At 67.9% G+C, this 114,490-nt stretch carries 96 protein-coding genes and 4 pseudogenes (1 of these 100 cut by a window edge); 43 read left to right on the top strand and 57 right to left on the bottom strand.

The genetic code is table 11. The features are described from left to right. Positions 1–1,121, bottom strand: partial view of a winged helix-turn-helix domain-containing protein gene (locus HV701_RS05530; protein ID WP_175132069.1) — the 5' portion only. It extends 403 nt beyond the left edge of the window; the window shows 1,121 of its 1,524 coding nt (coding positions 1–1,121); the start codon lies at positions 1,119–1,121; its stop codon lies beyond the left edge, outside the window. 443 nt (positions 1,122–1,564) lie between these two features. Here HV701_RS05530 and HV701_RS05525 point away from each other — a divergent pair, with 443 nt between their 5' ends. Further along, positions 1,565–3,793, top strand: a complete 2,229-nt coding sequence (locus HV701_RS05525) for an NADP-dependent isocitrate dehydrogenase (protein WP_175132068.1) — start codon at positions 1,565–1,567, stop codon at positions 3,791–3,793. Between the two features lie 142 nt (positions 3,794–3,935). Here the strand turns inward: HV701_RS05525 and HV701_RS05520 are convergent, their stop codons facing one another. The 3 genes from HV701_RS05520 to HV701_RS05510 all read right to left on the bottom strand — a co-directional run bounded on the left by HV701_RS05520 (position 3,936) and on the right by HV701_RS05510 (position 6,098). After that, a complete protein-coding gene (locus HV701_RS05520; RefSeq protein ID WP_175132067.1) occupies positions 3,936–4,577 on the bottom strand; it encodes a VTT domain-containing protein in 642 nt (213 codons plus the stop codon). A gap of 115 nt (positions 4,578–4,692) precedes the next feature. After that, positions 4,693–5,493, bottom strand: coding sequence for an ABC transporter permease (locus tag HV701_RS05515; RefSeq protein WP_175132066.1), 801 nt, complete (start codon positions 5,491–5,493; stop codon positions 4,693–4,695). Further along, a complete protein-coding gene (locus tag HV701_RS05510; protein ID WP_236756629.1) occupies positions 5,484–6,098 on the bottom strand; it encodes an ABC transporter ATP-binding protein in 615 nt (204 codons plus the stop codon). The genes HV701_RS05515 and HV701_RS05510 overlap by 10 nt, the downstream gene beginning before the upstream one ends. Before the next feature lie 346 nt (positions 6,099–6,444). Between HV701_RS05510 and HV701_RS05505 the strand changes: the two are divergent. The 12 genes and pseudogenes from HV701_RS05505 (at position 6,445) to HV701_RS05450 (ending at position 21,116) form a co-directional block, all read left to right on the top strand. Next, positions 6,445–7,840, top strand: a pseudogene (locus HV701_RS05505) (lysine N(6)-hydroxylase/L-ornithine N(5)-oxygenase family protein). A gap of 16 nt (positions 7,841–7,856) precedes the next feature. Further along, the gene (locus HV701_RS05500; RefSeq protein WP_175132064.1) at positions 7,857–8,462 is read left to right on the top strand and encodes a GNAT family N-acetyltransferase; all 606 of its coding nucleotides are present in this window, start codon (positions 7,857–7,859) and stop codon (positions 8,460–8,462) included. Further along, positions 8,459–10,312, top strand: coding sequence for an IucA/IucC family protein (locus HV701_RS05495; RefSeq protein WP_420867808.1), 1,854 nt, complete (start codon positions 8,459–8,461; stop codon positions 10,310–10,312). Before HV701_RS05500 ends, HV701_RS05495 begins: the two co-directional genes overlap by 4 nt. Beyond that, a complete protein-coding gene (locus tag HV701_RS05490) occupies positions 10,309–11,058 on the top strand; it encodes a siderophore ferric iron reductase (protein WP_175132063.1) in 750 nt (249 codons plus the stop codon). Before HV701_RS05495 ends, HV701_RS05490 begins: the two co-directional genes overlap by 4 nt. A gap of 39 nt (positions 11,059–11,097) precedes the next feature. Then, positions 11,098–12,264 carry an aromatic ring-hydroxylating oxygenase subunit alpha gene (locus tag HV701_RS05485; protein WP_175132062.1) on the top strand — a complete coding sequence of 389 codons (1,167 nt, stop codon included), beginning with the start codon at positions 11,098–11,100 and terminating at the stop codon, positions 12,262–12,264. A gap of 207 nt (positions 12,265–12,471) precedes the next feature. Further along, positions 12,472–13,386, top strand: coding sequence for a helix-turn-helix transcriptional regulator (locus tag HV701_RS05480; RefSeq protein WP_236757063.1), 915 nt, complete (start codon positions 12,472–12,474; stop codon positions 13,384–13,386). A 131-nt stretch (positions 13,387–13,517) separates the two neighbouring features. Next, positions 13,518–14,747 carry a multidrug effflux MFS transporter gene (locus HV701_RS05475; protein ID WP_276512706.1) on the top strand — a complete coding sequence of 410 codons (1,230 nt, stop codon included), beginning with the start codon at positions 13,518–13,520 and terminating at the stop codon, positions 14,745–14,747. 114 nt (positions 14,748–14,861) lie between these two features. Beyond that, a complete protein-coding gene (fauA, locus tag HV701_RS05470; RefSeq protein WP_420867810.1) occupies positions 14,862–17,066 on the top strand; it encodes a TonB-dependent alcaligin siderophore receptor FauA in 2,205 nt (734 codons plus the stop codon). 39 nt (positions 17,067–17,105) lie between these two features. Next, complete coding sequence (locus HV701_RS05465; protein WP_175132058.1) at positions 17,106–18,221, top strand: ABC transporter substrate-binding protein; 1,116 nt, start codon at positions 17,106–17,108, stop codon at positions 18,219–18,221. Then, entirely contained in the window at positions 18,221–19,258 is a 1,038-nt protein-coding gene (locus HV701_RS05460; protein WP_236756584.1) for a FecCD family ABC transporter permease, read from the top strand. The genes HV701_RS05465 and HV701_RS05460 overlap by 1 nt, the downstream gene beginning before the upstream one ends. Further along, positions 19,255–20,313, top strand: coding sequence for a FecCD family ABC transporter permease (locus HV701_RS05455; protein ID WP_175132057.1), 1,059 nt, complete (start codon positions 19,255–19,257; stop codon positions 20,311–20,313). Before HV701_RS05460 ends, HV701_RS05455 begins: the two co-directional genes overlap by 4 nt. Next, positions 20,292–21,116 carry an ABC transporter ATP-binding protein gene (locus HV701_RS05450; RefSeq protein WP_175132056.1) on the top strand — a complete coding sequence of 275 codons (825 nt, stop codon included), beginning with the start codon at positions 20,292–20,294 and terminating at the stop codon, positions 21,114–21,116. The genes HV701_RS05455 and HV701_RS05450 overlap by 22 nt, the downstream gene beginning before the upstream one ends. 60 nt (positions 21,117–21,176) lie before the next feature. Here HV701_RS05450 and HV701_RS05445 read toward each other — a convergent pair whose 3' ends face one another. The 3 genes from HV701_RS05445 to HV701_RS05435 form a co-directional block, all read right to left on the bottom strand. Continuing rightward, complete coding sequence (locus HV701_RS05445) at positions 21,177–21,929, bottom strand: amino acid ABC transporter ATP-binding protein (RefSeq protein WP_175132186.1); 753 nt, start codon at positions 21,927–21,929, stop codon at positions 21,177–21,179. Between the two features lie 25 nt (positions 21,930–21,954). Further along, positions 21,955–22,608, bottom strand: a complete 654-nt coding sequence (locus HV701_RS05440; protein WP_175132055.1) for an amino acid ABC transporter permease — start codon at positions 22,606–22,608, stop codon at positions 21,955–21,957. 117 nt (positions 22,609–22,725) lie between these two features. Beyond that, entirely contained in the window at positions 22,726–23,517 is a 792-nt protein-coding gene (locus HV701_RS05435) for an amino acid ABC transporter substrate-binding protein (RefSeq protein ID WP_175132054.1), read from the bottom strand. Between the two features lie 342 nt (positions 23,518–23,859). Between HV701_RS05435 and HV701_RS05430 the strand changes: the two genes are divergently transcribed. Beyond that, positions 23,860–24,684 carry a TlpA family protein disulfide reductase gene (locus tag HV701_RS05430; RefSeq protein ID WP_175132053.1) on the top strand — a complete coding sequence of 275 codons (825 nt, stop codon included), beginning with the start codon at positions 23,860–23,862 and terminating at the stop codon, positions 24,682–24,684. Positions 24,685–24,735: 51 nt separating this feature from the next. Here HV701_RS05430 and HV701_RS05425 read toward each other — a convergent pair whose 3' ends face one another. Genes HV701_RS05425 through HV701_RS05410 form a run of 4 tightly spaced genes read right to left on the bottom strand, consistent with a single transcriptional unit; the run spans position 24,736 to position 29,141 of the window. Then, positions 24,736–25,077 carry a PhlB family protein gene (locus HV701_RS05425; RefSeq protein WP_175132052.1) on the bottom strand — a complete coding sequence of 114 codons (342 nt, stop codon included), beginning with the start codon at positions 25,075–25,077 and terminating at the stop codon, positions 24,736–24,738. Next, on the bottom strand, positions 25,074–26,216 hold the full coding sequence (locus HV701_RS05420; protein WP_175132051.1) for a thiolase family protein: 1,143 nt from the start codon (positions 26,214–26,216) through the stop codon (positions 25,074–25,076). Before HV701_RS05420 ends, HV701_RS05425 begins: the two co-directional genes overlap by 4 nt. Further along, positions 26,213–27,526 carry an MFS transporter gene (locus HV701_RS05415; RefSeq protein WP_175132050.1) on the bottom strand — a complete coding sequence of 438 codons (1,314 nt, stop codon included), beginning with the start codon at positions 27,524–27,526 and terminating at the stop codon, positions 26,213–26,215. The genes HV701_RS05420 and HV701_RS05415 overlap by 4 nt, the downstream gene beginning before the upstream one ends. A 31-nt stretch (positions 27,527–27,557) precedes the next feature. After that, entirely contained in the window at positions 27,558–29,141 is a 1,584-nt protein-coding gene (locus tag HV701_RS05410; RefSeq protein ID WP_175132049.1) for an ATP-dependent acyl-CoA ligase, read from the bottom strand. 139 nt (positions 29,142–29,280) lie between these two features. Between HV701_RS05410 and HV701_RS05405 the strand changes: the two genes are divergently transcribed. Both HV701_RS05405 and HV701_RS05400 read left to right on the top strand, forming a co-directional pair. Next, positions 29,281–30,213, top strand: coding sequence for a LysR family transcriptional regulator (locus HV701_RS05405; protein WP_175132048.1), 933 nt, complete (start codon positions 29,281–29,283; stop codon positions 30,211–30,213). 97 nt (positions 30,214–30,310) lie between these two features. Further along, positions 30,311–31,192, top strand: coding sequence for an MBL fold metallo-hydrolase (locus tag HV701_RS05400; RefSeq protein ID WP_175132047.1), 882 nt, complete (start codon positions 30,311–30,313; stop codon positions 31,190–31,192). A gap of 81 nt (positions 31,193–31,273) precedes the next feature. Here HV701_RS05400 and argC read toward each other — a convergent pair whose 3' ends face one another. Further along, on the bottom strand, positions 31,274–32,218 hold the full coding sequence (argC, locus tag HV701_RS05395; RefSeq protein WP_175132046.1) for an N-acetyl-gamma-glutamyl-phosphate reductase: 945 nt from the start codon (positions 32,216–32,218) through the stop codon (positions 31,274–31,276). A 134-nt stretch (positions 32,219–32,352) separates the two neighbouring features. Between argC and HV701_RS05390 the strand changes: the two genes are divergently transcribed. From HV701_RS05390 to HV701_RS05375, 4 genes are all read left to right on the top strand, one after another. Continuing rightward, on the top strand, positions 32,353–33,249 hold the full coding sequence (locus HV701_RS05390) for a LysR family transcriptional regulator (RefSeq protein ID WP_175132045.1): 897 nt from the start codon (positions 32,353–32,355) through the stop codon (positions 33,247–33,249). A gap of 90 nt (positions 33,250–33,339) precedes the next feature. After that, entirely contained in the window at positions 33,340–34,779 is a 1,440-nt protein-coding gene (locus HV701_RS05385) for a sensor histidine kinase (protein ID WP_175132044.1), read from the top strand. Beyond that, entirely contained in the window at positions 34,776–35,390 is a 615-nt protein-coding gene (locus tag HV701_RS05380; RefSeq protein ID WP_175132043.1) for a response regulator transcription factor, read from the top strand. Before HV701_RS05385 ends, HV701_RS05380 begins: the two co-directional genes overlap by 4 nt. Positions 35,391–35,511: 121 nt before the next feature. Next, complete coding sequence (locus tag HV701_RS05375) at positions 35,512–36,000, top strand: GlcG/HbpS family heme-binding protein (protein ID WP_175132042.1); 489 nt, start codon at positions 35,512–35,514, stop codon at positions 35,998–36,000. A 170-nt stretch (positions 36,001–36,170) separates the two neighbouring features. On the opposite strand, the gene HV701_RS05370 is transcribed toward HV701_RS05375, so the two are convergent. Both HV701_RS05370 and HV701_RS05365 read right to left on the bottom strand, forming a co-directional pair. Next, positions 36,171–36,809 (bottom strand): glutathione S-transferase family protein, encoded by a 639-nt coding sequence (locus tag HV701_RS05370; RefSeq protein WP_175132041.1) that lies wholly within the window; start codon positions 36,807–36,809, stop codon positions 36,171–36,173. A gap of 5 nt (positions 36,810–36,814) precedes the next feature. Beyond that, positions 36,815–37,990: a PQQ-dependent sugar dehydrogenase gene (locus HV701_RS05365; protein WP_175132040.1), complete on the bottom strand. Its 1,176-nt coding sequence runs from the start codon at positions 37,988–37,990 to the stop codon at positions 36,815–36,817. A 110-nt stretch (positions 37,991–38,100) separates the two neighbouring features. Between HV701_RS05365 and HV701_RS05360 the strand changes: the two genes are divergently transcribed. Beyond that, the gene (locus HV701_RS05360; RefSeq protein WP_175132039.1) at positions 38,101–38,715 is read left to right on the top strand and encodes a glutathione S-transferase family protein; all 615 of its coding nucleotides are present in this window, start codon (positions 38,101–38,103) and stop codon (positions 38,713–38,715) included. A gap of 73 nt (positions 38,716–38,788) precedes the next feature. Here HV701_RS05360 and HV701_RS05355 read toward each other — a convergent pair whose 3' ends face one another. Next, a complete protein-coding gene (locus HV701_RS05355) occupies positions 38,789–39,742 on the bottom strand; it encodes a LysR family transcriptional regulator (protein ID WP_175132038.1) in 954 nt (317 codons plus the stop codon). A 119-nt stretch (positions 39,743–39,861) separates the two neighbouring features. Here HV701_RS05355 and HV701_RS05350 point away from each other — a divergent pair, with 119 nt between their 5' ends. From HV701_RS05350 to cuyB, 3 genes are read left to right on the top strand one after another with little or no spacing between them, the layout of a single operon-like run. Then, positions 39,862–40,845, top strand: a complete 984-nt coding sequence (locus tag HV701_RS05350) for a Bug family tripartite tricarboxylate transporter substrate binding protein (RefSeq protein WP_175132037.1) — start codon at positions 39,862–39,864, stop codon at positions 40,843–40,845. Between the two features lie 8 nt (positions 40,846–40,853). After that, a complete protein-coding gene (locus HV701_RS05345; RefSeq protein ID WP_175132036.1) occupies positions 40,854–42,350 on the top strand; it encodes an N-acyl-D-amino-acid deacylase family protein in 1,497 nt (498 codons plus the stop codon). Next, the gene (cuyB, locus tag HV701_RS05340) at positions 42,343–43,086 is read left to right on the top strand and encodes a cysteate racemase (RefSeq protein ID WP_175132035.1); all 744 of its coding nucleotides are present in this window, start codon (positions 42,343–42,345) and stop codon (positions 43,084–43,086) included. Before HV701_RS05345 ends, cuyB begins: the two co-directional genes overlap by 8 nt. A 196-nt stretch (positions 43,087–43,282) precedes the next feature. Here the strand turns inward: cuyB and HV701_RS05335 are convergent, their stop codons facing one another. The 7 genes from HV701_RS05335 to proC form a co-directional block, all read right to left on the bottom strand. After that, positions 43,283–43,984 (bottom strand): ABC transporter ATP-binding protein, encoded by a 702-nt coding sequence (locus tag HV701_RS05335; RefSeq protein WP_175132034.1) that lies wholly within the window; start codon positions 43,982–43,984, stop codon positions 43,283–43,285. Continuing rightward, a complete protein-coding gene (gene livG, locus HV701_RS05330; protein ID WP_175132033.1) occupies positions 43,985–44,752 on the bottom strand; it encodes a high-affinity branched-chain amino acid ABC transporter ATP-binding protein LivG in 768 nt (255 codons plus the stop codon). It lies immediately after the preceding gene. Next, entirely contained in the window at positions 44,749–45,984 is a 1,236-nt protein-coding gene (locus tag HV701_RS05325; protein WP_175132032.1) for a high-affinity branched-chain amino acid ABC transporter permease LivM, read from the bottom strand. The genes livG and HV701_RS05325 overlap by 4 nt, the downstream gene beginning before the upstream one ends. Next, positions 45,984–46,910: a high-affinity branched-chain amino acid ABC transporter permease LivH gene (gene livH / locus HV701_RS05320; protein WP_175132031.1), complete on the bottom strand. Its 927-nt coding sequence runs from the start codon at positions 46,908–46,910 to the stop codon at positions 45,984–45,986. Before livH ends, HV701_RS05325 begins: the two co-directional genes overlap by 1 nt. A 191-nt stretch (positions 46,911–47,101) precedes the next feature. Beyond that, entirely contained in the window at positions 47,102–48,217 is a 1,116-nt protein-coding gene (locus HV701_RS05315) for a branched-chain amino acid ABC transporter substrate-binding protein (RefSeq protein WP_175132030.1), read from the bottom strand. Positions 48,218–48,615: 398 nt separating this feature from the next. Next, complete coding sequence (locus HV701_RS05310) at positions 48,616–49,140, bottom strand: queuosine precursor transporter (protein ID WP_175132185.1); 525 nt, start codon at positions 49,138–49,140, stop codon at positions 48,616–48,618. A gap of 26 nt (positions 49,141–49,166) precedes the next feature. Then, complete coding sequence (gene proC / locus HV701_RS05305) at positions 49,167–50,000, bottom strand: pyrroline-5-carboxylate reductase (protein ID WP_175132029.1); 834 nt, start codon at positions 49,998–50,000, stop codon at positions 49,167–49,169. A 194-nt stretch (positions 50,001–50,194) separates the two neighbouring features. On the opposite strand from proC, the gene ugpB reads away from it, so the two are divergent. The 4 genes from ugpB (at position 50,195) to HV701_RS05285 (ending at position 54,637) form a co-directional block, all read left to right on the top strand. After that, positions 50,195–51,508: a sn-glycerol-3-phosphate ABC transporter substrate-binding protein UgpB gene (ugpB, locus tag HV701_RS05300; RefSeq protein ID WP_175132028.1), complete on the top strand. Its 1,314-nt coding sequence runs from the start codon at positions 50,195–50,197 to the stop codon at positions 51,506–51,508. Between the two features lie 226 nt (positions 51,509–51,734). Next, positions 51,735–52,616 (top strand): sn-glycerol-3-phosphate ABC transporter permease UgpA, encoded by an 882-nt coding sequence (gene ugpA, locus HV701_RS05295; protein WP_175132027.1) that lies wholly within the window; start codon positions 51,735–51,737, stop codon positions 52,614–52,616. 18 nt (positions 52,617–52,634) lie between these two features. Beyond that, positions 52,635–53,486 (top strand): sn-glycerol-3-phosphate ABC transporter permease UgpE, encoded by an 852-nt coding sequence (ugpE, locus tag HV701_RS05290; protein ID WP_175132026.1) that lies wholly within the window; start codon positions 52,635–52,637, stop codon positions 53,484–53,486. Between the two features lie 62 nt (positions 53,487–53,548). Further along, on the top strand, positions 53,549–54,637 hold the full coding sequence (locus HV701_RS05285) for a sn-glycerol-3-phosphate import ATP-binding protein UgpC (RefSeq protein ID WP_175132025.1): 1,089 nt from the start codon (positions 53,549–53,551) through the stop codon (positions 54,635–54,637). A gap of 52 nt (positions 54,638–54,689) precedes the next feature. On the opposite strand, the gene HV701_RS05280 is transcribed toward HV701_RS05285, so the two are convergent. From HV701_RS05280 to HV701_RS05260, 5 genes are all read right to left on the bottom strand, one after another. Continuing rightward, positions 54,690–55,589 (bottom strand): MipA/OmpV family protein, encoded by a 900-nt coding sequence (locus HV701_RS05280; protein WP_175132024.1) that lies wholly within the window; start codon positions 55,587–55,589, stop codon positions 54,690–54,692. 64 nt (positions 55,590–55,653) lie between these two features. Next, the gene (locus HV701_RS05275) at positions 55,654–56,757 is read right to left on the bottom strand and encodes a serine hydrolase domain-containing protein (protein ID WP_175132023.1); all 1,104 of its coding nucleotides are present in this window, start codon (positions 56,755–56,757) and stop codon (positions 55,654–55,656) included. A gap of 193 nt (positions 56,758–56,950) precedes the next feature. Further along, positions 56,951–58,243 (bottom strand): ATP-binding protein, encoded by a 1,293-nt coding sequence (locus HV701_RS05270; protein WP_175132022.1) that lies wholly within the window; start codon positions 58,241–58,243, stop codon positions 56,951–56,953. Next, entirely contained in the window at positions 58,236–58,937 is a 702-nt protein-coding gene (locus HV701_RS05265) for a response regulator (protein ID WP_175132021.1), read from the bottom strand. The genes HV701_RS05270 and HV701_RS05265 overlap by 8 nt, the downstream gene beginning before the upstream one ends. Positions 58,938–59,138: 201 nt before the next feature. Further along, on the bottom strand, positions 59,139–60,266 hold the full coding sequence (locus HV701_RS05260) for a branched-chain amino acid ABC transporter substrate-binding protein (RefSeq protein ID WP_175132020.1): 1,128 nt from the start codon (positions 60,264–60,266) through the stop codon (positions 59,139–59,141). Between the two features lie 268 nt (positions 60,267–60,534). Between HV701_RS05260 and HV701_RS05255 the strand changes: the two genes are divergently transcribed. Then, positions 60,535–61,140, top strand: a complete 606-nt coding sequence (locus HV701_RS05255) for an RBBP9/YdeN family alpha/beta hydrolase (RefSeq protein WP_175132019.1) — start codon at positions 60,535–60,537, stop codon at positions 61,138–61,140. A gap of 26 nt (positions 61,141–61,166) precedes the next feature. Here the strand turns inward: HV701_RS05255 and HV701_RS05250 are convergent, their stop codons facing one another. The 17 genes and pseudogenes from HV701_RS05250 to HV701_RS05175 form a co-directional block, all read right to left on the bottom strand. Next, the gene (locus HV701_RS05250) at positions 61,167–62,366 is read right to left on the bottom strand and encodes a pectate lyase family protein (protein WP_175132184.1); all 1,200 of its coding nucleotides are present in this window, start codon (positions 62,364–62,366) and stop codon (positions 61,167–61,169) included. Between the two features lie 50 nt (positions 62,367–62,416). Next, positions 62,417–64,369 (bottom strand): tetratricopeptide repeat protein, encoded by a 1,953-nt coding sequence (locus HV701_RS05245; protein WP_175132018.1) that lies wholly within the window; start codon positions 64,367–64,369, stop codon positions 62,417–62,419. Then, entirely contained in the window at positions 64,362–65,393 is a 1,032-nt protein-coding gene (locus tag HV701_RS05240) for a KpsE/RkpR family capsule polysaccharide export protein (protein ID WP_175132183.1), read from the bottom strand. Before HV701_RS05240 ends, HV701_RS05245 begins: the two co-directional genes overlap by 8 nt. 121 nt (positions 65,394–65,514) lie before the next feature. Then, complete coding sequence (locus HV701_RS05235) at positions 65,515–66,228, bottom strand: P-loop NTPase family protein (RefSeq protein WP_175132017.1); 714 nt, start codon at positions 66,226–66,228, stop codon at positions 65,515–65,517. 9 nt (positions 66,229–66,237) lie between these two features. Then, positions 66,238–67,578, bottom strand: a complete 1,341-nt coding sequence (locus tag HV701_RS05230; protein ID WP_175132016.1) for an ABC transporter permease — start codon at positions 67,576–67,578, stop codon at positions 66,238–66,240. 7 nt (positions 67,579–67,585) lie between these two features. After that, entirely contained in the window at positions 67,586–68,740 is a 1,155-nt protein-coding gene (locus tag HV701_RS05225) for a polysaccharide biosynthesis/export family protein (RefSeq protein WP_175132015.1), read from the bottom strand. Between the two features lie 38 nt (positions 68,741–68,778). Further along, positions 68,779–70,848: pseudogene (locus tag HV701_RS05220) on the bottom strand (glycosyltransferase). Beyond that, positions 70,845–73,070 carry a hypothetical protein gene (locus HV701_RS05215; protein WP_254595115.1) on the bottom strand — a complete coding sequence of 742 codons (2,226 nt, stop codon included), beginning with the start codon at positions 73,068–73,070 and terminating at the stop codon, positions 70,845–70,847. The pseudogene HV701_RS05220 and the gene HV701_RS05215 overlap by 4 nt, the downstream one beginning before the upstream one ends. Next, positions 73,040–73,318 carry a hypothetical protein gene (locus HV701_RS26710; protein ID WP_254595114.1) on the bottom strand — a complete coding sequence of 93 codons (279 nt, stop codon included), beginning with the start codon at positions 73,316–73,318 and terminating at the stop codon, positions 73,040–73,042. The genes HV701_RS05215 and HV701_RS26710 overlap by 31 nt, the downstream gene beginning before the upstream one ends. Positions 73,319–73,357: 39 nt before the next feature. Beyond that, a complete protein-coding gene (locus tag HV701_RS05210) occupies positions 73,358–74,617 on the bottom strand; it encodes a nucleotide sugar dehydrogenase (RefSeq protein ID WP_175132014.1) in 1,260 nt (419 codons plus the stop codon). A gap of 642 nt (positions 74,618–75,259) precedes the next feature. Then, positions 75,260–75,478, bottom strand: a complete 219-nt coding sequence (locus tag HV701_RS05205) for an autotransporter outer membrane beta-barrel domain-containing protein (protein ID WP_272909523.1) — start codon at positions 75,476–75,478, stop codon at positions 75,260–75,262. Continuing rightward, positions 75,469–75,678, bottom strand: a pseudogene (locus HV701_RS27020) (autotransporter outer membrane beta-barrel domain-containing protein); the annotation flags it as partial. The pseudogene HV701_RS27020 and the gene HV701_RS05205, both read right to left, overlap by 10 nt. A 169-nt stretch (positions 75,679–75,847) precedes the next feature. Further along, positions 75,848–76,348: a Dps family protein gene (locus tag HV701_RS05195; RefSeq protein WP_175132012.1), complete on the bottom strand. Its 501-nt coding sequence runs from the start codon at positions 76,346–76,348 to the stop codon at positions 75,848–75,850. 122 nt (positions 76,349–76,470) lie between these two features. Beyond that, positions 76,471–77,421, bottom strand: a complete 951-nt coding sequence (locus HV701_RS05190) for a LysR substrate-binding domain-containing protein (protein WP_175132011.1) — start codon at positions 77,419–77,421, stop codon at positions 76,471–76,473. Positions 77,422–77,504: 83 nt separating this feature from the next. Further along, entirely contained in the window at positions 77,505–79,595 is a 2,091-nt protein-coding gene (gene recG / locus HV701_RS05185; RefSeq protein WP_175132010.1) for an ATP-dependent DNA helicase RecG, read from the bottom strand. 33 nt (positions 79,596–79,628) lie between these two features. Continuing rightward, on the bottom strand, positions 79,629–80,015 hold the full coding sequence (locus HV701_RS05180) for a Rid family detoxifying hydrolase (protein WP_175132009.1): 387 nt from the start codon (positions 80,013–80,015) through the stop codon (positions 79,629–79,631). Between the two features lie 135 nt (positions 80,016–80,150). Beyond that, positions 80,151–81,053 (bottom strand): LysR family transcriptional regulator, encoded by a 903-nt coding sequence (locus HV701_RS05175; RefSeq protein WP_175132008.1) that lies wholly within the window; start codon positions 81,051–81,053, stop codon positions 80,151–80,153. Between the two features lie 92 nt (positions 81,054–81,145). On the opposite strand from HV701_RS05175, the gene HV701_RS05170 reads away from it, so the two are divergent. Genes HV701_RS05170 through HV701_RS05160 form a run of 3 tightly spaced genes read left to right on the top strand, consistent with a single transcriptional unit; the run spans position 81,146 to position 83,907 of the window. After that, entirely contained in the window at positions 81,146–82,504 is a 1,359-nt protein-coding gene (locus tag HV701_RS05170; protein WP_175132007.1) for an acyclic terpene utilization AtuA family protein, read from the top strand. Next, entirely contained in the window at positions 82,501–82,884 is a 384-nt protein-coding gene (locus HV701_RS05165) for an AtuA-related protein (protein ID WP_175132006.1), read from the top strand. Before HV701_RS05170 ends, HV701_RS05165 begins: the two co-directional genes overlap by 4 nt. Positions 82,885–82,929: 45 nt before the next feature. Next, positions 82,930–83,907, top strand: coding sequence for a Bug family tripartite tricarboxylate transporter substrate binding protein (locus tag HV701_RS05160; RefSeq protein WP_175132005.1), 978 nt, complete (start codon positions 82,930–82,932; stop codon positions 83,905–83,907). A gap of 98 nt (positions 83,908–84,005) precedes the next feature. Here the strand turns inward: HV701_RS05160 and HV701_RS05155 are convergent, their stop codons facing one another. Continuing rightward, the gene (locus HV701_RS05155) at positions 84,006–84,782 is read right to left on the bottom strand and encodes a ferredoxin--NADP reductase (RefSeq protein ID WP_175132004.1); all 777 of its coding nucleotides are present in this window, start codon (positions 84,780–84,782) and stop codon (positions 84,006–84,008) included. A 277-nt stretch (positions 84,783–85,059) separates the two neighbouring features. Between HV701_RS05155 and HV701_RS05150 the strand changes: the two genes are divergently transcribed. From HV701_RS05150 to HV701_RS05140, 3 genes are all read left to right on the top strand, one after another. Continuing rightward, positions 85,060–86,103: a Fe(3+) ABC transporter substrate-binding protein gene (locus HV701_RS05150; RefSeq protein ID WP_175132003.1), complete on the top strand. Its 1,044-nt coding sequence runs from the start codon at positions 85,060–85,062 to the stop codon at positions 86,101–86,103. A gap of 152 nt (positions 86,104–86,255) precedes the next feature. Then, positions 86,256–87,926, top strand: a complete 1,671-nt coding sequence (locus HV701_RS05145; RefSeq protein WP_175132002.1) for an ABC transporter permease — start codon at positions 86,256–86,258, stop codon at positions 87,924–87,926. 5 nt (positions 87,927–87,931) lie between these two features. Next, positions 87,932–88,708, top strand: a complete 777-nt coding sequence (locus HV701_RS05140) for an ABC transporter ATP-binding protein (protein ID WP_175132181.1) — start codon at positions 87,932–87,934, stop codon at positions 88,706–88,708. A 79-nt stretch (positions 88,709–88,787) separates the two neighbouring features. Here HV701_RS05140 and HV701_RS05135 read toward each other — a convergent pair whose 3' ends face one another. The 3 genes from HV701_RS05135 to HV701_RS05125 form a co-directional block, all read right to left on the bottom strand. Continuing rightward, complete coding sequence (locus tag HV701_RS05135) at positions 88,788–89,765, bottom strand: Bug family tripartite tricarboxylate transporter substrate binding protein (protein WP_175132001.1); 978 nt, start codon at positions 89,763–89,765, stop codon at positions 88,788–88,790. Positions 89,766–89,886: 121 nt separating this feature from the next. Then, the gene (locus tag HV701_RS05130; protein ID WP_175132000.1) at positions 89,887–90,792 is read right to left on the bottom strand and encodes a pirin family protein; all 906 of its coding nucleotides are present in this window, start codon (positions 90,790–90,792) and stop codon (positions 89,887–89,889) included. Positions 90,793–90,935: 143 nt separating this feature from the next. Continuing rightward, positions 90,936–91,634 (bottom strand): pirin family protein, encoded by a 699-nt coding sequence (locus HV701_RS05125; protein ID WP_175131999.1) that lies wholly within the window; start codon positions 91,632–91,634, stop codon positions 90,936–90,938. 183 nt (positions 91,635–91,817) lie between these two features. Between HV701_RS05125 and HV701_RS05120 the strand changes: the two genes are divergently transcribed. After that, a complete protein-coding gene (locus HV701_RS05120) occupies positions 91,818–92,732 on the top strand; it encodes a LysR family transcriptional regulator (RefSeq protein ID WP_175131998.1) in 915 nt (304 codons plus the stop codon). Positions 92,733–92,781: 49 nt separating this feature from the next. On the opposite strand, the gene ntrC is transcribed toward HV701_RS05120, so the two are convergent. The 5 genes from ntrC to rdgB all read right to left on the bottom strand — a co-directional run bounded on the left by ntrC (position 92,782) and on the right by rdgB (position 99,027). Further along, positions 92,782–94,290, bottom strand: coding sequence for a nitrogen regulation protein NR(I) (gene ntrC / locus HV701_RS05115; protein WP_175131997.1), 1,509 nt, complete (start codon positions 94,288–94,290; stop codon positions 92,782–92,784). Then, positions 94,290–95,354 (bottom strand): nitrogen regulation protein NR(II), encoded by a 1,065-nt coding sequence (gene glnL, locus HV701_RS05110; protein ID WP_175131996.1) that lies wholly within the window; start codon positions 95,352–95,354, stop codon positions 94,290–94,292. Before glnL ends, ntrC begins: the two co-directional genes overlap by 1 nt. A gap of 189 nt (positions 95,355–95,543) precedes the next feature. Further along, positions 95,544–96,956 (bottom strand): type I glutamate--ammonia ligase, encoded by a 1,413-nt coding sequence (gene glnA, locus HV701_RS05105; protein ID WP_175131995.1) that lies wholly within the window; start codon positions 96,954–96,956, stop codon positions 95,544–95,546. A 184-nt stretch (positions 96,957–97,140) separates the two neighbouring features. Then, positions 97,141–98,364, bottom strand: a complete 1,224-nt coding sequence (gene hemW, locus HV701_RS05100) for a radical SAM family heme chaperone HemW (protein WP_175131994.1) — start codon at positions 98,362–98,364, stop codon at positions 97,141–97,143. A gap of 39 nt (positions 98,365–98,403) precedes the next feature. Further along, positions 98,404–99,027: an RdgB/HAM1 family non-canonical purine NTP pyrophosphatase gene (gene rdgB / locus HV701_RS05095; RefSeq protein ID WP_175131993.1), complete on the bottom strand. Its 624-nt coding sequence runs from the start codon at positions 99,025–99,027 to the stop codon at positions 98,404–98,406. Positions 99,028–99,153: 126 nt separating this feature from the next. Here rdgB and HV701_RS05090 point away from each other — a divergent pair, with 126 nt between their 5' ends. After that, a complete protein-coding gene (locus tag HV701_RS05090) occupies positions 99,154–101,010 on the top strand; it encodes an EAL domain-containing protein (RefSeq protein ID WP_244957764.1) in 1,857 nt (618 codons plus the stop codon). Between the two features lie 141 nt (positions 101,011–101,151). Here the strand turns inward: HV701_RS05090 and HV701_RS05085 are convergent. After that, a pseudogene (locus HV701_RS05085) lies at positions 101,152–102,585 on the bottom strand (methyl-accepting chemotaxis protein); the annotation flags it as partial. 233 nt (positions 102,586–102,818) lie between these two features. Between HV701_RS05085 and HV701_RS05080 the strand changes: the two are divergent. Beyond that, positions 102,819–103,979, top strand: a complete 1,161-nt coding sequence (locus tag HV701_RS05080) for an acyl-CoA dehydrogenase family protein (RefSeq protein ID WP_175131992.1) — start codon at positions 102,819–102,821, stop codon at positions 103,977–103,979. A 2-nt stretch (positions 103,980–103,981) separates the two neighbouring features. Continuing rightward, a complete protein-coding gene (locus tag HV701_RS05075; RefSeq protein ID WP_175131991.1) occupies positions 103,982–105,346 on the top strand; it encodes an MmgE/PrpD family protein in 1,365 nt (454 codons plus the stop codon). Positions 105,347–105,494: 148 nt separating this feature from the next. Here the strand turns inward: HV701_RS05075 and rph are convergent, their stop codons facing one another. After that, positions 105,495–106,229 carry a ribonuclease PH gene (gene rph / locus HV701_RS05070; protein ID WP_175131990.1) on the bottom strand — a complete coding sequence of 245 codons (735 nt, stop codon included), beginning with the start codon at positions 106,227–106,229 and terminating at the stop codon, positions 105,495–105,497. A gap of 177 nt (positions 106,230–106,406) precedes the next feature. Here rph and HV701_RS05065 point away from each other — a divergent pair, with 177 nt between their 5' ends. Beyond that, entirely contained in the window at positions 106,407–107,336 is a 930-nt protein-coding gene (locus HV701_RS05065) for a YicC/YloC family endoribonuclease (RefSeq protein WP_175131989.1), read from the top strand. A 78-nt stretch (positions 107,337–107,414) separates the two neighbouring features. On the opposite strand, the gene HV701_RS05060 is transcribed toward HV701_RS05065, so the two are convergent. Both HV701_RS05060 and HV701_RS05055 read right to left on the bottom strand, forming a co-directional pair. Further along, positions 107,415–108,998 (bottom strand): amino acid permease, encoded by a 1,584-nt coding sequence (locus HV701_RS05060; RefSeq protein WP_175131988.1) that lies wholly within the window; start codon positions 108,996–108,998, stop codon positions 107,415–107,417. A gap of 159 nt (positions 108,999–109,157) precedes the next feature. Beyond that, positions 109,158–110,657, bottom strand: a complete 1,500-nt coding sequence (locus HV701_RS05055) for an AMP nucleosidase (protein ID WP_419761614.1) — start codon at positions 110,655–110,657, stop codon at positions 109,158–109,160. A 261-nt stretch (positions 110,658–110,918) separates the two neighbouring features. Here HV701_RS05055 and HV701_RS05050 point away from each other — a divergent pair, with 261 nt between their 5' ends. The 3 genes from HV701_RS05050 (at position 110,919) to HV701_RS05040 (ending at position 114,154) form a co-directional block, all read left to right on the top strand. Next, positions 110,919–111,215 carry a hypothetical protein gene (locus HV701_RS05050; protein ID WP_236756551.1) on the top strand — a complete coding sequence of 99 codons (297 nt, stop codon included), beginning with the start codon at positions 110,919–110,921 and terminating at the stop codon, positions 111,213–111,215. 57 nt (positions 111,216–111,272) lie between these two features. After that, complete coding sequence (locus tag HV701_RS05045; RefSeq protein WP_175131986.1) at positions 111,273–113,354, top strand: TonB-dependent receptor; 2,082 nt, start codon at positions 111,273–111,275, stop codon at positions 113,352–113,354. Positions 113,355–113,560: 206 nt separating this feature from the next. After that, complete coding sequence (locus tag HV701_RS05040; RefSeq protein WP_175131985.1) at positions 113,561–114,154, top strand: C40 family peptidase; 594 nt, start codon at positions 113,561–113,563, stop codon at positions 114,152–114,154. The last annotated feature ends 336 nt before the right edge of the window (positions 114,155–114,490 follow it).

The following is a 114,490-nucleotide window of genomic DNA, read 5'->3' as shown; positions in this document are numbered from 1 at the left end:
TCGCGCAGGCGGCCCCGGTTCAGCCGCAACTGGCCCAGCACCGCGAAGGCCGAAGCAAACGCGGTGCCGCGGGCGAACGCCTCCTCGGCCAGCGCTTCGGCCAGTTCCAGATGACCACGGCCGACAAAGCACAGCAGCTTGGCCGCCGCCAGCGCCAGCATCGGATCGTCGCGCACATGCGGCAGCGCCTCGAACACCAGCGCCTCGATCTGCGGCTCCAGCGCGGCCGGGTCGCTGGACAGGTCCAACACCAGCCGGGCGTACAGGTGCGACGCCCACATCAAGGCGGTCTGGGGATCGTTCGGGTGCTCGGCCCGCAGCTTTTCCAGTTCGGCCTCGGAGTCCAGCCAGTTCTGCGGGCTGCGCGAGAGCAGCAACGCGGCGCGGTGCAGGCGCAGTTCGATGGGTTCGTCGGTGGGCCCGGCATCGCCACGGACGCGGGCCAGGCTGCGCCAGATCTCGCTCTTGATGGAGGCGGCGAAGGCGGTCGCGGCGCTGCGGCCGACCTGGGCCGCGTCGGCCGGCGCGATGGTCCAGCGTTCGGCCCGCAGTGCGCGGCCGCTGGCGGCCTCGCGCAAGACCACCGCGCAATGCACGCCGGTGTCGTCCTGGCGCAGGCCGACCTCGACGCGGAATGGCGCATTGGCCGCGCCGGCGGCGGCCAGGGACAGCAGGCTGACGCCGCGTTCGCTCGGCAGGCGGGCTCGCAGGGCGTCCGCCAGGTCCACCAGGAAAGCCTTGACCCGCGGCTCGCCGCGCAAGGCTTCGGGACCGGCAGCAGGCCCGACAGCGACGTAGACATCGCCATCGGGCTCCGGTTCGGGCGCGGCGATCCAGCTGTAGCCTTGGCCGTAGCTGGTGGCGATGAAGCGAGGCGCGCGGGCCGAATCGCCCAGCTTGCCGCGCAGGCGGTTGATCAGCAGGTCAACGCTGCGCTCGAGCGTGTCGGCCTGGCCGCGCTGGGTCACATCCAGCAGGCGCTGGCGTGGCAGGATCTGGCCCACGTGCCCGGTCAGCAAGGCCAGCGCCGCGCTCTCGACCGGCGTGAAGTGGATCGTCTGGCCATCGATACGGCTGGCGTAGCGGAATTTCGGGTCAAACAACAGATTGCCAAACCGCATTGTGTCTCCCCGCGACGGGGCTGTGCAACGTGCATCGTCATCCTGCGCCCCGTTCATTTTTCCTGCCCGCGATGCGGCGCGCGCAGATGGCGATTTAGCCACAACTTGCCACTCGAAGCCAGCAGGATATGGGCATTTGGCGCCATTCTTGAGGGCAAAATCCGATTTTTCGCGGCCGCTGAACACCCGCTGGACCATTGGCGCCCATTTCCGCGCACACCGGGCGGGGCGCAGTATTACAATGTTCGATTCGTGGCAGTCGTACCTTCCAGGCGGTCGGGCAATTGGACCAGCACATAAAGGACGGGCGTCGCCATGTTGAGCCGATCGGGGCCTGCCCGGGTCAGCCCAAACGAACCCACTCTCGACAACATCTACCGGCTGACGCCGCATAGCATGTTCGGGTTTGCGCCTAGCGCCACCGCCGAACAGATTCAAGGATCATGTCCCTTACTCCGAAGATTATCTACACCCTCACCGACGAAGCTCCGGCGCTTGCAACCCGTTCCCTGCTGCCGATCGTCCAGACCTTCGCGAAGTCCGCTGGCATTACGGTCGAAACCCGCGACATCTCCCTGGCGGGCCGCATCATCGCCCTGTTCCCCGATTACCTCGACGACAGCCAGAAGCTGGGCGATGCCCTGTCCGAGCTGGGCGCCCTGGCGGTCCAGCCTGAAGCCAACATCATCAAGCTGCCCAACATCAGCGCCTCGATGCCGCAGCTCAAGGCCGCCATCAAGGAACTGCAGGACCAGGGCTACAAACTGCCCGACTACCCGGACGCCCCGGCCAACGACACCGAACGCGACGTCAAGGCGCGCTACGACAAGGTCAAGGGCAGCGCCGTCAACCCCGTGCTGCGCGAAGGCAACTCCGACCGCCGCGCGCCCCTGTCGGTCAAGAACTATGCCCGCAAGCACCCGCACAAGATGGGCGCCTGGACGGCTGATTCCAAGTCCCACGTGGCGCACATGGACAGCGGCGACTTCTACGGCACCGAAAAATCGGCCCTGATCGCCGAAGCCGGCGACGTCAAGATCGAACTGACCGCCGCCGACGGCACCAAGACCGTCCTGAAGGAAAAGACCCCGGTCAAGGCCGGCGAGATCATCGACGCCGCCGTGCTGTCGACCGCCAAGCTCAAGACCTTCCTGCAGGCCCAGATCGACGACGCCCGCGCCCAGGGCGTGCTGTTCTCGGTGCACCTGAAGGCCACCATGATGAAGGTCTCCGACCCGGTCATCTTCGGCCACGTGGTGTCGGTGTTCTACCAGGACGTGCTGGCCAAGCACGCCGCCGCGCTCAAGCAGGCCGGCTTCGATCCCAACAACGGCATCGGCGACCTGTACGCCAAGATCCAATCACTGCCCGCCGACCAGCAGGCCGCGATCACCGCCGACATCGACGCCGCCTACAAGACGCTGCCGCAACTGGCCATGGTGAACTCCGACAAGGGCATCACCAACCTGCACGTGCCCAGCGACGTCATCGTCGACGCCTCCATGCCCGCCATGATCCGCGACTCGGGCAAGATGTGGAACGCCGAAGGCAAGCTGCAGGACGCCAAGGCCGTCATCCCCGACCGCTGCTACGCCGGCGTCTACCAGGCCGTCATCGACGACTGCAAGCAGCACGGCGCCTTCAATCCGGTCACGATGGGCAGCGTGCCCAACGTCGGCCTGATGGCCCAGGCCGCCGAGGAATACGGTTCGCACAACAAGACCTTCGTGGTTCCCGCCACCGGCACCGTGCGCGTCACCGACGCCGCCGGCAAGGTGCTGCTGGAACAGGCCGTCGAGGCCGGCGACCTCTGGCGCATGTGCCAGACCAAGGACGCCGCCATCCAGGATTGGGTCAAGCTGGCCGTCACCCGCGCCCGCGTCAGCCAGACGCCGGCCGTGTTCTGGCTGGACGAAAAGCGCGCCCACGACGCCCAGGTCATCGCCAAGGTCAAGCAGTATCTGAACGACCACGACACCAGCGGCCTGGATCTGCGCATCCTGGCCCCGGTCGAGGCCACCAAGTTCTCGCTCAAGCGCATCCGCGAAGGCCTGGACACCATTTCCGTCACCGGCAACGTGCTGCGCGACTACCTGACCGACCTGTTCCCCATCATGGAACTGGGCACCAGCGCCAAGATGCTGTCGATCGTGCCGCTGGTCGCCGGCGGCGGCCTGTTCGAGACCGGCGCCGGCGGTTCGGCGCCCAAGCACGTGCAGCAGTTCCTGGAAGAAGGCTTCCTGCGCTGGGATTCGCTGGGCGAATTCATGGCCCTGGCCGCTTCGCTGGATCACCTGGGCCGCGCCTACGACAACGCCCGCGCCCTGGTGCTGGGCAAGACGCTGGATCTGGCCACCGCCAAGTTCCTGGACGAGAACAAGTCGCCCGACCGCAAGGTCGGCGGCCTGGACAACCGTGGCAGCCATTTCTACCTGGCGATGTACTGGGCCCAGGCCCTGGCCGACCAGACCGACGACCGCGCCCTGGCTGAGCTGTTCGCGCCGGCCGCGGCCGCGTTCGCCCAAGGCGAAGCCAAGATCCTGGAAGAGCTCAAGGCCGCCCAGGGCAAGCCGGTCGACATCGGCGGCTACTACCAGCCGAACGAAGACAAGGCCAGCCGCGCCATGCGTCCCAGCGCCACGCTGAACCAGGTGCTGGCCAACATCGGCTAAGCGCCACCGCGCCCCGGGGCCAGCCCGGCCCGGCCGCGTCGAAGCCGGCGGTTCCTCACGGAGCCGCCGGCTTTTTCATGTTCTGCTTGGCGCACATGGCCGTGGCGGCGGGCATCGAACCGCTGCCGCGCCGCGGCTTGCCCTAGGCTTGCGGAGCCCGCCGCGCCCGCCGCATCTGCAAACCTTGCAGCGCCACCGGGATCAGCGACAGCCCGATGATGACAACGGACACCCAGTGCAGGTTGGCGCGCACCCAGGCGATGGAGCCGAGCCAGTAGCCCGCCAGCAGCATCGAGCCGCACCAGGCGACGGCGCCGACCATGTTGTAGACCAAGAAGGTGCGGCGCGGCATCTGCGACAGCCCCGCCACGAACGGCGCCAGCGTGCGCACGATGGGCACAAAGCGCGCCACGGTGATGGTCATGGCGCCATAGCGGGCGAAATAGGCACGCGCCCGTTCCAGATGCTCGGGCCTGACCCAGCGGCTATGCGCCAGCCGCTGGCCCCAGCGCGAGGCGGCGATGGCATAGTTGAGCGCGTCGCCCGCGATGGCGGCGGCCGTGATGGCCGCCAGCGACACCAGCGGATCGATGCCCGCCAGGCCCAGGAACGCGCCGGCGGCGAACAGCAGCGAATCGCCCGGCAGGAACGGCATCACCACCAGGCCGGTCTCGACAAACACGATGGCGGCGATGATGCAGGTGCCCAGCACCCAGTTCTGCGCCAGCAACGCCATCAGGCCCTGCTCGCTGGTCAGCCACGCAAACATCCCGGTAATGCTCATACTGTGCCCGCCCTTCGTTGACGGCCGGCGGCCCCGGCCTCGTTATGGATGAAGGGTCGCAGTATGCGCGGGGCCGCGTCGATATTTCATCAAATCCGGCCGCGGCGGGCGCCGCTCAACGGCCCGGCATCAGCCGATCCAGCCGCAGCCGCCCGCGCTCGTCAGTCAGCCGCCGCATGGCGCCGTAAGCCGCGCCCATGGCCGCCATGCCGCTGGCGCCGCACAACAGGAACATCAGCAGGATCTGGTATTTGGCCGCGTCGATCGGGTCCATGCCCGCAATAATCTGGCCGGTCATGATGCCGGGCAGCGTGATGATGCCGGCCGCCGACATCTGGTTGATGCTCGGCACGATGCCGCGCCGCACCGATTCGCGCAGCAGCGCCGCGAAAGCCTGGTGCGCGGTCGCGCCCAGCGACAGACGCGCCTCGATCGCCAGCCGGTCGCGGCGCACGCCGGACAGCACGCCGTCCAGCGCCAGGCTGGCGGCGTTCAGCACGCTACCCAGCACGATGCCGACCAGGGCGATGGTATAGCGCGGGTCATACCAGGGTTCGGGCCGCAGCGCCGTGCTGAGGATGAACAGCGCCGTCACCAAGGTGGTGGCCGCCACCGCCAGCGTACCGACGTGGCCGTTGCCATGGCGGACCAGGCGCGCCTTGGGCCGGGCCGCGACCTCGCGCGCCGCCAGCGCCATCATTACCGTCACCACCAGCGCGGTCAGCCATGGCGCCGCATGCGCGAACACGAGGCGCAGGATGTGGCCCACCAGCAGCAGCTGCACCACGGTGCGCAATGCCGCCCACAGCACCTGGCGCTGCAGGTTCAGCCGCAGCGCGAACGAGATGCCGGCCGACAGCAGCACCAGCAAGGAGGCGATGACCAGGTCCAGCGCCTGCAGCTTGATCACGTCCATTGCGGCTCCAGGCGGCCTTGCTCCATGCGCCAGCCGCGCCGCGCCATGCGCCGCGCCTGTTCAGGGTTGTGCGTGACCATCAGAATGGCCGTGCCGCCGTCGAGATAGCGGCGCAGCTCGGCCTCGACGCGAGCGGTGGCTTCGGGGTCGAGCGCCGCGGTCGGCTCGTCCAGCAGCAAGGCCCGCGGCGCCAGCGCCAGGGCCCGCGCCAGGGCGGCGCGCTGGCGTTCGCCGGTGGACAGCTCCTGCACCAGGGCATCCATTTTTTCCGGCGCCACGCCCAGGCGCTGCAACAGCGCGGCGGCCAGGGACCGGTCGGTGAAATGCGGCGCGACGTGATCGTCCCACCAGCCGGCCTCGGCCTGGCAATAGATCACCTGGCGACGCCATTGCCAACCGCGCATGCCGGCGCGCGGCGCACCATCCAGTTCGACTTCGCCATGACCTGGATCGAGGTCGGCGACCTGGCGCAACAGCAACGACTTGCCCGACCCGGAGGGGCCGGTGATGGCGGCGCACTCGCCCGCCGCGAGATCGAGGCTGACGGGCGCCAGGCGGTCGCTGTAGACGCCGCGCAGCCTGAGCACGGGAGGTTTCGGTGACATGGCGGCAAGCATAACCCGCGCGCCTGCCATGGACATGCGTGGCGGCCATGTCCCTATGCGCTTCGCCACCCTGCATATGAGCGCCGCCTGGGAGGACGCGGCGACGCTTCGCGCCCAAAAAGCATTTGCTAGAGTTCCATTATTGCAAATGAAAATCATACCCATACAGATGTTCGATTCATGCAATACCGGCGCTGGGAATCCTTTGTCATTGCGGTCGACCGGCAGGCAGGCGCGCCAGTCGCGTCCCGCTCCGCCTGATTAGGCGCCACGGCCCGACCTGTTCCGCGGTGCCCGTTCCCGGCGCCGCCTGTGCAACGCAGACTCAGCAAAAGGCGTCACCCTCATGAACCGTGAAATCCATGACTTCGTCGCGATCGGCCTCGGCCCTTTCAACCTCAGCCTGGCCTGCCTGACGGCGCCGCTGCCCGGCGTACGCGCCCTCTTCCTCGACAGGAAGCCCGGCTTCGACTGGCATCCCGGCATGCTGATCGAGGCGTCCACGCTGCAGAATCCGTTTCTGGCGGATCTGGTCAGCCTGGCCGACCCCCGCAGCGAATACAGCTATCTGAACTACTGCAAGCAGACCGGCCGCATCTATTCGTACTACATGCGCGAGAACCACTATCTCACGCGCGCCGAGTACAACCGCTATTGCAAATGGGTGGCCGCGCGCCTGCCCAACCTGCGCTTCAACAGCGACGTGCAGAGCGTGCTGCACGACCCCGAGACCGATACCTACCTGGTCACCGGCCAGCACAGCGTCAATGGCGAGCGCTTCATGGTCCGCTGCCGCAAGCTGGTGCTGGGCCTGGGCTCGCAGCCGGCGTTGCCAGCCTGCTGCGACCGGCACGAGGCGCCCTACATCCACAGCGCCGACTACCTGCGGCACAAGCAACAACTGCAACGGCAGGCGTCGATTACCCTCATCGGCAGCGGCCAGAGCGCGGCCGAGGTCTTCCATGACCTGCTGCGCGACAGCGACGAGCACGACTACAGCCTGGCCTGGATCACGCGCTCGCCGCGCTTTTTCCAGATGGAGAACACCAAGCTCACACTGGAACTGATCTCGCCGGACTACACCGACTATTTCTACGACCTGCCCGAAGCCCGCCGCCGCCAGATCCTGGCCGAGCAGAGCAGCCTGTACAAGGGCATCAATGCCTCGCTCATCAACCAGATCTACGACTTGCTGGACGAGAAGATCCACAACGGCGACCGCCGCTACACGCTGCTGACCAACGCCGAGCTGCGCGCCAGCCGCTACGACCGCCAGGCCGCCCGCTACCACCTGGAGTTCCGTCACGTCGACACCGGCCAGCCGTTCACGCACACGGCCGACGGGCTGGTGCTGGCCACCGGCTACGCCCGCAGCATTCCCGCGTGCGTCAACCCGATCCATGACCGCATCGCCTGGGCCGAGGACGGCGCCTACCGGATCGCCCGCAACTACAGCATCGACCGGCGGCAACGAGATCTTCGTGCAGAACAGCGGCCTGCTCAGCCACGGCGTCACCAACCCCGACCTGGGCTTTTGCTGCTACCGCAATTCGCAGATCCTGCGCGAGCTGACCGGCCACGAGCATTACGCCATCGAGCCGCGCACCGCGCTGCAGGACTTCCGTCCGCCGGCCAACGGCGTGCTGGCGCATCGCCCGGCGCAAGCCGCCACGGCATGCCGTGGCGGTGTCGCCTCGGAACTGCTGCCCCGGCTGGACGGCCATCGCGCCGCCACGGTCTGACCCCGGAGAGCCCGCCATGATCACCATGACCGCCACCTTCCTGGGCGAGATTGACCGCCAGGCGCGCAGCCATTACGACGAAGGCGCGGGCCTGGCGCTGCGCCCGCTCGATCCGGCCAGCGATGCCGCCCTGCTGCGCCAGTGGTTCGCGATGGACTACGCCCGCTTCTGGTCGATGCAGACCTTCACCGAAGCGCAAGTGCGCGACTTCTACGAGGCCCTGATCGACAGCGGCCACGCCGGCGCCTGGCTCGGCAGCCACGACGGCCGCCCGGCCTTCCTGGTGGAATGCTACGACCCGGCCCACGACCAGGTCGGCGAGCACTACCCGGTGCAGCCCGGCGACCTGGGCATGCATATCTTCATCGGCCCGCCGCGGGTCCGCATCCCGAATTTCAGCCGCCACGTGCTGGCCTTCGTCATGCGCTTCATGTTCGACCGCCTGCAGGCCCGGCGCGTGGTGGTGGAACCCGACAGCAACAACAGCAAGATCCATGCGCTCAACCTGGCCATGGGTTTTGTCTACGCCGGCCAGGCGCGTTTTCGCGAGAAGACCGCCAGCATCGCCTTTTGCACCCGGCAGCAATTCGAACAGGCCCAACCCCAGGAGTCATCCGTATGAGCACCCACCCCCATCCCGCCCGGATCGCCAGCCACCTCGCCCCCGAGGTCTGGGACAAAGTGAACCGCCTGCTGGTGAAGAAGGCCATCTCGGAATATGCCCACGAATGGTTGCTCGAACCCGAACGGCTCGGCCCCGCCGAGGCGTCCGGGTTTGACCGCTACCGCCTGGTGCTGGCCGACGGCCACGCCGAATACCAGTTCGATGCGCAGTTGATGGCCATGCGCCACTGGCGCATCCCGCCCGAATCCATCAGCAAGACCATGGCCGGCACGCCCGCGCCGCTGGACGCGCTGCAGTTCGTCATCGAGATCCGCGACAAGCTCGGCATGCCCGAGGACCGCCTGCCGATCTACCTGGACGAAATCACCAGCACGCTGCACGGCAGCGCCTACAAGCACACCCGCGCCGCGCCGACTGCCGCCGAGCTGGCGCTGGCCGACTACCAGGCCATCGAAACCGCGATGATCGAAGGCCATCCCAGCTTCGTCGCCAACAATGGCCGGCTGGGCTTTGACGCCGAGGACTACCACGTCTATGCGCCCGAATGCGCCAGCCCGATCCGCGTGATGTGGCTGGCGGTGCACAAGGACAACGCCCATTTTGCCTGCCTGTCCAGCATGGACTACGACAGCCTGCTGCGCGACGAACTGGGCGCCGACACCGTCGAGCGCCACGCCCGGACCCTGCGCGACCAGGGACTGGATCCGGCCGATTATTACTTCATGCCCTCGCATCCGTGGCAGTGGTTCAACAAGCTGTCGCTGGCGTTCGCGCCCTATGTGGCCACGCGCAAGATCGTGTGCCTGGGCTATGGCGATGACGAGTACCTGGCGCAGCAGTCGATCCGCACCTTCTACAACATCAGCCAGCCCGGCAAGCACTATGTGAAGACCTCGCTGTCGATCCTGAACATGGGCTTCATGCGCGGCCTGTCGCCGTACTACATGTCCGGCACGCCGGCCATCAACGAATACCTGCACGGGCTGATCTCGGCCGACCCGTGGCTGCGCCAGAACGGCTTCACCATCCTGCGCGAAGCGGCCTCGCTGGGATTCCGCAACTACTACTACGAAGCGGCGATCTCGGTCGACACCCCCTACAAGAAGATGTTCTCGGCGCTGTGGCGCGAAAACCCGACCGCGCTGATCGGCGCCAACCAGCGCCTGATGACCATGGCGGCGCTGCTGCACGTTGATCCGCAGGGCCGCGCGCTGCTGCCGGAACTGATCCGCGCCTCGGGGCTGGACGCGGCCGCGTGGCTCGAACGCTACGTCGACGCCTACCTCACGCCGCTGGTGCACTGCTTCTACGCCCACGACCTGGTGTTCATGCCGCACGGCGAGAACGTCATCCTGGTGGTCGAGGATCACGTGCCGGTGCGCGCCTTCATGAAGGACATCGCCGAAGAATCGTCGATCCTCAACCCCAACGCCGTGCTGCCCGAGAATGCCCGCCGCCTGGCCGCCGACGTGCCCGAGGAGTACAAGCTGCTGACCATCTTCGTCGATGTGTTCGAAGGCTACTTCCGCCACCTGGCGCAAGTGCTGGTCGATAACGACGTGATGCGGGAGGATGCCTTCTGGCAACTGGTGGCCGGCCGCATCGATGCCTACCTGCGCGCCCACCCCGAGCGCCTGGAAAAGTACCGCCAGTACGACCTGTTCGCGCCCGAGATGATCCATTCGTGCCTGAACCGCCTGCAATTGGCCAACAACCTGCAGATGGTCAACCTGGCCGATCCCATCGGCAGCTTCCAGATGGCGCCCAATCTGGTCAACCCCATCGCCCGCTACCGCCCGGAGTGGCTGGGCCAGGGCCAGGCCGACACTGCGCGGGCGCTTGCGTGAATCGGGACCTGGACGATCTGCTGGACCTGACCGGCCGCCTGGTGCCGGGGCTGTCGGGCCAGGTCGCGACGCCGGCCGGCCCGGGCGTCCGCCCGGGCGCCGACAACGCTCAGAGCATCGCGCGGCTGCGCGATCTCTGGGGCCAGCGCTATCCGGAAGCCGGGCCGCATTACCTGGCTTTGCGCTGCTGGGGCCTGCTGATCTGGCAGCCGGTCTACCTGAGCGTGATCGCCGTGCATCGCAGCCCGATCCTGCCCGACCTGTCGCGCATGCACCAGCCGGTGCCGGATGACGGCTTCATCATCGGCTACACGCTGGAGCGCCATGACCCCCTGCGCGCCTGCCTGGGCCGGCGCATGCAGGCCGCCGCCGCGCAACTGCGCAATGTCTGCGCCACCTTCTACCGCGAGCTGACCCAGGTGCTGCGGGTCAGCCCGCGCGCCGCCGAGAGCATGCAGGCCGACTGCGTGCTGTATGCCTTGCTGGCGGCGCGCCGCGATGACGGCGCCGCCGCCAACGACTGGGCTCAGCGGCAGGCCGTCGAATGGATGGCGCTGCTCGGCCTGCGCGGGCGCAGCGGCTACCTGACCTGGCAGCGCGCCGACCAGCCGGCCATCGCGGTGGACCGGCAGGTCTGCTGCCACTACTTCCGCAGGCGCGACGGCGATTACTGCAGCACCTGCCCCAAATTGGATCTTGCCGAACGCATGGCCCGGATCGACGCCGAGCACGCCGTGACCGCCTGAGGGCGGCCGGGCCTTGCGGGATGGCACAAGGAGTCGGAAATGACGGACATTGGCCGCCTTGAGCATGTGCGCGAGGCCTTGAGCCCGCTGCACGTTCGGGCCTATTTCGACCAAGCCCTGTTCGCCCGCGAACAGGAACGGATATTCAAACAATCGGCCCTGTACGTGGGCCACGAGAAAGGCGTGCCCGAGCCGGGCGACTGGCGCCGCCTGCCGCACGAGGACGGCGGCCGTGTGCTGGTGCGCAACGCCCATGGCGTCGAGTTGGTCTCGAACGTGTGCCGCCACCGGCAGGCGCTGATCCTGGGCGGCGAGACCGGCGCGGTCACCGGCCCCGGCAACCCCGCCGGCAATCTGTCCGCCAGCGGCGGCAACATCGTCTGCCCCTTGCACCGCTGGACCTACGACAACCGCGGCCAGATCCTGGGCGCGCCGCAGTTTCCCAGCACGCCGTGCCTGAACCTGCCACGCTTCCCGCTGCACAACTGCCATGGCCTGCTGTTCGAAGGCCCGCGCGACCCGCGCGCCGACCTGGGCCATTTGTTCGCGCGGCCGGAGTTCGACTTCTCCGACTACGTGCTCGACCACGTCGAGGTGCACCAGTGCAACTACAACTGGAAAACCTTCATCGAGGTCTACCTGGAGGACTATCACGTCGGCCCGTTCCATCCCGGACTGGGCCGCTTCGTCACCTGCGACGACCTGAGCTGGGAATTCGGCCGCCGGCACAGCCTGCAGCGCGTGGGCGTGCACGATTCACTGGAAAAGCCCGGCTCCGACGTCTACCGCGACTGGCACGACACGCTGATGCGCTATCGCGATGGCTCGGCGCCCGAATTCGGCGCGATCTGGGTAACCTACTTCCCCACTCATATGATCGAGCTCTACCCGCACGTGCTGGTGCTGTCCACGCTCTACCCCAAGAGCCCGCAGGAGACCATCAACATCGCCGAGTTCTACTACCCCGAGGAGATCGCCTTGTTCGAACGCGAGTTCGTCCAGGCGCAGCGCGCGGCCTACATGGAGACCGCGGTCGAAGACGACGAGATCGGCGAACGCATGGATGCCGGCCGGCTGGCGCTGCTGCGCCGCGGCACCTCCGAAAGCGGCCCGTACCAGTCGCCAATGGAAGACGGCATGCAGCATTTCCACGAGTGGTACCGCGACATCATGGGCGATGACCTGGGCGACTGCGCGGCGCCTTGAAATAACGGCGGCGCGGCGCGGGGACGGCGCCGCCAATAGGGTGCCGGAGTGATGAAAACAACCGCAACAATGCGAACATATGTTATTCTCATTCTCACATTGAGCGGCGCATGAACGGCCGCCGTAGGGGCTCATCCCGTAACGCGAGTGACGATCTTGAACCCAGTACCCTCCCCCGCCCAATTCACCGTCGCCGACTTCAACCGCATGGGCAGCCAGAGCGGTTTCCGCTACCGCCTGCCGCAGTTGAACGGCGCCCAGCGCAGCGACCCGGAAACCCTCTGCATCGCCGAAGGCCGGGTCGAGACCCACGCGATCCGACCTGGCCTGACACTGGTGCTGTCCGACGTGCGCGTGCACCAGCACTACGAAGCCACCTCCATGATGTCGCCGCGCTTTTCCGCCATCGTCATGTTGCAGGGCCATGCCCAGACCCGCATCGACCGCCACGACGACGTCAGGCTGGCCGCGCATAGCGGCGTCAGCGCGCTGTACGGCGACACCGTCGCCATGACCGGCATCCACGCGCCCGGCCAGCGCCTGCGCAGCGTCAACCTGTCGCTGTCCGATCCGGACGGCGCGGGCGACGACCAGACCAGCGAGATGATCTGGAAGGCGTTGCGTTCGCCGTCGCTGCGGTTGCGCCGCTGGCAGGCGCAGGGCCATTTGCTGCAGGCCATCGAACACCTGCTCGATTGCAGCTGGGACGGCCCGCTGCAGGCCATGTTGCGCGAGGGCGTGGGCCTGCAACTGCTGGCCCATGCGTTGGCGGCGCTGGCGCAGCGCACGCCGGCCGACACCACCGTTTCCGAACGCGACCGCCAGCTGTTGGAACGGGTGCGCGAACGCCTGTATCACGCGCCCGGCGAGGAACACACCCTGGACGAGCTGGCGCGGCTGGCCTGCATGAGCCCCAGCACGCTGCGCGCCAAGTTCCAGGCCGCCTACCAGCGCTCGGTCTTCAGCTGGCTGCGCGAGCGCCGCCTGGAGGTGGCGCGCGAGCAACTGGCCCAGGGCTGCAGCGTGCAGCAGGCGGCGCATTTCGTCGGCTACCGCCACGCCACCAACTTCGCCACGGCGTTCCGCGAACGCTACGGCATCGCGCCCAGCGAACTGAACTGAGCGCCCCGCCGTGCACGGCTTACGGCGGCGCCCATTGGTCTTGCGGCATTCTCCATTCCTGCAACCTGCCATCACAGGCGACCATGCGGCAGCGCCTCCCAGCCCGGGAGGCTCCCGCCATGGATGCCGTTGTGTCTCGCCGCGAACCCCTGCCTTCCTTTCCCGTCATGGTGCTGATGCTGGGCCTGCTGTCCTGTGTCGCTCCCGCCACCATCGACGCCTACCTGCCCGCATTCGGCGCGCTGGGCCGGGAATTCGCCGTGCCGCAAGAGACCGTGCAACTGACGTTGGGCGTCTACATGGCCTGCTATGCGTCGATGCTGCTGCTGCACGGCACGCTCTCGGACTCGCTGGGGCGCCGCCGCGTGGTGCTGACGGCGCTGGGGGTATACGTGTGCGGCACCCTGATGGCCGCCCTGGCGCCCAGCTTCGGCTGGCTGCTGGCCGGACGCGCGGTGCAGGGCCTGTCGGCCGGCGCCGGCATCGTGGTCGGCCAGGCCATCATCCGCGACTGCTACGACGGCGCCGTGGCGCGCCGCGCCATGTCCTACCTGATCCTGGTGTTCAACCTGTCGCCGGCGCTGGCGCCGATCGTGGGCGGCTACCTGGCCGCGCACCAAGGCTGGCGCGCGGTGTTCGTGCTGCTGACCGCGCTGGCCGGTGCCGCCTGGTTGCTGTGCGCGCGGCGCCTGCCCGACACGCTGCCGCCCGAACGGCGCCAGCCGCTGGCCTGGCGCACGCTGGGCGGCAACTATGCGCGCGTGCTGGGCACCCGCCGCTATGTCGCGCTGGGCGCGGCGTTCAGTCTGCTGTTCGCCGCCCAGGGATTCCTGATCGGGGCGGCGCCCGACTTCATCAGCAACGTGCTGGGCCTGCCGGAAACCGATTTCGCCTATCTGTTCGTGCCCCTGGTGGCTGGCGCCATGGCCGGCGCGCTGCTGGCGGCGCGCAAGGCCGGCCGCTGGTCGGACGGGCGCATCACGCTGCTGTCCTATCTGCTGATGGGCGGCAGCTGCCTGGCCTATGTGCTGTACATGGCCGCCGCCGACGCGCCGCGCCTGCCTTGGGCGGTACTGCTGCCGGGCCTGTTCACCTGCGGCCTGGCCATGGGTGTGCCCGCCATGACGCTGCGCATCCTGGGCCATGTGCCGGACCTGTCGGGCACCGCCGCGTCGGTGCTGGGCTTCATGCAGATGCTGACGTTCTCGGTGGCCAGCGGCTGGGGCGTGCCATGGGTCTACGGCCAACCATTGCGGCTGGCGGCGGCCATGCTGGCCTGCGTGGCGGCCAGCGCCATCGGCTGGGCGTGGCTGCATCGCCTTGCGGCGCCCGTGGCCAAGACCGAGGCGGGCCTGGGGTAGCCCGCCGGCATTCTCCATATGCATCGCATCGTCCGGCATACATCAGCACAACGGTAAAAATCAATAATTCTCTACCAAATCTTTCTGCTGGAGCTTGCCCTCATGCTGTCCGTCATGCCCTCGCCCGCCGCCCGTCCGCGCCGGGTGCGTCCCCTTGTCTACGCGATCCGGACGGCCCTGTTCTGCTCTGCCCTGACCCACCAGCACGCCAGCGCCCAGAGCGCCGCCGCCACCGATAACGGCGATGTGGCGCAGTTGCCCGCCGTCATTGTCAGCGGCGCGGGCATCCCCGGCACCACGGAGGGCACCCATTCCTATACCACCGACGCCATGAGCACGGCCACCGGCCTGACGCTGTCGCCGCGCGAGACGCCGCAATCGGTCAGCGTGGTGACGCGCCAGCAGATCGAGGACCAGGGCCTGCGCGATACCGGCGCGATCCTGGCCAGCGCGCCCGGCATTTCAGTCACGCGCAGCGACAGCAACCGCTTGTCGTTCTCGTCGCGTGGGTTCTCCATCGACAACTTCCAGTTCGACGGCCTGAACTCGCCCATCCTGGGTCAATGGAACTACGGCGCCACCGATATCGACGCGGCCATCTACGACCGGGTCGAGATCGTGCGCGGCGCCACCGGCCTGATGACCGGCTCGGGCAATCCGTCAGCGGCCGTGAACTTCATCCGCAAGAAGCCGCTGCGCGAATTCGCCTTGTCCGGCAGCGCCAGCGCCGGCAGTTGGGACCATGTCGGCGGCGACCTCGACCTGTCGGTGCCGGTCACCGAGAACGGACGCATCCGCTCGCGCTTCGTGGCGGCCTACAGCCAGGGCGACGACTACGTGACCTTCCTGGATTCGCGCAGACGCACCTTCTACGGCGTGGTCAGCGCCGACCTGACGCCGGACACCGTGCTGACCGCCAGCGTCGAGTATTCGCGCAACCAGAGCAACGGCTTCGGCAGCGGCTTCCCACTGTTCTACAGCGACGGTTCGCGTACCGACTTCAACCGTTCGGTGGCCAACAACACCCGCTGGGCCCGCATGGACACCGAGTCCACCACCACCTTCGTCGACCTGACGCACCGCTTCGCCAATGACTGGAAGGTGCGCGCCGCCTACAGCCACACCGATGGCGACTATCGCATGAAGCAGCTGTTTCGCGGCGGCTACCCCGACAAGGTCACCGGCACCGGCATGAGCAGCTCGTTCAACAACTATGATGGCGACCGCTCGCGCGACGACATCCACCTGACCGTGTCGGGTCCGTTCCAGCTGCTGGGCCGCAAGCACGAGCTGGCGCTGGGCTGGATGAGCGTGAACGACCACAGCAACATCGGCCAGTACGCGATGACGGGCGCCAAGCCGGCGATCGGCAGCTTCTTCGATTGGCGCCAGGACCACATCGCCGAACCCAACTGGTCGGGCAACAAGACGCCCGCCGACGACCTGCGTGTCAAACAGACCGGCGCCTACGCGGTCGGCCGTTTCTCGCTGGCCGACCCGTTGCATCTGATCATCGGCGGACGCTGGAGCAACTGGGAAACCAACCAGACTTACTTCGGCAGCAAGCGCGCCTACAAGATCAACGACCAGTTCACGCCCTACGCTGGCCTGTTGTACGACATCAACAGCACCTACACGGCCTACGCCAGCTACACGGAGATCTTCCAGCCGCAGAATGCGCGCTCGCCCAGCGGCTCGATCCTGCCGCCGATCGACGGCAAGAGCTATGAGATCGGCCTGAAGGCGGCCTACCTGGACGGCCTGCTGAACGCCTCGGCGGCGCTCTACCAGACCCGCCAGAACAACCTGGCCCAGGCCATTCCCGGCGAATCGGTTATCGGCATGCCCAGCACCCAGGCCTATCGCGCCGCCTCCGGCGCCAAGGTGGAAGGCTTCGAGCTGGAGACCAGCGGCCAACTCACGCCGGGCTGGAACATCGGCGCCAGCTACACCCACTTCACCGCCAAGGACGCCGACGGCAAGCCGATCAACACCAACCACCCGCGCAGCCTGTTCAAGGTCTACACCACCTACCGGCTGCCCGGCGACCTGCATCGCCTGACCGTGGGCGGCGGGGTCGACTGGCAGAGCCGCATGTACCAGTCCGCGTCCAGCCCGCGCGGCAACGTGGATGTCGAGCAAGGCAGCTACGCGCTGGTCAACCTGATGGCGCGCTTCGATTTCAGCAAGCAGGTGTCGGCCACCCTCAACCTGAACAACGTGTTCGATCGCAAGTACTACGACCAGATCGGCTTCTACAGCCAGGGCTGGTATGGCGCGCCCCGCAACGTCATGCTGACGCTGCGCGCGCAGTATTGAACCCACGGCACGTCTCGCAGAAAGGAGATTCCCGGCACGATGCACTTGATTCCGCTTTTCGCGCGGCCCTGGCGCCGCCGCGCCGCGTTCGGCGCAGCGGCGCTGGCCGTGGCCCTGACCCTGACGGCGTGCGACCGCCCCGCGCCGTCCGCTGCCGCGCCGGCGCCTGCCGCCGCCATCAGCACGAATCCGGCCGGCCCCGCGCCACGCCACGGCGCCCCGGCCAGCGGCTTTCCGGTAACGCTCGACAGCGCGCTCGGCAAGGCCGTGATCGCGGCCCCGCCCAAGCGCGTCGTCACCCTCGGCCTGGGCGCCGATGACCTGACGCTGGCGCTGGGCGTGGTGCCGGTGGGCGTGGGCCGCGCCGACTGGGGCGGCGACGCGGATCATTACTGGCCATGGGTGCGAGCCGCCATCGAGGCCGCCGGCCAGCCCTTGCCCGAACGCATCACGGTGTATCCCGAACTGGACATCGAAAAGATCATCGCGCTGCGTCCGGACGTCGTGCTGGCGCCGTTTTCCGGCGTCACGCCCGAGGCCTACGCGCAACTGTCGCGGCTGGTGCCGGTGGTGGCCTACCCGGATCAGCCCTTCCTGACGCCGGTGGACACGCAGATCGACCTGATCGCCACGGCGCTCGGCAAGCGCGAGGCGGCCGCGCCGCTCAAGGCCCGCATCCATGGCGCGCTGGCCCAGGCCGCGCGCCGCTACCCCGAACTGGCCGGCAAGACCTTCGCCTACGTGCGCGCCGACCTGGGGTCGGGCAACTTCGCCGCCTATGTGGCCGGCGATCCGCGCGTCGATACGCTCGCGGCCATGGGCCTGACCCTGGCGCCGTCGGTACGCGGCCTGCGGCCCAGCGCCGGGCACTTCGCCCACTACCTGGGCTTCGAGCACGCCGACGCGCTTGGCGATGCCGACATCCTGGTGTCGTGGTTCTACTCGCCCGAGGAGCGCGACCGTACCGCCGCCCTGCCCCTGTATGCCTCGATTGCCGCGGTACGGCGCGGCGCCTACGTGGCGTTGAGCGATCCGGCGCTGGTCATGGCGTCGTCCTCCGGCACGCCGCTGGCGGTGGCCTGGATGCTGGACCGACTCGCGCCGCAACTGGCGCGGGCGGCGCGCCACGCCCAGGCCGGCGGAGCCGCGCCCTGATGCCGTCGCGCCAGCCTCTCGCGCCAGGCGCCGAAGACCTGCGGCCCCACACGCCGCGCCTGCGCGCGCCGCTGCTGCTGGGCGCCTGTCTGCTGTTGGCCGCCGCCGCGCTGGCGAGCCTGTGGTTCGGCTCGCGCGGCCTGTCGGCGGCCACGGTCTGGCGCGTGCTGCTGCAGCCCGACGGCAGCCACGCCGCGCTGGTGGTCGCCTCACGCATCCCGCGCACCGTGCTCGCCGTGCTGACCGGCGCGGCCCTGGCGGTCGCCGGCGCACTGATCCAGGCGCTGACCCGCAACCCGCTGGCCGAGCCGGGACTGCTGGGTGTCAATGCCGGCGCGGCCGCCTCCATCGTCACCGCGGCGCTGGTCCTGGGCGGCCTGCCGGCGCATCCGTTCTGGGCCGCGCTGCCCGGCGCGTTGGCGGCCGCGGCGGCCGTGTACCTGATCGGGGCTGGCGGCCGCGGACTGCAACCGGTGCGGCTGATCCTGGCCGGCGCCGCCGTCAACGCGGTGCTGTTCGCCTATGTGCAGGCGGTGGCGCTGCTGCGCGACGACATCTTCGATGCCTATCGTTTCTGGGCGGTGGGCTCGCTGGCGGGCCAGTCTCTGGATGCCGCGGTACGTGCCGCACCCTATATCGGCGCCGCTCTGCTGGTGGCAGCGGCCCTGGCGCGGCCGCTCAATCTGTTGGCCCTGGGCCAGACACTGGCGCAGGCCCTGGGCCTGCGCGCCGGCCTGTATCGCGCGCTGGGCCTGCTGTGCGTGGCGGTTCTGGCCGCGGCCGCCACCGCCGCCGCGGGTCCGATCGCGTTCGTGGGCCTGGCCGTGCCCCACATTGCCCGCCGCTACGCCGGCCCCGATCTGCGCTGGCTGCTGGCCTATTGTGTGGTGCTCGGCCCGCTGCTGATGTTGATCGCCGACATCCTGGCGCGGCTGCTGCGGGCGCCGGCGGAACTCCTCACGGGCGTGGTGGTGGCCTTCATCGGCGCGCCCTTCCTGCTGGCTGCGTTACGCCGCCGGTCGCGGAGCCTGGCATGAATCGCGGCGCGCCTCTTTGCGCTCCAGGGCCCGCAGGCCTGCTGCGCGCCGGCAACTGGCTGGCCTGGCCCGTGGCGCCGCGCGCGCTGGCCTATGCAGCGCTGCTGCTGGCGCTGGCCTGCGCCCTGGTCGTCGCGGCCTTGCGGGTCGGCCACCCCGGCCTGTCCTGGGGCGCGCTGTGGCAGACCCTGCAGGGAACCGGCGGCGCGGTGGCGCAATGGCTGATATTTACGGTGCGCCTGCCGCGCGTGCTCGCAGCCTTGGGCGCCGGGGCCGCGCTGGGCCTGTCGGGCGCGCTGTTCCAGAGCCTTACCCGCAATCCCCTGGGCAGTCCCGACGTCATCGGCCTGACGGCTGGCGCGTCGGCGGGTGCGGTGGCGGTGGCCATGGTCTGGCCCGGACTGATGCCGGTGGCCTGGGGAGCGGCGGCGGGCGCACTGCTGGCCACGGCCGGCGTCTGGTTCGGCTCCGGCGCCGGCTTTGCCGCGCCCCAGCGCATGGTGATCGCGGGCATCGCGGTGGGCGCGATTGCCTTTGCCTTCGTGCAGTATGGCCTGTCCAACCTGCGGCGCGAACAGGCCTACCTGGCCGCCGCCTGGCTCAACGGCAGCCTGGCCGGCAAGACCTGGACCGACGTGGCCCTGATCGGCGCGGCCTGCGCGATCTTGCTGCCGCTCGGGCTGGCGCTGTGCGCGCGGTTGCGTCTGCTGGAAATGGGCGACGACCTGGCCCAGGCGCTTGGCGCCGCGCCCGCGCGCAGCCGGCTGGCCGCGACGTTGGTGGCGGTACTGGCGGCCGCGGCCGCCGTCACGGTGGCCGGCCCAATCGCCTTCATCGCCCTGTCGGCGCCGCAGATCGCCCGGCGCTGCGTGCGTGCCAGCGGTCCGCAGCCGCTACTGGCGGCCATGACCGGCGCCGTGCTGCTGGCGGCGGCCGACCTGCTGGCCCGCGCGGCCGGCCCCAACGGCCTGCCCGTGGGCGTCCTGAGCGCCGGCATCGGCGGCCTTTATCTCGCTTTCCTGTTGGTACTCGAATGGCGCAAGACTGCAACCTGAAGAACGCTACGGCCGACCGCGAGCCGGCCCTGCAACTGCGGCAGGTCTGCCTGTCCTATGGCGGCACGGCCGTGCTGCAGGATCTGTCGCTGGCGGTCGCCCCGGGCGCGTTCACGGCGGTGGTCGGTCCCAATGGCTGCGGCAAGTCCACGTTGCTGCGGGTGCTGGGCGGCGCGCTGGCGCCCACCCAGGGCCTGGCGCTGCTGCACGGCGCCAACCTGGCGAGCCTGCGGCGCAAAGCGGTGGCGCGGCATCTGGCCTATCTGCCGCAGAACCCGTTGGCGCCGGAAATGATCACGGTGCGCGACCTGGTAGCGCGCGGCCGCTATCCGCACCAGACCCTGCTGCGGCAATGGTCGCCGGCCGACGCCCAAGCGGTCGACGCGGCGCTGGCCGACACCGATCTGGCGGCGCTGGCGGACCATCCGGTTCACACACTGTCCGGCGGCCAGCGCCAGCGCGCCTGGCTGGCGCTGGTGCTGGCGCAGGACGCCGGCATCATGCTGCTGGACGAGCCCACCACCTTCCTGGACATCCGCCACCAGATCGACCTGCTGGAACTGTGCGCGCGCCTGCACCGCGCCGGGCGCACGCTGGTGGTGGTGCTGCACGACCTGAATCTGGCGTTCCGCTATGCCGGCCACGTCGTCATGATGCGCGCCGGCGCCATCGCGGCGCAGGGCGAAGTACACCAGGTGGTGACGGAGGCCGCGATGCGGCAGGTGTTCGACCTGGACTGCCGGGTGCTGCCCGATCCTGAGACCGGCAGCCCGATGATCGTGCCCCGGCGCGGCCAGGGCTGAGCCGGGGCTCGGCGGCCACGGGCGCGCGCCAACGGCGGGAACCGGCGCCGTTGCCGCTTGCTACAGCATGTGCGCCAGGAATTCGCGGCTGCGCGGATGCCGCGGCGCGCGGAAGAACTCGGCCGACGGCGCCTCTTCGACGATGCGGCCCTCGTCCATGAAGATGACGCGGTGCGCCACTTCACGGGCAAAGCCCATTTCGTGGGTCACCACCAGCATGGTCATGTGCTCGTCGGCCAGCTGGCGCATGGTGCGCAGCACCTCGCCCGTCAGCTCGGGATCGAGCGCCGAGGTCGGTTCGTCGAACAGCATGATGTCCGGCTCCATCGCCAGCGCGCGGGCGATGGCCACGCGCTGCTTCTGGCCACCCGACAGGCGGGTCGGATAGTTGTCGCGCTTGTTCAGCAGGCCGACCTTGCGCAGCAGTTCCTCGGCCTTGGGCACGATGGCCGCGCGCGGCATGCCCTTGACGATCATGGGCGCTTCGATGATGTTCTGCAGCACCGTCATGTGCGGGAACAGGTTGAACGACTGGAACACCATGCCCATCTTGCGGCAGATGCGACGCACCTCGGCATCGCTGGCGTAGCGGCTCTGGCCGCCCGGCACCGCCGTGGCCAGGGCTTCGCCCTCGATCTCGATGGTGCCGTCGTCGATGGTTTCCAGATGGTTCAGGCAGCGCAGGAAGGTGCTCTTGCCCGAGCCCGACGGCCCGATCACCGCCACCACCTCGCCCTTGCCCAGTTCCAGCGAGACCTGGTCCAGCACCCGGTTGGCGCCGAACGACTTGACGATGCCGCGCGCCGAGATCATGGTGCCGCGACCGCCGTTGGACGGATTACTGGTCGTATTTGGCATAGCGCTTTTCCATACGCTGGAAGAACCACGTCAATACCAGCGTCATGATGAGATAGAAGGCGGCCGCGACCAGGAACGGCGTGGTCGTGAAATCGCGCTGCACGATGCCGCGCGCGGTGCGCAGGATGTCGTTGAGCGCCAGCACGTAGATCAGGGAGGTGTCCTTGACCAGGGTGATGGTCTCGTTGCTCATGGGCGGCAGCACCCGCTGCACCATCTGCGGCAGCACGATGCGGCGCAGCGTCTGCAGGTAGGTCATGCCCAGCACCTTGCTGCCCTCGTACTGGCCGCGATCCACCGCCTGGATGCCGGCGCGGAAGATCTCGGCGAAATACGCCGCGTAGTTCAGCGCGAACGCCACCACCGCCGCCGGGAAATCGGGCAGGCGCACGCCCACCACCGGCACGAACGGCAGCGCGAAGTAGATAAACAGCATCTGCAGCATCAGCGGCGTGCCGCGCATCAGCCAGATATAGCCGTTGACCAGCTGGCTGACGAAACCCCATTTGGAGATCCGCAGCAGCGCCAGCACCAGGCCCAGCGGCACGGCCAGCGCCAGCGTGATGAAGAACAGCGTCAAGGTCACTTTCGCGCCTTGCGCCATGGGCCCCAGAAGGGAGAGTACGTAGTCCATGCGGAGGGATGAGCGCCTAGCCGGCGGGGTGGTTCAGGGGCGGAAATGCCGGCGCGGCCGGCCCGCCGGACTGAAAAATGCCCGGACCGCGCGGCGGTCCGGGCATTTCCCGGGATGTTACTTGATGATGTTGGCGCCGAACCACTGGGTGGCGATGCGGCCGGCGGTGCCGTCCTGCTTCATGGCATCCAGCGTCTTGTCGAGCTTGGCCAGCAGCTCGGTGTCGTCCTTGCGCACGCCCACGCCGTAGTCTTCGGTGCCGAAGTTCTCGTCCAGCACACGGTATTCGCCGGCGCGCTTGCTGATCAGGTAGCGGCCCACCACTTCGTCGACCACGATGGCGTCCAGGCGGCCGGCGGCCAGGTCCATCAGCGCGGTGACGTTGTCGCCGAACTTCTTGACTTCCTTGATGCTGCCGGCGACCGGGTCCTTGGCGATGGCGTCGGTGGCACTGCTGCCGTCCTGGGCGCCGACCACCTTGCCGGCCAGGTCGGCCTTGGTCTTCACCGGCGAAGCATTGCCGACGATGATGATCTGGTGATTGGCCATGTAGGGCGCGGTGAAGCTGATGTTCTTCTTGCGCTCTTCCGTGATGGTCAGGCCGTTCCACAGCACGTCGACGCGCTTGCCGTTCAGTTCGGCTTCCTTGGCGCTCCAGTCGATCGGCTTGAATTCGACCTCCAGGCCCAGGCGCTTGCTGGCTTCCTTGGCCATGTCGATGTCGAAGCCGACGATCTGGTTGCTGGCATCGCGGAACCCCATGGGCGGGAAGTTGTCGTCCAGGCCGACCACGACCTTGCGGGCAGCGGCGGGCGCCTGCGCGTTGGGGGCCGGCGCATTGTCGGACGGGCCGCAGGCGGTCAGCATCGTGGTGGCGGACACGAGAAGAACAGCAGTCAGTTTTTTCATGTTTTATCGAGGGCGCGGGGCGCCGGAATGAAGATGGCCGGAGGGCTCGACGAAAGCCGCGAGCCGGCCATTTTAACGCCCCTGGAAATATGTGTTTCAGCGTGCCCTGCATCGGACCGGCCGGGTGCGCAGGCGCGGCAGGCGGCAACCGGCCATCGGCGTCAGGCTCAGCCGGTCAGCGCGCAGGCAGCGGTTTCAATTCGGGCCTCTGGCGACACCGAAGGCCGTCCAGGCACCGCGCGGCGCCATGCTAGGCTTGGCCCTTCCCCCCGACGGGTCCCATGCCATGGAATTTCACAACACCGGCCGCCCTGGCGCGGCCACGCGCCGGGAGCGCGCCGTATGACCCCCGCCCTGCGTCTCGGCCCCCTGGTGTTTCCGATCGAACTCGCGCTGCTGGCGGCCGCCATCGCCATCGGCCTGATCGCCGGCCGGCTGCTGGCCGGCGCCCGCGCCGAAGCCGCCAGCCGCGAGCTGTGGCGCTGCCTGCTGCTGGGCCTGCTGGCAGCGCGCCTGGCATTCGTGTGGCAATACCGCGATCACTTCGCGCAGGATCCCATTAAGATCCTGGACCTGCGCGATGGCGGCTGGACCGGCGCCGCCGGTTTGGCCGCGGCGCTCGCCTACGGCCTCTACGCGCTGTTGCGTGACCGCGCGCCGCGCCGCGCCCTGGCGGCCGCGCTGGCGCTGGCAACGGCCGTCTGGCTGGGAGGCGGCCGGCTGCTGGCGGGGCCTCCTCCATCGCAACCCCACTTGGCCGGCTTGTCGCTGCAGCGGCTCGATGGCGCGCCCGCCACGCTCGGCGCCTTCCATGGCAAGCCCATGGTCGTGAACCTGTGGGCCAGTTGGTGCCCGCCGTGCCGCCGCGAGATGCCGGCCTTCGAGCAGGCGCAAGCGGCCCATCCCGACATCCATTTCGTCTTTCTCAACCAGGGCGAGGCGGCGGCCACCGTTCGCCAATACCTGGGCGCGCACGCGCCGTCGCTGGCCAACGCCTTGCTCGACCCGGCCGGCGAGGCCTCGCGCCAGGTGAGCAATCGCGGCCTGCCGGCGACGTTGTTCCTGGATGCGCAGGGCCGATTGCTGGACATACGCGTCGGCGAGTTGTCGAGCGCCACGCTGGCGCAACGGTTGCAATCGATCCGGACGGCCGGCGCCAGGCAGTAACTGGCGCCGCCGACATGCTCAGGACAGTCCCCGCGCAGTCACGCCGAATCGTCAGTGCTTGCCCGGGACGCCTTCCCCGTCGGACGGCGCTTGCGCCCAGGGCAGCGTCACCCCTTGCCAAGTGTGTGCGAGCAGGCGCAGGCGTTGCCCCGCTCCCTGCCGCGGCGCCTCAGGCAAGCGCACCACCAGCAGCGGCCCGCGCGGCAACGCATTGACGGTGGCAAAGACGCTACCGCTCTCGCCCGCCTTGCCGGGCACTTGCGTCCACGCCAGCAGCTCGGCCTCCTCCAGCGCCACCGCGTGTGCGCCATCGTGCCCGCAAGCCTGGCACCACAGCCGCGCCGGGTAGACCCGGTGCCCGCATTGCGCGCACTCCATCACGTTGAAACTCATGCGTCCTCCCTGGCCAGCACCGCCGCGTTGGCGCACATGCCATAGCGCAACTGCACCATGCCGTAGCCGGTCGCCACCCCGAAACGCGCGCCCGCCACCTGGCGCGCGCCGGCGCGGCCCAGCAATTGGCGCGCCACTTCCGCCAGTCCGTGCATGCCGCCGGCCGTTCCGGCCTGCCCGGCCGACAACTGCCCGCCTGCCGTGTTCACCGGCAGCGCGCGCGTGGCGATGCGGCGCGCAATGAAGCCCGGCAGATCATCCGCTGGCGCCAGGCCCAGGTCGCACAACTGCGCCAGGGCCATGGCCGGGTAATCGTCGTAGACCCCGGCCACGTCCATGTCGCGCGGCCCCAGTCCGGCCTCGGCCCACAGCGCGGGCGCGAACCCGGCGATGCCGGTCACCAGGCCGTCGCCTTCCTGCTGGTCGGCGTTGTAGCGCGCGCCGCTGGCCCGCAGCGTGACGTGCACGCCTTGCGGCCGCGCCCGCAGCACCAGCGCGCAGGCGCCGCTGACCACCGGCACGCAATCGAGCCGGCCCAGCGGCGCGGCCACCAGCGGCGCCTCCAGGTACTGCGCCAGCGTCAGCGGCTGGCGGTAGGCGGCGTTGGGGTTGGCGCCGGCCCAGGCGCGCTGCGCCACGCACAGCGCGCCGTAGTCCTCGCGCCGCAGGCCGGTCCGCGCCATCTGCCGCTGCGTCAGCATGGCGAACAGCGGGTTCGGTCCAGCGCAGCCCAGCGGGCTCAGGTAATCCTGCGCGCTGCGGTTGTAGCGTCCCACCAGGTCGGCGAAATCGGCGCCGCTGAAATGGTCGCCGGCCACCAGCACGATGGTGCGCGCCTGCCCGGCCTGGAGCGCCAGCCAGGCATGACGCAGCAGGTTGATGGCGCTGGCGCCGCCCATCTCGTCCTGCATGCACCAGTCCAGTGTCAGGCCCAGCCGCCACGCCATGTCGATGGCGCGGTCGGGACGCAATGTGAACGAGGCCAGCCCCAGACCGTCCACCTCCGCCGGCCGCAGCCCGGCATCGTCCAGCGCCAGGCGCACCGCTTGCGCGATCAGGGTGGCGGTGTTGCAGCCGGGCTCGGGATGGCGCAGCGCGGGGGTCTCGCCCACCCCGACGATACCGGGGCCGGCGTTCATGCCGATTCCTGCCGCGGCGGCTCGCGCGTCAACAGCAAGGTGATGACCGTGATCGCCGCCATCCCCACCAGGAACCAGGCCACCGGCGTGGCCGATTCATACTTGCGCAGCAGCGCCATGGCGATCAGCGGCGACAGGCCGCCGGCGAACACCGAGGCCAGTTCGTGCCCCAGGGCCAGGCCGGTGTAGCGCACTTCGGGCGGGAACAGCTCGGCGAAATAGGCCGGCTGCGTGCCGATCATGGCGGCGTGGCACACGGTATTGCCCAGGAAGAACGCCAGGAAGATCCACATCGGCTCCTTGGTCTGCACCAGCCAGAAGAACGGGAAGGCCGCCAGCATCAACCCGGCCGAGCCGATCAGGTAGACCGTGCGCCGGCCGATGCGGTCCGACAGGTGGCCGAACCCCACCAGCGTGCCCAGCTCGATGAACATGGACGCCAGCACCCCGCCCAGCATCACATCGTTGGAAATCCCCAGGAACTTGCCATAGGCCAGCGCGAACGCCAGGAAGATGTATGAGCCGCCGTTCTCCGCCACGCGCAACCCCATGGCCGTGAACACCTGGCGCGGGTAGCGGCGGAACACTTCCACCGCCGGCATGCCGCGCTTGGCGGTCTTCTTGGCCTGCACGAACGCATCGCTTTCCGGGATGTGCTTGCGGATGTACAGGCCAATGCCGAAGATCAGCACGCTCAACAGGAATGGCAGGCGCCAACCCCAGCTCATGAAAGCGTCCTGCGGCAATTGCTGCGCCAGCATGAAGACGCCCGACGACAGCACGAAGCCGCCGGCCACGCCCAACTGGCTGAACGACGAGAAATAGCCGCGGCGCTTGCCGCCCACCGCCTCGCTGATGAGCAGTACGCCGCCGCCCCACTCCCCGCCGGCCGCCGCGCCCTGCAGCACCCGCAGCGCCACCATCGACACCGGCGCCCAGATGCCGACCTGCTCATAGGTCGGCAACAGCCCGATCAGGAAGGTGGCCGCGCCCATGATGCCCAGCGTCCACTCCAGCGCCAGCTTGCGGCCGTAGCGGTCGCCGATGTGGCCGAAGATCACGCCGCCCAGCGGCCGCGCCAGGAAGCCCACGGCAAAGCCGGCGAAGGCCCCCATGGTGCCCAGCAACGGGTCGGTGCCGTGGGGAAAGAACAGCTCGCCGAACACCAGCGCCGCCGCCGTGCCATAGATGAAAAAGTCGTACCACTCCATCGCGTTGCCGGCGACGGACGCCATCACCACCCGCCGCGTGCGCTTGCGGCGGGCCTGCTCCTCGGCGCTCTGCGTCGCGCCCTGGTATGCCATCGTCATGCTCTTGCCCCTTGTTTTATATGGACGGGATTCAACGCGCCACGCGGTAGCCGGCGGCGTCGCGATCCCAGGTGTCGCCCGTCACGCCCTCATCGCGCAACCGGAACTTGCGGACCTTGCCGTTCTCGGTGCGCGGCAGGTCGTCCAGCACGCGCAGATAGCGCGGCACGGCGAAATACGGCATGCGCGGCTGGCAGAAGTCCAGCAGGGCCTCGGGCGTGAGCGCGCAACCCGGCTTGTAGACCAACGCCGCCATGACTTCGTCCTCGGCCAGCTCCGAGCGCACCGCGTAGACCGCCGCGACCGCCACCGACGGATGCGCCAGCAGCACCTGCTCGACCTCGTACGACGAGATGTTCTCGCCGCGCCGGCGGATCGCGTCCTTCGTGCGGTCCAGGAAGCGGAAGTAGCCGTCGGCATCGCGCACCACGCGGTCGCCGGTGTGGAACCACAGGTTGCGCCAGGCCTCGACTGTTTTGTCGGCCATGCCGAAGTAGCCGGTGGCAATGGCAAACGGCGGCCGCGCGCGCAGCAGCAGCTCGCCGGCCTGGCCGTCGGGCAGCGGCGCGTCGTGCTCGTCGGCGACGATGGCCTCGAACTCGGGCGCCACGCGGCCCATGGTGCCAGGGCGCTGCTCGGCCAGCGTGCCGCCCAGCGCAAAGTTGGTTTCGGTGGAACCGTAGCCTTCCAGCAGCGCGATGCCGCTGCGCTCGGTGAAGACGGCGTGGAAGCGCTCCGGCACGCCCGGCGCCAGCGCGATACGCGCGCGATGGCCACGCTCAGCGGCCGACGGCTCGCGCGCCAGCAGCATCGGCACCATGGCGCCGAGCAGATAGGTCACGGTGGCGCCGCTGGCCGCCAGCCGTTCGAAATAGCGGCTGACCGAGAAGCGCGCATCGCAGACGATCGACGCGCCGGTCACCAGCGCCTGGAAGCAGGCGTTCAGCGCATTCGTGTGGAACAGTGGCAGGCTGGTGTAGAGCACGTCGTCGGCGCCGATCCCGAGGTTGCGCGCAGCGATGACGCCCCACCAGTGGAACTGCGCATGCGGGCAGCACACCCCCTTGGACAGGCCCGAGGTGCCGGAGGTATAGAGGATCGCCAGGGTATCGCCCGGGCCAAGATCGGCCTCCGGCGCGAGCGTGTCCGGCAAGGCCGGCAGCGCGGCGGCGGGCGCCGGCAGGCCGGCCGTGGCGGCGCCCGTATCATTCGCGCCATCGTCCAGCAGCCAGATCTGGCGCAGGGCCAGCCCGGCGGCGTCGAGGCCGGCCAGCGCGGGACAGGAGGCATGATCCGCCACCAGCAGCACGCAACCGCTGTTGGCCACGATGTGCTGCAACTGCATGCCGCGAGACGCGGTGTTGATCGGCACCACCACCGCGCCGAGCCAGCCGCAGCCCAGCACCAGCGACATGAACTCGATGCGATTGCCCGCCATCAGGCCGACGCGATCGCCCCGGGCCACCCCGGCCCGCGCCAGCAGCGCCGCCCAGCGGGCCGCGTGTTCGGGCGCCTCGGCGTAACGCAGCGCGCCGCCCGGCGCCTGAAGCCACGGCCGCGTTCCCTGGCGTGCCGCCTGGTCGCGCAACAGCGACGGCAAAGTCAATGCATGCATGACGTGCTCTTCCCCTTGTTGTCGGCGGCCGCAAGGTCACTGCCGCGGCTCGTGAAAATTAGTCTAGGAATCAACTATTTATGTGTCAAATTTATGGGTATTATTCATTGCATAAACCAGACTGATAACAAGGGCGGGCATGGACTTCGACTTGAATCTCATGCGGGTTTTCCTGACCGTGCTGCATGAACGCAGCGTCACGCGCGCGGCCCAGCGGCTGCAGTTGACGCAACCCGCGGTCAGCTATGCCCTGGCCCGGCTGCGCGAGAAATTCGACGATCCGTTGTTCGTGCGCACCCCCTCGGGCATGCGTCCTACGCCGGTGGCCTTCGCGCTGGCCGGCCCGATCGAGCGCGGCATGAACAGCTTTGCCGAGGCGGTCAGCCTGCGGCAGCATTTCGATCCGGCCAGCAGCACGCGGCGGTTCCGGCTGTCGATGTCGGATATCGGCGAGATGGTGTTCCTGCCCAGCCTGATGGAGCGCGTCCATGCGCTGGCGCCGCGCCTGCAGGTGGAGGTGGTGGAAGTGCCGCTGGAGCAACTGCCGCAGGCGCTCAAGGACGGCGACATCGACCTGGCCATCGGCAACCTGGCCGGCCTGGGCCGCCATACGCGTCACGCCGACCTGTTCAGCGAGCGCTATGCCTGCATGGGCCGGCGCGGCCACCCGGTGTTGTCGGCGGGGTTGACGCGCGGCCAGTTCAAGCGCCTGGACCACATTTTGGTGGACTCGCGCGCCAGCGCCCACCGGCTGCTGGACGACGTGCTCGGCGAAGCCGGGCTGCACCGCCAGCCCTACCTGACGCTGCCGCATTTCTCGGCCGCCGCCGAGATCGTGCGCCGCACCGACCTGACCGTCACCCTGCCGCACCGCGCGGCGGTCTGGTTCAACCGCGACAGCGCCTTCGAGATCCGGCCGCTGCCGCTGACGCTGCCGCCCCTGAGCGTCACGGTGCACTGGCATGCGCGCTTCGAAAGCGATCCCGGCACGCGCTGGCTGCGCACGCTGGTGGTGGAGACCTTGGCGGATCCGGCCGATACGGGAAAACCGTCAGTGGCGGCCTCTATTTGAGCGATATACGCAACAGACTGGCGGCGCAATCGCGGTTTATCTGGTCGAATGGCGCAACTAGACTGCGGTCATTCCCTTTCTCTTCCAGGAAACCGCCATGCTCACCGTGTCCTCCCCGCGTCGCCTGCTGCCCGCCCTGGCGCTGGCCCTATCCATCCCCGGCCTGGCCGCCGCCACCGAACTGACAATCACGCCTTACAACCCGGGCAACGACGCCATCTTCCAGGTGTCGTCCGTTTTGGTCAGCGGCGCGCGCGAAGCCATCCTGATCGACGCCCAGTTCGGCAAATCGCAGGCCGAGCAGTTGGTGGCGCTGGTACGCGCCAGCGGCAAGACGCTGACCACCATCTACATCAGCCACGGCGACCCGGATTTCTATTTCGGGCTCGACACCGTCCTGGCGGCGTTCCCGCAGGCCAAGGTCGTGGCCACCGCCCCCACCGTGCGCCACATCCAGGAGACGGTCGACGCCAAGCTGGCGTTCTGGGGGCCCAAGCTCGGCGCCGACGCGCCGCGCAAGGCCGTCATCCCGCAGGTGCTGCAAGGCGACACTCTGACGCTCGAAGGCCAGGCCCTGAAAATCACTGGCCTGGACGGCCCGCAGCCCGACCGCAGCTTCGTCTGGATTCCGTCACGCAAAGCGGTGGTGGGCGGCGTGGTGGTGTTCGGCAACCTGCACGTGTGGACCGCCGACACGCAGACGCCGCAATCGCGCGCCGACTGGCTCGCCACGCTGGCCCGTATCGACAGCCTCAAGCCCACGACCGTGGTGCCGGGCCATTACGCCCCCGGCGCGCCGCTGACCCTGGAATCGGTGCATTACACCCAGGGCTACCTGCGCGCCTTCGAGGCCGAGGCGGCCCAGGCCAAGGACAGCGCCGCACTGATCCGGGCCATGCGCGCGCGCTACCCGCAGGCGGGCGCGGCCGCCTCGCTCGAAATCAGCGCCAAGGTGGCCAAGGGCGAAATGAAGTGGTGAACGGGTGAAGCGGCCAAAGCCGTGACGGCGCCCGGCCGCGGTGCCCCCGCGAGGCGCGCTGGCCGGCGCGCCTCGTCTGGTTCAGGCCGTCGCCAGCGCCAGTGCGTGCAGCATCAGGTCCAAATTCTGCACCGCCGCGCCCGAGGCGCCCTTGCCCAGGTTGTCGAACACGGCGCTCAGCAGCACCTGGCCGTGCGACGCATTGCCATGCACCGCCAGGCGCAGGTCATTGGTGCCATTGAGCGCCTGCGGATCCAGGTGGGTCTGCGCGGCGGCGTCCTGCGGCGCCATCACCTGCACATGGCGGCTGCCCTCGTAGTGGCGCGCCAGGCATTGGTGCAATTGCGCGATCGTGACGCCGGCCGGCAACAGGCGCAGCTGCAACGGCACCGTCAGCACGATGCCCTGGCGGAACGCCCCGTACGATGGCACGAACACCGGCCGTTGCGACAAGCCGGCATGGCGCTCGATTTCGGGCGTGTGCTTGTGCGCCAACCCCAATCCGTAGACCTGGAAGGCCAACCCGCCCGCGGCGCCAGGCGCCTCGTAGGCGTCGACGCTGGCGCGCCCGCCGCCCGAATAGCCGGACACGGCATGGATGGCCAGCGGATAGTCGGCTGGCACCAGGCCGGCCCGCACCAACGGCCGCAGCAAAGCGATGGCGCCGGTGGGATAGCAGCCCGGGTTGCTGACGCGCTTGGCCTCGGCGATGCGCCGCGCCTGCTCCGCTTCCATCTCCGGGAATCCATAGACCCAGCCGGGGGTCGTGCGATGCGCCGAACTGGCGTCGATCACCCGCACTTCGGGATTGACGATGGACGCCACCACCTGGCGCGCCGGTTCGTCGGGCAGGCACAGGATGGCGATGTCGCTGGCGTTGATGGCCTCGGCGCGGCGCCGCTCGTCCTTGCGCTCGGCCTCCGGCAAGGTCAGCAGGCGCAAGTCGGCCCGGCCGCGCAGGCGTTCGTGGATCTGCAGACCGGTGGTGCCCTGGTCGCCGTCGATGAATACGAGAGGATGCGTCATGTGCGTGGCCTTGCGGGTATGCCGGCGCGGTGCCGGCGGAACGGGGTTGATGGACGTCATCATTGCGCAACGCCAGGGATAGGAAAAGTCGAATATCATGACGATGAAATTCAGTATTCCTGAACGAGACCGCCATGCGTGAAATCAACCTCGACCGCCTGCGCACCCTGGTCGCCATCGCCGACCTGGGCTCGTTCGCCGAGGCCGCCCGCGCGCTGCACCTGGCGCCGCCCACCGTCAGCCTGCACGTCGCCGACCTGGAAGCCCGCATCGGCGCGCCGCTGCTGACGCGCACGCGGGGCCAGGTGCGGCCCACTCCCATCGGCGACACCCTGCTGGAACGCGCGCGGCGCCTGCTGGCCGACGCCGACCAGGCGCTCGACGACGTGCAGCGGCAGGTGCAGGGCCTGGGCGGCCGGGTGCGGCTGGGCGCATCCACCGGCGCCATCGCCCATCTGCTACCGCGCGCCCTGGAAACGCTGGGGCGCGAGCATCCCGGCATCGACGTGCAGGTCGCCGTGCTGACGTCCCAGGAAACCCTGCAGCAACTGCGCGACGGCGCCCTCGATGTCGGTTTGGTGGCGCTGCCGCAGCCGCCGGTGCCCGGCCTGGTGCTGAGGCCGTGGCGGCGCGATCCCATCATGGCTTTCCTGCCCGCCGCCTGGGACGCGCCGCCCCGCGTCACGCCCGCGTGGCTGGGCGAACGGCCGCTGATCCTGAACGACGCCAGCACCCGGCTCTCGCGCCAGACCGGCGAATGGTTCGCCGGCGCCGGCCTCAACCCGCGTCCGCGCATCCAGCTCAATTACAACGACGCCATCAAGAGCCTGGTGGCGGCCGGCTACGGCGCGACCCTGTTGCCGCATGAGGCCACCGCGCCGCAACCCGATCCGCGCATCGCGATGCGGCCATTGCGGCCCGCGTTGTGGCGTCCGCTGGGCATCGCGCATCGCGATGGCCAGATCGAACGCGCCACCCAATACGTGCTGGATGCGTTATGGCAGTTGCGCGCGCCCGCCGCGCGCGCCTGACCCTGCCTGCCCGCCACGGCGGCGGACGGCTCGCCGCCTCCGTAGCCCTACGGATTCCAGTGCGGACAGGCCGCAGGGCATAATCCCAGCGTGAATCCCCCCTTGCGCCGCCGCGCCCTCCTCTACTGGCTGGTCCTGTTCTGCCTCGGCACCCTTTGGATTGGCCGCCAGCACTACGTCGACCAGTACGACCGTTTTTTCCAGGACACCAGCATTGCGCAGCGCATGCTGAGCCAGAAGGCCGTGCAGCACGAGGCGGTGCTGGCGACGCTGGCCGCGCTGTCGCATCCCCCCACGCCGGAACGGCTGTTTCCCAGCCTGCGGCCGGCCATGCCGCAACTGCGGGCGCTCGGTTACCTGACGGACGGCGCCTGGGCAGGCAGCAGCGCCGAGCCGCCCGGCCTGCGCGCCGCAGTGCAACAGGCCCGCAGCCTGGGCCGTCCGGTCACGCTGCCGCTGGACGCCGCCCGCTACTGGCTGGTGTCGCCCTCCAGCTGGAGTCTGCTGGTGGACGCGCGCGACCTGCTCGCCGCCGCCGACTTTCCCGCCGGCCTGTCCAACCTGACCCTTGCCATCGGCCCACAGCCGCTGGCGCTGCTGCAACGCCAGCCCGATCCCGCACCATCCGGCTGGCCGCTGGCGCTGTCCAAGCCGCTGGGCGCGGCCAGCCAGCCCTTCATGCTGTACAGCGCCCGCACGCTCACGCCGGCCACCTGGCCCTGGCTGCCCTGGCTGCTGTGGGGCCTGACCAGCGCGCTGCTGGTGGCGGGCGTGGCGGCCACCCGGCGCTCCCGCGCCGAGACCCGGCGCCGGCAGGAGCAGGCGCGCCTGGCCGCGATGGCGCGGCTCAGCACGCTGGGCGAAATGGCGGCCGGCATCGCCCACGAATTGAACCAGCCGCTGACCGCGATCCTGGCGCAGACGCGCGCCGCGCAACGCCTGCTGGACGACGACGACGAGCGCCCCGCGGTGCGCCGCGCGCTGCTGGCCAGCGCCGAACAGGCCAAGCGTGCCGCCGACATCATCAGCCGCATGCGCGACCTGGTGCAACCCAGCGCGCCGGGTCGGCGCGAGGCGCTGGACCCGGACGCGCTGGTGGACTCGCTGCGTTTCCTGCGCGGCCCCGAGCTGGCGCGCCAGGGCATCCAGTTGGACTGGCGCAACGCCAGCCCGCTGGCCCGGCCGCTGGGCGACCGGGTCGCCCTGGAACAGATCCTGCACAACCTGGTGCAGAACGCCGCCGACGCGCTGGCCGCCACCGCCGGCCCGCGCCAGATCGCGCTCGAAGGGCGCGCCGAGGGCGCCACCTATGTCTTCAGCGTCAGCGACAACGGCCCGGGCATCGCCGCCGACGCCTTGCCCCGGCTGTTCACGCCCTTCTACACCACCCGCGCCCAGGGCATGGGGCTGGGCTTGGCGCTCTGCGAAACGCTGGCGGGCGCCATGGACGGCCGCCTGGCCGCGCGCAACCTGCAGCCCTCGGGCGCCTGCTTCACCCTGGTACTGCCGCTGGCCGGAGACGCCGCATGAACCTGTCCGCCCAATCGCCCCTGGTCTACCTGGTCGACGACGACGACGCCGTGCGCGACGCGCTCGCGCTGCTGTTGCGCACGGTGGGCCTGCGCAGCGAAAGCCATGCCGATCCGCAGCGGTTCCTGGCGCAACTGGGGCCTCAGGCCATCGGCTGCGTGGTGCTGGACATCCGCATGCCCGGCATCAGCGGACTCGACGTGCTGGCGCGGCTGGCCGACACCTCGGACCTGCCGGTGGTGATGCTCACGGGCCACGCCAATGTCGACCTGTGCCGACGCGCCTTCAAGGGCGGCGCCATGGAGTTTCTGCAGAAACCCGTGGACGACGACGTCTTCCTGGACGCGGTGCAGTCCGCCGTGCGCGGCCACATCGCCCGCCGCGAGCGCCTGGCCGTGACCCAGGCCGCCGCCGACCGCCTGGCGCGCCTGTCGGCGCGCGAGCACGAGGTGCTGAAACGCATCGTGCAGGGCATGAGCAACAAGGAAATCGCGCGCGAATTCGACCTGTCGCCACGCACTGTCGAAACCTATCGCGCCAACGTCTTCGCCAAGCTCGAAGCCGACTCGCTGGCGCAATTGATCCGCCAGTACGCCACGTTGCTGGATTGACGCCGGCCCGCTACCTCCGTAGCGCTACGGAGGCCCGTGGGTAATCGGGCGCATACCGCGCCGCCGGCATTTTGGCCACACTGACTGCTCCTGATCCCCACTTGAAGAAAGGACGCAGACCATGACCCGTTACCCGCTCGCCACCCTGGTTGCCACGCTTGCCGTCAGCGGCGCCGCCCACGCCGCCGTGCTCAGCGAAAGCAATATCTCCAGCGCCGACGCCCAGAAGCTGGCCAGCGCCACCGTCGCCGCCTGCCAGGCCAAGGGCTACCACGTCAGCGCCTCGGTGGTCGACCGCGCCGGCCTGCTCAAGGCCTTCGCGCGCGCCGACAACGCCGGCCCGCACACCATCGAAGCCAGCCGCGCCAAGGCCTTCACGTCGGCCTCGGCCAAGGCGCCGACGCTGGCCATCATGGAGAACGCGCAAAAGAACCCCGCCGCCGCCAACCTGACCGACATCCCCGGCTATCTGCTGCTGGGCGGCGGCGTGCCCATCAAGGCCGGCAATAGCGTCATCGGCGCCATCGGCGTGGCCGGCGCGCCGGGCGGCAACCTGGACGCGCAGTGCGCGGATGCGGTGTTGGAAGAGAACGCGGCGTTGTTCAAGTAAGGCGGGCGAACCTGATCCCGAATGCCGCCGGATGGTCGGCGGCGATGGCGGCCCCGTCGAGCCGGTCCCATCTGCGGGAAATGGCGGGTCGACCAGCTCCGCATAGAAGGGGCCATCGGACGCATCAGCGGATGCGCCGTGCGGACGCTGCCGCCTCGGTCTGTGCGCGGCTACTCCGTCGGCGGCGGGAAATTGCGCTTGAGGACCCGCGCCACTTTCGGCTCTTGCGCCGCCTGGCGCGCCACCGATGTCAGCGCCGGACAATTGGCCTCGAACCAGGCCTGCCCGGGACGCCAGTGCGTCATCACCGTCACGTACAGGTCCAGGGCCGAAAAGCGCTCGCCCAGCATGTGCGGCGCGCCGGCCTGGCGCTCCAACTCCAGCCACAGATCAGCGCGGCGGCCATGCACCCGTTCGCGCAATAGTTCCGCGGGCGCTCCCGCGGTGGTCCACTGCGGCGGGTCGTCACCGTAGGTGAAGGTGGGGTAGATGGCTGCCACCAGCCGCAGCAGCAGATTCAGAAAGCGCGGCCGCTCCGGCCGCGTCGCCGCCGGGGCCAGGCCGGCCTGGGGCGCGACGTCGTGCAGGTGCAGCACCATCGCCGCGCTCTCCGTCATCACTTCGCCATCGGGCGTGATCAGCGTCGGCACCTGGCCCAGCGGGTTCAGGCGCAGCAGCCGGTCGCGCTGCGGCCCGGGCTTGAGATACGGCACATCGGTCAGCACATGCGGCACGTCGGCCAGCGCCAGCGCCATCTCGACGATGGCCGAGCCGCAGCCCGGCGACCCGATCAGTTCGTAGGTCTTCATGATGCTCACCCTCCCGGCTGCGCCGGCGCCAGCCGCAGCAATTCGCCCGGCGAGGCATCCGTCAGCACATAGATATAGCCGTCCGGCCCCTGCCGCACGTCGCGGATGCGGGCCTTGCGCTCGCCCAGCAGCCGTTCCTCGGCCACCACCTTGTCGCCGTCCAGCGTCAGGCGGATCAGGTCCTGGTCGGCCAGCGCGCCGATGAACAGCGAACGGCGCCAGGCCGGGAAACGGTCGGCGTCATAGAACGCCATGCCGCTGATGGCCGGCGACTTGGCCCACCAGTACAGCGGCGGCGCCATGCCGGGCAGCGTCTCGCCCCTGGCTTCGGGTATTGGCTGGCCGGAATAGTTGATGCCATGGGTCGCCAGCGGCCAGCCATAGTTCTTGCCGGGCTGCACCAGGTTGATCTCGTCGCCGCCGCGCGGGCCGTGCTCGTTCTCCCACAGCGCGCCGGTCCAGGGGTTGAGCGCCATGCCCTGCGGGTTGCGATGTCCGTACGACCAGATCTCGGGACGCGCGCCGGCCTTGCCGGCGAAGGGATTGTCGGTCGGCACCGAGCCGTCGGCCTTCAGGCGCACCACCTTGCCCTGCAGCTTGTCCAGGTCCTGCGCGCTTGGGCGCTGGTTGTTCTCGCCCAGCGAGATGAACAGGTAGCCTTTGCCGTCGAACACCAGGCGCGAGCCGAAGTGCAGCCCCTGCGACAGCTTGGGCGCCTGGCGGAACAGCACCTGGAAATCCTCCAGCGCGCTGGCGTCGGCCGACAGGCGGCCGCGGCCGACCACGGTACCGCTGCGCGAACCGTCGGATTCGGCATACGAAAGATAGACGTAGCGGTCCTGCGCGAAGCCCGGCGACAGCGCCACGTCGAGCAGGCCGCCCTGCCCCTGCGCCGCCACCTTGGGCACGCCGGCCAGCGGCTCGGACAGGCCGCCGGGGGTGCGCAGCAGGCGCAGCTTGCCAGGCCGTTCGGTGATCAGAACGCCGCCGTCGGGCAGGAATGCCATCGACCAGGGATGGTCCAGCCCGCCCACCACGGCCGTCACCTGCACGCGCGCGGCGGGTGGCCGGTCCGGGCTTTGCTGTGGCGAGGCCCAGGCCGGCGCGCACAGGAACAAGGCGGCGCAGGCGATCAGGGACGAGACGCGACGGATCGCGGACGGACGTGACGGCATGGACATCTCCGGCGGCTAAGGGGGCGCGGCGGTACTCGGCGGCGCCGCGCGGGTGGCGTACCATAGGCGCAGCGACGGGTGGCCTCCCGTCCTATCCTCTCAGGAGACTCCCTTACATGAAACTGTACTACATGCCCGGCGCGTGCTCGCTCGCTTCCCACATCGTGCTGGAATGGATCGGCAAGCCGTACGAGACCCACAAGCTCAGCCGCGACGAACTCAAGGGCGCCGAGTTCCTCAAGGTCAACCCGCTCGGCGCCGTGCCCGCGCTGGACGACGACGGTTTCAAACTGACCCAGAACGTCGCGATTCTCGAATACCTGGCCGAACAGGCCCCCCAGGCCAAGCTGCTGGGCGACGGTTCGGCCCGCTCGCGCGCCGACGTGCGCCGCTGGCTGGGCTTCATCAACTCCGACATCCACAAGACCTTTTCGATGATCTTTGGCGCCGGCCGCTTTCTCAGCGAGGAAGCCCCGCAGCAGGAACTGGCCGCCTCCGCGTCCAAGCTGCTGACGCGCCTGTTCGCGCTGCTCGACGCCCAACTGATCGACCAACCATACCTGGGCGGCGACGCGCCTTCGATTGCCGACGCCTATCTGTACGTGGTGATGCGCTGGGCCCACGCCAAGCAGATCGACCTGTCCAACCAGGATCACCTGGCCGCGTTCTTCAAGCGCATGCAGGACAACCCTGGCGTCCAGGCCGCGCTCAAGGCCGAAGGCCTGGCGTAATGCCGCCAGGGCCGCCTTGACGGCCCGGCAAGTCGGATCGCCCCGCCGCCCGCGCGCCGGGGCGATGCCATTTTCAGCCGCCGGCCAGCGTCGGCGCGGCGACGTCCAGGGTCTTCTTGACCGCCGCCAGGAAGCGCCGCGCCAGCAGGGGCGGCGCGCTCAGGTTCGAATGCGTCGCCCAGATCTCGACACTGGCGGCGGGCGCGATCGGCCGCAGCACCACGCTTGCCGCCTGGTCCGGCGACACGCACCAGGCGTCCACCAGCGCCGGCCCCAACCCCTGCTGCACGAACGAACAGGCGGTCACCGGCGAATGCACCTCGACCGCCGCCGCGCAGGCCGGCGCGCCGCCGAAAAACGACTGCAGGGCCTGTCCCAGCGGCGTATCGCGCGGATAGCCGATCCAGGCCGCCGAAGCGAAATCCTCCGGATGCACGACCTCGTGCGCGGCCAGGGGATGGTCCCGCGGCAGCACGCAAACCACCGGCACCGTGGCCAGCTTGACCGAGGTCAGGTTGGGATGGTCCGGCGGCCGCATCGAGATGCCGATATCGGCCTGGCCCGACAGGAAATACGCCGCCAGCTCATCGAACGTGACGCTGCGGTAATCCACCCGCGCCGCCGCATTGCGGTCGCGAAACCGCCCCAGCGCCATCGGCACCAGCCGCTGGCCATAGCTGGCGCTGGCCACCACCCTGAGCATGCCGGCACCGGACTGCCCCAGGCTGGCGGCCAGGTCATTGACGCGCTGGATGCCGCCGTAGACCTGCTCGACTTCGGCATACAGGCGCCGCGCCTCCGCCGTGGGCGACAGCCGGCTGCGCACGCGCTCGAACAGGCGGTAGCCCAACCGGTCTTCGGTCAGCGCCAGCACCCGGCTCACCGCGGGCTGCGACACGTGCAGCATGCGGCCCGCGCCGCTGATCGAGCCGGCCATCATGATGGCGCGGAACACCTCGATCTGGCGCAGGTTCAGCGGCCGGCCGGCGCTTGGCGCGCGTTCGCCGGCATCGTCGTGCGCATCCATTTTTTCCCCCTTGATCAATAACGGCGGATTATAGGTTTTCGACATTTTTCGATGACGCAGTGCCGCAAACCCGGTGCTAATCTGGCCGCCTCCACACAACAAAACAAGGGGAATCCAGCATGCAACGCACCTTCCTGCGCCACGTCGCCGCCCTGGCCCTGGCCGCCACCACGCTCGCCAGCGGCGCGCAGGCCGCCGGGACCTATCCCGACAAGCCCATCACTTTCATCGTGCCTTCGGCCGCCGGCGGCTCGCCCGACGTATTGTCGCGCCTGATCACCACGCAACTGGCCAAGGACACCGGCGCCACCCTGGTGGTGGAAAACCGTCCCGGCGCGGCCGGCAACATCGGCATTACCCTGATCAAGCGCGCCGCGGCCGACGGCTACACCATCGGCTACGGCAACATCAACACGCTGGCCGTGAACCGCTCGCTGTTCAAGCGCCTGCCCTACGACGTCGACCAGGACCTGGCCCCCGTGGCGCACCTGTTCGACCTGTACAACGCCCTGATCGTGCCGGCCGGCTCGCCCATCAAGAGCGTGCAGGACCTGATCGAGCGCGCCCGCAAAGAACCCGGCCGCCTGTCCTATGGCGCCTCGGGCGTGGGCACCACCGGCCACATGGGCGGCGAGCTGTTCAAGAGCATGGCCAAGGTCGATGTCATGTTCATCCCGTACAACGGCGGTCCCGCCGCCATCCAGGACCTGCTGGGCGGACGCCTGGACTACATGTTCGTCAATACCTCCGAAGCCACGCCGCTGGTCAAGAGCGGCAAGGTGCGCGCCATCGGCGTCAGCAGCCTCAAGCGCCTGGCGCTGATGCCCGCTGTGCCGACCCTGGACGAGGCCGGCCTGAAGGGCTACGAAACCGTGGCCTGGGGCGGCGTGGTCGCGCCCAAGGGCACCCCGCCCGACGTGGTGGCCAAGCTCAATGGCGCCATCCAGAAGGCGCTGCAGGCCCCCGAAGTGCGCACCGGACTGGCAACGCTGGGCGCCGAGCCGGCCACCGGCAATCCCGATGACTTCAAGCAGTTGATCGATCGCGAAACCGCCAAATGGAAGCGCATCATCGATACCGCCGGCATCGAAAAACTGGATTGAGCCCCGCCATGACGGACAGCAGCACCCCGGCGGCCCACGCCTTGCAAGCAGACTTCATCGTCGCCGGCGCCACCCTCATCGACGGCAGTGGCGGCGCCGCCCGCCAGGGCGACCTGGCGGTGCGGGGCGGGCGCATCGCGGCGCTGGGAGATTTCGCCCACCCGCCCGGCGCGCGCGTGATCGACGCCCGCGGCCTGGCCCTGGCGCCCGGCTTCATCGACTCGCACACCCACGACGACGGCTACCTGCTGGCCCATCCCGGGATGCTGCCCAAGGTGTCGCAAGGCATCACCACAGTGGTCACGGGCAACTGCGGCATCAGCCTGGCGCCGCTATCGCGCCAGGCGATTCCGCAGCCGCTGGACCTGCTCGGCCCGCCCGCGCTGTTCCGTTTCGGCACCTTCCGCGAGTGGGTCCAGGCCCTGGCCGACACGCCCGCGGCCGTCAATGTGATCCCCCTCGTCGGCCACACCACCCTGCGCGTGGCGACGATGGACGATACCGGGCGCGCCGCCACCGCTGCCGAGCGCCAGGCCATGCGCGGCCTGCTCGACGAGGCGCTCGAGGCCGGCGCGTTCGGCGTGTCCACCGGCACCTTCTACCCCCCCGCCAGCGCCGCGCCCACCGACGAGATCATCGATGTCTGCCAGCCGCTGCGCGGCCGCGCCGGCGCGATCTACGCCACCCACCTGCGCGACGAAGCCGACCACATCGTGCCGGCCATGGAAGAAGCCCTGCTGATCGGCCGCGAGCTGGATTGCCGCGTGGTGTTCTCGCACCACAAGCTGGCCGGCGAACGCAATCACGGCCGCAGCCGCGAAACCCTGGACCTGATCAGCCGCGCCGCCGCCGCGCAACGCGTCTGCCTCGACTGCCATCCCTACCCGGCCACCTCGACCATGCTGCGGCTGGACCGGGCCCGCCTGGCCAGCCGCACCATGATCACCTGGTCCAAGGGCTACCCCGAGGCCACCGGCCGCGATTTCGGCGAGGTCATGGCTGAACTGGGCCTGGATGACGCGGCCGCCATCGCCCGCCTGGCGCCCGCCGGCGCCATCTACTTCCTGATGGACCCGGCCGACGTCAACCGCATCTTCAGCCATCCGCTGACCATGGTCGGCTCCGACGGCCTGCCCTTCGACCCGCATCCGCATCCGCGCCAATGGGGCACCTTCACCAACGTGCTGCGCGCCATGGTGCGCGAACAACAGTTGCTGTCGCTCGAAAGCGCCATCCACAAGATGACCGGCCTGGCGGCCGCCCAATACGGCCTGTCCGGACGCGGCCTGCTGCGGCAGGGGTATCATGCTGACCTGGTGCTGTTCGATCCCGCCAACGTCACGGACACGGCCACTTTTTCAGCTCCCATTCAGGTCAGCCAGGGCATCCACGCAGTATGGGTCAACGGCAGGCAAGTGTGGGATGGGGAACGAACCGGCACCGAGCGCCCGGGCCAGGTACTGGCACCCGGTGAAGCAATACCTTGGAGTCAACAAAGTGAATAGCTATTCCCAGGGCTGTTACCTGGGTGTTTTGGGCGGCATGGGCCCCTTGGCCGGCGCCGCTTTCGCCCTGCGCCTGGCGGCGCTCACGCCCGCCGACGCGGACCAGCAACACATCCCCACTCTGCTGCGCAACGACCCGCGCATCCCCGACCGTTCCAGCGCCCACATGGCCGGCGGCGAAAATCCCCTGCCCTACATGGTCGACGGCGTGCGCTTCCTCGAACGCGCCGGCGCCCAGCTCATCGCCATCCCCTGCAACACCGCGCACCTCTGGTACGACGAAATCGCCGCGGCCACGCGCCTGCCGGTCCTGCACATCATCCAGGCCGTCATCGACGACCTGCGCCGCCTCGGCCTGCACCAGGGCCGCATCGGCCTGATGGGCACCGCCGCCACGCTCAAGCTCGGTCTCTACCAGCGCCACCTCGAAGCCCAGGGCTACGAATGCATCGTCCCCGACGACGAGGAGGTCGAGCGCTACTGCATGGCCTCGATCCGCGCCGTCAAGGGCAACCAGCTCGACGCCGCCTTCGCTCCCGCCGCCGACGGCATTGCCCGCCTGAAGGCGCGCGGCGCCGATGCCGTCGTCCTGGGCTGCACCGAACTGCCGCTGGCCGTGCCCCACGCCCTGCGCCCCAGCCTCGGTATCACCCTGACCGACTCCATCGACGCCCTGGCCCGCGCCGCCATCGCGCACTACCTGGCCGACCAGCCCGAGCAACGCATCGCGGCATAGGGGCGCCGAAGGCGGACCAAGATGACGACGCAGCAGTCCGGAGCGAGCGCGCCGGACCGCAGTCGTTGGCGCGCCTCGCCAGGGCGCCGCCCGCCTCGGGCGACCTACAAAGCAGCATCCCCGGCAAGACAAAAAAAGGGCGCCCCTTGCAGTAGCGCCCAAATTTCCCTTCGCGGGGAATAAACCGTAATTCGAATCACCCGCCCAGATACGCCTTACGCACCTGATCATTGACCAGCAGATTCGCCCCCGTATCCTGCAGCACGACCCGCCCGTTCTCCAGCACGTAGCCGCGATCCGCCACCTGCAGCGCCTTGTTGGCGTTCTGCTCGACCAGGAACACCGTCACGCCCTGCTCGCGGATCTCGCGGATGATGTCGAAAATCTGCGCGATCACCAGCGGCGCCAGTCCCAGCGTCGGCTCATCCAGCAACAGCAATCGCGGCCGCGTCATCAGCGCCCGCCCGATCGCCAGCATCTGCTGCTCGCCGCCCGACATCAACCCGGCGCGCTGGCTGGCCCGTTCCTTCAGGCGCGGGAACAGGCCATAGACATGGTCGATGCCCTCCTGGATCTGCTCGCGCTTGGAGAAAAAGCCGCCCATCTTCAGGTTCTCGGCCACCGTCAGATCCTTGAACACGCGCCGCCCCTCCGGCGAAATGGCAATGCCACTGCGCATGATGTGGTGCGTATCCTTGTGGGTGATGTCCTCGCCCTCGAAGGTGATCGTGCCTTCCTTGGCTCGCGGGTTGCCGCAGACCGTCATCAGCAAGGTGGTCTTGCCGGCGCCGTTGGCGCCGATCAGGGTCACGATCTCGCCCTGGTTGACGTCCACCGACACGCCGTTCAGCGCCTGGATGGCGCCATAGTAGGTGTGGATGTTTTCCAGCTTCAGCATTTATTCCTCCCCCAGGTACGCCTTGATGACGCGCTCGTCGTTGCGCACCTGCTCGGGGGTGCCGGTAGTAATGGGCTTGCCGTGCTCCATCACCAGGATGCGGTCGGAAATACCCATGATCAGGCTCATGTCGTGCTCGATCAGCAGCACCGCCACGCCGAACTCGCGGCGCAGCTGGTCGATCAGCGATTGCAGGTCGCGCTTCTCCTGCGGATTCAGGCCCGCCGCCGGCTCGTCCAGCATCAGCAGGCGCGGCTTGGTGATCATGCAGCGCGCGATCTCCAGGCGGCGCTGGTGGCCGTAGGCCAGATTGCCCGCCTCGCGGTTGGCATACTCGCGCAGCCCCATGAAATCCAGCCACTGCGCCGCGCGCGACAAGGCCTCGGTTTCCGCCTGGCGATAGGCCTTGGTCTTGAGCAGGCCCGGCAACAGGCGCGATTCCACCTGCGTGTGCTGCGCCACCAGCAGGTTCTCCAGCACCGTCAGCTGCTTGAACAGCCGCACGTTCTGGAACGTGCGCACCAACCCGTGGCGCGCCACCTTGTGGCTCGGCAGGCCGGTGATCGGCTTGCCGTCCATCACGATATCGCCCGCGGTCGGCGAATAGAACCCGCCCACGCAATTGAACACCGTGGTCTTGCCGGCGCCATTGGGGCCGATGATGGCGAACACCTCGTCGGATTTGACTTCGAACGCCACGCTGTCAACGGCCAGCAGACCGCCGAAACGCATGGTCAGCCCGGATACTTTCAGCAATGCCTCGCTCATTTAGCCAGCTCCACGTGGGGACGCTTCATGGGCAACAACCCCTGCGGACGCCACATCATCATCAACACCATCACCAGCCCGAACATCAGCATCCGGTACTCGGCGAACTCGCGCGCCAGCTCGGGCAACACCGTCAGCAGGATCGCCGCCAGAATCACGCCCACCTGCGAGCCCATGCCGCCCAGCACCACGATGGCCAGGATCAGCGCCGACTCGATGAAGGTGAACGACTCGGGGTTGACCATGCCCTGGCGCGCCGCGAAGAACGCGCCGCCGAAACCGGCGAAGGTTGCGCCCAGCGTGAACGCCGACAGCTTGATGCGGGTGGGATTCAGGCCCAGCGAACGGCAGGCGATCTCGTCCTCGCGCAGGGCTTCCCAGGCGCGGCCGACCGGCATGCGGATCAGGCGCGTGGACACCAGCAGCGTGATCAGCGCCAGCAGCAGCGCCATCATGTACAGGTAGATCACCATGTGCTGGTTCTGGAACGTCAGGCCGAAGAAGTCATGGAACGTGGTGGCGCCCTCCTCGCTGGCGCGGCGGGTCATTTCCAGGCCGAACACCGACGGTTTGGGAATGCCCGAAATGCCATCCGGACCGCCCGTGAGCGTGTTCAGGTTGATCAGCAGCAGGCGGATCATTTCACCGAAGCCCAGTGTCACGATGGCCAGGTAGTCGCCGCGCAGCCGCAGCACCGGGAAGCCAAGGACGAAACCGAACAACGCCGCCATCGCGCCCGAGAACGGCAACGCTTCCCAGAAGCTCCAGCCGCCCCAGTGATACAGCAAGGCATAGGTATAGGCGCCGACGGCATAGAAGCCGACGAACCCCAGGTCCAGCAGGCCCGCGAAGCCGACCACGATGTTCAGACCCAGGCCGAGCATCACGTAGATCAGCACCAGCGTGGCGATGTCGACCGAGCTGCGGCCGGCAAAGAACGGCCAGGTCACCGCCACCGCCAACAGCAACAGCATCAGCAGCTTGTGGTTCTTGGCCGGCGCCGACGGCAGCGTCGGCAGGCTTGCCTTGAATTGGCGCAGCGGCCGGGTCAGCCATGGCCGCAACAGCTGGAACACGAACACGACCGCGGCGGCGATGGCCACCAGCGACCAATGCGATTGCATCGATGTCCGGGCCCCCTGGCGCACCAGTTCCAGGCCGAAGATGGGGGTGACGATGACGGCGGTCAGCACCGCCGCCATGGTGGCGTTTTTGAGATTGTTGTTCGACATCAGACTTTTTCCACCTCAGGTTTGCCCAACAGCCCGGTGGGACGGAACAGCAGGATCAGGACCAGCAGCGAGAACGCCACGATGTCCTTGTACTGCGACGAGATATAGGCGGCCGCGAACGTTTCGGCCAGCCCCAGCAGCACGCCGCCCAGCATGGCACCGGGGATGCTGCCGATGCCGCCCAGCACCGCCGCCGTGAAGGCCTTGATGCCGGCCAGGAAGCCGATGAAGGGGTTGAGCTTGCCGATGGTGATGGCGATAAGCACGCCGCCCACCGCCGCCAGGATCGCGCCCATCACGAACGTGAAGGAAATCACGCGGTTGGTGTCGATGCCCAGCAGGTTGGCCATGTGCATGTCCTGCGAGCAGGCGCGCGAGGCGCGGCCCATGCGGGAATACTTGATGAACAGCGTCAGCGCCACCATCAGCACCACGGTCACCACGATGATCATGATGCGCGAATACGGCACCGTCACGTCGAAATCGGTACCCATCTGGAACTGCACCGCGCCCGACACCAGCGATGGCACCGCCATGTCGCGCGCGCCCTGGCCCAGCGCGACCCAGTTCTGCAGGAAGATCGACATGCCGATGGCGGAGATCAGCGCCACCAGGCGGGGGCTGCCGCGGACCGGGCGATACGCCACGCGCTCGACGCTGAAGCCATAGACGCCGGTGACGACGATGGCCACCAGGAGCATGGCGGCGATGATGAACGGCACCGGCAAGCCGCTGTTGGTGCCGATGGCCGTCAGGGTGACCAGGCCGACATAGGCGCCGATCATGTAGATTTCGCCGTGGGCGAAGTTGATCATACCGATGATGCCGTAGACCATTGTGTAGCCGATGGCGATCAACGCGTAGATCGCGCCCAGAGACAATCCGTTGAAGAATTGCTGGGTAAGTTGGGGTATGAGGTCGGACATTATTTCTCTATGCTCCAAATAGTTCCGGCTCCGGTAGAGAGACCCGGAGCCGGAAACCTGGGCGTATTTTAAGGGCCTGTCTTCATCGCGCGCCGGCCGCACAGCGCTTTTGGCGCATCGCTACGCGGATTACGGCACATCGACGACGACAGGCCCTCGCGCCGGCACCACGCCGGCGGAATCGCGGGAGTTTACAGCTGGGTCTTCTTGCCGTTCTTGTCCCATTTGTAAACGGCGAATTCGAAGTTCTTCAGATCGCCCTTGGCGTCGTACTCGACCTTGCCGATACCGGTATTGAAAGTGGTCTTGTGCATGTAATCGGCGACCTTGGCGGGGTCTTCGCCCACCGCGTTGATGCTGTCGGCCAGGATCTGCACCGCCGCGTAGGCCGGCATCTGGAAGGCGCCGTCCGGATCGCGCTTGGCGTCCTTGAAGGCCTTGACGATGCTCTCGTTGCCCGGCAGCTTGGTGAAGTCGGCAGGCAGCGTCACCAGCAGGCCGTCGATGGCCGGGCCGGCGATCGCCACCAGATCCTGGTTGGCGGTGCCTTCCGGACCCATGAACTGGACATTCAGGCCCTGCTCACGCGACTGGCGCAACAGCAGGCCCAGCTCGGGGTGGTAGCCGCCGAAGTAGACCAGATCGACGCCGGCCGCCTTGAGCTTGGTGATGATGGCCGAGTAATCGCTGTCCCCGACGTTGATGCCTTCGAACATCGCGACGTTCACGCCTTCCTTGTCCAGGGTGTCCTTGACCTGGGTGGCCACGCCCGAGCCGTAGGTCTGCTTGTCGTGCAGCACGGCGACCTTCTTGGGCTTGAGGGTGTTGGCGATATAGCGAGCGGCGTACGGCCCCTGCTGGTCGTCGCGGCCGATGGTGCGGAAGAAGAAGTGCGGCTTGATGGTGTCGGTCACCAGCGGCGACGTGGCGCCCGGCGTGATGCCGACGATCCCTTCCTGTTCGTAGACGTTGACGGCCGCCACGGTCACGCCCGAGCACGCATGGGCCACGGCGAACTTGGCGCCGGAGTTGACCACGCGGTTGGCGGCCGGCACGGCCTGCTTCGGCTCGCAGCCGTCGTCGATGAGGATGGGTTCGAGCTTCTTGCCCTTGACGCCGCCCTTGGCGTTGATGGTCTCGATGGCAGTCAGCGCGCCAGCCTGGATCTGGTCGCCGTACTGGGTGTTGGGGCCCGTCATGGGCTGCGGGATGCCGATCTTGATGGTATCGGCGGCGTGCACGGAACCTGCCAGGGCGAGCGCCCCGAATGCCATAGCTACCGGGGTAAGGCGATGCAGAAACTTCATGCGGAGTTCTCCAGCGAGGTTTTGAGCGGCTCTGTTCGATCCGGAGTATCGGGTGGATTCCCCTAAACCCGCATCGCCCGTCGCCGGCTTCTTGGGCGAAAACACTGTGTGGCCGGTATTCTGGAAGCAAGCCGACATACTGTCACTGCGTGTAATCCCCAATATTTGAAGAACAACTTTTAATCGTGACGGATAGACGCGACAAGTATGTGAAAACGCAGGAGAAATCCGCGTGGCGCCTGGGATTGCGGCTGGCGCCGCGGACCATTGGATGGCAGGCGATTTATATGAATAATCATTAATACATTGTTTGACTTCGCATTTTCATACAGTACTTACGCGAGTCTTACGAATAATGATTATCCCGTTAATAATAATCGCCCGATTTTCGAAAAAAATCAGGCGTTGGCCGGTTTGGCGAGATTCCACATCAACGCCCGGAACGGCGCCAGCATGCTGATATTGACCGCCAGCTTGACCGCCAGGTCGCCCAGCATCCAGCTCAGCCAGGGCGCGCCGGTGGCGGCAAAGGCCACGCTGAAGAACACCGCGGTATCGAGCGCGGCGCCCAACACCCCGGACACCAGCGGCGCGCGCCACCAGCGCTGGTCGCGCAGGCGGTCGAACACCTGGATGTCCACCAATTGCGCGCAGATATAGGCCAGGCCCGAGGCCAGCGCGATGCGCGGCGAGGCCACCCACACCGAAACCACCAGCGCCGCGGCGAAACCGAACCAGGCCACGCGGCGCGCCGCCGCCGGACCGAAGCGGCGGTTGAGCACGTCGGTGACCAGAAACGCCACCGGATACGACAGGCCGCCCCAGGTCAGCCAGTCGTTCAGGGGCACTTGCACCAGGATGTTCGACCCCACCACCACCAGCACCATGCACAGCACCGCGATGCCGAACTGGGTCCGGCTCATAGGCGCGAAGCGCGTGGCGGCGTGGCTCACTTGCCGAACTCCTCGGCCAGTTCGCGCGAACGCTGCGCGGCGGCCGCCATGGCGTCCTCGACGATGCCGGTGAAGCCGGCGGCATTGAACGCCGCCAGCGCCGCCGCGGTGGTGCCGCCCTTGGAGGTGACGCGCTCACGCAGCACCGAGGGCGGATCGGACGATTCGGCCGCCAGCCTGGTGGCGCCGGCGAAGGTGCCCAGCGCCAGCTGGCGCGCCTGTTCGGCCGTCAGGCCGACCTTCTGGCCGCCCGCGATCAGGGCTTCGAGGAAAAGGAACACATAGGCTGGGCCGCTGCCCGACAATGCCGTCACGGCGTCCAGGGCGGCGTCGTCGGCCACCCAGACCACCTCGCCGACGCTGGCCAGCATGCGGGCGGCCAGGTCGCGGTCGGCCTGCCCCACGCCATCGAGCGCGGCCAGGCCGGTGATGCCGGCGCCGACCAGCGCCGGCGTGTTGGGCATGCAGCGCACCAGGCGGCGCCACGGCGCCGCGGGCGTGCCGAGCCAGCCAGCCAGGGTGTCGGCGCGGATGCCGGCCGCAACGCTTACCACCAAAGTGTCGTCGCGCAACCACTGACGCGTGGAAGCCACAACCTCTTTCATGTTCTGTGGCTTGACCGCGAACACCCAAACGCGGCACCGCGCCAGGGCCTCGTCCGGGGCGCTCGCGGTGGTCATGCCGCGGGCTTGCCAGGCAGCGTGCGAATCCTGGTTAATGTCAATGACATGAATGCTTCCGGCGGGGCATACTTTGCCCGCCAGGCCGGAAGCCAGCGCGGCGGCCATATTGCCGCCGCCAATGAACGCAATCGAAAGTTCGTTTTTCATGGGATGCGATTGTAAACCGGTCGGCCCCTGCGGGAAAAAAGGAAAAATGTTCGTTCGCGCCTAAAACGCGCAATTTGACAGGCGTTTTAAGTGATGTGAAAGTCACGGTTTTGTCACAAACAATTCATAAGGTGACGTGTTTTCCGCGCCCGGACAACCCCCGGCGCGACACGACCAACTGGAGGAAACCTCTCATGCGATCCCACCGAATTGCCCTTACTTTCGCCGCCGTCATGGCGGCCTTCGCCGGCGCTTCCGCGCACGCGGCCACCGAGATCACGTTCTGGCACTCGATGGAAGGCGCGCTGGGCGACCGCGTCAACGGCCTGGTCGATGAGTTCAACAAGAAGAACCCCGACTACCAGGTCAAGGCTGTCTACAAAGGCAACTACGGTGAATCGATGAACGCCGGCATCGCCGCGTTCCGCGCCGGCAACGCCCCGGACATCCTCCAGGTATTCGAAGTCGGCACCGCCACCATGATGTACGCCAAGGGCGCCATCAAGCCGGTGCAGCAGATGTCGGAAGAAGTCGGCAACCCGATCGATCCGAAGCAGTTCATCGGCGCCGTGGCCGGCTACTACTCGTCGGCCGACGGCAAGCTGGTGTCGATGCCCTTCAACAGCTCGACCGTGGTGTTCTACTACAACAAGGACGCCTTCAAGAAGGCTGGCCTGGACGCCGACAATCCGCCCAAGACCTGGGAAGAGCTGGCCGCCGCCGGCCAGAAGCTCAAGGCCGCCGGCCAGGAATGCGGCTACACCACCTCGTGGCCGTCGTGGGTCCAGCTGGAAACGTTCTCGGCCTGGCACAACGTGCCGTACGCCACCAAGGACAACGGTTTCGGCGGCCTGGACGCCCGCATCGCGATCAACACTCCGCTGCACGTGCGCCACCTGGAAAACCTGGCCAAGCTGGGCAAGGAAGGCATCTTCATGTACGGTGGCCGCGGCGACGAGCCGAACTCGCTGTTCATCAGCGGCAAGTGCGCCATGATCACCGGTTCCTCGGGCCTGCGCGCCAACATCGCCAAGAACGCCAAGTTCGAGTTCGGCACCTCGACCCTGCCCTACTACGCTGACGTCAAGGGCGCGCCGCAGAACACCATCATCGGCGGCGCTTCGCTGTGGGTCTTCGCCAACAAGAAGCCGGAAACCTACAAGGGCGTGACGGCGTTCTTCAAGTTCCTGGCCAGCCCCGAAATCGCCGCCCGCTGGCACCAGCAGACCGGGTACGTGCCGGTCACCAAGGCCGCCTACGAGCTGACCAAGAAGGAAGGCTTCTACGACAAGAACCCGGGCACCGAAGTCGGCGTCAAGCAGTTGAACGTCGAAACCACCGCGCAATCGCGCGGCCTGCGCCTGGGCTTCCTGCCGCAGATCCGTGAAATCGAGGACGCCGAAATCGAGCGCATCGTGGCGGGCAAGGTCTCGGCCAAGGACGGCGCCGAGAACATCGTCAAGCGCGGCAATGAACTGCTGGAAAAGTTCGAGAAAAGTGTAAAGTAACGCCCATTCCGAAGCTTGCCAGCCGGTCCCGCGCCGCGCAATTTCCGTTGCGCGGCAGGGACTTGCAAAGATGGCTTAAAGCCCTGGTCATTTAAGGGCTTTAAGCCTATCGTGTTTTTATGAGTACCGGCGCACCCCGCGCCGCAGGCGGCCGGCCCACCCCGGCGGCGGTTTCATCAGGCGGCGGTTAATCCAACCGCCGCTTTTCGTACCTTGGGTTCCCCCTATGGAAAAACGTGTCGTCTTCGGGCATAAGACTCTGCCCTATCTGCTGCTCCTGCCGCAGATCGTCATTACCGTGGTCTTCTTCTTCCTTCCCGCCGGCCAGGCCATGTGGCAGTCGATGCGGTTGGAGGATGCGTTCGGGCTGTCGTCCGAATTCGTCGGTTTCGACAACTTCATGGAACTGTTCTCGCAACAGGCCTACCTCGATTCCTTCCGCGTCACGGCGGTGTTCTCGATCCTGGTCGCGGTGGTCGGCCTGGGCGTGTCGCTGCTGCTGGCCGTCATGGCCGACCGCGTGATCCGCGGCGCCGGGCTCTACAAGACCCTGCTGATCTGGCCCTACGCCGTCGCGCCCGCCGTGGTCGGCGTGCTGTGGCTGTTCCTGTTCTCGCCCTCGGTCGGCATCCTGGCGGTGGCGCTGCGCCACGCCGGTGTCGACTGGAACCCGCGCCTGGACGGCAGCCAGGCGATGGTCCTGGTGCTGATCGCCGCGGTCTGGAAGCAGATTTCGTACAACTTCCTGTTCTTCCTGGCCGGCCTGCAATCGATTCCGCGCTCGCTCATCGAAGCCGCTGCGATCGACGGCGCCAGCCCGTCGCGCCGCTTCTGGAGCATCGTGTTCCCGCTGCTCTCGCCCACCACCTTCTTCCTGCTGGTGGTCAACATCATCTACGCCTTCTTCGACACCTTCGCGGTGGTGGACACCACCACGCAGGGCGGTCCCGGCACGTCGACTTCCATCCTGGTCTACAAGGTGTACAGCGACGGCTTCCGCGGCCTGGACCTCGGTTCGTCCGCAGCCCAGTCGGTGGTGCTGATGTTCATCGTGATTGCCTTGACGGTCGTGCAGTTCCGCTACGTCGACCGCAAAGTGCAGTATTGATTTTCGAGGCAGATAACAATGGTTGAACGCCGTCCCTGGCTGGATATTCTGGCCCACGTCATCCTGCTGTGCGGGGTGGCGATGGTGGCCTTTCCGCTCTATGTCACTTTCGTCGCGTCGACCCAGACCGCGCAGGAAGTGGCCTCCGCGCCGATGTCGCTGATTCCCGGTCCGCACTTCGTCGACAACTACATGCAGGCGCTGTTCGGCGGCTCCAGCGGCGGCTCGTCCGGCGCGCCGGTGGGCCGCATGATGTACGTCAGCCTGATCATGGCGCTGGCGATTTCCATCGGCAAGATCGCGATCTCGCTGCTGTCGGCTTTTGCGGTGGTGTACTTCCGCTTCCCCGGCCGCATGTTCTTTTTCTGGATGATTTTCGTCACCCTGATGCTGCCGGTAGAAGTGCGGATCGCGCCCACCTACAAGGTGGTGGCGGACCTCGGCCTGCTCAACAGCTACGCCGGCCTGACGCTGCCGCTGATCGCCTCGGCCACGGCCACCTTCCTGTTCCGCCAGTTCTTCCTGACGGTTCCGGACGAGCTGATCGAAGCCGCCCGCATCGACGGCGCCGGCCCCATCCGCTTCTTCCGCGACGTGCTGCTGCCGCTGTCCAAGACCAGCATCGCCGCGCTGTTCGTGATCCAGTTCATCTACGGCTGGAACCAATACCTGTGGCCGCTGCTGATAACCACGCAGGAAGACATGTACCCCGTCGTGATCGGCATCAAGCGCATGATCAGCGGCGGCGACAGCGTGACCGAATGGAACATCACCATGGCCACCGCCATGCTGGCGATGATCCCGCCGGCGCTGGTCGTCATCCTGATGCAGAAATGGTTCGTGAAGGGGCTGGTCGACACTGAAAAATGAGGCCCCCACGCCGCGCCCTCGGCTTGCTGCCCCCACGACAACGACTCCGATACGAATAACTCATGGCTACTCTCAGCTTTCGCAACGTCAAGAAAACCTATGCCGGCAACGTGCCGGTCATCCATGGCATCGACATGGATGTCAAGGACGGTGAATTCATCGTCATCGTCGGCCCCTCCGGCTGCGGCAAGTCCACGCTGATGCGCATGGTCGCCGGCCTGGAAACCGTGACCAGCGGCGAAATCGTGATCGACGACAAGGTCGTCAACAATCTCGAACCGGCCGAACGCGACATCGCGATGGTGTTCCAGAACTACGCGCTCTATCCGCACATGACCGTGTTCGAGAACATGGCCTATGGCCTGAAGATCCGCAAGTTCTCCAAGGACGAGATCAAAAAGCGCGTCGACGTCGCCGCCCAGATCCTGGAGTTGAGCCACCTGCTGGACCGCCGCCCGCGCGCCCTGTCGGGCGGCCAGCGCCAGCGCGTGGCCATGGGCCGTGCCATCGTGCGCGAGCCCAAGGTGTTCCTGTTCGACGAACCGCTGTCGAACCTGGACGCCAAGCTGCGCGTGGCGATGCGCCTGGAAATCATGAAGCTGCACCGCCGCCTGGGCACCACCAGCCTGTACGTCACCCACGACCAGGTCGAGGCCATGACGCTGGCGCACCGCATGATCGTCATGTACCAGGGCGTGCCCGAGCAGATCGGCACGCCGATGGAAGTATTCGAAAAGCCCGCCTCCACCTTCGTGGCCGGCTTCATCGGCTCGCCGCCGATGAACCTGATGGAAGTGAACGTGGCCGGCGACGGCACCGTACAGACCACCGACGGCCTGGCGCTGGAGATCTCGCCGCTGCAAGTGCCGTCGCAAGTGCGCGGCCGCAAGGTCATCATGGGCATGCGCCCCGAGCACATGCTGCTGAACACGCAAGGCGTGCCGGCTGAAGTCGAAATGGTCGAAACGCTGGGTTCCGAACAGCTGGTCCACTGCCGCTGCGGCAAATCGACCCTGGTGGTGCGCTGCACGACGCGCCAGCTGTCCGAAGCCTCCGCCAAGGTCGGCGACCGCGTCAACGTCGGCCCCGACGGCCGCCATCCGCTGCACTGGTTCGAGGCCGACAGCGGCCGCCGCGTCCAGGGACTGTAAGCGCCGCGCCCTGCCCGTCCCGCGCCGGGACGGGCCAGCGCGCCCGTCAAACTCAGTACGTGTACGTAATCATGGTGCCGATCGAGTACTGGTTGCGGTCCTTCACGATCGGGCTGTCGGCAGCATCGCCGTACAGGCGGCGCGCCTCGGCCGCCACCGACCATGACCATGCCTTGCTCAAGGGCAATACCCAGGTCGCGCCCAGCCCCACGCTTTCCAGGCCGCCCTTGGGCTTGTAGCGGCGATACCCCGAGCGCGACGACTGGCGCTCGCTGACGCCATACCAGGTGCGCATGTAGTTGCCGTCGCCGAAATCGCCGCTGAGCGACAGCGACAGCGCGCCCGCCGCACCTTCGTAGACCGTGGTGCTGGCGCCCAGGTTGAACAACGTGTAGGCACTGCCCACGTCGCGGTCATCGCCCTTCTTGAAGGCGTGCACCACCGTTGCCGACAGCGTCACCGGCCCCAACTGGGTCTCGGCGTCCATGCCGATCTCGGCGCGGCTCTTGATATCGCCCATGCCACGCAGCTGGTTCGAGCCTTCGGTACCTTTCTTGTGGTCTCGGCGCGAGGCGCTGGGAGCCACGTAGAACCGGAAAGTGCTGTTCAAGGCCTCGGTTTGCCAGCCCAGGCCGCGCTCCGTGTCCAGGAAAAAGCCGCCCGGACTACGGATACCCAGGCCGAAGATCGGCAACGCGGCGCTTTCATCGCTACCGCTGTAGCGCGGCGCGTAACCCACGCCGAGCGTGCCATAGAACTTCCACTCATCGGCCGGCTTGGGCGCGCCGGTCGACACCTCGATGCCGCGCGAACTGGCGCCGCGCGAGCCGTAGACCGAATTGTCGGCCACCTGCGGACCGCCGGCGGCACACGACAACGCGGGCAGGCACGCCAGCACGCTCGCCGCGCCGGCAAGGCGCCGCATTGAGGACTTGGAGGAATATCGCTTCATAAATGCATCCGGGAAACGAGGTTGGAGGGATACAGCCAGACGCCGCGACCCGCTCGCGGCGCCACTACTCTTGCGGGCTCCCCTTGGCCTGGCGCATCAGGTCCATCGCCAGGGTGGAGACCGAGGCCACCAGCGGCTCGGCGCTGTCGGCATTGCTCATGACCAGTACCGCCAGCTTTTCGTGCGGGTCCAGCAGCCAACGCGCATGAAATGCCTCGGTGGCGCCACGGTGATCGCGCAGCGTCAGGCCTGCGACGTCGTCCCCGTCACAGGGCGCCGCCAGCCAGGACAACGCCAGGCGGCACTCCAGCCCGATGCCGTGCGCCACGGTCTCCAGATCGAGCAGGATCCGCGCGGAATCTTCGTTCAGGACGCGGCGTCCCCGGTACAGGCCGCCGGCGAACAGCATGCTGGAAAACCGCGCCATCTCAGCCGAGCTGGCCCACAGGCCCTCGGCCGCCTCATTGGTCTGCGGTTGCTCGATCCACGGCACGCCGCGGCGATAGCCGGCCGCGCGCAACGCGCGCGCCTCGCCGCCAGCGGCCGCCAGCCGAAAGCCCGTGCGCGAGATGTTTAGCGGCTGCAGCAGCGTGCGCCGCACGTAGGCCTCGAAGGGTTCGTCGGCGGCATGCGCCACCATTTCGCCCAGCAGCGCGTAGCCCATATCGGCGCGGGCCCGGCCCATGGTGTCCACGGACGTGTCCGGGCGCAGAGCCAACAGCCGGCGGGCGGTGAAGGGATGGGCGCCCATCCAGTGCATGGCGGCGCGGCGCGGCTCGACCTGCCAGGGCGGCAGCGCCTGCCCCGCCGGCCGGTCCAGCGACAGGCGGCCGTCGTCGGCCGCGCGCAGCACGCTGGCGGCGGTCACGATCTTGGAAATCGCGCCGACCCGGTACAACGTATCGCTGGTGGCGTTGCGATGGCGCGCCGGATCGGCGTAGCCGAAGCCGCTGCTCCAGACCGTGCGCTGATCATCGACGATGGCGATCGACAGGCCGGGCACCCCTTGCGCGTCCAGGTCGTGAGCGATGCGCTGCTTCAGATAGGCCACCACCGCCGGGTAATCGCCCTGGGCGATGGCGGGCGGCGCGGCCGGGCCCATGCCCTGGCAGCCGCCAACGGCGATCAGGAGCGTGGCGACGGCGGCCAGGCGGGTGAGCGAAAACATGGCGGGGACGGCGGCCTCTTTGAAGAACTGCCGTCATGCTAGTCAGCGCCTGCGCGCCGATCTTTCCCGCTTTGTATCGAGTTTGTGAAAAACCGCCGGGCAGATTGTGAAGTTTGTTAAAGGCGTGCCGGATGACAGGGGCACGCCTGCCCCGCGGACGCGCCGCGCCCGCTACGCCGGGACGGCGCGCGTTTCAGGCGGCCTGCCAGCTGACGATGAAGCGGGCTCCGCCCAGCGGACTGTCGGCGGCCTCGGCGGTGCCTCCATGCCAGCGCGCCACACGGTTGACGATCGCCAATCCCAGACCGGTGCCGCCGGTGCCGCGATCGCGGCTTTCGTCCAGGCGGATGAACGGCTCGAAAATGCGCTCGCGGTCGGCCACCGGAATACCCGGACCATCGTCATCGACCATCAGCACGTAGGCGCGCGGCGCGGGCGACACCAGGCTGACCTGCACGCGGCTGCCGGCATAGCGGATGGCATTCTGCAGCAGATTCAGCAAGGCCCGCGTCATATAGCGCTGGTGCAGATGCACTTCGCGCACCTGGCACAGCGCCACTTCGCAGCGCACACCCGATTGTCCGGCCTGGAAGCTGGCGTGCTGCATCGCACCATCGAGCCAGCCGCGCGCATCCTGCGCCTGCAGCGCGACGCCGTCATCCTTGTGTTCCAGGCGCGCGTACATCAGCAATTCGGAAGCCATGCTGTCGAGTTCGGCGACATCGCTTTTCATGTCTTCGATCAGGCGCTTGCGCTCGGCCGGCGCCCCGGCGCGCTCGATCATGTCCAGCTCGAACGACAGACGCGCGATCGGCGTGCGCAGCTCGTGCGACACCGCGTTGGTCAGCTCGCGCTGGCTGCCGATCAGCGCACCGATGCGCTCGGACATCTGGTTGAAGGTGTCGCCCAGATTGCCGATGCTGGAATGGCGCGACAGCCGCGCACGGGCCCGCAGATCGCCCTGCCCCATGCGCAACGCCGCCGTCTTCAAGGCCTCCAGGTCGCGCCAGATCGGCAGCGCCCACACCAGCATGAAGGCGCACAGCAGCAGCCCCAAGGCCGAATAGATCGCCGCTACCACCCAGGGGCCGAACGAGGGGTCGGGCGGCAGCCTGACCTCCAGCCACTGGTCGCCGGGGCCGGGGATAGCGGCCACGAAGGTCTGCATTTTGTCGCGGATGAAAAAATCGCCGCTGGCGGCGATGCGGCGTTCCTGGTCGCTGGCGTTGTAGTCCGAGGCATTGAAGACCCGCAGGCCCAGGCCGTAGTACGGCGCCAGCTCCCGCTCGATGTAGGCGGCGCGCGCGCCGGGTTCGACCTGGGAAAGCTCGCGCACCAGGCTGTGCATCTGCCCGCGCACCGACTCGCGGGTATAGGCGTCGCTGACCGGCTCGAACAGGTAGTTGGCCGAGCGGTCCACGACTTCGTTGGAAATCACGAACCCCACCGCCAGCACCACGAAGAGCCGCAGGACGAATTTAATCATCACGGCCCTCGTGCGCCTTGGGCGAGAACAGATAGCCCTTGCCCCACACGGTCTTGATGCGCGCCGGGTCGCGCGGATCGTCATCCAGCTTGCGGCGCAGCTTGCTCACGCAGACGTCGACACTGCGGTCCAGGCCGTTGAATTCGATGCCGCGCACGGCGTTGAGCAGGTCGTCGCGGGTCAACACCTGACCGGCCTGGCTGGCCAGCGCCCACAACATTTCGAACTCCATGGTGGTCAGGTCGACCTCGGCGCCGGCGTGCACCACGGCGCGCGTGCGCCGGTCGATGACCAGCGGGCCGAATTCCAGGCGCTCCGGCGGTTCATCCAGCTGACTGTGGCGCCGAAGCAGCGCACGGATGCGGGCCAGCAGCACGCGCGGCTCGACCGGCTTGATGACGTAATCATCGGCGCCCGACTCCAGGCCCAGGATCTGGTCCAGGTCGTCCTCGCGGGCGGTCAGCATCAGGATGGGCGCCGCCGAGAAGGCGCGCAGGTCGCGGCAGACCTGCAGCCCATCCCGGCCCGGCAGCATCAGGTCGAGAATGGTGATGGCCGGATCGTGGCGGCGGAACGCTTCCACCGCGTGGTCGCCGCGATACGCTTGGGCGACCTGGAATCCATGTTGTTCCAGGAACTGCGCGATCAGGCGCGACAGCTTCGGATCGTCTTCGACTAGCAAGGCCTTGGTCATGGGGGGTCCGGACAGGAAAAGGGAATTCGATTTCGCCGCATTCTACGCAAAACGGCGCGAGCGGCGCTCGACCGCCAGGGCGGCGGCCCGGCTCCCGGTGCTTGCCGCCCAAGCAAAAGCCGGGCCGGAAGACGATGCTTCCGGCCCGGCCGGGGAGTCTGGCGCCAGGCGCGCGGCGCGCCCGCCGCACGCGCCGGACGCTTACTTGTAGACCGACTTGGAGCCGTCCTTGTGCCACACGAACACGTCGAACTGGAAGTTCGTCAGGTCGCCCTGCTTGTTCCAGCTGACTTTGCCGATCGGGGTGTCGAACGTGTTGGCGTGCAGGTACTTGGCGACCTTGGTCGGGTCTTCGCTGCCGGCGCCCTTGATGCCGTCGGCGATGACCTGGGTGGCGGCGTAGGCCGTCATCTGGAACGCGCCCGAAGCATTGCGCTTCTTGGCGGCGAAGGCCTTGACGATCTCGGCGTTGGCGGCGTTCTGGGTGAAGTCGGCCGGCAGCGTCAGCAACATACCTTCGACCGCGTCCCCGGCAATGGCGTTGATGTCCGGGTTGCCCGTGCCTTCCGGACCCATCCACTTGGCCTTCACGCCTTGTTCGGCGGCCTGGCGCAGCAGCAGGCCCATTTCGGGGTGGTAGCCGCCGTAGTAGACGAAGTCCACGCCTTCGCCCTTGAGCTTGGTGATGACGGCCGAGTAGTCGCTGTCACCGGCGTTGATGCCTTCGAAGATCGCGACGGGCACGCCGCCCTTCTCCAGATCGTTCTTGACGGCGGTCGCGATGCCCTGGCCGTACGACTGCTTGTCGTGCAGCACGGCGACCTTCTTGGGCTTGATCTTGTCCAGGATGAACTTGGCGGCGGCCGGGCCTTGCTGGTCGTCGCGGCCGATGGTGCGGAAGATGAACTCGTAGTTCTTGCCGTCGGTCAGGGCCGGCGACGTGGCCGAAGGCGTGATCATGACCACGCCTTCGTTGTTGTAGATGTCGGCGGCGGCGATGGTGGCGCCCGAGCACACGTGGCCCACGACGAAACCGATCTTGCTGTTGACCACCCGGTTGGCGGCGACCGGACCCTGCTTGGGTTCGCAGCCGTCGTCGATGACCACGGTTTCGAGCTTCTTGCCGTTGACGCCGCCAGCGGCGTTGATGCGTTCCACCGCGGTGTCGACACCCTCGCGCACCATGTCGCCGTACTGGGTGACGGGGCCGGTGGTGGGGCCGACCACGGCGATCTTGATGGTCTGCGCCTGCGCGCCAGCGCTGAACGCCAGTCCCGCGGCGACGCCCAGGGCCGCGATGACCGGGGTCAGACGAAATGCTTGCTTCATGAGTGCACTCCTTTAATGGCTTGTAATCGTTGGTTTATGAACCGGGCGGACAGCCGGAAATGTAATCGTCACGCCCCGTTACGTTGCATTAGCAGGGCAAGCATACACTGAAAAATAGCGGCTTTTGCAGGGGTTCCAGGACCCGCGCGGCGCCGTCGCCGATATTGCGGCGCCGCATCGCGGGCCATCGCCCTTATACCCGCCGCGGTATATGCAAAAGCGCATTTATTCGTTTGCGTTGGTAAGGCGGCGCGGCATCATGGCCGCCATGAGACTCCAACCGATCATCGTCCCCGGATGGAAAGACTCCGGACCGGAACACTGGCAATCGCGCTGGGCCGCCCTGCTGCCCCACGCCGTGCGGGTGCGCCAGCGCGATTGGGAGCATCCGGTCTGCGCCGAATGGATCGCCGCCCTCGCCGCGCAGGTCGACCAGGCCCGCAGCCCGGTGCTGTTGGTGGCCCACAGCCTGGGCTGCCTGATCAGCGTGGCGCTGCCGGTACCGCTGCGCGCCAAGGTTGCCGGCGCGCTGCTGGTGGCGCCAGCGGACGTCGAGCGCCCCGACGCGCCCGACTGCCTGCGCCGATTCGCGCCGGTGCCACGCCATTCGCTGCCGTTCCAGAGCGTGGTGGTGGCCAGCGACAACGACCCCTATTGCAGGCTGGAACGGGCGCGCGCCTTTGCCGAGCACTGGGGCAGCCGCCTGGTCGTGATTGCCGGCGGCGGCCACCTCAACGCCGACAGCGGCCTGGCGGATTGGCCGCAAGGCCTCAAGCTGTTCGCCGCGCTGCGCCGGCGCGCCTCGTGGCGCGTCTCGCCGCCGCCCGAGCGCATCGCGCCGATTCCCGAACGGCCCTGGCAACACCCGGCCTGACGGCCTTGCCGGCCCGCCGCCGCCGCTCAGCCGCCGCAGCCCGCCCCGATCCGCGCCGCCGGCAATGGCGTTGCGCCGTCCGTGTTGCCCGCGAACTTGCGAATCCTGTCCGCCAGTTCCGCCGAGGGCTTTTCGTATCCGTAGCAATATGGCGGCGTCGGCGCGGCCTCGGGCCGGTAGTCCTGCAACACCGGTTTCGCATCCCCCAGGTAAAGGTTGTCCCTCAGGCGCAGGAATGCCTTGTAGTCGCGGGTGTAGCCGTGCGTGGCCTTCAATGCCCGATAGGCACCCGCGTCGGACGCGCCGTTGTCCAGCGCGCTGCGCCGGGCGGCCGTGGGGATGTAACGGCAGTAATTCACGTTCACGCCTTCCACCGTGGGGAAGAAGGCCGGCTCCACGCATTGGCGCCGCGCGTCATTCTTGAAGATATTGCCTTCGACCAGCGCCTTGGCTTCGAGGCTGAAACTCATGCCGTAGAAATCCCAGTTCTCCAGCAGATTGTTGAACAGATGGAACGTGCCGAACTGCCCTCTGGGGTTGCGCTGCACCGTGTTGAAGAAATAATTGTGGTGCAGCGTCACGCGCGCGATCGAATCGCGATCGTAGTTCGCGAACAGGTTCTTCGAGGTAATGTTGTTGAGCAGCATGACCTTGTTCGAGTTATGGAACTTGGTCCAGGAAATGGTGACGTCGGTCGAGCCGTTCTTGACGTTCAGCAGCCGGTCGGACATGCGTGACAGGTCCATGTGGTCGACCCACACGTCGCGGCTGTCGTTGGCGATGTTCACGGCCTGCGTCAGCCGGTTCAGGCGGCCATCGATGGTCAGATGCGTCAGGATCACATTGGTGCTGCCATACACGCCCAGGCCGTCGTCGATCAGGACCACGCGCTTGCCCCGGCCGTCGATGGTCGTGTTGGACGGCACGCGCAGCTGCGAATCGAGCACGATGGTCATGTCCGAGGCGAAGCGGATCCAGACCGGCCCCTTCCTGGCCTGCGCCAGCGCGGCGCGCAGCGTGCCCGGTCCGGCGTCCTGATCCGAGGTGACCTCGATGAAGCGCCCGCCCAGGCCGCCCGTGGCCCGGGCGCCGTAGCCTTCGCGCTGTTGCAACAACGCCGAGACAAAGGCGCACTGCGCGTCCGGCACCGCGCAGGTTGCGCTGGCGCCGGCCGCGCCGCCGTACAGCACGCCCAGCACCGGCAGCCAGGCCAGCGCCCGCAACAGACCGCGCCGGGTCCGGGACGGCGCCACGTCCGGCGCCGCCTGTCTCGAAATCATTCCTGGTTGCATGCGAACTTCACTCCCTGACGCTGCGCGGACCGGTCCGCAGGCTGTACGTGGCGCCAGATGCCCCCGCTCAGGCGCAGGTTTTCCGGCGGGCCGGCCACATGCGCGCGCAGGTGCTTGAAATATGCCGCCTGCCAGCGCCGCGCGTAGGTATCGGCATCTTCGCCGGGGGCCACGGCGGGCAGCATTTCCAGCGTGTAGGCGACGCGGCCGTTTTCCCAGCGCGGCGTATAGAACACCGAAGGCACGCCCTGGCGATGCGCCAGGTGGGCCGCGAAGCTGGAATAGGTCACTGACTGCCCTTCGAAGGAAGTGCGCGGAGCGGCCGGGTTGGCCGCCCCATCCACGGCCAGGCACAGCACATTGCCCGCCGCCAACGCGCGCATGCAGGCCTTGGCGACCTGCGCCTCGGTCTGGTCGGCGGTGGAAATCAGGGCGGCGGCATAGCTGCTCTGGGCGATGCTGGGCGCGGTCGCCAGCCAGCGCGAGGGAATCCCCAGCAATTCCAGCGCCATCAGGCCGGCATACATGGGCCCCACGTGCGCCGTGGCGACCACCACGCCCCGGCCACTTGCCAGCAGCGGCGCGAAGAAACGCTCACCGGTATCCAGCTCGCCCAGCACCTGCATGGCCTGCTCGACATGGTCTTCACGGCATTCGAGCCAATCGAACAGCAGGTGGTCGACCAGATGGCCCCAACGCGCGCGCCGCTCCCATTGCGTGCGGTCGGCCGTGGCGTCGCCGCGCAGCGACCAGGCCCAGTCCAGGCGGGCCTGCGGTATGGGCGCGGTATCGAGCTTATGCTCCAACTGCTCCAGGGCGTGCTGGAATGTCGCCGGCAATGCCTGGCCGCGTTGCGCCACATAGCGCGCGAACAAGGCCTCCGCCTCCTGTTTGCGCCCTGCCTGCGACAGCGCGCCGATGGCGGCGCGCTGCCACAATGGCTTATCCGGCGATTTATCGAGCAGCCGCAACAGCTGGTCGGCCGCTTCGCCGTACTGCAGCGTGTAGCGCAGTGCCCGCGCGTACAGGGCGCGGGTCTGCTCCAGTTCTGGCGCCAGTTCCATGGCCTGCCGCAGCGGCGCCACGGCATCCTGGTAACGGCCGGCGCGCAGCAGCGTTTCGCCATGCAGCGTCAACAGCCGCACGTCGGCCGGCGCCGCCTTCAGGCCGGCCTCGAAATGCGTCAGGGCGTGCCGCTTGCGGTCGTCGTCGCTGGCGCGCCGCAGGTGCGCCAGCCCCAGCGACGCGCGCAGCGCCGGGGCGTCGTGATCCGCGTCCAGCGCCGCGTTGCCCAGCTGGATCGCCGCCTCGACCCTGTCGTCGTCGAGCAGCGCGCGCACCGCCACGGTGGCCACGCGCGCGTTCGGCAGATCATCCGCCCGCAGGGCCGTGGCGATGGCGGCGGCCTCGCCGGCATCGCCATGGCGCGAATAGGCCAACATCCACCAGTGCGCTTCGCCGGGGTCGGCCAGCGCCAGGGCGGCGGTCTGGCGCGCAACGTTGGCGGCCTCGGCGATACGGCCGGCCTGCACGCGCAGTTGGATCCGCGCCGCCTGCAACGGCGCGGCATCGGGGGCCAGCGCGGCGGCGGCATCCGCCTGGGCGATGGCGCGGTCCCACTGCTCGGTCCGCCCCAGCAGGCTGGCGAGCAGGCGGCGGTCGTCGGTGCGCGCCGGATAGGCCTCGACCAGCCGCTCAAGCACGGCGATCGCCCGCTCCAGGCGGCCGGCCCGCACGAGCGGCGACACCAGCAGGCGGCGCGCATCGCGCCAGCCCTGCTCCACCCGCGCCAGCGCCGGCCCGAGCGCGGCCAGGGCCGGCGCGGGATCTTCTGCTTCCAGGAGCCGCGCCATCACCTCGCGCAGCTGGCTGACGGCTTCGCTTGCGGCAGCCGGCGCCGCGGCGGCGCCGGGGCGTTCTATTGTCGTATCAACCATGGCGCAACCCCCTCAGCAAGGCCATCGCCGCGCGCAGCACGAACATGAGCACGAAGCCCAATGCCAGCGCCTGCAGCAGCAGCACCGCCGTGCGCGGACTGCTGGGCCGGTCCGTGGAGACCGGTTGGGCGATGATGGACAGATAACGTTGCAGGCGCAGGGCGTCCGTCACGGCCTGCTGGTAGGACTGCTGCGCCAGCGTCAGGTTCGAATCCGCGAAGGCCTGCATATTGCGCAACGCTTCGTACGATTTGAGCTGCTTCGCTTCCGTGTTGCCTTCGCCGCTCAGACGCTGGCGCACATTGGCGAGCCGCTTCTTCAGCGCCGCGACCTGCATTTCGGCGGGCTTGAGCATGAAGTGGTCCTTGTTGCCGATCGCGCGGATCTTGTCCAGGTTGATCTGGGCGCTGCTCAGTTCCGCCTCCAGCTGGCTGGACAGGTTCAGCAGCATCGCCACCGTGGCGGTCGGGTCGATGTTGCCATGCCGGGTCCGCCAGGCGGTCAAGGCTTCGCGCGCGCCGAGCGCCTTCTGTTCGGCCTGCCTGACCGATTCCTCGCTCACTTTCAGCTTGTCCGCCACACCTTTCTCGTTCATGGAGCTGACGAAATCCTCGGCCAGGCCGATCAAGGCCTTGGACAGGGTCTCGGCGTCTTCAGGCGAATAGGCGCGCACGCGCAGCACGTCGATCTGCTCCAGTGCGTTGAACGAAACCTGGACCGCGGCGCGATAGGCACGATAAAGATCGTCCTCGCTGGAGTCCTCGGCCAGATGGTTCGCCGGGTCCATGCCCTGGTTCAGCAAATAGCGGCGCAGGCCAACCTTCTTGTCCAGTTGCCGCATGCTGTCGCGCGACCTGAGAAAATCACTGACCGCCCAGCCGTCGACGAAACCGCCCAGCATGCCGCCCGAATTTCCCGTGGTCAGCAGGCTGGCCGCCATGCCGCCGCCGCCCTGCTGGCCCGATCCCGATTGCACGAAGAAGCGCGATTCCGCTTCATAGCGCGGCGTGGCGATGCCGAGCACATACACCAGGGCCAGGACCACCGGGGCGATGACGATGAGGACATTGATCCAGCGCTGGCGGCGGCGTTCGCGCAGCGCGGCCTGGCGCTCATGGCGCCGGCGCTCGATCTCGGAACCACGCTCAGAAGCCGAGCTGGCCGTCGTCGAAGCCGCCGAAAACGTCGTCGCCTGTTCCGGATTCGCTTCGTGATCGTCGCGCAGGGAACTGCTGGATGCACTGGTCGAGGTCGTCTTCGATGCGGAGTGCGCTTCGTTCATAAATCAGGCCCTTCAGGCAATAGTCCGCCAATTGATTCTGGCGGTAACTGGAAAGAATGAGCGTCCGGCCGACCAGCCGTTCTTCGAACAGCGCCAGCCACAGACGGGTGAAGCGGCAGGGTTCGAAGGGAATGGCCCCTTCGATCACGTAGACGTCGAACGCCGGCGCCAGCGCCAGCGCGAACGAAAACTCCTGCCGCGCATAGAGTGGCCAATGCTCCATCGGCCGGCTCAGGATCCTGGGATCGCTGAGCAGGTCGGCCACCAGTTCATAGGTGGCGTCGGCGTCAAGCTCGTACATCTGGCTTACCAGCTCGATCATGCTCAGGCCGCTGGCCTTGCCGCGGATGAAGCCCTGCCGGCCGATTGCCCAGGACACGTTGCCGTCATGCTGCACAAATCCCTGACGCGGCGGCCGCAGGCCGCACAGCAGGTCGATGATCTGCCGGTGCAGCTCCGGCGCGGGCGACAGCAAGGCGTAGCGCCCGACCGGAATGTCGAGGTGGGCCTGGGCCAGCAGCGCCTGCCGGTGACCGAAGGCCAGGGGATTGTCCGTTACGCCATTGAGATGGATCATGGTCATTGCTCACATGGGCTGGATGTTGGGGCGGGCCAGCCGCTCGGCCGCCAGGGCCACCACCATCAGGAAAACCATGCTGGTCAGGAAGTACCCCAGGCTCGCATCGTGCGAGGTATAGGCGTCGAAGTAGGCCGAGCGCAACAACTGCATGCCGTGCGCGAACGGCAGCCACAGCATCCAGGGCCGCAGATGCTCGGGCAGTTGTTCCGAAACGAAGAACACGCCCGAGAAAATCTGCAGGAAGCGCTCGATCACCGGCGCCAGCCGCAGGAAGAAGTGCCAGAACGTCGCGATCGCGCCGAACAGCAGGCCCATCGCGGCCGCGCAGCACGCCATCAGCACCACATACAGCATGAAGCCCGGCCAGCTACGGGGCAGCGTGATCAGGTCGAGCGCATGGCCGGCAGTGATCAGCACCACGAACACCACAAGGTACACCGACACATACAGCAGCGCCTGCACCAGCGCGCACATCAAGGGCGACACGCCCTGGAAGTTCAGCAGGCCGCGGGCCGATACATAGGCCGTGCTGCTGCGGAAAATGATCTGGCGGAACATGATCCAGGTGGTGGCGCCCAGCAGCGAGAAGGTCTGCACATCCATGCCCAGGATGTAGTGCGTGCCCATCAGGATGTACAGCGACGAGATCAGCGTCAGCAGCACCACCGGCCCGACCAGCGCCCACAGCAGCGCCACCCGGCTCTCGCCATGCATCACATGCAGTTGGTAGACGAACAACGCCAGCAGCGTGCGCCCGCCCGGCCAGCCGCGGCCGGCGATGCGCGGATGATGGCCGGCATGCAGTCCGCGCACCCGGTCCCGCAGGATCTCCAGATCGCCGGCCTCGCCCGCGGGCAGCGCCATTTGCAGCGCGATATCGTTGCGCGAGGCATGGCGCCGCGCATCGCGCGCCTCATCCTGCCGGCGCCGCTCCGCGCGCCGCGCATGCGCCTGGGCCAGGCGCTGGTCTTCCGCCACCAGCCGCGCCGGCATGTAACCGGGCGCGAAGACCTCGATCCCCGCGCGCACGTCCTGCTCCAGCAGCCGCACGATAAGGCGCAGGCGCCGCCGGGAGAAATCCGCCAGCGTCTCATCGACTCCGGCGCGCGCGATCTCCGCGTCCAACTCGGCCTGCACCGCCTCGTAGACCGCCCGCCGGGCGGCCACGGAATCGTGCGGTTCGCCTTGCAGGCGCGCCAGCAAAGGCTTGAACAGGACGGCCGGCTCGGCCTTGGCCTCGAACAGCGCGGCAGGGTCCAGACGCCAGGCGGCAACGCCTGCCCCCACCGCGTAGCGGCTGTCTTTCCTGCGCGCGCGCCACCCCTTGATCCGATCCTCGTTACTCATCGACACGTCACTGGCTGACGCCGCCGGATGAGCCGGAATCCGAGTCGATGGCCCGCGTGGCGCTGAAGCCGGCGCTCATGGTCACGCGGAACGCGGACAGCACCTTCTGCACCTGCGTGAACGGCGCATCCGAGATATAGATCGCCTGGCCTTCATGCACGCTGAATTCGCGCGCCAGCGCCACCTGCTCCGGACGGGTCAGGTCGAACTGGTACACCACCGGCAGCAGGTCCGGCTTGCCGTCCACGCCGGCCTGCGCGGGCGTGAACAGGAACACCGAGCGCGGGTCCGCCGTCTTGTCGTCCAGGCCCCTGGCGTCGGCCAGCGCGTCCAGCACACTGTAGTTGCGCTTGCTGATGGCCACGCGCCCCTGGTTGCCGGCAGCGCCCAGCACCGTCAGGAACTCGCGCGCTTCGTACGCGGTAATGACGTCGCCGGCGCGCAGCAGAATGTCGTTATTCTGGTTGCGGTAGATGTCCGACAGGCGCACCGAGGCCACCTGGTTGTCGCGCCGCAGGCTGATGACGAGCTGTTCGGGATTGGTCTGCACCGGCGCCGCCTGCGCCAGCGCGCTGCTCAGCCGCTGCGAGGTCTGAGTGATCGGATACATGCCAGGCTTGGTCAGGTTGCCCTGCACCGTCACCATCTGCCCACGCGCGTCGGCCACGCGCGTCACGCTGACGTCAGCGCCCACCACCAGCCGGCTCAGGCGCGCCACGATGGCGTCATGCAACTGCGTCAGCGTCATACCGCCGGCCTGGAATTTGCCGAGGATGGGAAAGACGACATTGCCGTTGCGGTCGAGTTGCTGGTTGCCCAGATCGCTCACGCCGGACGGATCCGCCGCGAACACGCCCAGCCCGCCTCGCTCCCAGACCTTGACATTGACGCCGTCGCCTGGAACCAGGCTGTCGAAGCCGGCCTGGGTCAGGTCGCGATAGCGCACGGGAAAATCGGCGACTTCGGGCACCCGGCTCGCGCGCGCAAGCTCGCGCGAGGCCGGCATCACGATCACATCCTTCTCGTCGTGGGCCCCTGTCATCTCGCTCAGCATGGGGCCGGAGCGCGGCAGCTGGCAGCCGCCGAGCATGAGCACGGTAATCAGCAGCAGGGCCGGCGCCGCAAGGCGGCGCGGACCCGCGGCCGGGACAGTCATTTGCATAATTTCCTTTATCTTCAGGACCAGGGTCGGACGCGGCCTCAGGCCTGCATCAGCCGCATCGGCGGCAACTCCATGCTCTCGTCGTTCTCCGACTGCGGCATGAGCGGCATAAGCGGCATGCACAGGCTCAGGAACTTGGCCAGCATGGCCTCCAGCGAGAACAGGGTCTGCGCCCGGTCGCGGCTTTGCGCCTTCAGGCTCGCGTCGGCCCGCACCCGGTCGACGATGGAGACCACCTTGTCGCAGGCCTCGTGCAAGTCCGGATGCTCGACATCGCCCAGCAGGTGTCCGGTCTGGCCTTCCTCGAAACACTCGCCCGCGCCGCCCGCGGGGGTCGACACGACGGGCACGCCGAGCAGCTGGGCTTCGATCAACACGTTGGGCAGGCCTTCGTAGCGCGACAACAGGACCTTGGCATCCATTTGCGAATACCAGTAGCCCACGTGGTTGGACAGGCCGACCAGCAGCAAACGGTCCATTACGCACAACTCCTGCGCCAGCGCCACGATGTTCTCGTGCAGGCGGCCGTCGCCGACGATCACGAAGCGCGCCTGCGGGCGTTGCTTCAGGTAGAGCGCGGCGAGCTTTATCCACAATTGCGGCCGCTTGTCCGGCTCCAGGCGGAACACGCCGCCGATGGTTTCCGTGGCGTCGGCCGTGCTTTCCTGGAAGGCGCGCCATTTTTCCTGATCGGTCTGCGCGGCGTCCGTGGCCAGGTCGGGCACGCCGTTGTACAGCACGTGGAACCGCACGATGGGAATGCCGAGCCAGTCGGCGTAGGCCTCGGCGGCCTTGCGGCTGTTGCTGACGAAGTGCACCCCGGGCACCTGCGCCAGCGCCTGGTACAGCTCGGGATACTCTTCGCGGAAGCGGTCCTTGCGGATGTTCGGCGGCAGGCCGCGGAACACCAGATGGATGGTCGGCGCCCCGGCCAGCAAAGCCGCCAGCGCACCGAACAGGCAGGTGCCATCCTGCCACAGGCTCACCACATCGAACGTGTTCGCGCGCAGCACAGGCGCCAGCCGCGTCACGCCATAGTGGACCGGCGGCGGCAGCTTTTCCAGCAGGCGCCCCAGGCTGCCGTCCGGCACGGTCTGGTGCGCCACCGAGATCGCCGGCAGCTTGTTGATCTCCGTGACCGGAATGCGCGCCTTGACCAGCACCGACAGGAAGAAGTCCAGGCCCTGCTTTTTGCTGGAACCGGCCGGCTCGCTGTGCTGCTTGACCAGCACTTCGACCTTCTCCGGCTTCATCGGCGCATCGGCCGGGCGCGGGTCGGGCGTGTCCGCCATGCGCGCCAGTTCCCCGGCCAGCCGCGTCAGTTGCCGCTCAGCCCCGCCGGGGCCAAGGCTGCCCGTCACCAGCGCAACCGAGACCGGCTTGTCGGGCGAATACTCCGGGATCTGCCGGTTGCGGAAATGCAGGATGGCATGCTTCATCGACACGATCCGGATGTCCTTGCCGGCCAGCGCGGTTTCAGGCTCCAGGCGCTGGTAGAAGGCATAGTCGCTGGCCAGGCCATCGGCCAATTCCGCCGCCTTGCTGCCCGGCGCAAGGTGCTTGGCCACCGGCGCGATCACCTCGAAGGCATCGGCCAGCAAGCCGCGCTTGCGCAGGCGCTTGGCAAACTCGACGCGGATGTTGCGGTCCGTGTGCTGCAGGATCAGCCGGCGGAACAGCTCGTCCGACTGCTCGTACGCCCGGATATCGCTCAACAGCTTGGCGCGGGCGAACAGCCGCTACGGGTTGTCGGTGGACTCGGGCAGGTGCCGCTCGACCAGCGCCAGGGCGTCCTCGACACGGCGCTCCTTGACCAGACGGGTCGCGCAGTAACGGACGATCTCCAGGTCATCGGGGCATTCGCGCAACAGCGTGGCCCACTGTTCGGACATCCCCTCGTTCAGGCCGGCCGCCTCTTTCAACCTGAGCAGCAGGAAGCGGACCTTGGAGTCGGCCATATGGCCGCGCGCCAGCGCCTGCGCCTCGGCCAGATTCTCCTGCGCGACCTGGACCCGCCCCGACGCCGCGACGATCTCCTCCAGCCTGGCCTGCACCTGCGCCAGGTCGGACGCGGCGGGCTTGCGTTCGGTAGTCAGCGGCGGGTTCATGCGGCCTTCCTGCGATTGGCCTTGTCGATCCACACTTGGCAGCGCTGGATGTAGTGGTCGTACTGGGCCGGATTGTCCGAACGTTCCTGCAGCGCCCCCCAGTACGGCAAGGCCTGCTCGAAGCGGTGCAGGCGCATGGCGCCGACGGCGGCCAGGCGCAGGCCGATGGGATCGTCGGGCACCAGCTGCAGGATCCGCTCGCCCAGCGCCAGCCGCTCGCTGGTGCTCGACGCATCCAGCGCGCGCGATTCCGCGTACAGCACGGCGAGGATGCGCCGCTTCTCGTGCTCCACTTCCGTCATCTGCGGCCAGGACTGCGCGACGCGTTCGAGCAGGTTCCAGGCCGCCTTGGGATCGCCGGCCGACAGGATTTCCCGGGCGCCGCGGATGGCGCGTGGGCCGAGCCTGCCGAGCTGGCGCTCGGCCTCGTCCTTGGCGCTCTGGTCGGCCGAGGCATGCGCCAGGACCATCTTGTAGGCATCGATGGCCTCGCCGAACCAGCCGCCGTTGAATGCAACCCGGGCGAAGTGCAGCTGGGTGCTGAACGGCGCGGATTCGTTGGCGGCCGCCTGTTCCAGGTGCCGCATGGCGGTCTGCTTGTCGCCCAGCGCATCGGCCGCGCGGCCACGCATGGCGTGCAGCTCGGGAAATTCGACCTGGGTATCGAGCGCGATGTCGGTCAGGTCGATCACTTCCTTGTGATTGCCCGCCACCAGCGCGGCCCGCACCCCCAGGCGCATCGCGCGCTCGAAGGCGCGCTGGGCGCGCACGCCGGCCAGGGCATCGGGGTTAAGCAGGCGATGCGCGCAGATGCGCTCGGCGGCATCGCGCAGGCGGCCCTCCTCCAGCGCCTGCGCGCCCTCCTCGGCCCACGCCGCGGACTGCCCGCGCAACCACGCGGCAATGTCTTCCTGCTCGCTGTCGGCCAATTTGCACGACACGGCCAGCGCGGCGGCGGCCATGATGCAGCCGCGCCAGGTGGCTTCCTTGACCAGCTCCAACGCCTCGACATCCTTGAGCGCGGGCGCTTCCGACGCCAGTGCGCGCAGCCCCGGCCGGTCACCGGCGATCAGGCGGTCGCGCCACAGCACCGCGAAGCAGCGGCCGTGCGACGGGATGGCGGCGCGCACTTCATGGACCCAGCGCAAGATGGCCTCCATGTCGCTGCCGGCCTGCAGCAGCGAGAGCACCGTATCGGCCGCTTCCGTGGCGGTGGCGTCCTGCGGCGGAGAAATGCGGAACAGTTGCTTCCAGTTGCCCAGGGCCTCGTCCACGAAGCCCAGGTGCCCGGCCGAAATCGCCGCGATGCGCACGATCTCCGGCGTCTCGATCTCGTCGCCCAGCAGGCCGGCGGCCAGCGAATGCGCCGCCTCGTATTGGCCAAGCCTGAACTGGTTGCGCATCAGGATCTGCTCGGCCTTGCTGCCCGTGGCCAGCGCGCCGTCGGCGCCGCCGAGCAGCGCCAGCGATCCTTCGTAGTCGCCCAGTTCTTCCTGGATGCGCGCGAACAGCAGCGTGTGGTCGGGCAGGCCCGGATGGCGGCGCAGCACGTCGCGCAGGCGGCGCGAGGCTTCGCGCAGCTCGCCAGCGTCCCAGAGCTTCTCGATGCGCTCGGCGCTTTCGTCGGCGCCCAGTTTGGGCACGGAGGACTGCGGCGCGGCATTGCTCATGCGTGGCCGCACGAAGGCCTTGTACCACTCCGTGTACAGCCGCTCGGCGAACAGCGCGGTGTAGTGGGTCAGGTCCAGGCCGCCGTCTTCCATGGCCTCGGCCTGGCCGATCTTGTTCATCAACGGCGTCGGGTCATAGCAGGGAACGCCCAGGCGTTGTGCGCTCGCGCTCACCGCCGCAATCAGTTGCGCCCGCTGCTCGATCGGCACATTGTCGGGCGTCACGGCATTGACGTGCGTGACGAACACGACCTTGTCCCGCCCCAGCAGATCGCCCAGCGCATGCATCTGCTGCTCGATCTCTTCGTCCGTCTGCTCGCGCTTGACGATGCGGGCCAGCAGATCGCGATTGTCCGCCGACAGGCTCTTGAAGACCGGGTCCTGGTCCAGCCAGGCGCGCCTTTCGGCCAGCCGCTCGTCGCTGGCCTGGGACCAGAACGCGCGGGTGCGCGCGCGGTCGGCGAAGAATTCGCTGAAATAGCGCACCAGGTAATTGGACTGGATCGGATAGCCGTCGACGGTCAGCAGCTTGCGCGAAGACAGCTCGACCATGTACACGGCTTGTGCACGCCACGGCGGGCCTGCTCGCCATTCGACGGGCGGAAAATCACGCGCTGCACGTCAACGGGAATCTCGGCCTGGCCGAACATGAAGCGGGCCTGCTGCAGCGCCTCGGCGCTGGTATGCACGAAACCGTAATTGCGGCCGAGCTGTTGCTTGATCGGATAGCGTCCCACGGCATCGCGCAGCGGCGTGTGGATGCGGCAGGTGCCAATCGGAGCGATGGTAAAGGCGGTCATTCCGGGCCTCTCCTGGGTTGATGGGTTGCGGGCCTGGACTCAGAGCGTCCAGTACAAGAGGTCGGACGGCAGGCGGCGGCTATCGAGCACGGACTTCAGGTCACACACCATGCCACCGGCCTTGACCAGCGCGGGCAAGTCTTCCCAGATGCTGTCCATGGTTTCGCGGTGCGGCACCGCCAGGATCAGCACGTCCATGTCGCGGAACTGGTCGCGGTCCACCAGACTGATGCCGTACTCGTGCCGCATCTGGTCGGCGTCGACCATCGGGTCGCAGGCCACTGGCGTGATGCCGTAATCGCCGAGCGCGTGATACAGGTCCACCACCTTCGAGTTGCGGATATCCGGCACGTTTTCCTTGAACGTCATGCCCAGGATGCCGACCCGGGTCGAGGCGTTCAGGCGGCCGTTGCGGGCCAGGGTCTGCACCACCCGCGAGGCGACGTGGCTGGCCATGCCGTCGTTGATGCGGCGGCCCGACAGGATCACTTCGGGGTGGTAGCCCAACTCCTGCGCCTTGGAGGTCAGGTAATACGGGTCCACGCCGATGCAGTGGCCGCCGACCAGGCCGGGCGTGAACTTGAGGAAGTTCCACTTGGTGCCCGCGGCCGCCAGCACTTCCGCGGTGCGGATGCCGACCAGGTCGCAGATCTTGGACATCTCGTTCATCAGCGCGATATTGATGTCGCGCTGCGTGTTTTCGAGCACCTTGGCCGCTTCTGCCACCTTGATCGACGAGGCGCGATGCACGCCCGCCTCGATGATCTGCTCGTACACGCCCGCGATGACCTCCAGCGATGCCGCGTCCTGGCCGGACACGATCTTGACGATCTTCTCCAGCGGATGCTCGCGATCGCCCGGGTTGATGCGCTCGGGGCTGTAGCCGAGCTTGAAGTCGATACCGCAACGCAGGCCCGACGCCTTTTCCAGCTCGGGGCCGCAGATCTCCTCGGTGGCGCCGGGGTGCACCGTGGATTCGAACACCACAATGCAGCCGGGGCGCAGCACCGGGCCGATCGAACGGCAGGCGCGCACCAGCAGGGAAAAATCGGGATTGTTCTTTTCATCGACCGGCGTCGGCACGGCGACCACAAAGAAATCGCAGCCGTCCAGCTCGCTCACCTGGTCGGTGAACAGCATGGGGGACGCCAGCAATGCATCACGCTCGATTTCGCCGGTCCAATCCTCTCCCTGTTTCAGGCTGGCGATCCGCCGCTTGTCCACATCGAATCCGACTACATCAAAACGCCTGGAAAATGCCACGGCCACGGGCAGGCCGACATATCCAAGACCGCACACTGCGATTCTCTTTACCAAGGGGGACCTCACTGTTTTCGTCGTGTCGAAGACACTAGAAACCGACACCCAGGAACCGGGAAGCCATGCCGCGATCAAATGGCTTATTCCCGCCTGAGGCAGACGCGTTACTCAAAATTGATTACAACTTGATACCCCGTCATACGTAGGGGTAGCGAGCCACCGAATCGTAGGCCGCGTACACAGCAAATTTTTTTCTAAAAGTTTTCGTTGCTGTGGAAATAAGTCGCCGCGTTCGTAATAAACGTGGGGAAATCCCTCAAATAATCTCTTTTCCCATACAACTTGAAATAACTGAGATTGTTTGTCTTGTTAGCAGATATATAAAGTCGTTTTCGTATCTTGGTTTAATCAAACTGCAAGGAATGAGTATTCGCCTGGAATATCTATGGACGTCCAGGGGAAATGTCTTTATTGCAATGTCAAGACACGGATGACGCGCTGAATACCCGGAAATATCATGTTAGGCGCGCCCCTGGAAAATCCCTGCGGTGCGCTGCGGCCCGCGGATGACACGAGCGGCCTGGCCTGGATGCGGCGCAGCCCCGGGGTGGTCCGCATGCGATTCATCATCGCACGCGGACCACCCCGGGGCTTGCGTCATGCCCTGCGTGGAAGCGGTGCTCAGAAGCGGAATTTCACGTTCAGCGAGCCCTGCGTGTCACGGAACCCCAGGCTGCCCTGCTGCCGTGTCACACTCGCCGATACGCTCAGGCGTTCACTCAGATTGCCTTCCACGCCTGCCTTCAGTTCCACCACGTTCTTGCTCCCCTGAATCAGGGCCTGGGTGTCATCCATGCTCACGCCATACGCTTTGGGCGTGTGCAGCCAATTCACTTCCAGGAAGGTGTCGGCGGCGCCCTGGCCCAGCGACGGCGCGCTACCGTATTGTTGAAGCGGTTATAGAGCGCCCAACCGTCCAGATACAAGCCGCTGCACGTTTTGGCGTCCTGGCGCCAGGAGCCATACAGGCCCGCGCGGTAACCCCGCACATCGCCGCCGGACTGATAGCCGGAGGGGAGGTCATGACTGCCTATACGAGCACCGGCCGCCGCAGTCCACGGCGGCCGACAAGTTCATCCGGAAATGTGAAAGCAGATGCGGTAGCCACAGGCAGGCGCATCAAGAATTCTAGGCAGGGGGATGGGGGAAAAACGGCCGCGGGCTCGCGCCTGCCAGGCCGCGCCGATGGCGGCGCGGCGCTCGCAATGCTTACTGCAGCAGGCTGCGCAGCATCCAGGCGTTCTTTTCGTGCACGTCCAGGCGCTGCGTCAGCAGGTCGGCGGTCGGCTGGTCGTTGGCGGCGTCGGCCTTCTCGAACGCGGCACGGGCGGTCTTGGCGACCGATTCGTTGGCGCTGACCAGCAGGCGCACCATCTCAAGCGCTTCCGGCACGCTGTCCGGCTCGGCGATGGACGACAGCTTGGCGTACTCGCGGTACGTGCCCGGGGCGTAGTGGCCCAGGGCGCGGATGCGTTCGGCGATGCTGTCCAGCGCGTTCCACGACTCGGTGTACTGGGTCATGAACATCAGGTGCAGCGTGTTGAACATGGGCCCCGTCACGTTCCAATGGAAGTTGTGGGTCATCAGGTACAAGGTGTACGAGTCGGCCAGCAACTTGGACAGCTCATCGGCCACGGCGGCGCGGTCCTTGTCCGAAATGCCGATGTTGATGCGCGGAACGCTGGGGGTCTTCTTGGAGGACTTTGCCATTGCTAGCTCCCTGTGGGTTGGTAGACAAAACTAGGATAACACCGCGGTTGCGGCAATCCGTTGCCGGCGCCGGTCAGCGCGCCACGGTTTGACCGCGCGCAAACCGGCCCGCAATATCGATCTCAGGCCTGCATCGCCGCGGCCTCATCCGACAGCATCCGCACACCCGGCAATTCGCATTCGTAGACAGCCTGCGCCAGCGCCTCGATCGCCGCCAGGCGCGGAAAGCTGCGGCGCCATGCCAGCACCACGCGGCGTTCCGGCACATGGCCTTCGAATGGCAGATAGCGCAGCAAGCTGTTGGCGGGCGGCTGCTCGGGCACGGCCGTGACCGGCAGCACCGTCACGCCGATGCCCGCCGCGACCATGTGGCGGATGGTTTCCAGCGACGAACCCTCGAAGGTGCGCTGGATGCCATCGCTGGCAGCCGAGAAGCGCGACAGCTCCGGACAAACCTCCAGCACCTGGTCGCGGAAACAGTGGCCGCTGCCCAGCAGCAGCATGGTCTGCTGCTTCAGGTCCTGCGCGTCGATCGACGTGCGTTGCGCCAGTTCATGATCCTGCGGCACCGCCACCACGAACGGCTCGTCGTACAGCGGCTGCATCACCAGCCCTGCTTCCGGCAGCGGCAGCGCCATGATGGCGCAATCGATCTCGCCCTGGCGCAGCAGTTCCACCAGCCGCACGGTGAAGTTCTCCTGCAGCAGCAGCGGCATCTGCGGCGTGCGGCCGATCTGCACCGGCACCAGGCGCGGCAGCAGGTACGGGCCGATGGTGTGGATCACGCCGACCCGCAGCGGGCCGGCCAGCGGGTCATGCCCCTGGCGCGCGATCTCCTTGATGCTGGCGCTTTCCTCCAGCACCTTCTGCGCCTGCGCCACGATGCGCTGGCCGATGGGCGTGACGCCCACCTCGGCCCCGCCCCGCTCGAACAGCGTCACGCCGAGTTCGTCCTCGAGCTTGCGGATCGCGACCGACAGCGTGGGCTGGCTGACGAAACAGGCCTCGGCCGCGCGGCCGAAATGGCGTTCGCGGGCCACGGCCACGATGTATTTGAGTTCGGTCAGAGTCATGGTGGACTAGGCCCCCGGGAGTTGCGCGCCGGCACGGCGGACGGCGCAGGAAAAAGGGAATTTCATCATGGCGTGTCCGTCCGCTACGTCCGCAGGAAGTCTTCGCGGCCGCGCATCCAGCGCGCCAGGTGCGCCTGGACGGCGGCGGGATGTTCGGCGCGCAGCCAGACCGCGGCATCGCGCGCCTGCTCGGCGATCTCGGCATCGGTTTCCAGGTCGGCAAAGCGCAGCAGCGCCATGCCCGACTGGCGCGTGCCCAGGAATTCACCGGGGCCGCGCTGTTCCAGGTCGCGGCGCGCGATCTCGAAGCCGTCGGAAGTCTCGAACATGGCGCGCAGGCGCTCGCGCGCCACTTGCGACAGCGGCGTCTGGTAGATCAGCACGCAGACCGATTCGGCGGTGCCGCGCCCTACCCGGCCGCGCAGTTGGTGCAGCTGCGCCAGGCCGAAACGCTCGGCGTGTTCGATCACCATCAGGGAGGCGTTGGGCACGTCCACGCCAACCTCGATCACGGTAGTGGCGACCAGCAGGTCGATCTCGCCTTCGCGAAAGGCCTGCATCACCGCGGCCTTCTCGGCCTGCGGCAGGCGGCCGTGCACCAGGCCGATGCGCAGATCCGGCAGGTCCACCCGCATGCCTTCGTAGGTATCGACCGCGGTCTGCAGCTCCAGGGCCTCGCTTTCCTCGACCAGCGGACAGACCCAATAAGCCTGCTGGCCGCCCCGCGCGGCCTGCGCGATGTGCGCGATGACTTCCTCGCGCCGCGCGTCCGACACCAGCTTGGTCAGCACTGGCGTGCGGCCCGGCGGCAGTTCGTCGATCACCGACACATCCAGGTCGGCGAAGAAGGTCATGGCCAGGGTGCGCGGGATCGGCGTGGCGCTCATGTTGAGCTGGTGCGGCACGATGCGGCCGCGCACGGTTTCGCCCTTGCGCGTCAGCGCCAGACGCTGGCCGACGCCGAAGCGGTGCTGCTCGTCGACGATGGAGAGCCCGAGGCGATGGAATTCGACGTGATCCTGGATCAGGGCCTGGGTGCCCACCACCAACTGCACGCTGCCGTCGGCCGCCGCCGCGGCCGCCTCGCGGCGCGCCTTGGCCGTCAGGCTGCCGCTCAACCAGGCGACATTCACGCCCAGCGGCTGCAGCCACGACACCAGCTTGCGGAAATGCTGCTCGGCCAGGATTTCGGTAGGCGCCATCAGCGCCACCTGCGCGCCGCCGGCGATGGCCTGGGCCGCGGCGATGGCCGCGACCACAGTTTTGCCGCTGCCGACGTCGCCCTGCAACAGGCGGTGCATGGGATACGGCCGTGCCAGATCCGCCGAGATTTCGGCCACCACGCGCTGTTGCGCGCCGGTCAGCTTGAACGGCAGCGCCTGGTACAGCCGCGCCACCAGCCCGCCCGGCTCGTCGCTCGCCGGCAGCGCTTCGGCCTCCTTGACGCGGCGCGCGGCCCGCGCCGCGGCCAGCGACAACTGCTGCGCCAGCAGTTCGTCGAACTTGATTCGGCGCCAGGCCGGATGCACCCGGTCCAGCAGCGCCGCCTCCGATTCCCCCTGCGCGGGGGTATGCAGCGCGCGGATCGCCGGCGCGAAAGGCGGCAGGTCGTAACGCTGCAATGCCTGCGGCGGCAGGGTGTCGGACAGGTCGGCGCGGTCGAGCGCCTGGGCGATGGCGCGCCGCAGCGTCAGCTGCGGCAGGCCTTCGGTAGTGGGATAGACGGGGGTCAGCGCGGTCGGCAGCGGCGCATCGGCATTGGTCAGCCGCGGATGCACCATCTCGCGTCCGAACAGGCCGCCGCGCACTTCGCCGCGCGCGCGCAGGCGCTTGCCGACACTGACCTGCTTCTGCTGGCTGGGGTAGAAATTCAGCCAGCGCAATTGCAATTCGCCGCTGTCGTCGGCCAGGGTGGCGGTGAGCTGGCGCCGCGGCCGGTACAGGACTTCGGATTTGGTGATCTCGCCCTCGACCTGGCCGGCAAAGCCGGGCCGCAACTGGCTGATCGGGATGACGCGGGTTTCGTCTTCATAGCGCAGCGGCAGGTGCAGCACGAAGTCCTCGGGCAGCACCAGACCCAGGTTACGCAGCTTGCGCTCCGTATCCGTCATGGCTTTGCCGGCGCCTTTGGCTTGGGCGCCGGATCGCTTGGTAGCCACGGCCGCGGCCGGCATATGGGATGCCCCTGGCTCGAACGCGCGCTGGCGTTACAGGACCAGGATCGCCTCGACTTCGAACTGCGCGCCCTTGGGCAGGCTGGCCACGCCCACGGTCGAACGGGCCGGGAACGGCTGCGGAATCAGCTCGGCCATGATGGCGTTGGCGGCGGTGAACTTGCCCAGATCGGTCAGGAACAGGGTCAGCTTGACCACGTTGTCGAGCGTGCCGCCGGCCGCCTCGACCACCGCCTTCATGTTGGCGAAGGCCTGGCGCACCTGCGCGTCGAAATTCTCGGACACTAGGTCGCCGGTACCGGGTTCGAGGCCGATCTGGCCGGACAGGTAGACGGTCTTGGTGCCATTGACGGCAACCGCTTGCGAGTAAGGGCCGACGGCGGCGGGCGCGGCGTCGGTATGGATGATTTGCTTGCTCATGGGCGGAATCCTTCTGGTGACGGATAGCTACAACTATCGGATTTTAATCGGCAATAGGGTTTTGCGAAAGGTTCAGGCGAGCCCAGCCGAGTCTTCCATGTTACCCACACTTCGGCGCCGCCTTCCCGCAATTGGTCATCGGAAAGCCGCGCCGATCTCGGCGCGGCTGGCCCACAGCAGGTCATACAGCGCCTGCGCCGCCAGCGGCAGGCTGCGACCCTGGCGCCACACCAGGTACAGCGGCCGCAGCAATGCCTTGCCCGCCAGCGGGACGATGCGCAGGTCCGGGCCGCCAAAATGGAACAGCGTCATCGCGGGCACCACCGCCACGCCCAACCCGGCCCGTACCAATCCGGTAACGGTGGCCAGGTGCTCGACCTCGAACACCGGCGGCGGCGCATCCGCGCCAAACGCCGCGTCCAGGTGCTTGCGCACGCTGCTGTTGCGCGCCAGCTGGATCACCGCGTGCCGCGCCACGTCACGCAGCCGCACCCGCGTCATCGCCGCCAGCGGATGGTCGGCCCGGCACACCAGAAAATAGCGGTCGGCATGCAGGAACTCGCTGTCCAGCTCGCTCATGTCCGGGCGCCGCGAGGCCACCGCAAAATCCACCTGGCCGTCGCGCACCATGTCCAGGCACGGATCGAGCAAGGCGTCGCGCAAGTCCACCGCGATGCCGGGATGCGCGGCGCGGAACCGCGCCAGCAGCGGCGGCAGCCAGCCGGCCGCCAGCGATGGCAGCGCGGCCAGCGCCACCCGGCCGCGGCGGCGGGCGGCGTGATCGCGCAGGTCTTCCATCACCAGGTCCATGTCGGCCAACAGGCGGCGCGCCGACGCGTCCAGCACGCGCCCCTCCGCGGTCAACTCCACATTGCGGGTGGTGCGGTCGAACAGCCGCAGTCCGGCGCTGTCTTCCAGCTGGCGGATCAGCGCGCTGAAGGCTGGCTGGGTCAGGTGGCAGCGCTGGGCGGCGCGGGTGAAGTGCCGCTCGTCGGCCAGGGCCACGAAAGCGCGCAATTGCCGGGCGGATAGATTCATGGGTTTTATGGATTAATTGATCCGATATTTCTATTTTACGGATGATCGGGCGCTGCCTATAGTGGGCCTCCGGCTTTCCCCTGGCGATGTTTATGTCCTCTCGTCCCCTGTTCATCGGCTGCGCTTCCGGTTTTTCCGGCGACCGCAGCGACGGTGCCGCCGCCGTGGTGCGATCCCTGATCGCCCGGGGCGGCGGCACGCTCATCTTCGAAACCCTGGCCGAACGCACCCTGGCGCTGGCGCAACTGGCGCGCAACGCCGATCCGCGCCAGGGCTACGAGCCACTGCTGGACGAACTGGTGGCGCCGGTGCTGGCCGACTGCCTGCGCCACGGCATCGCCATCGTCAGCAATTTCGGCGCCGCCAACCCGGTGGGCGCGGCGCGCCGCATCGCCGAACTGGCCGCGCAGCAGGGCCTGCCGGCCCCGCGCATCGCCGTGGTCCATGGCGATGCGCTCGACACCCCAGCCCAACGCGAACTGTTGCGCCGGCGCCTGGGCGCCGCGCTCGACGGCGTCGACGTGGTCAGCGCCACCGCCTACCTCGGCGCCGCCGAAATCGCCCAGGCCCTGGCCGCGGGCGCGCAGATCGTAGTGGCCGGCCGTGTGGCCGACCCTTCCCTGACGCTGGGGCCGGCTCTGGCCCATTTCGGCTGGCAGTTAGACGATTGGCCGCGCCTGGGCCGCGCCACCATGGCCGGCCACATGCTCGAATGCGGCCTGCAGGTCAGCGGCGGCTATTTCTGCGTGCCCGGACTGAAGGATGTGCCGGACGTTCACGCCGCGGGCTTTCCCATTGCCGAGATCCAGGCCGACGGCGAATTCGTCATCGGCAAAGCCGATGACACCGGCGGCATGGTGGATGCCCGCACGGTCAAGGAACAACTGCTGTACGAAGTCCACGATCCCGCGCGCTACCTGACGCCCGACGTGGTGGCCGACCTGAGCCAGGCGCACGTGGAGGAATTGGGCCGCGATCGCGTGGCGCTGCGCGGCATTACCGGCCACGCGCGGCCGGCCGAACTGAAGGTCAACGTCTGCTACCACGGCGGCTGGCTGGCCGAGGCCGAGATTTCCTACGCTGGCGTGCAGGCCGAAGCGCGCGCGCGCCTGGCCGCCGATATCGTGAATCGGCGCCTGGGCGCCGCGCTGCGCCTGCGCGCCGACCTGATCGGCGCGGTCAGCATTCTCGACAACGACGAAGGCGCCCTGCGCCAGGCTCGCACCGCCGGCCACGCGCGCGACGTGCGCCTGCGGGTGGCCGGCGAGCACGCCAACCGCGCGGTGGCCGAGCGCGTGCTGCGCGAAGTGACCGCGCTCTACACCTGCGGCCCGGCCGGCGGCGGCGGCGTCCGCACCGCGCTGCGCCCGCGCCTGAACATGGTGTCCTGCACCATTCCCCGCGACGCCGTGGCCAGCGGCTGGCGCTTCCTGGACGAGATCTCGCCATGACCGACCCGTTGACCGCCGTTCCCCTGTACCGCCTCGGCCACAGCCGTTCCGGCGACAAGGGCGACACCTCCAACCTCAGCCTCATCGCCTGGGACCCCGAATGCTACGCGGTGCTGGCGGCGCAAGTAACCGAGGCGCGCGTGGCCGACTGGTTCGCCTACCGTCGCCCGGTGCGCGTCACCCGCTATCTCCTGCCCACCCTGCACGCCATGAATTTCGTGCTCGAAGGCGTGCTCGATGGCGGCGTCAATGACGCCCTCAATCTGGACGCCCACGGCAAGAGCCTGTCTTTCCATCTGCTGGACATGACGGTAGCGGTCAGCCCGGCGCTGGCCGCGCGCCTGCCGGACATCGCCGGCGACCCGCCGGCTCCGGCCTGACCCGGTTTCCCCACCACGACAACAACACCCAACAGGAGACACACCATGCGCTTTACCCTCAAGGGCCGGCTGGCCCTGCTGCTGGCGGCCCTGCCGCTGACGGCCCTGGCCCAGGCCAATCCGGCCGCGGACTTCCCCAGCAAACCCATCACCTTCATCGTGCCATTTGCCGCCGGCAGCGCGACTGACCAGATCGGCCGCGCCATCGGCCAGGGCGTCACCGAGCAGACCGGCCAGGCCGTGGTGATCGAGAACAAGCCGGGTGCCAGCGCCATGATCGGCGCCTCGGCCGCCGCCCGCGCGGCCCCGGACGGCTACACCGTCCTCATCACCACCAACACCACCCACGCCGCCAATGAGCACCTGTACAAGACCCTGACCTATCATCCGGTCAAGGACTATGCGCCGATCTCGCTGCTCGGCAAGGGCGGCCAGATCATGGTGGTCAACCCCAGTTCCAGTGCCAAATCGGTGGGCGACTTTCTGGCGCTGGCGCGCCAGTCGCCCGGCAAGCTGAGTTTCGGCAGCGGCAGCTCCAGCAGCCGTATCGCCGGGGAACTGCTGCAGCAGATGGCCGGCGTGCAACTGCTGCATGTGCCCTACAAGAGCAACCCGCTGGCCGTCACCGACCTGCTCGGCGGGCAGATCGACATGATGATCACCGACACCGCTACCGGCCTGCCCCAGGTCAAGTCCGGCAAGCTGCGGGCGCTGGGCGTGACCGGCAAGGCCCGTTCGCCGCTCGCGCCGGATGTGCCCACCATCGCCGAATCGGGCGTGCCGGGCTACGAGATGGGGTACTGGTTCGCGGCCTATGCGCCGGCCGGCACCCCGCCGCAAGTGGTCAAGCGCCTGAATGAGCTGCTGGTCAAGGCCACCCAGACCGCGCCGGCCAAGCAGTTCTATGCCCAGACCGGCACCGACCCGGCCACTTCCACGCCCGACGGACTGGCGCAGTTCCAGCAAGCCGAGTCGAAGAAGTGGGGCGAGATCATCAAGAAGGCCGGCATCCAGCCGGAATGATGCGCCGCCCCGGGCGACCCGCTCGCCCGCGGCACCGGCAAAAAAAATCCCCGTCGCGCACGCGACGGGGATTTTTGCTGGCGCGGACCGGCCGTGCCTTATTTGTCGACGAAGGCGCGCTCGACCACGTAGTCGCCCGGCTGGCCCACACCCGGCGACACCACGAAACCGCGCTTGTCCAGCATGGCGCTGATGTCGGCCAGCATATGCGGGCTGCCGCAGATCATGGCGCGATCGGTTTCAGGGTTGATCTGGGGAATGCCGATGTCCTGGCACAGCTTGCCGTTTTCCATGAGCTCGGTGATACGGCCCTGGTTGCGGAACGGCTCGCGCGTGACGGTCGGGTAATAGACCAGTTTTTCGCGCACCACGTCGCCGAAGAACTCGTTGTTCGGCAATTCGTTTTCGATGAAGTCGGCGTAGGCCAGCTCGCTGACCCAGCGCACGCCGTGCACCAGGATGACCTTGTCGAAGCGCTCGTAGACGTCCGGGTCCTTGATGATGCTCATGAAGGGCGCCAGGCCGGTGCCGGTGCCGAACAGGAACAGGTGCTTGCCCGGCTTGAGGTCGTCCACCACCAACGTGCCGACCGGCTTGCGGCTGACCAGGATGGTGTCGCCTTCCTTCAGGTGCTGCAAGCGCGAGGTCAGCGGACCGTTCTGCACCTTGATGCTGAGGAATTCGAGGTTTTCCTCGTAGTTGGCGCTGGCGATGCTGTAGGCGCGCAGCAACGGCTTGCCTTCGACTTCCAGGCCGATCATGACGAAGTGGCCGTTGTGGAACCGCAGGGCCGCGTCACGCGTGGTGGTAAAGGAAAACAGGGTGTCGTTCCAGTGGTGCACGCTCAGCACGCGCTCGGTATTGAAAGCAGCCATGTCGTATCTAGTAAGGACGCGTCCGGTATTAGGGTTGTCCCTATTCTACAGGGACTCGATGATAATTGCTCTCATTATTCCGTAATACCCTTATGCCGTATTGATGGGGATCAACGGTATCGAATCAAGGTCTTAACTCCAGTCTTACATGTAGTTGAATACGATAAGACTTCCTGTTATCGTGCCGCTCTGACTTGATAATCATTTTCGTTAGCAGACCGTTTTGAGCCGCGGCGGCGTCTGCGCCCACCGCGTTTCCCTTGCCGGAGTTCCCTTCATGTCCATGCGTCCCCAAATGACCACCCTGCTGCGCGCCCTGGCCCTGGCCGGCGCCGCCGCCTTCGCCGTCCCGGCCCATGCGGCCGGCGAAGTCAGCCTCTATACCACCCGGGAACCCAAGCTGATCCAGCCGCTGCTGGACGCCTTCACCAAGGAAAGCGGCATCAAGGTCAACACCGTGTTCGTCAAGGACGGCCTGCTCGAGCGCGTCAAGGCCGAGGGCGCCAAGTCGCCGGCCGACGTGCTCATGACCGTCGATATCGGCAACCTGCTCGACCTGGTCGACGGCGGCGTGACGCAGTCGGTCAAGTCGCAGACACTGGAATCGGTCATCCCCGCCAACCTGCGCGGCGCCGACGGAAAATGGTACGCCCTGTCGCTGCGCGACCGCGTGCTGTACGTCGAAAAGGACCTGAAGCTGGACGCCTTCCGCTACGAAGACCTGGCCGATCCGAAATGGAAGGGCAAGGTTTGCATCCGCTCGGGCCAGCACCCCTACAACACCGCCATGGTCGCCTCCATGATCGCCCATGACGGCGCCGAGGCCACCGAGAAATGGCTGCGCGGCGTCAAGGCCAACCTGGCGCGCAAGGCTGCCGGCGGCGACCGCGATGTGGCCCGCGACATCCTGGGCGGCATCTGCGACATCGGCCTGGCCAACGCCTATTACGTCGGCCACATGAAGAACGCCGAACCCGGCACCGACGCCCGCAAGTGGGGCGACGCCATCAAGGTGGTCCGCCCGACCTTCGCCAACGAGAAGAGCGGCGGCACCCACGTCAATGTCAGCGGCGCGGCGGTCGCGGCCCATGCGCCCAACAAGGCCAATGCCATCAAGCTGCTGGACTTCCTGGTGTCCGAGCCGGCGCAGGCGCTGTACGCGCAGGCCAACTACGAATACCCGGTGCGCAAGGGCGTCAAGCTCGACCCGGTCATCGCCAGCTTCGGCGAACTGAAGGTCGATCCCCTGCCCCTGACCGAGATCGCCAAGTACCGCAAGCAAGCCAGTGAACTGGTGGACAAGGTCGGTTTCGACAACTGACACGCGGCAGGACGGCGCCAGACGGCGCCGTCTCGCGGCATTCAGGCCTGCCCCTGCCCGCCCGGAAAATCCCGGGCCGGGCGGCGGCAGGCCTTGACGCTACTATAGGCGCCGCCCACGTGGCGTCTTCCTCGCTGCAATTTTCCCGAAGCATGCATACAGATTCCCTGCCCCGGCCGTTACGTTTGCGCTGGGCTGAACGCGGTACCGGCTGGCTGGCCGGCGCCACCCTGATCGGCCTGGCGGTGCTGGCACCGGTATTGACCCTGGTCTGGTGGGCGCTGGGCGGCGACCTGTCGCATTGGCAGCACCTGGCCACCTACGTCCTGCCGCAGGCACTGGCCAACACCGCCGCGCTGCTGGCCGGCGTCGGCGTGCTGGTGACCCTGCTGGGCACCGGCGCGGCCTGGCTGGTGACGGCATACGAATTCCCGACGCGGCGCGCGCTGACGTGGGCGCTGCTGCTGCCGCTGGCGGTGCCCACCTACATCATCGCCTTCGCCTATCTCGACCTGCTGCACCCGATCGGCCCGGTCCAGGGCGCCGTCCGCGCGCTGCTCGGCTACGACAGCCCGCGCCAGTTCCGCCTGCCCGACCTGCGCTCGATCTACGGCGCCATCTTCGTGCTGGGCTTCGTGCTGTATCCCTACGTATACCTGAGCACCCGCGTCATGTTCATGACGCAGGCCGCCAGCCTGCTGGAAGCGGCGCGCACGCTGGGCGCCGGCCGCTACGCCGTGTTCTTCCGGGTGGCGCTGCCGCTGGCGCGTCCGGCCATCGTGGTCGGCGTCAGCCTGGCGCTGCTGGAAACCCTGAACGATATCGGCGCCTCGGAATTCCTGGGCGTGCAGACGCTGACCGTGTCGGTCTACACCACCTGGGTCACGCGCTCGGACCTGGCCGGGGCGGCGCAGATCGCGCTGACCATGCTGGCCATCGTCATCGGCCTGATCCTGCTGGAACGCCATGGCCGCAAGCGCCAGCGCTACGCCAACACCCAGCGCATGCGGCCGATGCAGCCGCGCCCGCTGCGCGGCCCGGCCGCGCTGCTGGCGCTGGTGCTGGGCTGGATTCCCGTGCTGGTGGGCTTCGTCGCGCCGGCCCTGTACCTGGTGGTCGAAACCTACAAGCGCCTGCACCTGGTGGGCGGCGTCTCCAACCAACTGCTCAACGGGCTCGGCAATACGTTGATCGTGGCCTTCAGCGCCACGCTCGTCACCCTGCTCTGCGGCCTGGTGGTGGCGTGGGCCGGCCGCACGCTGCGTGAAAGCGCCGGCTTCAATCCCGGACGCGCCTGCGCGCGCGTCGCCAGTCTGGGCTATGCCGTGCCCGGCACCGTGCTGGCCATCGGCCTGCTGACGCCCTTCGTCTGGATCGACACCGCCGTGGCCACCGTGTTCGGCGGCAATGGCCTGTTCCTGATGGGCTCGATGGCGGCGCTGGTCTGCGCCTATGTCATCCGCTTCCTGGCCATCTCCACCGGCGCGTTGGAAGCCGGGCTGGCGCGTATCCCGCCCTCCCTGGAACAGGCCTCGCGACTGCTGGGCGAGAGCTCGGCCGGCACCTTGCGCCGCGTCCACCTGCCGTTGCTGCGCCCGGCGCTGGCGGCCAGCGCCCTGCTGGTGTTCGTCGATGCCATGAAGGAATTGCCGGCCACGCTGCTGCTGCGGCCCATGAATTTCGACACCCTCGCCACCTGGCTCTATGCCGAGGCGGCGCGAGGGACCTATGAAGAAGGCGCCGTGGCCGCGCTGGCCATCGTGCTGGCCGGCCTGCTGCCCGTCATTCTGCTGGCCCGCACCAATCTGAAAATGGGACATTGAACATCGTGCCCGATCTGCTCGAACTCGATCATCTCTCGCTGGCCTACGACACCCCCAAGGGCCTGCGGCCCGTGGTGCAGGACCTGACGCTGGGCCTGCCCGCCGGCCATATCGGCTGCCTGCTGGGCGAATCCGGCTGCGGCAAGACCACGGTGCTGCGCGCCATCGCCGGCTTCGAACCGGTGCGCGCCGGCCGCATCCTGCTCGATGGCATGGTCATCTCCTCGCCCACTGAACAGGTCGCCCCGGAAAAGCGCCGGGTAGGCATGATGTTCCAGGATTACGCGCTGTTTCCGCACCTGTCGGTGGCGCAGAACGTGGCCTTCGGCCTGCGCCGCCTGGAACGCGCCGAACGCGCCCGCCGGGTCGAGGAAATGCTGGCGCTGGTCGGCCTGGCGCATGTCGCCCAGAGCTATCCGCACGAGATCTCCGGCGGCCAGCAGCAACGCGTGGCGCTGGCGCGCGCCCTGGCGCCCTCGCCCGACCTGCTGCTGCTGGACGAGCCATTCTCGAACCTGGACGTGGACACCCGCGAGCGCCTGGCATTCGAGGTGCGCGAGATCCTCAAGGCCACCGGCCACACCGCCATTCTTGTCACGCACAACCAGGCCGAGGCCTTCGCCATCGCCGATCGCATCGGCGTCATGACGGCCGGGCGCGTCGCGCAATGGGACACGCCCTACAACCTGCATCATCACCCGGCCGACGACTTCGTGCGCGACTTCATCCGCCGCGAAGCGCTGGTCGAGCAGCGCGAACAGGTGTTCGCGCGCGGCCGTTGAGCCACCGGCCCGGGATCGGCGCGCCCGCGGCGCGGCCGGGGCCCGCAGTGACCACGCCGCTGGCACTGGCGTGCGCCGCTCAATCGGCCGACAGCTTCACCTTCTGCGACAGCGCCTTGAACGACTCATGCTGGCTGCGCGTCAGGCGCTCCACCTCGGCGGGCGTCGAACCATACGGCATGAAACCGGCCTGCTCCAGCTTGTCCTTGACCTCGGGCATCGCCAGCGCGGCCTGGAACGCCTCGCTCAGCGCGGCCGTGACTTCCGGCGACATCCCGGCCGGGCCATAGACCGCGAACCACGGGTCCACCACCGCCCCGCCATAGCCCAGCTCGGCCAGCGTCGGCACGTCCGGCAAGGCCGGCGCGCGCTTGCTGCCGGTGACCGCCAAAGCGTGGACCTTGCCCGACTTGATGTGCGGCAGCGAAGCCGGCAGGTTGTCGAACATGACCGGCAGATGCCCGCCAAGCAGGTCGTTCAGCGCCTGCGCGCTGCCTTTGTAGGGAATGTGCTGCATGCCGGCGCCCGTCACCTGCTCGAACATCACGCCCGCCAGGTGCATCGAGGTGCCGGTGCCGGGCGTGCCGAAGGCCGTGCCCGGATGCTGCTTGGCGTACGCCACCAGTTCCTTGACACTGCCCACCTTGAGCGCCGGCCCGGTTTCCAGTACCACCGAGGACGCGCCCAGCATGCTGATACCGGTGAAATCCTTGGTTGGATCGAACGGCATCGACGGGTAGACGAAGGGATTGAGCGCGTTGGTGGAAATCGCGCCGAAGCCGATGGTGTAGCCGTCCGGCGCGGCCTTGGCCACGGCGTCCATGCCGATGTTGCCGCCGGCGCCCGGGCGGTTCTCGACGATGACGGGCTGGCCCAGCTTCTCGGCGACCTTGGCGCCGGCGGTGCGCGCCACCAGGTCGGTGGTGCCTCCGGCGGTGTACGGCACGATGAATACGATGGGCTTGGCCGGATAGCCGGCGGCCTGCGCCACGGCGGCGCCTTGGACCAGCGCCAGCGCGGCCAGGCCGCGCAGCGCGTTCAGGGAAAAGCGTTGCATGATGTCTCCATCCCGATTGTTATCACGTTAGGGATGCGCATCATACTGCCGCGCCGGCCAGGACGGCGCGGCGCGTTCCAGCCCATGGACACCGGGGCGCGGGCCTGGCCCCGGCGCCGTGTCAGGCGCGCGGCTCGGGCAGCGGTATGAACTCGGTCTCGTCGCCCGGCACGGTCTGGCCGAAGCGGTTGCGCTGCCATTCTTCCTTGGCCTGCTCGATGCGGTCCTTGCTGCTGGAGACGAAGTTCCACCAGATGAAGCGCGGGCCTTCCAGCGGCTCGCCGCCGAGCACGGCGAAGCGCGCGTCGGTACAGGCGCGGATCTGCACCGGACGGCCCGGCGCGAACACGACCAGGCGGCCGCTCTCGAACACCTGTCCATCGACCTCGACCGAACCGATCGCCACGTAGGCGGCGCGCTCTTCGTGTTCGGCGGGCAGCACGGTGACGGCGCCGGCGCGCAACTGCATGTCGCCGTAGAACAGCGGCGAATGGGTCTTGACGGCCGAGGTCTTGCCGAACAGCGAGCCGGCCACGACCTGCGCGCGCACGCCCTCGCCTTCGACCACCGGCTGGGCGTCCAGGCCGTAGTGGGTGAAGCCAGGATCGGTTTCCTCGTGCGCCTTGGGCAGGCCGACCCAGATCTGCAAGCCAGCCAGGCGCTGTGCGGCCTGGCGGCTTTCGGGCGAAGACCGCTCGGAGTGGACGATGCCGCGGCCGGCGGTCATCCAGTTCACCTCGCCGGGCAGAATGGTCTGGGTGTTGCCGGCGCCGTCGCGGTGCACCATCGACCCTTCGTACAGGTAGGTCACGGTGGACAGGCCAATGTGCGGATGCGGGCGCACGTCGATGCCCGACCCGGCCGCGAATTCGGCCGGACCCATGTGGTCCAGGAATACAAACGGGCCGACGGTGCGGCGCTGCGCCGAAGGCAGCGCGCGGCGGACTTCGAAGCCGCCCAGGTCGCTGGTGCGCGGCACCACCACGGTTTCGATCTGGCTGTCGCCGGGTTGGGACAAGGTAGACATGGAATTGCTCCTGTAGGTTGGCCGTCTCGGGGCCATGTTAGGGCTTTGTGGAATCGCCTGCCGCGCCGCCGCCCGATGGCGGGCCGGCCACGCGTATCGAAAACCAGGCCGGACGGACCGTTGGTCCGCCCGGGCGCGGGCCGTCAGGCCAGATCGAATACCAGCACCTCGGCGTTGTCGCCGCCGGACAGCGCCACCCGCGTTTCATCGCTGATGGCGACCGCGTCGCCGGCCGACAGCGCCACGCCATTGACCTTCAGGCTGCCGCGCGCCACATGCACCCAGGCGCGGCGGCCCGGGGCCAACTCCAGCGCGGCCGCCTCGTCGCCGTCGAACAGGCCGGCGTAGAGCCGCACGTCCTGGTGGATCGTCATCGAGCCATCGACGCCGTCACCCGACACCAGGGCCTGCAGGCGGCCGCGCTTTTGCGCGTCGCTGAACGCCTTTTCTTCGTACTCCGGCGCGATGCCGGTGACATTCGGCTCGATCCAGATCTGCAGCATGTGCGTTTCCTGGTCGGCGCGCGGGTTGAACTCGGAGTGCATCACGCCGCGGCCCGCGCTCATCCGTTGCACGTTGCCGGGCTGGATGGTGGAGCCGCTGCCCATGCTGTCCTTGTGCGCGATAGCGCCATCCAGCACGTAGGTGATGATCTCCATGTCGCGGTGGCCGTGGGTGCCGAAGCCGCGGCCGGCGGCGATGCGGTCGTCGTTGATCACGCGCAGCGCGCCGAAGCCCATGTGGGCGGGATCGTAGTAGTTGGCGAACGAGAAGGTGTGGAACGAATCGAGCCAGCCGTGGTTGGCGTGACCGCGTTCGGCGCTGCGGCGAAGGGTAAGCATGGTGGACTCCTGTTTCAAATAAATGAATGGTCTCGCGGCGTCTGGCTTTCTTTGCGTTCTTGCTGAAAGCCTCGCTGCTCAACCGGCATGAGTGACATTGTGCGCGGACTCCGAGACCGGTTTGACGCTATGATTTGAAGAAACCATTCAAATTATTTGAACGATATTTTCCGGAGCGCCTCCATGCAGCCCATCACCCCCGAATTGCTCGTCCTGGTGGATGCGATCGCGCGCCACGGCAGCTTCGCCAAAGCGGCGCGCGAGCTGGACAAGGTACCCTCCGCCGTGACCTATGCGATCCGCAAGCTGGAGGACGGGCTGGATGTGCTGCTGTTCGACCGCTCTGGCCATCGGGCGCTGCTGACGCCGGCCGGCGAGGCCCTGCTCAAGGATGGGCGCCATGTGCTGCAGTCGCTGGACGATCTGGCGTGCCGCGTCAAGCGCATCGCAACGGGCTGGGAGGTGGAACTGCGCATCGCGGTCAGCGCGGTGCTGCCCTGGCGGCCGCTGTACGACCTGGTCGAAGAATTCCAGGCGCTGGGCAGCGCCACCACGCTGCGCTTTTCGACCGAGGTGTTGAGCGGCAACTGGGATGCGTTGACCTCGAACCGCGCCGACCTGGTGATCGGCGCGGGCGCGGCGGGCGAGCCGACCGGACCCTACCGTTCGCAGACGATGGGGCAGGCGCAGTTCGGCTTCTGCGTGGCGGCGCATCATCCGCTGGCATCGCTGCCCCAACCCTTGAGCCGCGCCGACATCACGCGCTATTGCGCGGTGGTGGTGGCCGATACATCGCGCAATCTGCCGCCCCAGTCGCGTGGCATCCTGGCGGAACAGCCCACCCTGGTGATGCCGACCATGCAGGCCAAGATCGAAGCGCAGATCCGCGGCCTGGGATGCGGGTATCTGCCGCTGACCCTGGCGGCGCCTTATCTGGCGCAGGGGGTGCTGGTGATATGCGAGACGGACGAAGGCATGTCGCTGACCGAGCACGTGGCGTACGCCTGGCGCGCGGAGGCGCCAGGAGAGGCCTTGAAGTGGTGGCTGCAGAAGTTGAAGTCGCCGCGCCTGTGCGAGGGGCTACTCGGCATGGCCTGAGCGCGCGCGGGCGGCGCTGCGCCGCCCGCGTGTTCCAGGCAAGCGCGCCCTACTCGTCTTCGATGCCCAGTTCGCGCAGTTTGCGCGTGATGGTATTGCGGCCGATCCCCAGGCGCGAGGCCGCCTCGACGCGCCGGCCACGGCTGGCATCGAGCGCGCTTTGCAGCAGGATCTTCTCGAACTGGCGCGTCAGCGTGGCCATGACGGCGGGTTCGCCGCGTTCCAGGCGGTACTGGGCATCGCGCAGCAGCGAGTCCTGCCAATTGCGCGGGGCGCCGTCGTCGGCCGCCAGCGCGCCGACGGGTGCCTGCTGCACCACGGTGCCGATGGCGGGCACCGCGCTGCCGGCCTGCGCACGCGCGGCAAAGGCGCTGGCCGCCGGCGCGTGCTCCATGGCGCGGATCTCGGGCGGCAGGTCGGCGGGTTCGACGGTCTGCCCGGGCGCCATGACGGTCAACCAGTGGCAGAAGTTCTCCAGCTGGCGCACGTTGCCGGGAAAGTCGAACTTGGTCAGCACGGCCAGCGCTTCCGGCGTCAGGCGCTTGACCGGGACACCGAGCGCGCGGGCGCTGGCGGTGAGAAAATGGTTGGCGAGCGCCGGAATGTCCTCGACCCGTTCGCGCAGCGGCGGCAGGCGCAGCCGGATGACGTTCAGGCGATGGAACAGGTCTTCGCGGAACAGGCCCTGCTCCACCCGCTGCTCCAGCGGTTGGTGGGTGGCGGCGACGATGCGCACGTCGACCCGCACCGGTTGCGCGCCGCCAACCCGGTAAAAGCTGCCTTCGGCCAGCACCCGCAACAGACGCGTCTGCAATTCGATCGGCATGTCGCCGATTTCGTCCAGGAACAGCGTGCCGCCGTGCGCTTCCTCGAAGCGGCCGCGGCGCAGCGTGTTGGCGCCGGTGAAAGCGCCGCGCTCATGGCCGAACAGTTCGGCTTCGAGCAGGTCGCGCGGGATGGCGGCGGCGTTCAGGGCCACGAACGGGCCGCTGGCGCGCACGCCATGGCCGTGCAACGCCCGCGCCACCAGTTCCTTGCCAGTGCCGGACTCGCCGGTGATCAGCACGGTGACCTTGGACTGCGCCAGCCGGCCGATGGCGCGGAACACTTCCTGCATGGCGGTGGACGACGATTGCGTCATCATCCAGCGCTCGTTGTTCTGGGCCTCGCCCTGCCCTTCGGGGGTTTCGGGCTGGGCCGATTCCTGCATGGCGCGCTGGATCAGCGCCACCGCCTCGTTGACGTCGAAGGGCTTGGCCAGGTAGTCGAAGGCGCCGCCCTGGAAGGCGGACACGGTGCTGTCGAGATCGGCGAAGGCGGTCATGACGATGACCGGCAGGCCGGGATGGCGCTCTTTCAACTGGCGCAACAGCTCCAGGCCATTGCCACCGGGCATGCGGATATCGGAAACCAGGGCGACGGGCGTGTCGTGCGACAGCGCTTCAAGCACGTCGGCCGCCTGGGAGAAACTACGGGTGGGGACACCGGCTCGGGCCAGGGCCTTTTCGAGGACCCAGCGGATGGCCTGGTCGTCGTCGACGATCCATACGGGTTTCATCAGTTTGCGGGCTCCATCGGTAGGACCAGGCGGAACTCGGTGCGCCCGGGTCGGGATTCAAATTCGATGATGCCTCCGTGCTGCTGCACGAAATCCTGGGCCAGGCTCAGGCCCAGGCCGGTCCCGCCAGCACGCGCGGTGACCAGGGGATGGAAAATGCGGTCGCGGATGTGCTCGGGCACGCCCGGACCGTTGTCGATGATGGACAACTCCAGCGCCAGCCGATGCTGGCGGTGCGCCAGCATGACCTGCCGGGCGACGCGGGTGCGCAGCGTCACCACCCCGGGCGCCAGGCCGGGCACTTGCGGCCGCGCCACCAGTTCCTGGGCGGCGTTGCGGGCCACGTTGAGCACCGCCTGCATCAGGCGCGCGGCATCGCCTTTCAGGTCGGGCATGGAGGCGTCGTAGTCGCGCACCAGCGTGACGTCGTTGCGGAATTCGGCCTGGATCAGGGCGCAGACGCGCTCGCAGATCTCGTGGATGTTCACCGGCCGCGCGTTCAGCGGCACGCGCTGCGGGCCGCTCAGGCGGTCCACCAGCGCCTGCAGGCGATCGGCTTCGGAAATGATGACCTGGGTGTACTCCGCCAGCGCCGCGCTCGGCAGCTCGGCTTCCAGCAGTTGCGCGGCGCCGCGCAGGCCGCCCAGGGGATTCTTGACTTCGTGCGCGAGGTTGCGCAGCAACTCGCGGTGCGCCTCGATCTCATCGACCAGGCGGTGGTTGCGGTCGGCCAGCACGCGCTGTTCGATCTCGCGCGTCTCGATTAGGGCGGGCCAGCGTTGGCCGCTCAACCCCACCGTGGTCACCGCCACTTCCACCGATTCGGTGGCGCGGCGCAAAGACGCCAGTTGCCTGACGTCGGCATACCTGCCGGCCGCGGCGCGGTCGATGGACGATTGGATGTTTTCCGGATTATCGAACAGCGTGGCGGCGGAATGGCCGCACAGCTGCTTGCGGGAGCGGCCGAACAGATCCTCGGCGGCCGCGTTGGCGTATTCGATGTGCCCGCGTTCGTTGACCAGGAAAACGGACGTGGCAAGCAGATCGAGAGCTTCTACATTCATTTTCAACGTACCCGAATGACTACAAGGGGGAAATCGGCACACCGGCCCGGCGGCGCTCATCTGCGGCGCCCTGCCCGCCGGCACGGGGCCGGCGGGGCAAACTGTCGGTCGGCGACCTGGCGGTGCGCGCGGTGTCGGCCCTGGTTTCTGCCTACATCATCGCGCTCCCCCAGCCACGGCCTCTGACGATCAGAGGCTGTAGTACATGTCGAATTCGACCGGGTGCGTGGTCATGCGCAGACGGCTCACGTCGGCCATCTTCAGGTCGATGTAGGCGTTGAGCATGTCGTTGCTGAACACGCCGCCGCGGGTCAGGAACTCGCGGTCGTTGTCCAGCGATTCCAGCGCCTGCTCCAGCGAAGAGCACACGGTCGGGATCTTGGCGTCTTCTTCCGGCGGCAGGTCGTACAGATTCTTGTCGGCCGGATCGCCGGGGTGAATCTTGTTCTGCACGCCGTCCAGGCCGGCCATCATCAGGGCCGAGAACGCCAGGTACGGGTTGGCCAGCGGGTCCGGGAAGCGCGCTTCGACGCGGCGGCCCTTCGGGTTGCCCACGTACGGAATGCGGATCGAGGCCGAACGGTTGCGGGCCGAGTAGGCCAGCTTGACCGGGGCTTCGAAGTGCGGCACCAGACGCTTGTACGAGTTGGTACCCGGGTTGGTGATGGCGTTCAGGGCACGGGCGTGCTTGATGATGCCGCCGATGTAGTACAGCGCGAATTCCGACAGGCCGGCGTAGCCGTTGCCCGCGAACAGGTTCTGGCCGTCCTTCCAGATCGACTGGTGCACGTGCATGCCGGAGCCGTTGTCGCCGACGACGGGCTTGGGCATGAAGGTGGCCGTCTTGCCGTAGGCGTGGGCCACGTTGTGCACGATGTACTTGACGATCTGGGTCCAGTCGGCGCGTTGCACCAGGGTGCTGAACTTGGTGCCGATTTCCAGCTGGCCAGCGCCGGCCACTTCATGGTGGTGCACTTCGACCGGCACGCCCATCTGTTCCATCAGCAGGCACATTTCCGAACGCATGTCCTGGAACGAGTCGACCGGGGGAACCGGGAAGTAGCCGCCCTTGACCGCGGGACGATGGCCGGTGTTGCCGCCTTCGAATTCCAGGCCGGTGGACCAGGAGGCCTCTTCCGACTTGATCTTGACGAAGGTGCCGGACATGTCGGTGTTCCAGGTCACGCCGTCGAACACGAAAAATTCGGGTTCCGGACCGAAGTAGGCGGTGTCGCCCAGGCCGGAGGACTTCAGGTAGGCTTCGGCGCGCTTGGCCAGCGAGCGCGGGTCGCGGTCATAGCCCTTCAGGTCGGACGGTTCGACCACGTCGCACGACAGGATCAGGGTCGGCTCTTCGCGGAACGGGTCCAGGTTGGCGGTCGACAGGTCGGGGATGAGCAGCATGTCGGAGGCTTCGATGCCCTTCCAGCCCGGGATCGACGAACCGTCGAAGGCCTGTCCGCTTTCCAGCTTGTCTTCATCGATCGCGCTCGTGGGCACCGACACGTGGTGCTCGCGGCCAACCGTATCGGTAAAGCGGAAATCCACGAATTTGACTTCGTTGTCGGCGATCTGTTTCAGGACGTCTTTCGGGCTTGCCATGTCATCTCCATTAGATAAAAGGGTCGAGGGCTGTGCCGCTCGACTGGCATAAAAGAGGGAAGCAATAAGCGTGCCAGGTTTTACCCCCGGGATTGCCCGGGGGAGGCGACAAGGCGATGGGAAAATGTAGCACCATTCTGGTGCAAATAATGGGGCATGATTGCCCCATTGTGGTGCCTGATTGCTACAGGAACATTTCCTGCAGATCGTTCAGGAAGCGCCAGCCCAGCGGCGTGGCCCGCAGGCGGGTGGGATCGGCGTCCAGCAGGCCCTTGTCGGCGGCTGCCTCCAATTGGTGCGCGATCGCCGCGAGCGACAGGCCGGTGCGTTCATTGAACAGGGTGGCCGCCACGCCGTCCTTCAGGCGCAGCGCGTTCAACATGAACTCGAACGGCAGTTCGTCCGGGCCGACCTGGCGGCTTTCCGCCAGATGGCTGCCGTCGCGCGCGGCCGCCGCCCGCATCCAGGAGTCGGGACTGCGCAGCCGGGCCTCGCGCACGATCCGGTCATGGAACGACAGCTTGCCGTGGGCGCCCGGTCCCAGGCCCAGGTAGTCGCCGAATTCCCAGTAGTTCAGGTTGTGGCGGCAGCGCGCACCCGGCCTGGCGTAGGCCGAGACCTCGTAACGCGCCAGGCCGGCCGCCGCCAATTCGGCCTCGACCGCGTCCTGCATGGCGGCGCTGGTGTCGTCGTCCGGCAAGTCCTCGGGCGGAAACTTGGCGAACACGGTGTTGGGTTCCATCGTCAGGTGATAGAGCGACAGGTGTTCGGTGCCGAACCCGATGGCCTGGCGCAGGTCGCGCACGCAGGCTTGCAGGGTCTGCCCCGGCAACGCGAACATCATGTCCAGGTTGACGCGCGGCGCGGCGCGCTGGGCCATGTCGATGGCGGCGCGGGCCTGGGCCGCGTCGTGGATGCGGCCCAACTGCCGCAACTGCGCGTCGTCAAAGCTCTGGATGCCCAGCGAGAAGCGGGTCACGCCGCTGGCGGCGTAATCGCGGAACCGCCCGGCCTCGGCGGTGCCGGGGTTGGCTTCCATGGTGATTTCCGCGTCCGGCCACACGTTCAGACAGGCGCGCAGCATCGCCAACAGCTCATCCAGGCCCGCTGCCGACAGCAGGCTGGGGGTGCCGCCGCCGATGAAGACCGACACAACCTGGCGGCCCCAAATCGAGGGCAGTGCCTGTTCCAGGTCGCTGCGCAGCGCGTCCAGATAGGCGCGCTCGGGAATCCCGCCGTCGGGCGTAGCGTGCGAATTGAAGTCGCAGTAGGGACATTTGCGCACGCACCACGGCACGTGCACGTAGACCGACAGCGGCGGCAGGCTGGTCAGGCTGGCGCCGGCCGGCGTGACCAGGCGCGGACGCGCCGCGCCCATGTCGTTGCGGATGGGGATGGTGATGGACATTCGAGATATTCCGGCGGGCGGCGCGTATGCGCGCGGTGGTCAAGCCTGGTTCAGCTTGCTCAACAGTTCGCGCAGGGCGCGGGCGCGATGGCTGATGCGGTTCTTTTCCTCGGGTTCCAGCGCGGCCGCCGTCAGGCCCTGGTCAGGCAAGAAGAAGTGCGGGTCGTAGCCGAAGCCGTTGGCGCCTTCCGGCTGGTCGATGATCTCGCCCTGCCACAGGCCCTCGCCAATCAGCGGGCGCGGATCGTTTTCGGCGCGCACCAGCGCCAGCACCGCCACGTAACAGGCGCTGCGGTCGGTGGCCGCGGCCAGCTTCTCGACCAGCAGCGCGTTGTTGGCCGGGTCCGACTTCTCGCCGCCATGCATCTTGGCGTAGCGGGCCGAGTACACGCCCGGCGCGCCGTCCAGCGCGGCCACGCACAGGCCGGAATCATCGGCCAGCGCCGGCAGGCCGGTCAGGCGGCTGGCGTGGCGCGCCTTGGCCAGGGCGTTTTCGACAAAAGTGACGTGGGGTTCCTCGGCTTCGGGCACGCCAAGCTCACCCTGCGGCACCAACTCGATACCGAGCGGCGCGAACAAGGCGGAAAACTCGCGCAGCTTGCCGGGGTTGTTGGAGGCCAGCACGACGCGGCGCAGGGATTCGGGAATCTTGGGAGAGGTCATGGCCGAAATTGTATAGGGCGCGGCGCCGCGGCCAGGGAGCAACCCTGTCCGCGGCGCAACAACACCGACATATTTCATTGTCAATATGGCCGATCTTGTCACTGATCGTATCTGAATGTCCCGGCGATGAACCCACTTCACGCTCTGCCCCGGCCGGCCGCGGCCAGCGCGTCCCCTCTTTCCGCCAGCGCCGCCGCGCCCGTCCCGGTCAGCCTGGCCGGCATTCTGCGCGAACGGCTGCTAAGGCCCCGCTTTCAGCCGGTCATCGACCTGTCGCACAGCCGCATCTACGGCCATGAAAGCCTGATCCGCGGCCCGGTCGACACCCCCCTGCACTTTCCCGACGCCCTGTTCGCCGAGGCCCGCCGCCAGGGCGTGCATCCCCAATTGGAGCTGGCCAGCTTTCGCGCCGGCGCCCAGGGCTTCCACCAGCACGCCGCCGCCGGCAAGCTGTTCCTGAACCTGTCGGGCTCGGCGCTGATCCACTACTGGACCCTGTGGGGCGACGAAATGCCGCTGCGCCTGCTCAAGGATTGCACGCTGGCGCCCTCCAGCATCATTGTCGAGCTGACCGAACAGGACCCGCTGTCCGAACACATGGCGACGCTGGGCAGCGCCTTCGCCTGCCTGCGCGAATTCGGCATGCGCATCGCGCTGGACGACTACGGCGTGGGCAATTCGAACCTGCAGCTTTGGGCCGAGATGCAGCCCGACCTGGTCAAGATCGACCGCTATTTCTTCAACGGCATCGGCCACGACGACCGCAAGCAGAACATGGTGCGCGCCATTCTCAAGGTGGCGCAGTATCTGGGCACCGCCATCGTCGCCGAAGGCATCGAGACCGCCGAGGACCTGGCGGTGGTGCGCGACCTGGAGATCCGCTACGCCCAGGGCTGGCTGCTGGGCCGCCCCGACGAAGCCCTGCTGACCGAGCTGACCCCGCCGCTGCGCGATTCGCTGCGGGTGCGCACGCCCGCCCCGCTGTCGCAGCGCTCGGCGGGCGGCACCGCCGCCAGCCTGCGGGTCGAAGCGCCGGCCGCGCTGCTGAACCAGCACACCAACGACGACGTGCACCGCCTCTTCATCGAGCACAAGAATCTGCACGCGGTGGCGGTGGTCGACGGCGACAATCGGCCGGTGGGCATCATCAACCGCCGCGATTTCTCCGAACACTATGCGCAGCGCTACACCCGCGAGCTGTTCGGCCGCGATACCTGCTCCACGTTCATGAATGCCGAGCCGGTGCTGGTCGACCTGGACGTGTCGATCGACCAGTTGAGCCATGTGCTGATCTCGGAAGACCAGCGCTACCTGATGGACGGCCTGATCATCACCCGCGACGGCCGCTACGACGGTCTGGCCACCGGCGAGACGCTGGTGCGCTCGGTGACCGAAATGCGCATCGAAGCCGCGCGCTACGCCAATCCGCTGACCTCGCTGCCGGGCAACATCCCCATCAGCCGGCACATCGCCACGCTGCTGGAGGACGCCGCGGATTTCACCATCTGCTATGGCGACCTGAATAATTTCAAGCCGTTCAACGACGTCTATGGGTATTGGCGCGGCGACGACATGATCATGCTGACCGCCGAAGTCATCAAGCGCCATTGCGATCCGCTGCGCGATTTCGTCGGCCACGTCGGCGGCGACGACTTCGTGGTGCTGCTGCGCAGCGCCGATTGGCGCGAACGCATCCAGCGCATCATCGCCGAATTCAATGAGCGCGCCGTCGATCTGTACGACGATCAAGGCCGCCGCAACGGCGGCATCGAGGCCGAGGACCGCTACGGCGTGCCGCGCTTCTTCCCGTTCGTGACGCTGGGCGTCGGCGCGCTCACCGTCACGCCTTCGCTATGCGAGCGCATCCGCCCGGAGGACATCGCGTCGGCCGCCGCCCATGTCAAGCACAAGGTCAAGCATGGGAACCTGTCGCTGGTGGCCGAGCGCTACAGCGGCGCCGCCCTGCCGCAACTCGCTCCCTGACGCCAGCCCGGCGGCCGCCGGGACGATCTGGAACACCGATACCGCGCGCCGCAGGCCCTGGGCCTGCTGCTCCAGCGCGGCCGCGGCGGCGGCGGTCTGCTCGACCATGGCGGCGTTTTCCTGAGTGCTGCGCTCGATGTCGGCCACGGCGTCGTTGACCGACGCAATGCCCGCCGCCTGCTCGGCGGTGGCGCTGGAGATCTCCGCCACGATCTGGGTGACGCGATCGACCGAGGCCAGCATGTCGCGCATGGTGTCTCCGGCCAGACTCACCTGGCGCACGCCGGCCTCGACGCGCGCGGCCGAATCCTCGATCAGGCCCTTGATTTCCTTGGCCGCCTGGGCGCTGCGCTGCGCCAGCGAGCGCACTTCGCCCGCCACCACCGCGAAACCCTTGCCTTGCTCGCCCGCGCGCGCCGCCTCCACCGCCGCGTTCAGCGCCAGGATGTTGGTCTGGAACGCGATGCTGTCCACCACGCCGACAATCTCGCCGATGCGGCGCGCGCTGTCGGCGATGCCCTGCATGCTGGTCACCACTTCCTGCACCGCGACGCCGCCGCGCTGCGCCAGCTGGGTGGCGCTATGGGCCTGACGGCTGGCCAGGTCGGCGTTGCCAGCGGTGGTCTGCACCGTGTGCGCCAGTTGTGTCATGTTGGCCGCGGCCTCCTGCAGCGAGCCGGCCTGGCGCGCGGTGCGGTCCGACATGTCGGCGCCGCCGGCGGCGATCTCGCCCGAGCCGGCATGGATTTCCTCGACCCCGCGGCGCACCGACGCCACCGCCGCCGACAGGCCGGTCTGCATGCGGCGCATGGCCGAATACAGCACGCCGATCTCGTTATCGCCATGCGCCGCGATCTGTCCGGTCAGGTCGCCGTCGGCGATGCGGTCGAAGTGCGCGCCGGCCTCGTTCAATGGCCGCAGGATACGGCGGCGGAACGCCAGCCGGATCAACACCGCCAGCGCCAGCACGAATGCCAGCACCGCCGCCGCCACCATCGTCACCCGTTGCATGGTCTGGCTGGCGCCAGCTACCGCCGCCTGACCCTGCTGGCGCGCGTAGGCCTGATAAGCGTCGGCCTGCTTGACGTAGGCCGAGCCCGACACCGGCAGCACGTTGTCGACCAGCCGGTTGACCTCGATGCCGTTCCAGCCCTTGATGGCCTTGAACATGGGCGCCAGCGTCTGGTCGGCAAAGGCGGCGTAGGCTGCCAGCGCCTGATCGAACAGCGGCGCGCCCTGGGCGCTGGTATCGGGATTGGCGCGCAGCCGCGCCAGGCTGGCGGCAGCCTGCTTGAGCAGCGCATCGGCGTGTGCCAGCGACTGGTCACGGCCTTGCTCCAGCCCGCTTTCCATGGCGGTCTTGGCATCGGTCAGCGCGGCGCGCGCCTGGAACAGGCGACTGGTCATGTCCGACAGGTCGCTGGCGCGCTCGATGCTGCCCCGGCCCAGCGCCTCGATGTCGGCGCGGTTCTCCCGCAGCACGAAGACGCCGGCCGCCGCGGCCAGCGCGAACAGCACCACGAACAGCGCCAGAATGGCGGAAACCGCCGTCGTCACTCTGATATTTTTCCGCATATCCATCCATCTGTTGCATCGCCACCGGGGCGTATGCGGCCGATTATGGGGATGCAGTTTGGCAATTTCTTGACACAACCCCGGCCGGTCCATGACGAACGGCCGTCACATGAATGCGCTTTTGCGAACAGGAACCCCGTATTAATGAATTGTGAATTGGCAGGCGCGGCCCCTTGCGGCACATTCGATCCTGTCCCGAATTCCACTTTCCCATCGACACCGCAGCCCATCCCATGTCTCAAGCCTCCCACGCCTACCAGGACATCCGCGAAGCCGTCCGCGACCTGTGCGCCCAGTTCCCCGCCGAATACTTCCGCAAGGTCGATGAAGAACGCGGCTACCCCGACGCCTTCGTGCGCGCCCTGACCGAGGCCGGCTGGCTGGCGGCGCTGATCCCGCAGGAATACGGCGGCTCGGGCCTGGGCCTGACCGAAGCCTCGGTCATCATGGAGGAAATCAACCGCAGCGGGGGCAATTCCGGCGCCTGCCACGGCCAGATGTACAACATGGGCACCCTGCTGCGGCATGGTTCCGAGGCGCAGAAGCGCGACTACCTGCCACGTATCGCCGCCGGCGAGCTGCGCCTGCAGTCCATGGGCGTGACCGAGCCCACCACCGGCACCGACACCACCAAGATCAAGACCACCGCCGTGCGCCGCGGCGACCGCTACGTCATCAACGGCCAGAAAGTCTGGATCTCGCGGGTGCAGCATTCCGACCTGATGATCCTGCTGGCGCGCACCACGCCGCTGGACCAGGTCACGCGCAAGTCCGAGGGCATGTCGATCTTCCTGGTCGACCTGCACGAAGCGGTCAAGCACGGCATGTCGATCCGGCCGATCCCCAACATGGTCAACCACGAGACCAACGAGTTGTTCTTCGACAACCTCGAAATCCCCGCCGACAACCTGATCGGCGAGGAAGGCAAGGGCTTCAAGTACATCCTGGACGGCCTGAACGCCGAACGCACCCTGATCGCCGCCGAGTGCATCGGCGACGGCTACTGGTTCGTCGACAAGGTCACCGCCTACGCCAAGGAACGCATGGTGTTCGGCCGCCCCATCGGCCAGAATCAGGGCGTGCAGTTCCCCATCGCCCGCGCCCACATCAACGTCGAGGCCGCCAGCCTGATGCGCTACGAGGCCTGCCGCCTGTTCGACGCCCACGAACCGTGCGGCGCGCAGGCCAACATGGCCAAGCTGCTGGCCGCCGACGCCTCCTGGGAAGCAGCCAACGCCTGCCTGCAGTTCCACGGCGGCTTCGGCTTCGCCACCGAATACGACGTCGAGCGCAAGTTCCGCGAAACCCGCCTCTACCAGGTCGCGCCGATCTCCACCAACCTGATCCTGTCCTACGTCGCCGAACACATCCTGGGCCTGCCGCGCTCCTTCTGACCATGACCTCCGACATCTCCCCCCCGAGCGCCACCCTTGCCGCCTTCGCCGCCAACCTGCGCTTCGAGGACATCCCCGCGCCGGTGCTGCGCCGCGCCGAAGACCTGCTGCTGGACTGTCTGGCCTCGATCCTGGCGGGCGCCGCGTCGCGCCCGGTGCTGGCCATCGACCGCTATGCCGCCCTCATGGGGCCGGCCGACGGCCCCAGCGAAATCCTGATCAACCGGCGCCGCACCTCGCCCGTGTTCGCCGCCATGGTCAACGCCGCCGCCGCCCACGTGGTCGAGCAGGACGACGTGCACAACGGCTCGGTGTTCCACCCGGCCGCCGTGGTGTTCCCGCCGGTGCTGGCGGTGGCCCAGGCGCTGGGCCGCTGCGGCCGCGACGCGCTGGTGGCGGCCGTGGCCGGTTACGAGGTCGGCATCCGCGTCGGCGAATTTCTCGGCCGCTCGCACTACAAGATCTTCCACACCACCGGCACGGCCGGCACCCTGGCCGCCGCCGCCGCCACCGGCCGCCTGCTGGGCCTGTCGCCGGCCGCCATGCTGGACGCCTTCGGCTCGGCTGGCACCCAGGCCGCCGGCCTGTGGGAATTCCTGCGCGACGCCGCCGACTCCAAGCAACTGCACACCGCCCGCGCCGCCGCCAACGGCATCGCCGCGGCCTACCTGGCGCGGGAAGGCTTCACCGGCGCGCGCCACATCCTTGAAGGCCCGCAGGGCATGGCCGCCGGCATGTCGAGCGATGCCGATCCGGCGCGCCTGACCGATCGCCTGGGCACGCGCTGGGCCTTGGCCGAAACCTCGTTCAAGTTCCATGCCTCCTGCCGCCACACCCATCCGGCGGCCGATGCGCTGCAGCAGGTGCTGCGCGAACACGACCTGGCCGAAGGCGATATCGCGCGCGTGGTGGCGCATGTGCACCAGGGCGCCATCGACGTGCTGGGGCCAGTGGTCGATCCGCGCACGGTGCACCAGTCCAAGTTCTCGATGGGCACGGTGCTGGGCCTGATCGCGCGCCAGGGCCGCGCCGGCCTGCCGGAATTCGATGCCGCGCTGGACGATCCGGCGGTGGCCGATTTCCGCGGCCGGGTCACGATGGAACTGGATCCGGAGGTCGACGCCGCCTATCCGCAGCGCTGGATCGGCAAGGTCACGGTGCACACTCGCGACGGCCGCGTGCTGCACGGTCGCGTCGACGAACCCAAGGGCGATCCGGGCAATACGCTGTCGCGCGACGAGATCGAGGCCAAGACGCTGAGCCTGGGCCGCTATGCCGACGCCGCCACCGACGCCGAGCTGCGCGGCCTGATCGGCGCGATCTGGAACCTGGAGCGGGCCGACAAGCTGGGCGCCCTGCTGCCCTGAAACGCCGCCCTCGCGCCATCGGCGCGGGCCGACAAACCAAAACGGGATCACGCCGCCCACGGCCGTGATCCCGTTCTGTTTGGCGCGCAGAGCGCGCCATGTCCGCCTCGTGCCGCGATGTGCTATCGGGCCGAAGCGCGCCTGCCGCTTACGCCAGCGCCGCGCGCTGCGCCTGCACCAGGCCGGCGATGCCGCTTTCGGCCAGGCCCAGCATGGCATCCAGTTCTGCGCGCGTGAAGGTGGCGCCCTCGCCCGTGCCCTGCACTTCCACAAAAGCGCCGCCGCCCGTCATGATGACGTTGACGTCAGCATCGCAGGCCGAGTCTTCCTCGTAGTCCAGATCCAGCACCGGACGGCCCTGCACCAGCCCGACCGACACCGCCGCAACCGCGTCGCGGATCGGGTTGACCGCCAGGTCGCCACGCCGCATCAGCAGCGCGACCGCGTCGGAGGCCGCCACCCAGGCGCCGGTGATGCTGGCGCAGCGCGTGCCGCCATCGGCCTGCAGCACGTCGCAATCCAGGTGCAGCGTACGCTCGCCCAGCGCGCGCATGTCGAATACGGCGCGCAGGCTGCGGCCGATCAGGCGCTGGATTTCCTGGGTGCGGCCGCTCTGCTTGCCGCGCGCGGCCTCGCGGTCGCCGCGTGTATGGGTGGCGCGCGGCAGCATGCCGTATTCGGCCGTCACCCAGCCCTCGCCCTTGCCCTTGAGGAACGGCGGCACTTTTTCCAGCACGCTGGCGGTGCACAGCACATGGGTATTGCCGGCCTTCACCAGCACCGACCCTTCGGCGTAGCGCGTGAAACCGCGCTCCAGGCTGAACGGCCGCAGTTCGTCGACGGCGCGGCCCGAAGGTCGGGCGATGGCGTTGGCAGAGGTCATTGCAAGACTCCAATCAGATTCGGATGGCGGCATTGTACGGGCTGCGGTCGCGGCCCCGCCCGGGTTTGGAGTATCCTGCCGCGATAGACGGGCCGCATATACCCGCCCTCGCCCGCTTCGGCGGACCGGCGGAACCGGCGCGGCCCGATCCAAGACAAGCAACAGGATACCGACACCATGATTCGCAGCATGACCGCCTTCGGCAACGCCCGGGCTGACCTGGAGCAAGGCACGCTGGCGCTGGAACTGCGCAGCGTCAACAGCCGCTTCCTCGACCTCTATTTCCGCCTGCCCGACGAGCTGCGTCATGTGGAAACGCCGCTGCGCGAACTGCTGACGGCGCAATTGGCGCGCGGCAAGGTCGAGATCCGCGTGTCCTACACCCGCAACACCAGCACCGACCTGTCGAAACTGGAGCCGGCCTGGCTCGAAAGCCTGGCCGAACAGTTGCAGGCCGCGCGCCGCATCCTGCCCGACATCGCCGCGCCGCGCCTGGTCGAACTGTTCAACTGGCCCGGCCAGCGCGCCAATGACGCGCTCGACCCGCAAGTGTGGGGCGCGGCTTGCATGCAGGCCGCGCAGGAAGCGCTCAAGCAACTGCAGGATGGCCGCGCGCGCGAGGGCGAACGCCTGGCCGGCATGATGCGCGAATGCGCCGACGGCGTGGCGACCATCGTCGACCAGGTACAGCACCATCTGCCGCAACTGCTCGCCGACCACCGCGACAAGCTCGCCGCCAAGCTGCGCGAAAGCGTCGAAACCGCTTTTCCGGGCGGCTTCACGCATATTTCGGGCGCCGAGCTGTCCGAGCGCCTGTCGCAGGAAGCCAACTTGTTCGCGCTGCGCATCGATGTCGCCGAGGAACTGTCGCGCCTGCGCTCGCACCTGGAAGAACTGCGCCACCTGCTGACCGACGGCGGCGGCAAGCCCGCGGGCAAGAAGAACGCCGGCAGCGCCGGCAAGCGCCTGGACTTCCTGTTCCAGGAAATGAACCGCGAGGCCAATACGCTCGGTTCCAAGGCCGGCAGCATGGACGTCACCCGCGCCGCCATGGACCTGAAGCTGCTGATCGAGCAGATGCGCGAACAGGCGCAGAACATCGAGTGACCCGGAAACAACAAGGCCGCCGCGTTGCCGCGGCGGCCTGGGCCGGATGCAGGGGCCGCGGACATCCGCGGCCTTTTTTCATCGCCCGCCCGTGCCGGGCGCGGGGGCCGTCTGCGGCCCGACCGTGGCCGGTTCGCCGCGCAGGGCCGAATCCAGATAGGCGCTGCGCGCCCGGGCGTCGGGGAACGTCATGTCCTTGTAGCTGACGAAGCGCGAACCCTTGGTCAGGCGGTAACCCAGCCAGATCAGCAGGAACAGCGGGATGCCGATATAGGTGGCGGCCACGCCGCCCCAGTCGATGCGGTGTTCCAGGAAGGCCTGGTAGTTCTGGCCCAGCGTAATGACCAGGCACAGCACGAAGGCGAAGATCGGGCCGAACGGGAAGAACGGCGACACATACGGCAGGTCGGCCAGGTTGCGGCCCTGTTTGACGTAGCCGCGGCGGAAGCGGTAATGGCTGATCGCGATGCCCAGCCAGGCGATGAAGCCGGTCATGCCCGAGGTGTTCAGCAGCCAGATGTAGACCGCCTTGGGGCTGAAGATGAACGAAAAGAAACAGAGCGCCGCCACCACGGTGGTGGCCAGCAGCGCCCACAGCGGCACGCCGTTGCGCGCCACCCGGCCGAAGATGCGCGGCGCCTTGCCGTCGCGCGCCAGGCTGTAGAGCATGCGCGTGGCCGCGTACATGCCGGAATTGCCGGCCGACAGCACCGAGGTCAGCACCACCGCGTTCATGATCGACGCCGCCGCCAGCAGCCCGGCGCGCTCGAAGATCAGCGCGAACGGGCTGACGCTGACGTCGGTGACGTCGTTGCGCAGCAGGTGCGGGTCGGTGTAGGGAATCAACAGGCCGATCACCAGGATCGCCATCACGTAGAACAGCAGGATGCGCCAGAACACCTGGCGCACGGCGCGCGGCAGGTTGCGCGCGGGGTCTTTGGATTCGCCAGCGGCGATGCCGATGAGTTCGGTACCTTGGAAGGAAAATCCCACCACCATGGCCACGCCGATCAGCGCCGCGAAACCACCGGCAAACGGGGCATCGCCCACCGTCCAGTTGGCCACGCCGCCGCCCTCGCCGCCGCGGATGATCCCCAGCAGCATCATCACCCCCATGGCGACGAACGCCAGCACCGCGATCACCTTGATCAGGGCGAACCAGAATTCGGCTTCGCCAAAGCCGCGCGCCGACAGGGCGTTCAGGCCGAAGGTGATGGCCAGGAACAAGGCGCTCCAGTAGACCCCCGGCACATCCGGAAACCAGTACGCCATCACCAACTGCGCCGCCACCAGGTCCACCGCCACCGTGACGGCCCAGTTGTACCAGTAGTTCCAGCCCAGCGCGAAACCGAAGCCGTCTTCGACGTAGCGCGCGCCGTAGGTCGAGAACGACCCGGACACCGGCATGGCCGCGGCCAACTCGCCCAGGCTGGTCATCAGGAAATAGACCATCACGCCGATCAGCACGTAGCCCAGCAGCGCGCCGCCGGGGCCGGCCTGGGCGATGGTGGCGCCGGAGGCCACGAACAGGCCGGTCCCGATGGAGCCGCCCACCGCGATCATCGTCAGGTGGCGCGCCGACAGCGCGCGGCGCAATTCGGACGATTCTGACGCCCCTTGCTTGCCGCCGTCGCGGTGCTGGTCGTGTTCCGGTAATGCCAAAGTCGAGTTCCTTCAGAGCGAAAAGGCCCCCGCGGATTGTGTCCCCGGGCGCCGTGGGATTTCCACGCAACGCGCGAGCATAGCGCAACTGCCCCCGGCCGTGGAAACGGCCAGGGGCAGTCGGGGGTCCGTCCCCCTCGGGGGATATCGGCTACGGCGCTATTGAAACGCCGTTTCCATGAACGTGCGCAGCTTGCGCGAATGCAGCCGCTCGGGCGGCATGCCGCGCAGGCGCTCGAGCGCCCGGATGCCGATTTCCAGGTGCTGATTGACCTGGCGCCGGTAAAAGGCGCTGGCCATGCCAGGCAGCTTCAGCTCGCCGTGCAGCGGCTTGTCCGACACGCACAGCAGCGTGCCGTATGGCACGCGGAAGCGAAAGCCATTGGCGGCGATGGTGGCCGACTCCATGTCCAGGGCGATGGCGCGCGACTGCGCGAACCGCTCGACCAGTTCGACGTGATCGCGCAGCTCCCAATTGCGGTTGTCGATGGTGGCCACGGTGCCGGTGCGCATGATGCGTTTCAGATCCCAGCCGGACAGCCCCGCGACCTCTTCCACCGCCTGCTCAAGGGCCACCTGCACCTCGGCCAGGGCCGGCACCGGCACCCAGGTGGGCAGGTCGTCGTCGAGTACGTGGTCCTCGCGCACGTAGCCGTGGGCCAGCACATAGTCGCCCAGCCGCTGCGAATCGCGCAGTCCGGCACAGTGGCCCAGCATCAGCCAGGCGTGCGGGCGCAGCACCGCGATGTGATCGGTGATGGTCTTGGCGTTGGACGGCCCCACGCCGATATTGACCAGCGTGATGCCGGAATGGTCCCCGCGCACCAGGTGGTAGGCCGGCATCTGCGGCAGGCGCTGCGCCTGGCCGTCATCGGCCGGCCCGGATTCGCCGCGCCGCGTGATGCGGTTGCCCGGTTCCACCAGCATCTCGTAGTCTTCGTTGCCGCTGGCCATCAGCGCCCGGGCGCGGGCACAGAACTCGTCGACGTAGAACTGGTAATTGGTGAACAGCACGAAATTCTGGAAATGCGCCGGCGCCGTCGCGGTGTAGTGCTGCAGGCGGTGCAGCGAATAATCCACCCGCTGCGCCGTAAAGGGCGCCAGCGGCTTGGGTTCGCCGTCCTTGCCGCGCCAGGAACCATTGACAATGGCGTCGTCCGTCACCGCCAGATCGGGCACGTCGAACAGGTCGCGCAGCGGGCGCTTGAGCGCCTCCAGGTGCTCGCCTTCGACATAGGCGCCCTCGGGGAAGGCGAAGTGCAACGGAATCGGGGAATCGGATTCGCCGACCTCCACCGCCACGCGGTGGTTCTGCAGCAATTGGCCGACCTGCTCGATCAGGTAGTCGCGGAACAGGGCCGGCTGGGTGACGGTGGTCTGGTAGATGCCGGGCTCGGCCACGTGGCCGTACGACAGGCGCGTGTCGATGGGGTCGTAGGTCTCGACCAGGATGCGGATGGCGGGGTAGTAGGCGCGGGCCCGTTCGCGGCCGCTGGTGGCCCCCTTCAGGACATCGCGGAATGCCGCGCGCAGGAAAGCGGTATTGCGCGCATAGATTTCGGCCAACCGGTCCACCGCCGCCACCGCGTCGTGGTAGGGCTCGAAAGGCATCGCCTCGGGCCGGTTCATCGAGGACAAAGGGTGTACTGCGTTCATCATTGAGCTTGACTCCGCTTTCTTATGGTCTTCTTTCAGCGGCTGCTCTCGGCGATCTAGCCGGGAGGGCCGATGCCGACGATTATGCCCGACCCCGGGGCGCCATGAAGTGTCATATTCGGCCGCGTTGCGCGGCGTGGCACGGCCGACGTGGATCGCCACAACATTAGAAACAATATATCATTCCGTTTTTTTGCGATTCCGACCTCGTCCATGCCGCCGGCCCCTCGTCCCCGCTCCGATGCGCGCCTTGCCCGATGGGCAATGCTGGGCTGGCTGTGCGCCTGCCTGCTGCTGTCACCGCTGGGCGGCGTGCGGCATGCGCTGTCGCACCTGCCCGGCGCTCCCGCCTCCAGCCAGGACGATGCCCACACGCCGGACAAGCTGGGGCACTGCGACCTGTGCCATATCTGGGACCTGCTGGACGCCACGCTGCCGGTGTCCTTTGTCCCCATCACCGGCAGCGCGCCGCGCATCGCGCCGCCTGCGCCGGCCCCGCGCGGCGCCACCATCGCCGTCCTGCCCTGGTTCCAATCGCGCGCCCCGCCCGTCGCGGCCTGAAATCCGCCACCCGATTTCAACCGCCGCCGCCCGCCGGCCGCAACCAGGATTGCCACCATGTCTTTTGCTTCTTCCCACGCGGGGACGCGTTCGTCCGTTCGCGCCTTTTCCCTGAGCCCGCTCGCCCTCGCCTGCCTGCTCGCCTTGCCGCAAGCCGCCCGCGCCCAGGCCGACGCCCCCACGCTGTCGCCCGTCATCATCACCGCCAATCCCCTGGGCAGCGAAGCGCTGACCTCGCCATCGACCGTGGTGCAGGGCACCGCCCTGGACCTGCGGCGCGCCTCGAACCTGGGCGAAACGCTCAACGGCCTGCCAGGCGTGTCCACCACCACCTACGGCCCGATGGTGGGCCGCCCCATCATCCGCGGCATGGACGGCGACCGCATCCGCTTGCTGAACAACGGCGTCGGCTCGCTCGATGCCTCGTCGCTGTCGTTCGACCACGCGGTGCCGCAGGACCCGCTGTCGACCAACCTGGTCGAGATCCTGCGCGGTCCGGCGGCCCTGCTGTATGGGGGCAGTGCCATCGGCGGCGTGGTCAACACCATCGACAACCGCATCCCCACCGAACCCATCGACGGCATCCACGGCGACGTGGCCGGCAGCTATGGCGGCGCCAACAACGACCGCAACGGCGCGATCCAGCTCGAAGGCGGCGACGGCACCTTCGCCATCCACGCCGACGCCTTCAGCCGCAAGACCGGCGACCTGCGTATCCCCGGCTACGCCCGCACCGCGCAACAACGCGCGGCCGACGGCCCCGACCAGGACCAGCCGCGCGGCAAACTGCCCAACAGCGATGGCCAGGCCAGCGGCGGCGCGCTCGGCATGTCCTGGACCGGCGACCGCGGCTATGCCGGACTGTCCTACAGCGGCTATGACTCGAACTATGGCTCGGTGGCCGAGCCGGACGTGCGCATCAAGATGCGCCAGGAGCGTTTCGGCTTCGCCAGCGAGCTGCGCGACCTGGACGGCCTGTTCACCAGCGTCAAACTGAACTTCGCCTATACCGATTACCAGCACAAGGAAATCGAGGACGGCGAGACCGGCACGATCTTCAAGAACCGCGGCTACGAGGCCCGTATCGAGGCGCGCCACGCCGACATCGGTCCGCTGCGCGGCGTGGTCGGCCTGCAACTGGGCCAGACGCGCTTCTCGGCCTTGGGCGAGGAAGCCCTGGTGCCCACCACCGACACCGACTCGGCCGCCTTGTTCGCGCTGGAGGAATGGAAGATCGACGACCGCCTGACGCTGAGCGCCGGCGCGCGCGCCGAGCACACCCGCCTGACCCCGGGCGGCGGCGGCAATGAACGCTTCGACGGCGCCAACCGCCGCGCCTTCACCGCCGGCAGCTTCTCGCTGGGCGGCATCTACAAACTGGACAGCGCCTGGTCGGTGGCCGCCAACACCGCCTACACCGAGCGTGCGCCGACCTTCTACGAGCTGTATGCCAACGGCCCGCACGCCGCCACCGGCCAATACCTGGTGGGCGACCAGAACCTGGCCAAGGAACGCGCCTGGTCCGGCGACCTGTCGCTGCGCTACAAGAAGGACACCGACAGCGCCAGCGTCGGCGTGTTCTACAGCCGCTTCTCCAACTACCTGGCCGAGATGAACACCGGCCGCTTCCGCGACGATGACGGCGGCCTGGTGGCGGCGGGCGATGACGACGCCCTGCCCGAGGCCCGCTACCAGGGCGTGTCTGCAAGCCTGTATGGGGTGGAGGCCGAAAGCCGCACCCGCGTGCTGCAACGGGGCGGCCACAAACTCGACCTGGGCCTGTCGGGCGATTACACGGTGGCCCGCAACAATGACACCGGCCGCTCGCTGCCACGCATTCCGCCGCTGCGCCTGCGCGTCGCGCTGGACTACGGTTTCGGCCCGTACAGCGCCGGCCTCAGCGTGTCCAAGGCCTTCGCCCAGCACAGCCGCCCGGACAACGATACCGCCACCCCTGGCTACTACAGCCTGGACGCCAACGCCGGCTACCGCTTCAAGGTTGCCGCCGTGCAATGGCAGGCCTATGTGCGCGGCATCAACCTGACCAACCAGGAGATCCGCTACGCCACCTCGGTGCTGCGCGATGTCGCCCCTGAAGGCGGCCGCGCCGTCATGGTGGGGTTGCGCGGCAGCTTCTGAGCCTGAACCCCATCGCCCCTCGCCCGGCCGGGCGAGAGGCGATGGGCGCAGCGTTTGAATGCTGCAATGCGCTACAAATGTAATGAAACTTTATTCCATTACAATGCGGTGGCAGTTCGTGAAGCTCAAGCCTCCCCTGCCCCTTTCCGCCGGCTTGTTCCCTGAAACAAAGCCATGCCGCCCACTCCGATTCCTGAAGTGACGTAATGACGCCGCCCACGCGAAAAGCCCGCTTTGCCTTTCTCCGCCTTCCCGCTTTGTTGTCAGCGCCCCTGCTGGCCCTGACGTTCTCCTGGTTACCCGGCGCCGCCCAGGCGTCCCTCCCCACCGAACAGGCCCGCGCCTCCCTGTCCGGCCTGCGCCTGGCGCAGGAACCCACCGTGCCCACCCTGCGCGAACGCGTGGTGCAAGCCGGCCTGGCCGCCATCGGCACCCCTTATAGCTGGGGCGGCGAAGACGCCGCCGAAGGCTTCGACTGCAGCGGCCTGGTGCTGTACGTCTACCGTGAGATCGCCGGCCTCGAACTGCCGCGCACCGCGCGTCAGCAACGCGCGCGCGGCGACACGGTGCGCAACAAGAAACAGCTCAAGCCCGGCGATCTGGTGTTCTTCGCCACCCGCGGCCGCGGCATCACCTCGCATGTCGGCATCTATATCGGGCAGGACAAGTTCGTGCATGCGCCGCGCCGTGGCGCCAAGGTGCGCGTGGACGAAATGAAGAATCCGTACTGGTCCAAGCGCTATCTCGGTGCGCGCAGCTACATCGATACGGCCAAGGGCCAGATGCTGGCGCAGAAGTAGATAAGCCGCCACGCCGCGTGCTGTGCGCTCGCGGCGCCGTGTAGGGGATGTCTTGCCGTGAGGGCGCCGGCGCCTTCGCCCTCCAGCACGCCTCGATCCAGCATGATCAATCGGGTCGGTGCTCTTGCCGCTAAGCGCCATTGCTCACGGCGCTTCTTGCTGCGGGGGTGAAAAATGCCGCGGCGGCGGGCGATCCCCCAGCGATTCAGGCGGCCACACTGCCGACGCCCATGCCGGCCACGATCCGCCGTTTGGCGCAGGGGGGGGGGGGGGGGGGGGGGCGCCGCTTTTCTCTTTTTTGTGCGGGGGGGAAAAAATGTGTTTTTTTCTTCTCTC

It is taken from the genome of Achromobacter pulmonis (assembly GCF_902859765.1).
In the GTDB taxonomy this organism is placed as follows: Bacteria; Pseudomonadota; Gammaproteobacteria; order Burkholderiales; family Burkholderiaceae_B; genus Achromobacter; species Achromobacter pulmonis.
This window is presented reverse-complemented; position numbering and strand designations above follow the sequence as displayed.

Excerpts from the sequence above, each read along its gene's own strand:
- HV701_RS05215 (WP_254595115.1), bottom strand. The coding sequence starts at position 73,070 with ATGGTCGAGCTGTCTTCGCGCAAGCTGCTGACCGTCGACGGCTATCCG.
- HV701_RS05345 (WP_175132036.1), top strand. The coding sequence starts at position 40,854 with ATGACGGACAGCAGCACCCCGGCGGCCCACGCCTTGCAAGCAGACTTC.
- HV701_RS05410 (WP_175132049.1), bottom strand. The coding sequence starts at position 29,141 with ATGCATGCATTGACTTTGCCGTCGCTGTTGCGCGACCAGGCGGCACGC.
- HV701_RS05435 (WP_175132054.1), bottom strand. The coding sequence starts at position 23,517 with ATGAAAAAACTGACTGCTGTTCTTCTCGTGTCCGCCACCACGATGCTG.
- HV701_RS05355 (WP_175132038.1), bottom strand. The coding sequence starts at position 39,742 with ATGGATGCGCACGACGATGCCGGCGAACGCGCGCCAAGCGCCGGCCGG.
- HV701_RS05040 (WP_175131985.1), top strand. The coding sequence starts at position 113,561 with ATGACGCCGCCCACGCGAAAAGCCCGCTTTGCCTTTCTCCGCCTTCCC.
- HV701_RS05460 (WP_236756584.1), top strand. The coding sequence starts at position 18,221 with ATGCCGTCGCGCCAGCCTCTCGCGCCAGGCGCCGAAGACCTGCGGCCC.
- argC (WP_175132046.1), bottom strand. The coding sequence starts at position 32,218 with ATGACGCATCCTCTCGTATTCATCGACGGCGACCAGGGCACCACCGGT.
- HV701_RS05155 (WP_175132004.1), bottom strand. The coding sequence starts at position 84,782 with ATGGCTGCTTTCAATACCGAGCGCGTGCTGAGCGTGCACCACTGGAAC.
- HV701_RS05420 (WP_175132051.1), bottom strand. The coding sequence starts at position 26,216 with ATGAACGCCGGCCCCGGTATCGTCGGGGTGGGCGAGACCCCCGCGCTG.
- HV701_RS05335 (WP_175132034.1), bottom strand. The coding sequence starts at position 43,984 with ATGCTGAAGCTGGAAAACATCCACACCTACTATGGCGCCATCCAGGCG.
- ugpA (WP_175132027.1), top strand. The coding sequence starts at position 51,735 with ATGGAAAAACGTGTCGTCTTCGGGCATAAGACTCTGCCCTATCTGCTG.
- HV701_RS05265 (WP_175132021.1), bottom strand. The coding sequence starts at position 58,937 with ATGACCAAGGCCTTGCTAGTCGAAGACGATCCGAAGCTGTCGCGCCTG.
- fauA (WP_420867810.1), top strand. The coding sequence starts at position 14,862 with ATGCCCTCGCCCGCCGCCCGTCCGCGCCGGGTGCGTCCCCTTGTCTAC.
- HV701_RS05315 (WP_175132030.1), bottom strand. The coding sequence starts at position 48,217 with ATGAAGTTTCTGCATCGCCTTACCCCGGTAGCTATGGCATTCGGGGCG.
- HV701_RS05370 (WP_175132041.1), bottom strand. The coding sequence starts at position 36,809 with ATGAAGACCTACGAACTGATCGGGTCGCCGGGCTGCGGCTCGGCCATC.
- HV701_RS05175 (WP_175132008.1), bottom strand. The coding sequence starts at position 81,053 with ATGAATCTATCCGCCCGGCAATTGCGCGCTTTCGTGGCCCTGGCCGAC.
- HV701_RS05405 (WP_175132048.1), top strand. The coding sequence starts at position 29,281 with ATGGACTTCGACTTGAATCTCATGCGGGTTTTCCTGACCGTGCTGCAT.
- HV701_RS05515 (WP_175132066.1), bottom strand. The coding sequence starts at position 5,493 with ATGGACGTGATCAAGCTGCAGGCGCTGGACCTGGTCATCGCCTCCTTG.
- HV701_RS05375 (WP_175132042.1), top strand. The coding sequence starts at position 35,512 with ATGACCCGTTACCCGCTCGCCACCCTGGTTGCCACGCTTGCCGTCAGC.
- HV701_RS05440 (WP_175132055.1), bottom strand. The coding sequence starts at position 22,608 with ATGGACTACGTACTCTCCCTTCTGGGGCCCATGGCGCAAGGCGCGAAA.
- ugpE (WP_175132026.1), top strand. The coding sequence starts at position 52,635 with ATGGTTGAACGCCGTCCCTGGCTGGATATTCTGGCCCACGTCATCCTG.
- HV701_RS05360 (WP_175132039.1), top strand. The coding sequence starts at position 38,101 with ATGAAACTGTACTACATGCCCGGCGCGTGCTCGCTCGCTTCCCACATC.
- HV701_RS05390 (WP_175132045.1), top strand. The coding sequence starts at position 32,353 with ATGCGTGAAATCAACCTCGACCGCCTGCGCACCCTGGTCGCCATCGCC.
- HV701_RS05325 (WP_175132032.1), bottom strand. The coding sequence starts at position 45,984 with ATGTCGAACAACAATCTCAAAAACGCCACCATGGCGGCGGTGCTGACC.
- HV701_RS05510 (WP_236756629.1), bottom strand. The coding sequence starts at position 6,098 with ATGTCACCGAAACCTCCCGTGCTCAGGCTGCGCGGCGTCTACAGCGAC.
- HV701_RS05180 (WP_175132009.1), bottom strand. The coding sequence starts at position 80,015 with ATGAGCAAGCAAATCATCCATACCGACGCCGCGCCCGCCGCCGTCGGC.
- HV701_RS05120 (WP_175131998.1), top strand. The coding sequence starts at position 91,818 with ATGCAGCCCATCACCCCCGAATTGCTCGTCCTGGTGGATGCGATCGCG.
- rph (WP_175131990.1), bottom strand. The coding sequence starts at position 106,229 with ATGACCTCTGCCAACGCCATCGCCCGACCTTCGGGCCGCGCCGTCGAC.
- ntrC (WP_175131997.1), bottom strand. The coding sequence starts at position 94,290 with ATGAAACCCGTATGGATCGTCGACGACGACCAGGCCATCCGCTGGGTC.
- HV701_RS05310 (WP_175132185.1), bottom strand. The coding sequence starts at position 49,140 with ATGAGCCGGACCCAGTTCGGCATCGCGGTGCTGTGCATGGTGCTGGTG.
- glnL (WP_175131996.1), bottom strand. The coding sequence starts at position 95,354 with ATGAATGTAGAAGCTCTCGATCTGCTTGCCACGTCCGTTTTCCTGGTC.
- HV701_RS05450 (WP_175132056.1), top strand. The coding sequence starts at position 20,292 with ATGGCGCAAGACTGCAACCTGAAGAACGCTACGGCCGACCGCGAGCCG.
- HV701_RS05260 (WP_175132020.1), bottom strand. The coding sequence starts at position 60,266 with ATGAAGCAAGCATTTCGTCTGACCCCGGTCATCGCGGCCCTGGGCGTC.
- HV701_RS05190 (WP_175132011.1), bottom strand. The coding sequence starts at position 77,421 with ATGACTCTGACCGAACTCAAATACATCGTGGCCGTGGCCCGCGAACGC.
- HV701_RS05500 (WP_175132064.1), top strand. The coding sequence starts at position 7,857 with ATGATCACCATGACCGCCACCTTCCTGGGCGAGATTGACCGCCAGGCG.
- HV701_RS05455 (WP_175132057.1), top strand. The coding sequence starts at position 19,255 with ATGAATCGCGGCGCGCCTCTTTGCGCTCCAGGGCCCGCAGGCCTGCTG.
- HV701_RS05255 (WP_175132019.1), top strand. The coding sequence starts at position 60,535 with ATGAGACTCCAACCGATCATCGTCCCCGGATGGAAAGACTCCGGACCG.
- HV701_RS05400 (WP_175132047.1), top strand. The coding sequence starts at position 30,311 with ATGCTCACCGTGTCCTCCCCGCGTCGCCTGCTGCCCGCCCTGGCGCTG.
- HV701_RS05350 (WP_175132037.1), top strand. The coding sequence starts at position 39,862 with ATGCAACGCACCTTCCTGCGCCACGTCGCCGCCCTGGCCCTGGCCGCC.
- HV701_RS05445 (WP_175132186.1), bottom strand. The coding sequence starts at position 21,929 with ATGATCTCGGCGCGCGGCATCGTCAAGTCGTTCGGCGCCAACCGGGTG.
- HV701_RS05430 (WP_175132053.1), top strand. The coding sequence starts at position 23,860 with ATGACCCCCGCCCTGCGTCTCGGCCCCCTGGTGTTTCCGATCGAACTC.
- livH (WP_175132031.1), bottom strand. The coding sequence starts at position 46,910 with ATGTCCGACCTCATACCCCAACTTACCCAGCAATTCTTCAACGGATTG.
- HV701_RS05165 (WP_175132006.1), top strand. The coding sequence starts at position 82,501 with ATGACCGACCCGTTGACCGCCGTTCCCCTGTACCGCCTCGGCCACAGC.
- HV701_RS05525 (WP_175132068.1), top strand. The coding sequence starts at position 1,565 with ATGTCCCTTACTCCGAAGATTATCTACACCCTCACCGACGAAGCTCCG.
- recG (WP_175132010.1), bottom strand. The coding sequence starts at position 79,595 with ATGCCGGCCGCGGCCGTGGCTACCAAGCGATCCGGCGCCCAAGCCAAA.
- HV701_RS05520 (WP_175132067.1), bottom strand. The coding sequence starts at position 4,577 with ATGAGCATTACCGGGATGTTTGCGTGGCTGACCAGCGAGCAGGGCCTG.
- proC (WP_175132029.1), bottom strand. The coding sequence starts at position 50,000 with ATGAAAAACGAACTTTCGATTGCGTTCATTGGCGGCGGCAATATGGCC.
- glnA (WP_175131995.1), bottom strand. The coding sequence starts at position 96,956 with ATGGCAAGCCCGAAAGACGTCCTGAAACAGATCGCCGACAACGAAGTC.
- HV701_RS05285 (WP_175132025.1), top strand. The coding sequence starts at position 53,549 with ATGGCTACTCTCAGCTTTCGCAACGTCAAGAAAACCTATGCCGGCAAC.
- HV701_RS05195 (WP_175132012.1), bottom strand. The coding sequence starts at position 76,348 with ATGGCAAAGTCCTCCAAGAAGACCCCCAGCGTTCCGCGCATCAACATC.
- HV701_RS05170 (WP_175132007.1), top strand. The coding sequence starts at position 81,146 with ATGTCCTCTCGTCCCCTGTTCATCGGCTGCGCTTCCGGTTTTTCCGGC.
- HV701_RS05065 (WP_175131989.1), top strand. The coding sequence starts at position 106,407 with ATGATTCGCAGCATGACCGCCTTCGGCAACGCCCGGGCTGACCTGGAG.
- HV701_RS05075 (WP_175131991.1), top strand. The coding sequence starts at position 103,982 with ATGACCTCCGACATCTCCCCCCCGAGCGCCACCCTTGCCGCCTTCGCC.
- HV701_RS05225 (WP_175132015.1), bottom strand. The coding sequence starts at position 68,740 with ATGCAAATGACTGTCCCGGCCGCGGGTCCGCGCCGCCTTGCGGCGCCG.
- HV701_RS05135 (WP_175132001.1), bottom strand. The coding sequence starts at position 89,765 with ATGCAACGCTTTTCCCTGAACGCGCTGCGCGGCCTGGCCGCGCTGGCG.
- HV701_RS05465 (WP_175132058.1), top strand. The coding sequence starts at position 17,106 with ATGCACTTGATTCCGCTTTTCGCGCGGCCCTGGCGCCGCCGCGCCGCG.
- HV701_RS05245 (WP_175132018.1), bottom strand. The coding sequence starts at position 64,369 with ATGGTTGATACGACAATAGAACGCCCCGGCGCCGCCGCGGCGCCGGCT.
- hemW (WP_175131994.1), bottom strand. The coding sequence starts at position 98,364 with ATGTCCATCACCATCCCCATCCGCAACGACATGGGCGCGGCGCGTCCG.
- HV701_RS05235 (WP_175132017.1), bottom strand. The coding sequence starts at position 66,228 with ATGATCCATCTCAATGGCGTAACGGACAATCCCCTGGCCTTCGGTCAC.
- HV701_RS05485 (WP_175132062.1), top strand. The coding sequence starts at position 11,098 with ATGACGGACATTGGCCGCCTTGAGCATGTGCGCGAGGCCTTGAGCCCG.
- HV701_RS05230 (WP_175132016.1), bottom strand. The coding sequence starts at position 67,578 with ATGAGTAACGAGGATCGGATCAAGGGGTGGCGCGCGCGCAGGAAAGAC.
- livG (WP_175132033.1), bottom strand. The coding sequence starts at position 44,752 with ATGAGCGAGGCATTGCTGAAAGTATCCGGGCTGACCATGCGTTTCGGC.
- HV701_RS05415 (WP_175132050.1), bottom strand. The coding sequence starts at position 27,526 with ATGACGATGGCATACCAGGGCGCGACGCAGAGCGCCGAGGAGCAGGCC.
- ugpB (WP_175132028.1), top strand. The coding sequence starts at position 50,195 with ATGCGATCCCACCGAATTGCCCTTACTTTCGCCGCCGTCATGGCGGCC.
- HV701_RS26710 (WP_254595114.1), bottom strand. The coding sequence starts at position 73,318 with ATGACCGCCTTTACCATCGCTCCGATTGGCACCTGCCGCATCCACACG.
- HV701_RS05270 (WP_175132022.1), bottom strand. The coding sequence starts at position 58,243 with ATGATTAAATTCGTCCTGCGGCTCTTCGTGGTGCTGGCGGTGGGGTTC.
- HV701_RS05150 (WP_175132003.1), top strand. The coding sequence starts at position 85,060 with ATGTCCATGCGTCCCCAAATGACCACCCTGCTGCGCGCCCTGGCCCTG.
- rdgB (WP_175131993.1), bottom strand. The coding sequence starts at position 99,027 with ATGACCTCTCCCAAGATTCCCGAATCCCTGCGCCGCGTCGTGCTGGCC.
- HV701_RS05130 (WP_175132000.1), bottom strand. The coding sequence starts at position 90,792 with ATGTCTACCTTGTCCCAACCCGGCGACAGCCAGATCGAAACCGTGGTG.
- HV701_RS05160 (WP_175132005.1), top strand. The coding sequence starts at position 82,930 with ATGCGCTTTACCCTCAAGGGCCGGCTGGCCCTGCTGCTGGCGGCCCTG.
- HV701_RS05495 (WP_420867808.1), top strand. The coding sequence starts at position 8,459 with ATGAGCACCCACCCCCATCCCGCCCGGATCGCCAGCCACCTCGCCCCC.
- HV701_RS05090 (WP_244957764.1), top strand. The coding sequence starts at position 99,154 with ATGAACCCACTTCACGCTCTGCCCCGGCCGGCCGCGGCCAGCGCGTCC.
- HV701_RS05080 (WP_175131992.1), top strand. The coding sequence starts at position 102,819 with ATGTCTCAAGCCTCCCACGCCTACCAGGACATCCGCGAAGCCGTCCGC.
- HV701_RS05055 (WP_419761614.1), bottom strand. The coding sequence starts at position 110,657 with ATGATGAACGCAGTACACCCTTTGTCCTCGATGAACCGGCCCGAGGCG.
- HV701_RS05275 (WP_175132023.1), bottom strand. The coding sequence starts at position 56,757 with ATGTTTTCGCTCACCCGCCTGGCCGCCGTCGCCACGCTCCTGATCGCC.
- HV701_RS05365 (WP_175132040.1), bottom strand. The coding sequence starts at position 37,990 with ATGTCCATGCCGTCACGTCCGTCCGCGATCCGTCGCGTCTCGTCCCTG.
- HV701_RS05280 (WP_175132024.1), bottom strand. The coding sequence starts at position 55,589 with ATGAAGCGATATTCCTCCAAGTCCTCAATGCGGCGCCTTGCCGGCGCG.
- HV701_RS05045 (WP_175131986.1), top strand. The coding sequence starts at position 111,273 with ATGTCTTTTGCTTCTTCCCACGCGGGGACGCGTTCGTCCGTTCGCGCC.
- HV701_RS05050 (WP_236756551.1), top strand. The coding sequence starts at position 110,919 with ATGCTGGGCTGGCTGTGCGCCTGCCTGCTGCTGTCACCGCTGGGCGGC.
- HV701_RS05380 (WP_175132043.1), top strand. The coding sequence starts at position 34,776 with ATGAACCTGTCCGCCCAATCGCCCCTGGTCTACCTGGTCGACGACGAC.
- HV701_RS05125 (WP_175131999.1), bottom strand. The coding sequence starts at position 91,634 with ATGCTTACCCTTCGCCGCAGCGCCGAACGCGGTCACGCCAACCACGGC.
- HV701_RS05145 (WP_175132002.1), top strand. The coding sequence starts at position 86,256 with ATGCATACAGATTCCCTGCCCCGGCCGTTACGTTTGCGCTGGGCTGAA.
- HV701_RS05480 (WP_236757063.1), top strand. The coding sequence starts at position 12,472 with ATGGGCAGCCAGAGCGGTTTCCGCTACCGCCTGCCGCAGTTGAACGGC.
- HV701_RS05425 (WP_175132052.1), bottom strand. The coding sequence starts at position 25,077 with ATGAGTTTCAACGTGATGGAGTGCGCGCAATGCGGGCACCGGGTCTAC.